Source organism: Pantoea sp. OVA07A, from assembly GCF_019969975.1.
GTDB classification, from domain to species: Bacteria; Pseudomonadota; Gammaproteobacteria; order Enterobacterales; family Enterobacteriaceae; genus Pantoea; species Pantoea agglomerans.
Window position 1 is genome coordinate 1,030,706 of the sequence record NZ_JAHXYM010000001.1, and the last position, 115,343, is coordinate 1,146,048.

106 protein-coding genes and 1 pseudogene (2 of these 107 running past the window's edge) are annotated in these 115,343 nt (G+C 56.0%); 31 read left to right on the top strand and 76 right to left on the bottom strand.

The window, feature by feature from the left end:
• Window positions 1–243, bottom strand: partial view of a glutamyl-tRNA reductase gene (gene hemA, locus LC417_RS04905; protein WP_010669985.1) — the beginning only. 1,014 nt of this gene lie to the left of the window's left edge; 243 of the gene's 1,257 nt are visible here — the first part of the coding sequence; its start codon is at window positions 241–243; its stop codon lies beyond the left edge, outside the window.
• A 216-nt stretch (window positions 244–459) separates the two neighbouring features.
• On the opposite strand from hemA, the gene lolB reads away from it, so the two are divergent.
• The 4 genes from lolB to LC417_RS04925 all read left to right on the top strand — a co-directional run bounded on the left by lolB (window position 460) and on the right by LC417_RS04925 (window position 4,387).
• Entirely contained in the window at window positions 460–1,083 is a 624-nt protein-coding gene (gene lolB / locus LC417_RS04910) for a lipoprotein insertase outer membrane protein LolB (RefSeq protein ID WP_187484114.1), read from the top strand.
• Entirely contained in the window at window positions 1,080–1,937 is an 858-nt protein-coding gene (ispE, locus tag LC417_RS04915; RefSeq protein ID WP_158149375.1) for a 4-(cytidine 5'-diphospho)-2-C-methyl-D-erythritol kinase, read from the top strand. Before lolB ends, ispE begins: the two co-directional genes overlap by 4 nt.
• 136 nt (window positions 1,938–2,073) lie before the next feature.
• Window positions 2,074–3,021 carry a ribose-phosphate diphosphokinase gene (gene prs / locus LC417_RS04920; protein WP_010245874.1) on the top strand — a complete coding sequence of 316 codons (948 nt, stop codon included), beginning with the start codon at window positions 2,074–2,076 and terminating at the stop codon, window positions 3,019–3,021.
• 214 nt (window positions 3,022–3,235) lie between these two features.
• Window positions 3,236–4,387 carry a GGDEF domain-containing protein gene (locus LC417_RS04925; protein WP_010245877.1) on the top strand — a complete coding sequence of 384 codons (1,152 nt, stop codon included), beginning with the start codon at window positions 3,236–3,238 and terminating at the stop codon, window positions 4,385–4,387.
• On the opposite strand, the gene ychH is transcribed toward LC417_RS04925, so the two are convergent.
• Complete coding sequence (gene ychH / locus LC417_RS04930; protein WP_010245880.1) at window positions 4,384–4,659, bottom strand: stress-induced protein YchH; 276 nt, start codon at window positions 4,657–4,659, stop codon at window positions 4,384–4,386. The two genes, LC417_RS04925 and ychH, sit on opposite strands and share 4 nt — an antisense overlap.
• Before the next feature lie 255 nt (window positions 4,660–4,914).
• Between ychH and pth the strand changes: the two genes are divergently transcribed.
• A complete protein-coding gene (gene pth, locus LC417_RS04935) occupies window positions 4,915–5,502 on the top strand; it encodes an aminoacyl-tRNA hydrolase (RefSeq protein ID WP_062757497.1) in 588 nt (195 codons plus the stop codon).
• A gap of 108 nt (window positions 5,503–5,610) precedes the next feature.
• A complete protein-coding gene (gene ychF / locus LC417_RS04940) occupies window positions 5,611–6,702 on the top strand; it encodes a redox-regulated ATPase YchF (RefSeq protein WP_010245885.1) in 1,092 nt (363 codons plus the stop codon).
• 196 nt (window positions 6,703–6,898) lie between these two features.
• Here the strand turns inward: ychF and LC417_RS04945 are convergent, their stop codons facing one another.
• From LC417_RS04945 to LC417_RS04955, 3 genes are all read right to left on the bottom strand, one after another.
• Window positions 6,899–7,540: a response regulator transcription factor gene (locus LC417_RS04945; RefSeq protein ID WP_010245888.1), complete on the bottom strand. Its 642-nt coding sequence runs from the start codon at window positions 7,538–7,540 to the stop codon at window positions 6,899–6,901.
• Window positions 7,537–9,072, bottom strand: coding sequence for a PAS domain S-box protein (locus LC417_RS04950; RefSeq protein WP_308116932.1), 1,536 nt, complete (start codon window positions 9,070–9,072; stop codon window positions 7,537–7,539). The genes LC417_RS04945 and LC417_RS04950 overlap by 4 nt, the downstream gene beginning before the upstream one ends.
• Before the next feature lie 66 nt (window positions 9,073–9,138).
• On the bottom strand, window positions 9,139–9,684 hold the full coding sequence (locus LC417_RS04955; protein WP_223565724.1) for an RNA polymerase sigma factor: 546 nt from the start codon (window positions 9,682–9,684) through the stop codon (window positions 9,139–9,141).
• A gap of 275 nt (window positions 9,685–9,959) precedes the next feature.
• On the opposite strand from LC417_RS04955, the gene sctW reads away from it, so the two are divergent.
• The 11 genes from sctW to sctU are packed head-to-tail and all read left to right on the top strand — an operon-like array spanning window position 9,960 to window position 20,305.
• On the top strand, window positions 9,960–11,102 hold the full coding sequence (gene sctW, locus LC417_RS04960; RefSeq protein ID WP_223565552.1) for a type III secretion system gatekeeper subunit SctW: 1,143 nt from the start codon (window positions 9,960–9,962) through the stop codon (window positions 11,100–11,102).
• Between the two features lie 10 nt (window positions 11,103–11,112).
• Window positions 11,113–13,236, top strand: coding sequence for a type III secretion system export apparatus subunit SctV (gene sctV / locus LC417_RS04965; RefSeq protein ID WP_187494497.1), 2,124 nt, complete (start codon window positions 11,113–11,115; stop codon window positions 13,234–13,236).
• A 2-nt stretch (window positions 13,237–13,238) separates the two neighbouring features.
• Window positions 13,239–14,105, top strand: a complete 867-nt coding sequence (locus LC417_RS04970; protein WP_179256935.1) for an FHA domain-containing protein — start codon at window positions 13,239–13,241, stop codon at window positions 14,103–14,105.
• Window positions 14,105–15,463, top strand: a complete 1,359-nt coding sequence (sctN, locus tag LC417_RS04975) for a type III secretion system ATPase SctN (protein ID WP_304622683.1) — start codon at window positions 14,105–14,107, stop codon at window positions 15,461–15,463. The genes LC417_RS04970 and sctN overlap by 1 nt, the downstream gene beginning before the upstream one ends.
• The gene (locus tag LC417_RS04980; protein WP_111533720.1) at window positions 15,441–15,905 is read left to right on the top strand and encodes a hypothetical protein; all 465 of its coding nucleotides are present in this window, start codon (window positions 15,441–15,443) and stop codon (window positions 15,903–15,905) included. Before sctN ends, LC417_RS04980 begins: the two co-directional genes overlap by 23 nt.
• The gene (locus tag LC417_RS04985; RefSeq protein WP_172608798.1) at window positions 15,902–16,441 is read left to right on the top strand and encodes a type III secretion system HrpP C-terminal domain-containing protein; all 540 of its coding nucleotides are present in this window, start codon (window positions 15,902–15,904) and stop codon (window positions 16,439–16,441) included. The genes LC417_RS04980 and LC417_RS04985 overlap by 4 nt, the downstream gene beginning before the upstream one ends.
• On the top strand, window positions 16,438–17,481 hold the full coding sequence (locus LC417_RS04990; RefSeq protein WP_179256936.1) for a FliM/FliN family flagellar motor switch protein: 1,044 nt from the start codon (window positions 16,438–16,440) through the stop codon (window positions 17,479–17,481). Before LC417_RS04985 ends, LC417_RS04990 begins: the two co-directional genes overlap by 4 nt.
• A gap of 5 nt (window positions 17,482–17,486) precedes the next feature.
• Window positions 17,487–18,140 (top strand): type III secretion system export apparatus subunit SctR, encoded by a 654-nt coding sequence (gene sctR, locus LC417_RS04995; RefSeq protein ID WP_010245912.1) that lies wholly within the window; start codon window positions 17,487–17,489, stop codon window positions 18,138–18,140.
• Window positions 18,141–18,147: 7 nt separating this feature from the next.
• Window positions 18,148–18,408 (top strand): type III secretion system export apparatus subunit SctS, encoded by a 261-nt coding sequence (gene sctS / locus LC417_RS05000; protein ID WP_010245915.1) that lies wholly within the window; start codon window positions 18,148–18,150, stop codon window positions 18,406–18,408.
• Window positions 18,408–19,223 carry a type III secretion system export apparatus subunit SctT gene (gene sctT / locus LC417_RS05005; RefSeq protein WP_010245919.1) on the top strand — a complete coding sequence of 272 codons (816 nt, stop codon included), beginning with the start codon at window positions 18,408–18,410 and terminating at the stop codon, window positions 19,221–19,223. Before sctS ends, sctT begins: the two co-directional genes overlap by 1 nt.
• Complete coding sequence (sctU, locus tag LC417_RS05010; protein ID WP_033771566.1) at window positions 19,220–20,305, top strand: type III secretion system export apparatus subunit SctU; 1,086 nt, start codon at window positions 19,220–19,222, stop codon at window positions 20,303–20,305. Before sctT ends, sctU begins: the two co-directional genes overlap by 4 nt.
• 310 nt (window positions 20,306–20,615) lie before the next feature.
• Here the strand turns inward: sctU and hrpT are convergent, their stop codons facing one another.
• From hrpT to LC417_RS05055, 9 genes are all read right to left on the bottom strand, one after another.
• Complete coding sequence (gene hrpT, locus LC417_RS05015) at window positions 20,616–20,801, bottom strand: HrpT family type III secretion system protein (protein ID WP_010669971.1); 186 nt, start codon at window positions 20,799–20,801, stop codon at window positions 20,616–20,618.
• 17 nt (window positions 20,802–20,818) lie between these two features.
• Complete coding sequence (gene sctC, locus LC417_RS05020; RefSeq protein ID WP_223565553.1) at window positions 20,819–22,867, bottom strand: type III secretion system outer membrane ring subunit SctC; 2,049 nt, start codon at window positions 22,865–22,867, stop codon at window positions 20,819–20,821.
• A gap of 24 nt (window positions 22,868–22,891) precedes the next feature.
• The gene (locus LC417_RS05025; protein ID WP_010245930.1) at window positions 22,892–23,119 is read right to left on the bottom strand and encodes a hypothetical protein; all 228 of its coding nucleotides are present in this window, start codon (window positions 23,117–23,119) and stop codon (window positions 22,892–22,894) included.
• A 74-nt stretch (window positions 23,120–23,193) separates the two neighbouring features.
• Window positions 23,194–23,790 (bottom strand): type III secretion system stator protein SctL, encoded by a 597-nt coding sequence (sctL, locus tag LC417_RS05030; protein WP_223565554.1) that lies wholly within the window; start codon window positions 23,788–23,790, stop codon window positions 23,194–23,196.
• Window positions 23,777–24,358: a serine kinase gene (locus LC417_RS05035; RefSeq protein WP_223565725.1), complete on the bottom strand. Its 582-nt coding sequence runs from the start codon at window positions 24,356–24,358 to the stop codon at window positions 23,777–23,779. Before LC417_RS05035 ends, sctL begins: the two co-directional genes overlap by 14 nt.
• A 6-nt stretch (window positions 24,359–24,364) precedes the next feature.
• A complete protein-coding gene (sctJ, locus tag LC417_RS05040) occupies window positions 24,365–25,129 on the bottom strand; it encodes a type III secretion system inner membrane ring lipoprotein SctJ (RefSeq protein ID WP_223565555.1) in 765 nt (254 codons plus the stop codon).
• 5 nt (window positions 25,130–25,134) lie between these two features.
• A complete protein-coding gene (locus tag LC417_RS05045) occupies window positions 25,135–25,503 on the bottom strand; it encodes an EscI/YscI/HrpB family type III secretion system inner rod protein (protein WP_010669966.1) in 369 nt (122 codons plus the stop codon).
• A 63-nt stretch (window positions 25,504–25,566) separates the two neighbouring features.
• Entirely contained in the window at window positions 25,567–25,806 is a 240-nt protein-coding gene (locus LC417_RS05050; RefSeq protein ID WP_010245940.1) for a hypothetical protein, read from the bottom strand.
• A 141-nt stretch (window positions 25,807–25,947) separates the two neighbouring features.
• On the bottom strand, window positions 25,948–26,940 hold the full coding sequence (locus LC417_RS05055) for a sigma 54-interacting transcriptional regulator (RefSeq protein WP_010245942.1): 993 nt from the start codon (window positions 26,938–26,940) through the stop codon (window positions 25,948–25,950).
• 461 nt (window positions 26,941–27,401) lie between these two features.
• Between LC417_RS05055 and LC417_RS05060 the strand changes: the two genes are divergently transcribed.
• The gene (locus tag LC417_RS05060; protein WP_010669965.1) at window positions 27,402–28,073 is read left to right on the top strand and encodes a hypothetical protein; all 672 of its coding nucleotides are present in this window, start codon (window positions 27,402–27,404) and stop codon (window positions 28,071–28,073) included.
• A gap of 14 nt (window positions 28,074–28,087) precedes the next feature.
• Window positions 28,088–29,146, top strand: coding sequence for a hypothetical protein (locus LC417_RS05065; RefSeq protein ID WP_223565556.1), 1,059 nt, complete (start codon window positions 28,088–28,090; stop codon window positions 29,144–29,146).
• Between the two features lie 55 nt (window positions 29,147–29,201).
• Here LC417_RS05065 and LC417_RS05070 read toward each other — a convergent pair whose 3' ends face one another.
• The 3 genes from LC417_RS05070 to LC417_RS05080 all read right to left on the bottom strand — a co-directional run bounded on the left by LC417_RS05070 (window position 29,202) and on the right by LC417_RS05080 (window position 33,437).
• Complete coding sequence (locus tag LC417_RS05070) at window positions 29,202–30,242, bottom strand: lytic transglycosylase domain-containing protein (protein ID WP_223565557.1); 1,041 nt, start codon at window positions 30,240–30,242, stop codon at window positions 29,202–29,204.
• Window positions 30,243–30,419: 177 nt separating this feature from the next.
• Window positions 30,420–32,153 carry a hypothetical protein gene (locus LC417_RS05075; RefSeq protein ID WP_223565558.1) on the bottom strand — a complete coding sequence of 578 codons (1,734 nt, stop codon included), beginning with the start codon at window positions 32,151–32,153 and terminating at the stop codon, window positions 30,420–30,422.
• A gap of 375 nt (window positions 32,154–32,528) precedes the next feature.
• Window positions 32,529–33,437, bottom strand: a complete 909-nt coding sequence (locus tag LC417_RS05080) for a LysR family transcriptional regulator (protein ID WP_010669961.1) — start codon at window positions 33,435–33,437, stop codon at window positions 32,529–32,531.
• Between the two features lie 15 nt (window positions 33,438–33,452).
• Here LC417_RS05080 and LC417_RS05085 point away from each other — a divergent pair, with 15 nt between their 5' ends.
• Entirely contained in the window at window positions 33,453–33,656 is a 204-nt protein-coding gene (locus tag LC417_RS05085) for a hypothetical protein (RefSeq protein WP_223565559.1), read from the top strand.
• A gap of 180 nt (window positions 33,657–33,836) precedes the next feature.
• Here the strand turns inward: LC417_RS05085 and LC417_RS05090 are convergent, their stop codons facing one another.
• The 36 genes and pseudogenes from LC417_RS05090 to LC417_RS05265 all read right to left on the bottom strand — a co-directional run bounded on the left by LC417_RS05090 (window position 33,837) and on the right by LC417_RS05265 (window position 76,788).
• Window positions 33,837–34,658 carry a M55 family metallopeptidase gene (locus LC417_RS05090; protein WP_223565560.1) on the bottom strand — a complete coding sequence of 274 codons (822 nt, stop codon included), beginning with the start codon at window positions 34,656–34,658 and terminating at the stop codon, window positions 33,837–33,839.
• Window positions 34,655–35,698 (bottom strand): P1 family peptidase, encoded by a 1,044-nt coding sequence (locus LC417_RS05095; RefSeq protein ID WP_223565561.1) that lies wholly within the window; start codon window positions 35,696–35,698, stop codon window positions 34,655–34,657. Before LC417_RS05095 ends, LC417_RS05090 begins: the two co-directional genes overlap by 4 nt.
• Before the next feature lie 2 nt (window positions 35,699–35,700).
• Entirely contained in the window at window positions 35,701–36,585 is an 885-nt protein-coding gene (locus LC417_RS05100) for an ABC transporter permease subunit (RefSeq protein WP_010669958.1), read from the bottom strand.
• The gene (locus LC417_RS05105; RefSeq protein WP_010245963.1) at window positions 36,582–37,514 is read right to left on the bottom strand and encodes an ABC transporter permease; all 933 of its coding nucleotides are present in this window, start codon (window positions 37,512–37,514) and stop codon (window positions 36,582–36,584) included. The genes LC417_RS05100 and LC417_RS05105 overlap by 4 nt, the downstream gene beginning before the upstream one ends.
• Window positions 37,515–37,596: 82 nt before the next feature.
• Complete coding sequence (locus tag LC417_RS05110; protein ID WP_223565562.1) at window positions 37,597–39,138, bottom strand: glutathione ABC transporter substrate-binding protein; 1,542 nt, start codon at window positions 39,136–39,138, stop codon at window positions 37,597–37,599.
• 22 nt (window positions 39,139–39,160) lie between these two features.
• Complete coding sequence (locus LC417_RS05115; RefSeq protein ID WP_223565563.1) at window positions 39,161–41,026, bottom strand: ABC transporter ATP-binding protein; 1,866 nt, start codon at window positions 41,024–41,026, stop codon at window positions 39,161–39,163.
• A gap of 15 nt (window positions 41,027–41,041) precedes the next feature.
• A complete protein-coding gene (dgcA, locus tag LC417_RS05120; RefSeq protein ID WP_223565564.1) occupies window positions 41,042–42,007 on the bottom strand; it encodes an N-acetyl-D-Glu racemase DgcA in 966 nt (321 codons plus the stop codon).
• Between the two features lies 1 nt (window position 42,008).
• A complete protein-coding gene (gene dgcN / locus LC417_RS05125; protein ID WP_157351937.1) occupies window positions 42,009–43,016 on the bottom strand; it encodes an N-acetyltransferase DgcN in 1,008 nt (335 codons plus the stop codon).
• A 269-nt stretch (window positions 43,017–43,285) separates the two neighbouring features.
• On the bottom strand, window positions 43,286–43,867 hold the full coding sequence (locus LC417_RS05130) for a hypothetical protein (RefSeq protein ID WP_223565565.1): 582 nt from the start codon (window positions 43,865–43,867) through the stop codon (window positions 43,286–43,288).
• Complete coding sequence (locus LC417_RS05135; protein WP_143790017.1) at window positions 43,867–44,829, bottom strand: hypothetical protein; 963 nt, start codon at window positions 44,827–44,829, stop codon at window positions 43,867–43,869. The genes LC417_RS05130 and LC417_RS05135 overlap by 1 nt, the downstream gene beginning before the upstream one ends.
• Before the next feature lie 522 nt (window positions 44,830–45,351).
• A complete protein-coding gene (locus LC417_RS05140; protein WP_223565566.1) occupies window positions 45,352–45,837 on the bottom strand; it encodes a hypothetical protein in 486 nt (161 codons plus the stop codon).
• Window positions 45,834–46,856, bottom strand: a pseudogene (locus tag LC417_RS05145) (RHS repeat domain-containing protein); the annotation flags it as partial. The gene LC417_RS05140 and the pseudogene LC417_RS05145, both read right to left, overlap by 4 nt.
• Window positions 46,857–47,217: 361 nt before the next feature.
• Window positions 47,218–47,424, bottom strand: coding sequence for a hypothetical protein (locus tag LC417_RS05150; protein WP_010669926.1), 207 nt, complete (start codon window positions 47,422–47,424; stop codon window positions 47,218–47,220).
• A gap of 15 nt (window positions 47,425–47,439) precedes the next feature.
• Window positions 47,440–51,942: an RHS repeat-associated core domain-containing protein gene (locus LC417_RS05155; protein WP_223565568.1), complete on the bottom strand. Its 4,503-nt coding sequence runs from the start codon at window positions 51,940–51,942 to the stop codon at window positions 47,440–47,442.
• A gap of 3 nt (window positions 51,943–51,945) precedes the next feature.
• Entirely contained in the window at window positions 51,946–52,386 is a 441-nt protein-coding gene (locus LC417_RS05160) for a DcrB-related protein (protein ID WP_010246011.1), read from the bottom strand.
• 17 nt (window positions 52,387–52,403) lie between these two features.
• On the bottom strand, window positions 52,404–53,249 hold the full coding sequence (locus tag LC417_RS05165) for a hypothetical protein (RefSeq protein ID WP_132498476.1): 846 nt from the start codon (window positions 53,247–53,249) through the stop codon (window positions 52,404–52,406).
• Window positions 53,250–53,471: 222 nt separating this feature from the next.
• A complete protein-coding gene (locus LC417_RS05170; protein WP_223565569.1) occupies window positions 53,472–54,218 on the bottom strand; it encodes a hypothetical protein in 747 nt (248 codons plus the stop codon).
• Window positions 54,219–54,781: 563 nt separating this feature from the next.
• The gene (locus tag LC417_RS05175) at window positions 54,782–55,144 is read right to left on the bottom strand and encodes a hypothetical protein (protein ID WP_223565570.1); all 363 of its coding nucleotides are present in this window, start codon (window positions 55,142–55,144) and stop codon (window positions 54,782–54,784) included.
• Window positions 55,141–57,630, bottom strand: a complete 2,490-nt coding sequence (gene tssI, locus LC417_RS05180; protein WP_223565571.1) for a type VI secretion system tip protein TssI/VgrG — start codon at window positions 57,628–57,630, stop codon at window positions 55,141–55,143. Before tssI ends, LC417_RS05175 begins: the two co-directional genes overlap by 4 nt.
• A gap of 192 nt (window positions 57,631–57,822) precedes the next feature.
• Window positions 57,823–58,887, bottom strand: a complete 1,065-nt coding sequence (locus LC417_RS05185) for a hypothetical protein (protein WP_223565572.1) — start codon at window positions 58,885–58,887, stop codon at window positions 57,823–57,825.
• Between the two features lie 20 nt (window positions 58,888–58,907).
• Window positions 58,908–59,345 (bottom strand): hypothetical protein, encoded by a 438-nt coding sequence (locus LC417_RS05190; RefSeq protein WP_033757379.1) that lies wholly within the window; start codon window positions 59,343–59,345, stop codon window positions 58,908–58,910.
• 23 nt (window positions 59,346–59,368) lie between these two features.
• On the bottom strand, window positions 59,369–60,427 hold the full coding sequence (locus LC417_RS05195) for a PAAR domain-containing protein (RefSeq protein ID WP_033757377.1): 1,059 nt from the start codon (window positions 60,425–60,427) through the stop codon (window positions 59,369–59,371).
• Between the two features lie 24 nt (window positions 60,428–60,451).
• Window positions 60,452–62,422, bottom strand: coding sequence for a type VI secretion system Vgr family protein (locus LC417_RS05200; RefSeq protein ID WP_223565573.1), 1,971 nt, complete (start codon window positions 62,420–62,422; stop codon window positions 60,452–60,454).
• Between the two features lie 16 nt (window positions 62,423–62,438).
• Window positions 62,439–63,944, bottom strand: a complete 1,506-nt coding sequence (locus tag LC417_RS05205) for a serine/threonine-protein kinase (protein ID WP_223565574.1) — start codon at window positions 63,942–63,944, stop codon at window positions 62,439–62,441.
• 27 nt (window positions 63,945–63,971) lie between these two features.
• Window positions 63,972–66,581 carry a type VI secretion system ATPase TssH gene (tssH, locus tag LC417_RS05210; protein WP_223565575.1) on the bottom strand — a complete coding sequence of 870 codons (2,610 nt, stop codon included), beginning with the start codon at window positions 66,579–66,581 and terminating at the stop codon, window positions 63,972–63,974.
• 54 nt (window positions 66,582–66,635) lie between these two features.
• A complete protein-coding gene (tssG, locus tag LC417_RS05215; RefSeq protein ID WP_033757372.1) occupies window positions 66,636–67,682 on the bottom strand; it encodes a type VI secretion system baseplate subunit TssG in 1,047 nt (348 codons plus the stop codon).
• Window positions 67,679–69,550, bottom strand: coding sequence for a type VI secretion system baseplate subunit TssF (gene tssF, locus LC417_RS05220; protein ID WP_223565576.1), 1,872 nt, complete (start codon window positions 69,548–69,550; stop codon window positions 67,679–67,681). The genes tssG and tssF overlap by 4 nt, the downstream gene beginning before the upstream one ends.
• Window positions 69,551–69,552: 2 nt before the next feature.
• Window positions 69,553–70,128, bottom strand: coding sequence for a type VI secretion system baseplate subunit TssE (gene tssE / locus LC417_RS05225; RefSeq protein WP_010246069.1), 576 nt, complete (start codon window positions 70,126–70,128; stop codon window positions 69,553–69,555).
• Window positions 70,118–70,945 carry a type VI secretion system accessory protein TagJ gene (locus LC417_RS05230; RefSeq protein ID WP_223565577.1) on the bottom strand — a complete coding sequence of 276 codons (828 nt, stop codon included), beginning with the start codon at window positions 70,943–70,945 and terminating at the stop codon, window positions 70,118–70,120. The genes tssE and LC417_RS05230 overlap by 11 nt, the downstream gene beginning before the upstream one ends.
• A gap of 16 nt (window positions 70,946–70,961) precedes the next feature.
• Window positions 70,962–71,936 carry a hypothetical protein gene (locus LC417_RS05235; RefSeq protein ID WP_223564666.1) on the bottom strand — a complete coding sequence of 325 codons (975 nt, stop codon included), beginning with the start codon at window positions 71,934–71,936 and terminating at the stop codon, window positions 70,962–70,964.
• A gap of 10 nt (window positions 71,937–71,946) precedes the next feature.
• Window positions 71,947–72,738, bottom strand: a complete 792-nt coding sequence (locus tag LC417_RS05240; protein WP_223565578.1) for a PP2C family serine/threonine-protein phosphatase — start codon at window positions 72,736–72,738, stop codon at window positions 71,947–71,949.
• Window positions 72,735–74,606 carry a type VI secretion system-associated FHA domain protein TagH gene (gene tagH / locus LC417_RS05245; RefSeq protein WP_223565579.1) on the bottom strand — a complete coding sequence of 624 codons (1,872 nt, stop codon included), beginning with the start codon at window positions 74,604–74,606 and terminating at the stop codon, window positions 72,735–72,737. The genes LC417_RS05240 and tagH overlap by 4 nt, the downstream gene beginning before the upstream one ends.
• A 396-nt stretch (window positions 74,607–75,002) precedes the next feature.
• Window positions 75,003–75,398 (bottom strand): lysozyme inhibitor LprI family protein, encoded by a 396-nt coding sequence (locus tag LC417_RS05250; protein WP_223565580.1) that lies wholly within the window; start codon window positions 75,396–75,398, stop codon window positions 75,003–75,005.
• Window positions 75,399–75,407: 9 nt separating this feature from the next.
• The gene (locus tag LC417_RS05255) at window positions 75,408–75,767 is read right to left on the bottom strand and encodes a T6SS amidase immunity protein Tai4 family protein (protein WP_010669902.1); all 360 of its coding nucleotides are present in this window, start codon (window positions 75,765–75,767) and stop codon (window positions 75,408–75,410) included.
• Entirely contained in the window at window positions 75,764–76,255 is a 492-nt protein-coding gene (locus tag LC417_RS05260; RefSeq protein ID WP_031592957.1) for a type VI secretion system amidase effector protein Tae4, read from the bottom strand. The genes LC417_RS05255 and LC417_RS05260 overlap by 4 nt, the downstream gene beginning before the upstream one ends.
• 50 nt (window positions 76,256–76,305) lie before the next feature.
• Window positions 76,306–76,788 (bottom strand): type VI secretion system tube protein Hcp, encoded by a 483-nt coding sequence (locus tag LC417_RS05265; RefSeq protein ID WP_031592956.1) that lies wholly within the window; start codon window positions 76,786–76,788, stop codon window positions 76,306–76,308.
• Window positions 76,789–77,110: 322 nt separating this feature from the next.
• Between LC417_RS05265 and LC417_RS05270 the strand changes: the two genes are divergently transcribed.
• A complete protein-coding gene (locus LC417_RS05270; protein WP_033786069.1) occupies window positions 77,111–77,329 on the top strand; it encodes a hypothetical protein in 219 nt (72 codons plus the stop codon).
• A gap of 341 nt (window positions 77,330–77,670) precedes the next feature.
• On the opposite strand, the gene tssC is transcribed toward LC417_RS05270, so the two are convergent.
• From tssC to LC417_RS05320, 10 genes are all read right to left on the bottom strand, one after another.
• The gene (gene tssC / locus LC417_RS05275; RefSeq protein ID WP_010246111.1) at window positions 77,671–79,170 is read right to left on the bottom strand and encodes a type VI secretion system contractile sheath large subunit; all 1,500 of its coding nucleotides are present in this window, start codon (window positions 79,168–79,170) and stop codon (window positions 77,671–77,673) included.
• Entirely contained in the window at window positions 79,167–79,700 is a 534-nt protein-coding gene (tssB, locus tag LC417_RS05280) for a type VI secretion system contractile sheath small subunit (protein ID WP_010246114.1), read from the bottom strand. The genes tssC and tssB overlap by 4 nt, the downstream gene beginning before the upstream one ends.
• 81 nt (window positions 79,701–79,781) lie before the next feature.
• On the bottom strand, window positions 79,782–80,795 hold the full coding sequence (gene tssA, locus LC417_RS05285; protein WP_223565726.1) for a type VI secretion system protein TssA: 1,014 nt from the start codon (window positions 80,793–80,795) through the stop codon (window positions 79,782–79,784).
• A 16-nt stretch (window positions 80,796–80,811) separates the two neighbouring features.
• Window positions 80,812–81,528 (bottom strand): type VI secretion system-associated protein TagF, encoded by a 717-nt coding sequence (tagF, locus tag LC417_RS05290; RefSeq protein WP_179256965.1) that lies wholly within the window; start codon window positions 81,526–81,528, stop codon window positions 80,812–80,814.
• Between the two features lie 14 nt (window positions 81,529–81,542).
• Window positions 81,543–85,172 (bottom strand): type VI secretion system membrane subunit TssM, encoded by a 3,630-nt coding sequence (gene tssM / locus LC417_RS05295; RefSeq protein ID WP_187495654.1) that lies wholly within the window; start codon window positions 85,170–85,172, stop codon window positions 81,543–81,545.
• Window positions 85,173–85,175: 3 nt separating this feature from the next.
• Complete coding sequence (locus LC417_RS05300; protein ID WP_010246128.1) at window positions 85,176–86,414, bottom strand: DotU family type VI secretion system protein; 1,239 nt, start codon at window positions 86,412–86,414, stop codon at window positions 85,176–85,178.
• 14 nt (window positions 86,415–86,428) lie between these two features.
• On the bottom strand, window positions 86,429–87,772 hold the full coding sequence (gene tssK, locus LC417_RS05305; RefSeq protein ID WP_010246132.1) for a type VI secretion system baseplate subunit TssK: 1,344 nt from the start codon (window positions 87,770–87,772) through the stop codon (window positions 86,429–86,431).
• A gap of 5 nt (window positions 87,773–87,777) precedes the next feature.
• Entirely contained in the window at window positions 87,778–88,272 is a 495-nt protein-coding gene (gene tssJ, locus LC417_RS05310; RefSeq protein ID WP_167422798.1) for a type VI secretion system lipoprotein TssJ, read from the bottom strand.
• Window positions 88,273–88,295: 23 nt separating this feature from the next.
• Window positions 88,296–88,892, bottom strand: a complete 597-nt coding sequence (locus LC417_RS05315; RefSeq protein ID WP_223565581.1) for an SH3 domain-containing protein — start codon at window positions 88,890–88,892, stop codon at window positions 88,296–88,298.
• Between the two features lie 1,068 nt (window positions 88,893–89,960).
• Window positions 89,961–91,481: an aldehyde dehydrogenase family protein gene (locus LC417_RS05320; protein ID WP_010669897.1), complete on the bottom strand. Its 1,521-nt coding sequence runs from the start codon at window positions 91,479–91,481 to the stop codon at window positions 89,961–89,963.
• A gap of 232 nt (window positions 91,482–91,713) precedes the next feature.
• Here LC417_RS05320 and LC417_RS05325 point away from each other — a divergent pair, with 232 nt between their 5' ends.
• Complete coding sequence (locus tag LC417_RS05325; protein WP_022625824.1) at window positions 91,714–92,277, top strand: class I SAM-dependent methyltransferase; 564 nt, start codon at window positions 91,714–91,716, stop codon at window positions 92,275–92,277.
• Here the strand turns inward: LC417_RS05325 and LC417_RS05330 are convergent.
• Window positions 92,265–92,990 (bottom strand): glutamine amidotransferase, encoded by a 726-nt coding sequence (locus tag LC417_RS05330; protein ID WP_223565582.1) that lies wholly within the window; start codon window positions 92,988–92,990, stop codon window positions 92,265–92,267. The two genes, LC417_RS05325 and LC417_RS05330, sit on opposite strands and share 13 nt — an antisense overlap.
• Before the next feature lie 172 nt (window positions 92,991–93,162).
• Here LC417_RS05330 and LC417_RS05335 point away from each other — a divergent pair, with 172 nt between their 5' ends.
• From LC417_RS05335 to LC417_RS05350, 4 genes are all read left to right on the top strand, one after another.
• Entirely contained in the window at window positions 93,163–94,047 is an 885-nt protein-coding gene (locus tag LC417_RS05335) for a DMT family transporter (RefSeq protein WP_010669895.1), read from the top strand.
• A gap of 46 nt (window positions 94,048–94,093) precedes the next feature.
• A complete protein-coding gene (locus LC417_RS05340) occupies window positions 94,094–95,470 on the top strand; it encodes a CoA transferase (RefSeq protein ID WP_223565583.1) in 1,377 nt (458 codons plus the stop codon).
• A gap of 104 nt (window positions 95,471–95,574) precedes the next feature.
• Window positions 95,575–95,835, top strand: coding sequence for a type II toxin-antitoxin system RelE/ParE family toxin (locus LC417_RS05345; protein WP_033757353.1), 261 nt, complete (start codon window positions 95,575–95,577; stop codon window positions 95,833–95,835).
• Between the two features lie 72 nt (window positions 95,836–95,907).
• Window positions 95,908–96,273 carry a helix-turn-helix domain-containing protein gene (locus LC417_RS05350; RefSeq protein ID WP_010246157.1) on the top strand — a complete coding sequence of 122 codons (366 nt, stop codon included), beginning with the start codon at window positions 95,908–95,910 and terminating at the stop codon, window positions 96,271–96,273.
• Between the two features lie 121 nt (window positions 96,274–96,394).
• Here the strand turns inward: LC417_RS05350 and LC417_RS05355 are convergent, their stop codons facing one another.
• Genes LC417_RS05355 through ghrA form a run of 3 tightly spaced genes read right to left on the bottom strand, consistent with a single transcriptional unit; the run spans window position 96,395 to window position 98,707 of the window.
• Complete coding sequence (locus LC417_RS05355; RefSeq protein WP_010246159.1) at window positions 96,395–96,961, bottom strand: molecular chaperone; 567 nt, start codon at window positions 96,959–96,961, stop codon at window positions 96,395–96,397.
• 27 nt (window positions 96,962–96,988) lie between these two features.
• Entirely contained in the window at window positions 96,989–97,726 is a 738-nt protein-coding gene (locus LC417_RS05360) for a phosphatase (protein ID WP_154210551.1), read from the bottom strand.
• Window positions 97,727–97,765: 39 nt separating this feature from the next.
• On the bottom strand, window positions 97,766–98,707 hold the full coding sequence (gene ghrA / locus LC417_RS05365) for a glyoxylate/hydroxypyruvate reductase GhrA (RefSeq protein ID WP_223565584.1): 942 nt from the start codon (window positions 98,705–98,707) through the stop codon (window positions 97,766–97,768).
• A 210-nt stretch (window positions 98,708–98,917) separates the two neighbouring features.
• Here ghrA and treA point away from each other — a divergent pair, with 210 nt between their 5' ends.
• Both treA and LC417_RS05375 read left to right on the top strand, forming a co-directional pair.
• The gene (treA, locus tag LC417_RS05370; protein WP_010669886.1) at window positions 98,918–100,603 is read left to right on the top strand and encodes an alpha,alpha-trehalase TreA; all 1,686 of its coding nucleotides are present in this window, start codon (window positions 98,918–98,920) and stop codon (window positions 100,601–100,603) included.
• 191 nt (window positions 100,604–100,794) lie between these two features.
• Complete coding sequence (locus tag LC417_RS05375) at window positions 100,795–102,894, top strand: TonB-dependent siderophore receptor (RefSeq protein ID WP_223565585.1); 2,100 nt, start codon at window positions 100,795–100,797, stop codon at window positions 102,892–102,894.
• Window positions 102,895–102,960: 66 nt separating this feature from the next.
• Here the strand turns inward: LC417_RS05375 and LC417_RS05380 are convergent, their stop codons facing one another.
• Window positions 102,961–103,209 (bottom strand): GlsB/YeaQ/YmgE family stress response membrane protein, encoded by a 249-nt coding sequence (locus LC417_RS05380; protein WP_010246168.1) that lies wholly within the window; start codon window positions 103,207–103,209, stop codon window positions 102,961–102,963.
• A 210-nt stretch (window positions 103,210–103,419) separates the two neighbouring features.
• Between LC417_RS05380 and LC417_RS05385 the strand changes: the two genes are divergently transcribed.
• Both LC417_RS05385 and LC417_RS05390 read left to right on the top strand, forming a co-directional pair.
• The gene (locus LC417_RS05385; RefSeq protein WP_010669884.1) at window positions 103,420–104,154 is read left to right on the top strand and encodes a flagellar brake protein; all 735 of its coding nucleotides are present in this window, start codon (window positions 103,420–103,422) and stop codon (window positions 104,152–104,154) included.
• Between the two features lie 96 nt (window positions 104,155–104,250).
• Complete coding sequence (locus tag LC417_RS05390) at window positions 104,251–105,381, top strand: mechanosensitive ion channel family protein (protein ID WP_010246173.1); 1,131 nt, start codon at window positions 104,251–104,253, stop codon at window positions 105,379–105,381.
• A gap of 111 nt (window positions 105,382–105,492) precedes the next feature.
• On the opposite strand, the gene LC417_RS05395 is transcribed toward LC417_RS05390, so the two are convergent.
• The 8 genes from LC417_RS05395 to LC417_RS05430 form a co-directional block, all read right to left on the bottom strand.
• Complete coding sequence (locus LC417_RS05395; RefSeq protein WP_167422802.1) at window positions 105,493–106,911, bottom strand: L-fucose/L-arabinose isomerase family protein; 1,419 nt, start codon at window positions 106,909–106,911, stop codon at window positions 105,493–105,495.
• Window positions 106,912–106,931: 20 nt separating this feature from the next.
• Window positions 106,932–108,419 carry an FGGY family carbohydrate kinase gene (locus tag LC417_RS05400; protein WP_223565586.1) on the bottom strand — a complete coding sequence of 496 codons (1,488 nt, stop codon included), beginning with the start codon at window positions 108,417–108,419 and terminating at the stop codon, window positions 106,932–106,934.
• Window positions 108,420–108,421: 2 nt separating this feature from the next.
• The gene (locus LC417_RS05405; protein ID WP_010246183.1) at window positions 108,422–109,366 is read right to left on the bottom strand and encodes a transketolase family protein; all 945 of its coding nucleotides are present in this window, start codon (window positions 109,364–109,366) and stop codon (window positions 108,422–108,424) included.
• Window positions 109,359–110,189: a transketolase gene (locus LC417_RS05410; RefSeq protein ID WP_010246187.1), complete on the bottom strand. Its 831-nt coding sequence runs from the start codon at window positions 110,187–110,189 to the stop codon at window positions 109,359–109,361. Before LC417_RS05410 ends, LC417_RS05405 begins: the two co-directional genes overlap by 8 nt.
• 190 nt (window positions 110,190–110,379) lie before the next feature.
• Complete coding sequence (locus tag LC417_RS05415; protein WP_010246189.1) at window positions 110,380–111,486, bottom strand: ABC transporter permease; 1,107 nt, start codon at window positions 111,484–111,486, stop codon at window positions 110,380–110,382.
• A 2-nt stretch (window positions 111,487–111,488) separates the two neighbouring features.
• Window positions 111,489–113,003, bottom strand: a complete 1,515-nt coding sequence (locus LC417_RS05420; RefSeq protein WP_022625834.1) for a sugar ABC transporter ATP-binding protein — start codon at window positions 113,001–113,003, stop codon at window positions 111,489–111,491.
• Window positions 113,003–113,602 (bottom strand): DUF2291 family protein, encoded by a 600-nt coding sequence (locus LC417_RS05425; RefSeq protein ID WP_033771476.1) that lies wholly within the window; start codon window positions 113,600–113,602, stop codon window positions 113,003–113,005. Before LC417_RS05425 ends, LC417_RS05420 begins: the two co-directional genes overlap by 1 nt.
• 2 nt (window positions 113,603–113,604) lie before the next feature.
• Window positions 113,605–114,546 carry a D-ribose ABC transporter substrate-binding protein gene (locus LC417_RS05430; protein WP_010246199.1) on the bottom strand — a complete coding sequence of 314 codons (942 nt, stop codon included), beginning with the start codon at window positions 114,544–114,546 and terminating at the stop codon, window positions 113,605–113,607.
• Window positions 114,547–114,729: 183 nt separating this feature from the next.
• On the opposite strand from LC417_RS05430, the gene LC417_RS05435 reads away from it, so the two are divergent.
• A protein-coding gene (locus LC417_RS05435; protein ID WP_010246202.1) for a sugar-binding transcriptional regulator crosses the window boundary here: on the top strand, window positions 114,730–115,343 show its 5' portion. The gene runs 361 nt beyond the window's last position; only the first 614 of its 975 coding nucleotides appear in the window; it begins with the start codon at window positions 114,730–114,732; the stop codon falls past the right edge of the window.

Below are 115,343 nucleotides of genomic sequence, written 5' to 3' on the forward strand. Positions count from 1 at the left end.
TTCATCCAGCTGATGATAATTGCATAACCAGCTCACCAGACGCGCCTGTAAGTCGGCCTGCTGCTCTACACTCAGGTAGAGTTCAGTCCGGTTACAGGTGGACAACACCACGCCGCTCTGCACCATTGGCTGTGATAACAGGCTGTTTAACGCCTGCTCAAGCGTCTCCGGCCCGAACGAGACGCGTTCGCGCAGAGCAATGGGGGCTGTCTTGTGATTGATTCCGAGAGCGAGCAGCGTCATAGCGGTTTTGGTTGGGATGTCCCAATAATGTCAGGGTTTTGTGAGGCGCATTCTACAAGATGCGGCAGATCAAGAAAAGCCATACAAAGCCTATGACTGTAATAAGATTAACCCGATCGTGCTCAATTTGCTGCATAACAGCATTGACGGTTAAAACCGGGACGGTTAGCGTTATCCGTTACGAATAATAAATGTGTCCGAGGAGATGACCACTTGATGCTTAATTCACCACGCAATCTGTTGCGCCTTTTGCCCCTTGCCAGCGTGCTGCTGGCAGCCTGTAGCGTCAACAAACCGCAAGGCCCGGGCCCCAGCGTTACCGCGCCACAGTGGCAACAGCATCAGCAGGCGGTCTCAAAGGTCACGCACTATCAGACCCGCGGCGCCTTTGCCTATCTTTCTGACAAGCAGAAAGTCTATGCCCGCTTCAACTGGCAGCAGACCGCGCCCGATCGCTATCGCCTGCTGCTGACCAATCCGCTGGGCAGCACCGAACTGCAGCTGGATGCGCAGGGCTCGGTGGTACAGATCGTCGATAACAAAGGCAAGCGTTATGTCAGCAACGATGCGCAGAAAATGATTTCGCAGCTGACCGGCATGAACATTCCGCTGGCGAATCTGCGCCAGTGGATGATGGGTCTGCCAGGCGATGCCACCGACTATCAGCTCAACGAGAGCTATCAGCTGAGCAGCCTGAACTACAGCCGCGACGGTCAGAACTGGCAGGTCACTATTGCGGGCTACGACAGCAAAGTCACCCCGCCGCTGCCTTCGAGCCTGGAGCTGAAAGAGGGTGACCAGCGGATTAAACTGCGTATGGACGGCTGGACCGTTCAATGATCACCCACTGGCCTGCCCCGGCAAAACTGAATCTTTTTCTCTACATCACCGGCCGTCGTCCCGACGGCTATCACAACCTGCAGACGCTGTTTCAGTTTCTTGATTACGGTGACCAGTTGCAGATTACTGTCGATCAAAGCGGCTCGATTACACTGTTAACGCCCGTGGCAGGCGTTGCGGATGCGGATAACCTGATTGTCCGCGCCGCAAACATGCTGAAACAGGCGGCGCAGGATAACCACCGCCTGTCCGCTCACGCGGGCGCGCAGATTGCCGTTGAGAAAAACCTGCCCATGGGTGGCGGTCTCGGTGGCGGCTCCTCTGATGCGGCAACCGTGCTGGTGGCGCTGAATCATCTGTGGCAAACCGGCTTCACGCCGGATGAGCTGGCGGCGATGGGCGTGAAGCTGGGCGCGGATGTGCCGGTGTTTGTCCAGGGCTTCGCGGCCTTCGCCCAGGGTGTGGGTGAACAACTTCATCCCGCAGAGCCGGAAGAAAAGTGGTATCTTGTCGCCCATCCCGGCGTGAATATCAGCACCCCAGTAGTATTCAACGACCCCGAACTGACGCGAGATACTCCATCGCGCAGTTTATCGACGCTTTTAGCATCACCCTTCACCAATGATTGTGAAGCAGTGGTAAGAAAACGTTTTCGTGAGGTTGATGAGCTTGTTTCCTGGCTGCTAGAATACGCGCCGTCACGCCTGACTGGCACGGGCGCTTGTGTGTTTGCTGAGTTCGACACCGAGTCTGCTGCCCGCCAGGTGCTGGAGCTTGCCCCGAATGGGGTACGCGCATTTGTAGCCCGGGGCGTAAATGTTTCGCCGCTACAGCGTACCCTGCGAGGCGATTAGCGAATGCGTGACAGTGTCACCACGTTCCGGACACTGCACGTTTCGCATCAACACACCCGTGTGAACGCACATGACCGTACGCGCCGGTTACAGTCATGCCGTTCATTCTCTGGACGCAAAGCCTGAGGTTCTTCTCGTGCCTGATATGAAGCTATTTGCTGGTAACGCCACCCCGGAACTAGCACAACGTATTGCCAACCGCCTTTACACCAGCCTGGGAGACGCCGCTGTAGGACGTTTCAGTGATGGTGAAGTGAGCGTACAGATCAACGAAAATGTACGCGGTGGTGATATTTTCATCATCCAGTCCACCTGTGCCCCCACCAACGATAATCTGATGGAACTGGTTGTGATGGTCGACGCGCTGCGTCGTGCTTCTGCTGGTCGTATTACCGCAGTCATCCCCTACTTTGGTTATGCCCGTCAGGATCGCCGCGTGCGTTCCGCGCGTGTACCTATCACCGCTAAAGTAGTGGCAGACTTCCTTTCCAGCGTCGGTGTTGACCGTGTTCTGACGGTTGACCTGCACGCCGAGCAGATCCAGGGCTTCTTCGACGTCCCGGTTGATAACGTATTTGGCAGTCCGATCCTGCTGGAAGATATGATGCAGATCGGTCTGGAAAACCCGATTGTTGTTTCTCCCGATATTGGTGGCGTAGTACGTGCCCGTGCTATCGCTAAACTGCTGAACGACACTGATATGGCCATCATCGATAAACGCCGCCCTCGCGCGAACGTTTCTCAGGTGATGCACATCATTGGTGACGTTGCTGGCCGCGACTGCGTGCTGGTCGACGACATGATCGACACCGGCGGCACGCTGTGCAAAGCGGCTGAAGCGCTGAAAGAGCGTGGTGCTAAACGCGTATTTGCTTACGCGACCCACCCGATCTTCTCCGGCAATGCGGTTGAAAACCTGCGTAAATCTGTGCTCGACCAGGTAATCGTCTGCGATACCATCCCACTCTCTCAGGAGATTAAGTCACTGCCGAATGTGCGCACGCTGACCTTATCTGGCATGCTGGCCGAAGCCATTCGCCGCATCAGTAACGAAGAGTCAATCTCGGCAATGTTCGAGCATTAATCTTCGCGGAACCGGGCCCTGTGCCCGGTTTTTTTATGCCTGCCGGGCGCCCGATTAACGCGCTTCTTTTTCTGATATTTTCGCGATAAATTTCCCCAAAATCGCCTGTTTTCAACGCCACCCACTCTTTTGATAAAACGCCGCGTTCCCCGCTTCTGCCCTGTGCCGTTAAGTGGTAATTTGCAGCGCACTTTTCATAAGAACCCTGACCGCCATGAGCCTGGATATCTATACGTTATTTGTTTGCGAGCTTTATGTGCTGGGGTTTCTGAGCATCATCATGTTTTTTGCCTGGATCGGATCGCAATATGATCGCGTTCTCGGCTTCACCTGCCTGTCGCTGGTTTTTACCCTGATTGCCGTATTCTTAAGTAGCCTGCGCAGCAGTGGCCTGCATTTCCTGCCCGTTGCAGTGGGTAACGTTTTAGTGATGCTGGCTTACGGCGGATTGTTAAATGCGTTCCGGCGCTTCTGCGGCAAGCCCATCGGCACTCACTGGCTGTTGGGCGCCCTGCTCTGGGCACTCCTCTGCTGTTTCCCGGCATTCTATTACAGCTTACCCAAACGGGTGCTGGTGCTCTGCATCGCCTGCATCGCCTATACCGCCGCACTGATCCAGCTGGTCTGGCTGGCGCGTGCCACGCTAAAGGTGACCTTCTGGCCTGCGCAGTTGCTGCTGTGGATCCATCTGCTGTTTCACCTGGCTCGCCTGTTTCTGGACAGCGCGATTCCCAGCACGCTGCCTGGCGCCATTGGCGGATCAAACTTCTCGATTTACGTCATCCTGGAATCGATTCTGTTTGTCATCGGTCTGACATTTACTATCCTGGCCATGGTGAATGAACGGATGCAGTCAGTCTTAAAACATGCCTCAATGCACGATCCTCTGACCAGCGTCTGGAATCGTCGGGCTTTATTTAATGAAGCAGAGAAGATTGTGGTGCGATGCCGTCGTCAGAACCGGCCGTTTAGCGCGATTCTGTTCGATCTGGATCATTTTAAGAGCATTAATGATCGGTATGGTCATCAACAGGGCGACCAGATATTGATTCACTTTTGCGACATCGTCAGAGGATTGATACCGGCTGAGGGGCGTTTTGCGCGACTGGGTGGAGAGGAGTTTGCGGCAATAATTCCGGCGGCGGCAACAGAGGCAGAGGCCTGGTGCGAGACGATTCGGCGGGAGGTCTGTGCGTCACAACCCAATTCAATTGCCTATTCGGTCAGCATTGGGTTTGCCACGGTCACACATCAGCAGCAGGGTTTTGACGATTTACTCGCACTGGCGGATAAAGCGCTCTATCACGCCAAGGCCAGCGGCCGGAACCGCATCGCGCAGCATCCGGTCACTGCTGGCATCAGTTAATGGTGAGAATTGTGCGACCGGCGACAACGTTTGTCATAGTGACGATGCCAGTAATAACGATCTTCAACCTTTTCACGACCACTCAGACCCGCCCCGACCAGCCACATCATTGCACCAACAAAGATGCCTAAGATTGCGCCCTGCGCCAGCGCATCTGGCAGATCAAGCGAGGGAAGCTGGTTCATAATTGAGAAACCCACGCCCAGCACCATTGTGACTAATCCCAGTACCATCAAGCTGTTACCCGCTACGCGGCAGTGTTGATGTTTCATGCTGCACCTCCATCCATATGAGTCAATAACCGCACACAATGTTAAGTGCCATAAGCTTAGGCAATGGGTGAAGATAACGTTGCGGACTGGATCACACATCAGCCATAAATAATTAACTGGCCCTGATTGCAGCCTGTTGATTTCGATAGAAAATGATTAATCACCGTCATGAACCATTTCGATGCTTGTACTTTGTCATCTCGCCCGTGGCGAAGTAAACTAACGCCCTTTCGCGATAACAGCAGGATAATCATTGTGAGCAGCATTAAACTGATTGTGGGCCTAGCCAATCCAGGCGCTGAATATGCCGCCACGCGCCACAATGCGGGTGCCTGGTATCTGGATTTACTGGCTGAGCGCCACAATCAGTCACTGAAAGAGGAAGGCAAATTCTATGGCTATACCGCGCGCCTTGCGATAGCCGGAGAGGATGTGCGCCTGCTGGTGCCGACCACCTTTATGAACCTGAGCGGGAAAGCCGTGGCGGCGATGGCGACCTTTTATCGCATCGCGCCAGAAGAGATCCTGGTGGCGCATGATGAACTCGATCTGCCACCCGGCGTGGCGAAGTTCAAGCAGGGCGGCGGGCATGGCGGCCATAACGGGCTGAAAGATATCATCAGCAAAATGGGCAACAACAACAATTTCCATCGGCTGCGCATCGGTATCGGACATCCCGGCGATCGCAACAAGGTGACCGGATTTGTGCTGGGCAAGCCGCCCGCCAGTGAGCAGAAGCTGATTGATGATGCCATTGATGAGGCGGCGCGCTGCACCGAACTGTGGCTGAAAGAGGATCGTATCAAGGCGATGAACCGGCTGCACGCCTTCAAGCCTGCTTAAACGCCCGAATCGTCGTGATTCCGTGTATAATGCGCGAAATTTTTCAATTCGTCTCCGACAGTCCGCCTTCTGGCGCACTGTCCATCCAGTTATAAAGGGTATCAAACCATGGGATTCAAATGCGGTATCGTGGGCCTGCCGAACGTCGGTAAATCCACTCTGTTTAACGCGCTGACTAAAGCGGGCATCGAAGCGGCTAACTTCCCCTTCTGCACCATTGAGCCAAACACGGGCGTGGTGCCGATGCCTGACCTGCGTCTCGACCAGCTTTCTGAGATTGTTAAGCCGCAGCGCGTGGTGCCGACTACCATGGAATTCGTCGATATCGCCGGTCTGGTAAAAGGCGCGTCAAAAGGTGAAGGTCTGGGCAACCAGTTCCTGACCAACATCCGTGAAACCGAAGCGATCGGCCACGTGGTGCGCTGCTTTGAAAACGACAACATCATCCACGTGGCGGGTAAAGTGAACCCGGCTGAAGATATTGATGTGATCAACACCGAGCTGGCGCTGTCCGATCTTGAAACCTGTGAACGCGCGATTCAGCGCGTGCAGAAGAAAGCCAAAGGCGGCGACAAAGATGCTAAGGCTGAGCTGGCTGCGCTGGAGAAGTGTCTGCCGCATCTTTCTGAAGCGGGCATGCTGCGTTCACTGAATCTGGATGAGGACGACAAAGCGGCAATCCGCTATCTGAGCTTCCTGACTCTGAAACCTACCATGTACATAGCTAACGTCAATGAAGATGGTTTCGAGAACAACCCGTACCTGGATCAGGTGCGCGCTATCGCCGAAGCGGAAGGTTCAGTCGTGGTGCCAGTGTGCGCCGCCGTTGAGTCGGACATTGCTGAGCTGGAAGATGAAGACCGTGACGAGTTCATGGCAGAGCTGGGACTGGAAGAGCCAGGCCTGAACCGCGTTATCCGCGCCGGTTACTCCCTGCTGAACCTGCAGACCTACTTCACTGCTGGCGTAAAAGAAGTACGTGCCTGGACCATCCCGGTTGGCGCGACAGCTCCGCAGGCAGCCGGTAAAATCCACACTGACTTCGAGAAAGGCTTTATCCGCGCCCAGACCATCGCGTTTGAAGATTTCATCGCTTATAAAGGCGAGCAAGGTGCTAAAGAAGCCGGCAAGATGCGTTCAGAAGGTAAAGAGTACATCGTGAAAGATGGCGATGTGATGAACTTCCTGTTCAACGTCTGATTAAAGATTGTTGTCTCATGGGGGTTACATCAAAACCATGAAGTCTGACAGACTCCCTAAAATCCACGCCATGGCGTGGATTTTTTATTATGCGGTCGGGGTAAAATTCAGGCGGACACGTCCTTCCCATTAGCCGTGCTGCAAAACACTTTCAGATCGACCCCGCCCGAGGCTTATCAGGCGGAGCCTTAAGACGTTATTGCACCAGGTTATGCTGCAGGGAATATTTCACGATATGGGCATTATTGGTAAATTTCATTCGCTTCATCATGCGTGATTTATAGGTGCTGACGGTTTTATTACTGATGGAGAGCGCATCGGCTATCGCATTAATCGACTCCCCGTGGGCCAGCATGATCATGATTTGCCGTTCGCGCATCGTCAGGCTCTCATGAGGCGCACGATTATTGCTCTGGTAGTCGGAGAAGATAATCTCCTGTGCCAGATCGTGATCGATATAGCGTGATCCCTGCGCCACGGTACGAATCGCTTTGAGTAAAACATCCGGCGACTTGTCTTTGGTGATATAGCCCAGCGCACCATTATTTAACACCCGCCGGGTAATTTGCGGTTCGTTGTACATACTCAATACCAGAATGCGCAGCCGGGGATATAGAGGCATCAGGCGGGTAATCAGATCTTCTCCGCTCATGCCAGGCATCGAAATATCGAGTAGCAGCAGATCGACTTCGTGCTGACGCAGGCGCTCCAGCACCTGGCCGCTATCCGATGCTTCGCATACCACGTCGATATTGTCATCAAGAGCAAAAATTTGCTTCAGGCCCTCGCGCATAATGGCATGATCGTCGGCAATCATCAGACGTATGCATTTACTCATCGGTTAATACTCCCGGTTTTCGGACAGGATGCGACTGATTTAGCGCTTACAGAGAGGGGGAATTTCAGTTTAACCCGGGTCCCTTTACCAGGTGTACTATCGATGGTCGCTTCTCCATTTAGCATGCGTCCTCGCTCCCTGATGCCGTGCAGCCCACACGTCCCTTTCTTCACTCGATTCAGATGAAAACCTTTACCGTTATCGACAACTTCGATGAGCAGCGCATCCGGCGTGAGTTTGACGAAGATATAAACATTGCTGGCTCTGGCATGGCGGACGACATTGGTGAGAGACTCCTGTACCACGCGAAACGCCGCCGTCAGCGTCGCTTCATCCAGCACCACGGTATGTTCATCAGGTGCCAGTAAAATGCAGCGGATTCCATTGTTTTTTATAAACTGATCGCGCAACCATTCCAGCGCCGGAATTAAACCAAGATTGAGAACGTTAGGCCGCAGGCGGGTCGAGACATCCCGTACCACCTGAATCGTGCTGTCCAGATGCACCATCAGCTGCTGAATTTTTGCCTGCTGCGCATCGACAGGCTGATCTTTACGCATCGCCAGCAGCGACAACCCTGTACGCAGAGCGGTTAAATGCTGGCCCAGCTCGTCATGAATATCACGCGCCAGCTGTTTTTTTTCCGCTTCCCGCGCCCGCTCGAGATTATGAGTTAACTGCCGCAACTCCTCTTCGGTCTTGCGGATTGCAGTGATATCGCGCCCAACCGCCAGCACGCTAACCAGCCCGCCCTGTAAATCATATTCCGGCACGCAGCGCACATGCAGGGTGCGTTTATCACCCTGATGCTTTACCACCAGCTCATCTTCGGCCACTTTCTCATCAACCATCGTGCGTGAGACCAGCTTAAACAGGCTCAGTCCAATCCCCCCGCGCTGCACGCTTTCAGTCAGCGGCACCCGACTGATATCGTTTTCGCTAAGAGTAAACCAGCTGCGGACCGCCAGGTTGGCATAGAGGCAGCGGGTCTGCAAATCAAACCGTAAAATGAGGTCGGGAGAATTTTCCACTACCTGATGCAGCTGTTTTTCCCGAAGTTGCTGCTGCTCTTTTTGCCGGCGAATTTCATGCATATCGCGCACAATGCATAAGATATGCAGCTCACCATCCTGGTGATATCCGCTACAACTCACTTCTACGGGAAAAACGTTATGCCGGCCGGTATGATGTGAAGTGAATTGTATCCCTTCAGGGCGGGTACTGAGTTTCCACCACAGGGCAAAAACATCATTGTCGCGCAGTTCTTTATCAATGATGTCAAAGCTGAGCTGCGAAAATGCCTCGCGGGAATATCCCGTCAACTGGCAAGCCTTTTCATTGACATATTTGATATGCAGCTGGCTGTCTATCAAATATATCGCATCATGAATTTTGTTTAAGGCAATATTTGATAAACCGGTGATAGTAGTTTTGTCATTGTCATTCTGGTCAGATACACCCTGTAAAAGCATTATTCCCTCCACGGATTTATCAAGCCGCAGAGAATAACGTTCCGACGGCATGATAGTCATAACCCGCTAAATATTAACGAGCTGATAAGCTTAGCAGTTAAATTGCCATTTTTCGCAGGCCCATATTCAGGCGTAAATTCTCCCCTTTAATGTTTCCCGCACGCGTGAGAGCCGAGAGCGCACGGTGCCTACCGGGATTTCTAACTGCTGAGCGATATCCTGATAGCTGCCCTCCTCCTCCACAAGGATAGACAGCATCACCCTGACGTCTTTCGGTAAAATTTCGAGGGATGCCAGCGTATGACTCAGTAATTGCCTGTTTTCCGTCAGATCGCTGGGATCATTATCCAGCAGCAGATCGGCGATAACTTCATCATTAAGATTATCAAACAGATAGTGGATCTGTTTTGATTTGTAGTAGTTGCGAATCAAATTAACTGCGATGCCAAATACCCACGTTTCCGGACGGGATGCGCCGCGAAACTTATGGCGATTACACAACACTTCCAGACAGGTCATTTGCAGGATGTCATCAGCATCTTCATGGCTGGCAATACGTTTTCGAATGAAATTTAACAGCTTCTTATTATGCGTAACGAAGATCTCATCCCAGTTTACGTTAATTGCTAAGGGTGACTCTGCGACAGCGGATACGAGCGTTGAATTAATCATTTTCTTATCTCTCTCATTAGTAGCAATTGATTTCGTTACATAGCAAGAGATATGCCATCTGCTGCTCAACAAATAAGCTGCTGTTTATGAAAACAATTAATTCTCCATACAGAATTATCTGAGACAGTTTTTACCCTTCCTTATCGATGAATAATGCAAAAAATTGCACTGATTTCCGGATGAAATTATTTCCACTTTTTTTTACCGCTTTTTTCGGAACCGGTAAGCGTTATTTGACACAGAAAGAGAGTAATAACCATTGAGGATGGCTGGCGATGCTCAAAATACAACATGCGATACCGGCGCTGGCGCACTCGCTAAAAGCTCTGCATAAAAACACGCCACAGACAGCAGGTAAAAACGACGTGCCGGATAATGTCCGCGCGCGGGAAACGTCACTGAATGACGCGATGGAAGAAATGGGCGCCGCGTTGAGTGAAAAGATGGAACGCAGGCAAAAGGCTCAGGACCGCCGTAATGCGTCACGGAACCAGCAGCGTGGCAAGCATGCGCTCAGCAAAGTCGGAGAGTTGAATGCACTATTTTCCCTACTCGACGGCGGCGATGAACAACAAACGCTGGAGCAGATGGCGTGGCTACGTGCCGCCCTGCGCCAGAATCCGCCGCCGGATAGCGACACACTTCTGGAAAAGACCGGCGGCGATCCGGCGCGCACCGCCCTGCTACTGCGTGTGATCGGCGAACAGGCACAGGATAAAGGCGACGGGGAACTGGCCGGGCTGGCCGGGGCCCAACTGGATAAGCTACAGCAGACCCACGGCCAGACCATTCGTGCAGGCAACAACACGGCGTCAGCCATCGCCGGGTATACCCGCGATCCGCAGCGTAAACAGTCGTTGCGCAACCTCTATTACGACGGCATCGTCCACCAGCAGTCCGCAACCAGGATGCTGGATATGCTGCTGGAGCTGATCGGCTCGCGTAATCTGATCCCGACGCTGCGTACTCTGCAGCGCGCGCTGGCGGATGATATCGCCGCACTTGCCCCCTCAATCAGCGTTATTACCCTCGGACGTATCCACCGCGGACTGCGCGATGCTGCCGGGATAAGCCAGACGCTGAGCGACAGCACTGCCTTTTTGCAGCGTATGCGCAGCAAACTGCCCAGTGTTGCCATGAACAGCCTGACTCTGGCACGCCGGATGTTGCAAATCAGCCATAACGGCGCTTATCAGAGTGATTTTACCGGGCTGGCAGACGAGATTGTCGGCCAGAACAGGCAACATCTGCCGCTCTTTTTTAGTTCGCTTTTTCCGCTCCTGCACGGCGTGCCAGCCTCGCTGTGGCCCGCTCAGGAAAATCGTGACAACGCGTTAAAACTGCTGCGCGGCATGATTACGGACGTCACTAAAACTGAGCAGCAACAGCAATGCCGCAACCGGAACGCTGCGTCGTGAGGCAACAAAGATGAATACCCTGTTTCAGATATTGAATCGAATCGCGATCAGCGCCATGCAACGCTCCGAAGTGGTCGGTGCGGCTTTTGCCATGGCGCTGGTGTTTATGCTTATTATTCCCTTACCGCTGCCATTAATTGATGCGCTGATAGCGGTGAATATCTGCCTGTCATCTCTGCTGGTCGTGCTGGCCATGTATCTGCCTAAGCCGCTGGCGTTCTCAACCTTTCCCGCCGTGCTGCTGCTCACCACCATGTTCCGCCTGGCACTCTCTATCTCCACCACCCGCCAGATCTTAATTCAGCAGGATGCGGGCCATGTGGTGGCGGCTTTCGGTAACTTTGTGGTGGGCGGCAACCTTGCGGTAGGGATGGTGATGTTCCTGATCCTGACCGTGGTGAACTTCCTGGTCATTACCAAAGGTTCCGAAAGGGTAGCCGAAGTGGCTGCGCGTTTTACCCTTGATGCAATGCCAGGTAAGCAGATGTCCATCGACAGCGATCTGCGCGCCGGACTGATTGATGGGGTACAGGCCAGAAACCGGCGTAATGAACTGGCAAAAGAGAGTCAGTTATTCGGGGCGATGGATGGCGCGATGAAGTTTGTTAAAGGTGACGCTATCGCCGGGCTGGTGATTGTCGTGATTAACCTGATTGGCGGCATCAGTATTGGCGTGCTGCAGCTGGGCATGCCTGCTGGCGAAGCGATGCATATCTACTCGATTCTGACCATCGGTGACGGACTGATTGCACAGATCCCTGCGCTGCTGATCTCGCTGACCGCCGGGATGCTGATTACCCGCGTCTCGTCCGACAATGAGCAGACGGCTGACAATAATATCGGCCGCGAGATTGCCGAGCAGTTAACCAGCCAGCCGAAAGCCTGGCTGCTCTCCTCAATGGGGATGGTGGGCTTTGCCCTGCTGCCAGGTATGCCAACGGCAATTTTTCTGCTGCTGGCCGCGCTGACGATGATTAGCGGCGGTTTTCAGATCTGGCGTGTCAGAAAGACCCTGAGCCTTGCGCAGCCGCAAATGGAAAATGAGGTCATTCCCCCTGAGCTGAACGGCAAGGAGGATTTACGTCAGTTCAACCCAACACGACCTTATCTGATCAATTTCTCGTCCTCATGGCGCGGCCATCCGGAGATGCTGGAGCTGGTGCAGGATATTCGCCGCCTGCGTAACCGTATCGTTTACCACTTCGGCTTTACCCTGCCAGCGTTCGATATCGAGTTTCTCGACCAGCAGACGGAAGATGAGTTTCGCTTCTCGGTTTATGAAATCCCGAAAGTAAAAGGGACATTTAACGTGTCGCATCGGGCGGTGAAACGCCGCTGGCTGGACGAGATCGCGTCAGCCGACAGGGAAAGCGTGGCAGAGGGCGACGAGCAGCGTCAGGAAGGCGATCTTATCTGGCTGGCGGCGGATCATCCGCTGCTGCAAAACGAAGAGGTCGAGCGCTGGACGGCGCGCGAAATCCTGGTAAAGCGCATGGAGAACGCTATTCACGCCAGCAGCCCGCATTTTATTGGTCTGCAGGAAACTCGCGCGCTGGTGAGCTGGCTGGAATCAGAGCAGCCGGAGCTGTCGCAGGAGTTACAGCGCGTGATGCCCCTCTCACGTTTCTCCAGCGTCCTGCAAAAACTGGTTTCAGAACGCATTCCGCTGCGATCGGTTCGGGCAATTGCCGAAGCGCTGATCGAGCATGGGCAGCATGAGCGCGACATCTGGCTGCTGACCGACCAGGTGCGCATCTCGTTAAAAAATCATCTCTGTTACCAGTATGCCCGTCCGGACGGCCTGCATGTCTGGCTGCTGACACCGGAACTGGAAGAACAGTTGCGTGACTCGCTTCGTCAGACTCAAAACGATCTGTTCTTTGCGCTAACCCATGAGCAGATCAGCGCCATTCTCCCGCTCATCGCCAACGCATTCCCGGTTGACACCCCGGAAAGCGCGGTGCTGCTGGTCGCCCAGGATTTGCGCAGCCCGATGCGCGGGCTTATTCAGGAAGAGTTCCACTATGTGCCGGTGCTCTCGTTTGCAGAGCTGCAACCCAATCTCGCAGTAAATGTGCTGGGCCGTATAGAGCTCGATCCGGCCGCTTACTCACTTACCACGTGGGAGAGTTAACCATGTTCGAACTGCGCGTGCTGTCTGGCCTGCATTTAGGCGCCGCGTTACCCCTCTTCGGTGATAAATGGCTGATTGGCCACGCCGATGAGGCCGATCTGATGCTTAGCGATGCTCGCGTTGCTGCCCGCCAGTGCGAGCTGCGCCGGGAAGAGACCCGGTGGCTGGCACAACCGCACGGCGGGGAAGCCTATGCCATTAATAGTGAAGAACCTTTTCAGGTCGCTGACGTCTGGCTCTGCGTCGCGCCTATCGACACGCCGTGGGCCGCCTGTATGCCGCCTGCCACACCTTCTATGCCAGAAGAAACTGCTGAAGCACCGAATGAGGCCATACCCCCGGTCGCTGCACGTAAAGGGATATTCACCCGCAGCATCCGCACGCTGGTCTGGAGCCTGATGTTGCTGCTCACTCTGACAGTAATGAGCTGGGTTTTGCAGCCCACCGTAGCCCAGACTCAGGTCACCTCCTCCCGGCCACTGAGTACTCCCGCAGAATTGCAGGCTCCGTTACAGAAAATGTTGCGCGAACGCGATCTGGCGAGCCTCGTGAAAGTTGACATGCATAATCAGCGACTGCGTCTTACAGGCCGCCTCAGTAAGCCACAGATGCAAATCTATAAACGAATGCTGGAGCGCTTTAACGCAACGTACACCAGCGATATCCCGCTGGATAACCAGGTCAGGCTGCTGAAGGTCAGACTGCCGTTTCGCATTGTGCAAATCACCACCGGTAGCCGCGCCAATATTGTCACTGATGATGGGCAGCGTCTGTTTATCGGCGATGAAGTCGACAACCTGCGGCTGGTGGCGATTACCAGTAACCAGATCGAGTTCAACGGGCGCGATAACATTAAGGTGAGCTGGTAATGACGATGACACTGGAGCAGTGGTATCAGCAGCAGCAGCGGCGGCTGACATGCTTTTCGCCGGTCGAAAGCTTTGGTCGCATTACCGGGATCAGCGGGATATTGCTCGAAAGCAGCCTGCCCGAGGCGCGGATTGGCGATCTCTGCCAGATCGCCCGGGATGACGGGCAAAGCGTGCTGGCAGAGGTGGTCGGCTTTAACCCGCAGCACACACTGCTCTCCGCCCTCGGCCAGCTCGACGGCATAGCGCGTGGGGCACGCGTGGTTCCGCTGCGCCTGCCACACAGTATTGTGGTGTCCGACGCCCTGCTCGGCAGCGTACTTGACGGCTTTGGCCGTCCACTGGATGCAGGCCAGCCTGGCGCGTTCGCCCTGCCCGGTACGGTGGACGATGCGGTAGGCGTACTGGGCGATGCCCCGGCACCCACCGATCGTCCGCGCATCGATACGCCGCTACCGACCGGCATTCGCGCCATTGATGGCCCGCTGACCCTGGGCGTGGGACAGCGGGTGGGGATCTTCGCCGGCGCGGGCTGCGGGAAAACCACCCTGCTGGCGGAGATTGCCCGTAATACGCCCTGCGATGTCATTGTCTTTGGTTTGATTGGCGAGCGTGGGCGCGAATTGCGCGAGTTTCTTGACCACGAACTGGATGAGGCGCTGCGCAGCCGTACGGTGCTCATCTGCGCCACCTCCGATCGCAGCAGTATGGAACGCGCCAGGGCCGCTTTTACTGCCACTGCCATCGCCGAAGCCTGGCGCGATAAGGGTAAGAACGTGCTGTTAATCCTCGACTCCCTGACCCGCTTTGCCCGTGCCCAGCGTGAAATCGGCCTCGCGCTGGGCGAGCCACCGGGTCGCGGCGGGCTGCCGCCTTCGGTTTATACCTTATTGCCCACCCTGCTGGAGCGCGCAGGACAGACCTCACGGGGGGCCATCACCGCCCTCTATTCCGTGCTGATTGAAGCCGATTCAATGAACGATCCGGTCGCGGACGAAGTGAGATCCCTGATTGATGGCCACATTGTGCTGACCCGTCGTCTGGCGGAGCGCGGTCACTACCCGGCTATTGATGTGCTGGCAAGCCTGAGCCGAACCATGAGCAACGTTGCGACTCGCGAGCATAGCCGCGACGCCACGCAGCTGCGCCGCATGATGTCCGCCTGGCAGCAGGTAGAAATGTTAATCCGCCTGGGAGAATACCAGCCGGGACATGATGCCATGACCGATGCGGCAGTATCGGCTCAGGAGGCGATAAATGGCTATCTGCAACAGGCGATGCACGCGCCCTGCGGATATGACGACACACTGCATTACTTAGCGGAGGTAAGCCAGCATGCGCCGTCATCCGCTACCTGATCACGACATCACGACTGATGAGGGCAGCGCTGAATTGCAGCAGGCCTTCTCTCTGCTGCTGCCAATTCGCCGCCAGCGCTTACGCCGCTGCGAACGGTTGCAACGGCAAGCGGAGCAGGCGCTGTGCGAAACGCAACGTCAGTCAGCCGAGGCGGAACACCAGCTTGAAGCCGCACTACAGCATTATCAGCAGCTGCGCGATAGCTTTGCCGGACACCACCAGTCGGGGCTGCAAAAACAGGAGCATCTGGTCGGGGGATTGGCCCGGGAGCGCCAGGCCAGCGACGCGGTGAGTGGACAGCGTAATCAGCTGCAACAGTGCCGCGCACAGCAGGTTATGCAACAACAACAGGTGCAGCACACACAGCAGCAAACACAGGCGCGTCTGCGCGATGTGGAAAAACTGGAATATCTGATGGCGCACAGCGAGGCATTACGATGACAGCCTTACCCCACCCCCCGCAAAATAATCCAGCGCCGCCTGCACGGCCGGAGGTGCAGCGCCGTTCGCCGCAGACCGGACCTTCAGACGTCGCGACATCCGAGCGTAAATCCCGCACCGAGCCGTTTCGCGAAGAGGGTTCGCTGTTCGACGCGCTGTTGCTCATCCCCAGCGAACTGCCGCAACCGCTTATCATACCCTGGGAAGGCTCCCCCTCTTTTGGGTCACAGTTATCCCATGAGCATGTGGCTCCCGCTTCTCCGGCCAGGGCCTGGCAACAACTGGAGCCCCCCCTGTGCGCCATGGCAGAAAAGCAGCCTGCTGGCCCGATATCGATGACGCTACTGCTGCCCCTTTTAGGCGAAGTGGATGCCCGCCTGAGTCCTTTTGCCGCGGGCTGGGATATCAGCCTGCGTTTTGCGCCACCTGCCATGACGATGATGGCCGCCCATCAGGAACGCTGCAGGGAGTCCCTGCGCCGCCGGATGGCCTGCGCTGTGCGCCTGCGTTTTGAGCAGCGCGGAGGCCGGGAATGAAACCCTTATCCCTGCGCACTCTGCCGCGCGAAGAAGCCAGCCTGCGCCAGCGTATCGGCCACGGCCTTGGCTATCCTTTTACCCTTGCAGGCGAAGCGGGTGAGCTTCAGCTGCGGCTCGCCCCCCCCGGCGAGCGGCCACCGACGCAGAGCTTCTCATGCAAGGCAGGAGGGTTATCTCTGGCGGAGAGCGAAGCGCTGCTGAGTCTGTTTTCCACTTGCCCGCTGCTGCCAGAACCCGGGGCGTGCGCTGACTGGTACTGGCCGCTCTTTAACCAGCATCTCAGCCCGGCATTGCGCGCGCTATTTGGCGACCTGACGCCGCAGGACGCGCCCTGCGCACCGATTGAGGGGATGTGGCTTGCGATTAGCGTCACGATCGGTGAGGCGCAGGCGCAAAGTCAGTTATATCTTGCGCCCGCCACATTGGCGGCGTTGTTAAACCAGCCTGGCTGGGCTCCGCTCCCTGCACCGCTTTGCAGCGCCCTGCCGTTATCGCTGCCGATAGAACTGGGTGCGGTGTCGTTTGCTCCCTCGCAGTTACGCACACTTCGCCCCGGTGATGTGATTTTCCCTGCTACCTCGTATTTTTTCCCGACCGGTCGCGGCGAGCTTCGCCTTGCGCAATTGCACCTTAAGGGCGAATTGCTGTTCGGGGAGGGGCATCCTGCCCGTTTTCTTATTACCCGTCTGGAGAATAGTTACATGAATGTGACCCCCGAAGATAATCTGCCTGCCGATACACCTCAAGCGAATGAAGGCCTGACTGAAACAACGGCGCCTGTGGCATCACCTTTTGATGCGCTGCCGCTGGCCCTGACCGTGCGCTGCGGCCATCTCAGACTTACCCTGGGTGAGTTAAATCGTCTGGATGTTGGCTCGACGGTCACGGTCGAAAACGTCGTGCCCGGTGAAGCACTGCTATGTCACGGCGAATTTCCGCTGGCGAAAGGCGAACTGGTCGATGTCGAAGGACGTCTGGGGTTGCAGATTACTCACATGCTACCGGGCGTGGCGAGCGTCGGGGATGTGAACAGGTGATTCCGATGGAGATGGGGCCACTCAACCCGATTATGCTGGCGCTGTTTCTCGGCGCACTGGCACTGCTGCCGATGATGCTCATTATCTGTACCAGCTTTTTGAAAATTACGATGGTGCTGCAATTGACGCGCAACGCGATGGGCGTGCAGCAGGTGCCGCCAACGATGGCGCTCAACGGCATTGCGCTGGCGGCAACGCTATTTATTATGGCGCCGGTATTTAGCGATATGACCGACAGGCTGAAAGCGATCCCTGTCGATTTCAGCAGTATGGAGCGGCTCGAATATACCGCCGCTAATGGTATCGAACCGCTGAAAACGTTTATGCATAAAAATACCGATCCGGACATCGTCATCCATCTGCAGGAAAATGCCCAGCGTATGTGGCCAAAGAAAATGGCAGATTCGGTCACCCCCGACAATATGCTGCTCATTATCCCGGCCTTCGTGCTATCGGAGCTGCAGAACGGTTTCAAAATCGGCTTTCTGATCTTTATTCCTTTTATTGTCGTTGACCTGATCGTCTCGAATATCCTGCTGGCGCTCGGGATGCAGATGGTGTCGCCGATGACCGTTTCGCTGCCACTGAAGATCCTGCTGTTTGTGCTCATCAGCGGCTGGACGCGGCTGCTCGACGGCCTGTTCTACAGCTATTTATGAGGTCATCATGGATATTCTGACGCTGTTTCGCCAGGGGTTATTGCTGGTGGTTATCCTCTCCGCGCCGCCGCTGCTGGTGGCAGTGATCTCCGGGGTAATTATTTCACTGGTGCAGGCCGCGATGCAGTTGCAGGATCAGACCCTGCCGTTCTGCATCAAACTTATCGCGGTCGGCCTGACGCTGGCGCTTACCGGGCGCTGGGTCGGTGTTGAACTGATGGAGCTGGCGCAGGCGGCGTTTGCGATGATGTCAACGGTCAGTTCCTGATGCTGACAGGTTACCCACTCACCGATACGTTTCATGCAATCCTCGCGCTGGGACTTGGCATGGCGCGCATCTTTCCCTGCCTGTTACTGACACCAATATTCTCTTTTAGCGTCATAAAAGGGCTGCTGCGAACCGCCATTGCTGTGGCGCTGGCGCTGTTTATCGCCCCAGGCATCAAAGAACAAATTGATGTGCTTGAGCCAACAATGATGGCGCTGGCAGGGCTGGTACTCAAAGAGTTGATGATAGGCACCCTGCTCGGATTGTTGCTGGCGTTGCCTTTCTGGCTGTATGAGTCTGTCGGTGCGTTATTCGATAACCAGCGGGGTGCCTTAATGGGTGGGCAAATTAACCCCCAGCTGGGGCCGGATGTGACGCCTCTGGGTAAGTTAATGCAGCAGGTGCTGATATTGCTGCTGGTCACAGGGCTGGGATTATCGACCATCACCCAGGTGATCTGGGACAGCTATCATCTTTGGTCCGCCACCCAGTGGATACCTTTCCCCGCAGAGGCAGGTTTTCACGTCTGGCTTACGCTTTTGGGGAAAATCTTCAGCGATATGGTGCTTTATGCCGGGCCGCCGGTGGCGCTGATGCTGCTGCTCGATTTTGCCATCGGTGTGATGAGTCTCTATAGCCCACAGCTACAGGCGACTGCCCTGACAATTCCGTTGAAATGCCTGCTCGGCATGTTGTTTTTTATCCTCTATCTGCCACTGCTGGACCATCTGGGTAATGCGCGGTTGTATGAACTGCGCGATCTTATCCCTGTCCTGTCGCAGATATTTGCCCCTTCAGCCGGGAGCGCGCCATGAGCGAAAAAACCGAAGACGCTACACCGCAAAAACTCAGAGAGTCGCGCAAAAAAGGCCAGGTCAGCCAGAGCCAGGATATCCCTAAGCTGCTTATCTCAATCGGTATCCTTGAAACCCTGTTTGCTATGGTGGATACCGGGATGCAGCGGTTGCAGGCGATGATGCTGCTGCCGTTAACACGTCTGCGTGACCCATTCGATCACGCGATGGAGGAAGTAATAAGTGATAGCGTCACCGTAATGCTGGTACTGGTGGGCATCGCGTGCGCCATTGCCATGCTGCTGCGGGTGGTGGGCGGCTGGGTGCAGTTCGGCCCACTCTTCTCCACCGAAGCGCTGGCACCGAAACCGGATGCGCTTAACCCGTTTAATCATCTGAAGAATATGTTTTCCGCCCGCCAGTTTACCCAGCTTTTGACCAGCATCTTTAAAGCGGTGGTGATAGGCCTGGTGGTATGGCAGGCGATCATGCCGGACCTCGGTGGCCTTGCTCAGCTGGCGCTTGGCGATCTCAACGGTTTCTGGCAGGGGGTGATGGCGCTGTTTATGAAGGTGTCACGTCGGGTGCTGATGGTGATGCTAATAATCAGCCTGTTCGATTTTGGTATTCAGCGCTATTTCTTCCTCAAACAGCAGCGTATGAGTCATGAAGATATCAAAAACGAATTTAAGCAGAGCGAAGGCGATCCGCATATGAAAGGCCACCGCCGTCAGCTGGCTCAGGAGATCCTGAATGAAGAGCCGGTGCCTGCCCGTGAGATTAACGTGGAAGACGCGGATGTGTTGCTGGTTAATCCCACCCATTTTGCCGTCGGTCTCTATTATCGCCCGGATGAAACGCCGCTGCCGCGTCTGCTGTTTAAGGCTTGCGATGAAGAGGCGCGGGCACTAATTGAAGAGGCGCAGCGTAAAAAGAGACCGGTTATCCGCTTTATCTGGCTGACCCGCACTCTGTGGCGCACCACGCGGGAAGGCGCTTATGTTCCACGCGAAACGTTAAATGCCGTCGCGCACGTCTATCGTCTGCTGCGGGAGCTGGAGGATCACTATCTGGATGAGGTGATTGAGATTCGGGAAGAATAGTGCGGAGGGTAACGCCGGACTATCTTATCAGGCAGTCACATCTGCATCTCACGGGCCTGCTGAATAAAAGCCAGTATTAAAGCGCTAAAAGTCGCCGGGGTGAAACCGGCAAGCGGTTGCTGATAACAGAGCCGCCTGCGGTCTGCTGCAGGAAAACTGACCTAATGGAATAGCATTACCAGCACTGGCATGCGGGCAAAGAGTGCGCCGCACACAGGCTTCCCGGAAACGGAAGGTGAATAGCTATGGTCGATTCTCGCTAAAATAGGGCCCCAGCGATCAGCCGGGGCCTGGGACTGCCGAAACGTGATTAGTTATCTACCGTTATCCGCGTGTAGTCGTTCGGGCCATTACGCAGTTGTGGTTGCCACCAGATGGTCAGGTTATGCAGGTCTGAAGAGGGGCGACAGCCCACGTCATTACATCCGCCCTGCGGCCGCGCGCAGGCACTCAGCACCAGCGCGGCGGCGGTAAGCACAATTATTCTCACTAACATGCTTTTTCCTTATCAGCTCAGTAGAGGTTTTTGGCCGGTGCACCGCCTGCTGAAGAGAGCAGCGAAGCGCGAGAAGGACGTGACGGAGCATTGCTATCAAATGCGACGAATACCTCCGCCGATTCACCCGGACGCAGTTCTCCACGCGGCCAGACCGCTACCGCCAGCGTGCGGTCGCTGCGGCACAGACTCTCATCAAAACGCTGCGTCTGCTGGGTGTTGTTGGTGATCACCCCAACGGTTATTTGTACGCTGCTGTTGCCGTACCACTGATGGCGACGGAAATCGCTCCCGAAAGCGCCCGAAATGCGGCACAGGGAGGAAAGCGTCTGGCCCGTGCCACCGCTGGTCATCCCCGCTGGCACGCGGTTCAGCGCCAGGTCGTGCATCGCGCCTTCCACCATCCCTTTGACGTCGGTGTACTTATGACGATTAGTCACCTCATCCATCGCGCTATTAAGCTGTTCGCGCGACTCGGCAGCGATATACCGGGTCGGATCGACCTGGTCACCAATTAAATGCGGCGTAATAATAAACAGCCGCTCACGCTGGGAGGTCTCATAGCGCGTTGAGGTAAAGAGCTTGCCGATCAGCGGAATACTGCCGAGGATCGGGATGCGTCGCTCACGGTCGCCCGTCTCTTTGGAATGGAACCCGCCCAGAACCAGCGAGCGTCGCGCCTCCACCAGCGCCTGGGTGCTGACCGCTGCGTTATGGGTTCCCTGCGCATCGCCCTCATCATCTTTATTGAGCTTGCCATCTTCCACATCAACAATGAGCTGGATAGCCGATTTTTGTGAAGTGGTGATTGCGCGTGGCGTCACCCGCAGGCTGGTGCCTGCGGTGACAGACTGAATATCCGCCACCCTCTCGCCAATGGCGCGTATAAAGGCAGTATCGCTGAAATCAATCACCGCGGGCTGATTCTCCAGCGTGAGGATAGTGGGGTTAGCGATAATGGATGCCGTCCCTTCCCCCTCCATCGCTTCGATACTGGCAAAAAATCGCTGGAAATCGGTCACAAACAGTGTACTGGCACCGGAGAGCATATTGGCGCCGCTGGCGACACTGCCAAACTGACCGGCCAGGTTGCTGGAGAAGCGTTTCAGCGCGCTGCGGTCGATATCGACAATCACTGCATCAATTTCGATCAGCTTTTGCGGAACATCAATGGCGTTAATTAATGCCTGATAAGCGTCCCGGGTTTTCGGATCGTCACGCACCAGCAGCAGGTTGTTACGCACATCCGCTGATACTTTACCCGCCAGACTGCTGACAGGCGCCTTTTTACGTCCGGAGGCCGGCATATTGCGATTAATCAGCTCGTTTAAAACACTTTGCGACTGTTCACGTGATACCTGTTCATCCTCTCTCTGGCCTGATGACATTCTTCCGGAAGAGGCGTTGCTGGACTGACCCAGCAGTTCATTCAGAATGGTGGCCACCCCCGGCACCAGCAGCTCCTGATCGCGATAGCGAATGGTGCGATCCGCCACGGCCGCATAACGCAGCGGGAATGCCATCATATCTTTATTGGCCCCGGCTTCAGGTTTGCTTTCCGATTTACGGGCAAATTCCGTTATCTGGCGCACATACTCCGGCGGACCGGTCACCAATACCACGCCTTCATCCGGCAGTTCGCCCCAGCCGAAGCGGGGTTCCAGCAGGCCGACACCGCGCAGCGCCTCTTTCAGATCCGGCGCGGCTTCCGGGGAAATCTCAATACGCTGGGAAGTTTGCGCTGCCTGCGGGCTGACGTAGAGCGTGTTGTTATAAACAAACCACTGAAAGCGATACTCAAGCGCCAGGCGATTAAGGAACGCTTCCGGGCTGTCTGCGCGCAGTTTACCGGTGACATTGCTGTCGCCCAGCGTGCCAAGATTGACCTCAACACCAAAGCTGCTGGCAAAATCGTCAAGAATAATATTAAGCGGGGTATTATCTGCCGAATAGGCATACGCACCATTCTTCCACTCATCCGGTACACGAGCGTTTGTGATGCCCATACTCAGTAGCAGCAGGGTAATGGCCGCCAGCAGGCGGCCCGGAAAAGAAAACGTAAACACGCCTGACTCCTTGATGACAGGGGCTTAGTTAACAGCGTCGATGATCGCTTTACGGATACCAAACCTGAACTGGGTGTATTGCGAACTTGCCCAGCTGGCGTTGGACATATCCTGCAGGCGATTCTGGAAAGCATACATATCCGCAATGCTGAACGATTCGCCCGAAACATCGCGGGCAAACTGATAGGCTTCATGATGTTTGCGGTTTGAGTTGGAAGATAACTGACGCTGTAACAGATCGCTGGAACTCATGATATTGACTCCTCTTGTTGGACACCCCTGTTAAGTGGCGCGACAAGCGAAGCAGTTCCACTGTTTTTGCTTTTTTATGCATTCTCTTCTGCCAGCGCTGGCGCGAGCTGCTGGTACAGCGTCCGCCAGTTAACCATCAGCTCGCCTGCGTCGGTAATAAGCCGCAAGCGATCTGGCTCAAGCGCCGGGTCGGCGCACAGCGTCCAGCGAAGCTGCGGCTGCGCGACCAGCCAGCCGTTAATCTCCTGCTCCTGCCCACTGGCGCAATACAGCGTCGCCTGCTGCTGACGCGGATAGTGACGCAACAACTGTCTGAGCAACGCGTGAAAACGGCGCTCATCATCCACCTCATCGAGCAGGTGTTGCAGTGCCTCGTTCAGAACCTTTCCAGCGAGCAACACCAGCTGCGTCTCTTCGGCTGCACGCTGTTCCTGCCACTCCGCAAAGAGCGTCTGCGCCTGCTGCCAGAACCGGGCTTCCCATTCGCGCTGGCTGGCCGCCCTTTCGGCTTGTGCCTCGGCGCGTGCCTGCTCGCGGATCGTTTGCGCCTGTTTATGGGCCAGCTCGATAATGGAAGCCGCTTCAAGCCTGAGCGCAATTTCCTCGCGGCGCAGCACATTACCCGGTGGGGCGCTGCCGCCCTGCAGATGCAGGCTTTTAAGTTTCCACATCGCGCGTCTCTCCCGAATGTTGTTGCACCTGCCAGAGCGCCGTTTCCCATAAAGGACGCAAACGATGGCCAGGCAGTGAAAGTGCCGGGTTTACCGGCGCGTCGCTTACAGGGAAGAGTAGCCGCAGGCGCGGCCAGATAGCCGGAAATAACGCCTGCAGCAGACAGAGGCTGTCGGCGCTGCCGCCAGTAGTGAAAAGCCCGGCGGGCAGCCAGCACTCAATGCGCATTCCTTTCGCCAGACGCCGCAACCAGATCTTTAGCTCTGCGGGTAGCGGCATGGCTCCGGCGCAAATTTCCGCGACTAAAATCAACAGTTGCGCGCGCTGTTCGCAGCTTAAGTCGCTGATGGCCAGCACCATCGGCTCCGGCGCGACCAGTTCGCCTGATACACCCAGTGTGTGGTGCCAGCACGAGGCATGCTGGCGGAGATAGTTCCTCTGCAAAGGCGCAGACAACCGGGCCAGTGGCTGGGTGCACCAGCTTTCATCAGCCTGTAACCAAAAGTCAGCGTGCCACCAGCGTAACCAGCGCAGGGTAATTTCCTCATCAGGCGCAGCGTTGAGCATAATCAATCACTTCGCCTGTGCAGCCAGGCGCTTACGACTCAGAGCCTGACGGATGAATGCATTTGCCACCAGTAACAGCAGCAGCACCCCAAAGAATGTTGTAACTATCTTGACCATCCCGTAACGTTCCGGGCTAAGCTGAAACGGCCCCAGTTGCACCATTTCAATTTTATCCTGCCAGGCTTTCGCCGGGACAAAGACAATCGCCAGATCGCGGTCATCGCGCCCGCCCAGCCCCGGAATGCTGGTTGCCACCAGCCGGCGAATGCGCGGTTCGATACTGTCCGGATCGAGGTTTTCATGATATTTGATAAATACCGAGGCGGAAGCGGGTTGTACCGGCTCGCCGGGGGCGATACGCTCGGGCAATACGACATGCACACGCGCCACCACGACGCCATCAATTTGTGACAGTGTCGCTTCTACCTCCTGTGACAGCGCATAGATATAGCGGGCGCGCTCCTCCAGCGGACTGGAGATAACACCACTTTTCTGAAAAACCGCGCCAAGGCTGGTTCGCGCCTGATGAGGCAGTCCGGCGGCATTGAGGATATTCACCGCCCGCTCAATGTCACTGCGCGCGACGTTAACGCTAACCCCCTCTTTAGAAACCTGTTTTTCCGCCTCAATCTTAAAGCGGCTCAGTTCTGCCACCACATCGTTGGCATCGTTTTCTGACAGTCCGCTGTGCAACTGAGTCTGATCACCGCAGCCGGTAAGCAGCAGTGCCAGGCACAGAGCACAGAAGCATTTAATGACAGCGCCATTCATAAGATTCACTGCAGGTTGCTGAGTTTATCGACTGACTGAACGGTTTTGGCAATCACTTTGGCGTTCATCAGACTCTCGATATAGTAATCAGAGAGCTGCGCATTGGCGCGGGAGAAATCTTCCGCACTGGATGACCGCGAAGCGACTCTGAGATCGTTAAAGGCTTCTTTTTGCGCACGCTGGTTGCCGCTCAGTGATTGCAGAATATTGCCGACCACGCCAGGCTCTGAAGAGCTCATCTGGCTGCTGTCAGGCGCAGGGCCATTAAGCTTTGCATTAAACCATTGAATATCTTCCGCCGACGGTGCTTCCTGGTACATTTCGACTGACGGAACCGGTTCTGAAGTGAGCAAGGAAGATTGAGAGACTTTCATCAGTAAAACTCCTGTGGCATTAGAGAGCAGGGAGACAAAAAAACACCTCCCTGCCGGAGTCGATTAGTACTGAATTTTGACCTGGGCTGCGGCTGACGCGGCCTGCGCATTACTTTCGGCGATGCCGTTAATGCGCTGGAACTCTACATCGCGATCCATTTTATCGGCCTGGTTTTCCTGCATCTTGTCCATCGCCTGTTGCGAACGGACCATATATTTCGCACCGTTGTAAGCACCGGCAACCTGAGTGTAAGCAGAAGCTGCGTTGGTGATCCCGTTGGAAAGTAAGCTAGCACCTGACATAGTCATTCCTCGCGTTGATGATAGGTTGTAGTTGGGTGTTGCATTCATTAAGTAATCAATGAAGCTATCCGGTTCCATCGCAAAGAAAATATTTATGCAGATTAAGCCTGCTGGCCCACGGCAAGAGAGGTGGGCGATATATCAGGCGGTAAGTTTTAACAGCTTCAGGCGGTGATAAAGGGTGCGCCTGGGAATTCCTAACTCAAGAATGACATCATCGATACGATTGTCGTGCCGGTTCAGGCAGTCGTGGATCAGGCTGCGCTCAATGCGCCGCATTCTGTCTTTTAATAACACGCGCCCTTCCTGCTTTATCTCACAGCACAGCGGCGGTAAGCCCAGCACAAAGCGTTCTGCCGCCGCTTTCAGCTCGCGGATATTTCCCGGCCAGCTATGCAGCAGCAGGGTCTCATCAAGCGCGAGCGATCCTGCCGGCAGAGGCTGATTCAGACGCAGCGCCGCCTCCTGCGTAAACTGGCGAAACATGGGCAAAATCAGCTCCGGCCGTGATCGCACGGTTGGCGTGGAAATTTTAATTGTGTCGAGGCGAAAGAAGAGATCCCGACGAAAACGGCCCTGAGCCACCAGCTGCGCCAGTGGAATTTGCGAGGCGACGACCACCCGCAGATCCAGTCCGATACTTTTGGTGCTGCCCAGTCTCTCTACCGCGCGATTTTCCAGTACACGCAGCAGCTTAGCCTGCATCGTGAGCGGCATACTGTCTATTTCATCCAGAAACAGCACGCCGTGATTAGCACTCTCAATATACCCGGCACGGGAACTGCTTGCGCCGGTGAACGCCCCGGCCATGACCCCAAACAGCTCGCTTTCGGCAAGTGTCTCCGGGATGGCCGCACAGTTGACCGGCACCATCGGGCCACGACAGCCGGAAAGTTGATACAGCCGCTGGGCCAGTGCATCTTTCCCTGTACCCGTTTCTCCCTCGATTAAGACATCTATGTTTAACGGTGCAATCGTATTTAAAATCTTATACAGATGAGTATGGATATCGGTTACGGGCTCCGGGTAACCCGCCGCCGCATCCGGGCGGGAATCAACCTGGCGTAAGACGTTATCCTCACTCTCCTCATCGACAGTCCCGTGGCCTGACTGTGTCCTGTAAAGACGAACCATACATTCTCCATTAGCTTCGCATAAGCGCGCCTTACATGAGGCGCGCTGCTCGTTCAGCACTTGTGGATGTTCTGGAAGCAGAGCCTGATGCAAAGAATTACAAATTTACCGCGGCCTCACTCTCACCCAATCAGGTCATCCCCGCTATCAGTCCAGGATTATTATCTTGTAGGGATAGACGCTCACCCGGTAAGGATTACCCTACAGGACTCACAGAAAAACCTTCAAAAACAGAATGATAATTTCTTAATGGCGGTGCCGCTGGATTTTTATAAATCTGAACCCGCATCACAAAGGGAACATTTTTAGTGGAACCATCACGGGACAACTACCACTCACAGTGCGAGGTAGCATCAGCCTGAACGGTAAAATTGTGCAATCGGCAGTAATCAGGATTGCAAAATGTTACCGCTGTTGCTGCCCAATCAATCGCTGACTTATTAACTCTGAGGAATAAATTCATGAAGATTCCAGGATTTGGTGGTGGGGCTACAAACGCGAACAAAATCGATATGCCTCCGGCAAATATGCCAGGCAAGACGGGGGGCAGTCCGTCAGGTAAACCTGACTTACCCGATCAGCCCGGAAAATCGTCGTTACCTTTTCTCAATAATGCGAAAACAGGCCCGCTCAATTTTGCCAGTAATGCCTTTGACGGCCTGAGCACACTGGCTTCGCTGACCGGTTCAGGCGGAAGTCAGAAAAACGGCCAGGCAAACGGTGCAAACTCGCCTGACGCCCCGTCGGGCGGCGGCTTACTGCAGCAGATTATGATGCTGACAGGCCTGCAACAGCTGTTGGGCGGCGGTAATAAGGCGCAGCAGCCGGAGCAACCGGGCACGCCTGCACCTTCACAGGGCACGAATCACAGCGGCAATCCGCTTGAGCAGCTGATGCAGATGCTTCAGCAACTGCTCCAGCAGATGATGGGGATAGATAAAGGTAAAGGGGCAGACAGCGGAGAATCTGGCGGTAATGCACCACAGGCACCGGCTCAGGGAGCAACTGACAATGGTGGGCAACAGGGCGGAATGATGCAAAACCTGCTGTCCCTGTTAGGGCTTTCTTCATTGTTGCAGGGGCTTTTGGGCGGCGGTGAGGGGCAATCTTCCCAGAAAAATCCGCAAAGCTAACTCAGGGGGCTTGTATGGTTATGCCAATACCTGGCGGGGGGGGAATAACCCCCGCTTTTTCACCCGGCAGGCCACTGCCGGGTAACCTGCCATTATCCACTCCCCTCCCCGGCTCCGCGTTCCCGGTCCCGGGCAGCGATCTCCCCATCAGCTACTCCGGTGGGAGCGGAACGCCGCTGGCGGGCCTGACCGATCCGATCCGGGAGCTTGATCAGCTGTTAACGCAGGCTGGATTGGGGGCGCTTGTCGATCCGGCAGCCACTGAAGAAGGGACGATGCCCACGGCGTTATTTGCCAGCGAAACAGCAGGCGAAGATACTCCACAGACACCGGGCGATGGCGTGCGAACCAGTGAGAAGGACACCCGCGTCAGGCCGACGGAGGAGAATCTGAAGGGCCGTCCACCGGGCGATAACCGCAGCGCCGAACAGATCATTGATGAAAACCCGGTGCTGAAAAACCTTGGCAACCAAAAAGATATCAAGCAGGCAGAGCTAAAAGAGCGCTTCGGCGACTGGACGGATGCCAATAAAGATCCGAAGAGTCGTGCTGATGCGGCGTATAACATGGCCTGCGTGTTAAACAGCATAAAAGGCCTGAATGCGCGTGATGGCAGCGAGCGGAAGGAGATCTCAGCTAACGACAAAATAGAGGGCATCACCAAAGATGGTGACGCGCGCCACGGTACCGAGGCGGGTGTGCTGAAGGATATCGCCGAGCAGGGTCTGAAGATGCTGCCGGAGAATAAACAGCTGCCGGAGACGAATGATTCGCACGTTCGTATGGATGGTACCAATAAAGACAACTTCCAGTGGGGCATGGGTGAGTTCGGCAAAATATTGTCGAACATTCCCATTCTCAAATCTGTTGCCGCGCCTTTCTTTAACAATATTGGCGAGGCCCGCAATGTGGGCGAAGTCTTTACCGGTGGCCTGAAAGGACTGGCCGAGGGTGGAATGAGCGCGGCGCGTGGGCCGATTGGCTGGGGCATCACGGCAGCGACCGATACCGTACAGATTGCGGTGGAAAATAGCGGGGGGAAAGGCAAGAACGAACCGCCGCCGTTTGCCTGATTTTGAGGCTGCTCATGTTTGTCCCTGTACCCGGTACAGGGACTTTTTTTGCGCGTTATGCAGGTAACGTGCCTTTGCCGCTGGAGATAATGTCGGCAAAGTTGAGCACTTTTCCAACATAGGTCGGATCGCCGGTTCCGGTTTTCGAGATATCCGTCAGATCGTTGACATTCACATTCCCCGGGCCTGAGTTATAAGCTCGCAACCCGGCACCGGGATCGCCCCCAAAAGCCTCCCGCTGCTCTTTCAGATAGAGCGCGCCAGCCATGATGCTGTCTTCAGGGCTGGACGGGCTGGCATCTGGCCCCAGCAGATGCGGGTATCTGCTTTGCAGATCGGCGAAGGTGTTGGAATTAACCTGCATCAGGCCGCTGTCGGAAAGGCCATTACCGCCGTTCACGGTGGTCGCCTCTGTTTTTCCGCGCGACTCCTGCCAGATTTGCGCTGCCAGCACTTCAGGCGCCTGGCTAGTCTCTTTGGCGGCACGCATTATCGCCTGCTCATGATCCAGTAACGGGGCAGGTAAATGTAACCCCGACTCGCCTTTTATCAGCGGGACGCCGCCGGATGCTGGCGTCTGCCGGGCAGGCGTATTTAGTGCAGCATCAGAAGCCGTACCTGGCTGTGGCATTGTACTGGCCGTTAGCGGTTGCTGTGCAGAAGCGGATTCAGTCGGGTTAACAGGCTGCTGCATCGCGGCATTAAACGGTGCGGTGAGCGAAGCCCCTTCTTCTGCTGAGGTGCCCGGCATATCGGCACCGCCGCCACGCCCGGCTCCTGCGCTGTTATTTTGCTGCTGACCAGCGAAGAGCTGTTGCAGCATTAATAGCAGTTGCAGCAATGCCTCTATTTGCGGCCCCAGTTGCTGCATCAGACCCTGCATCTGCACCGGATCCCGGTTGCTCACACTGTCGGGCGTGGCGGTGAGACTACTGAAATCCGTGCCGCTCATGGCATCATTGCCAAAGTTAATCGCCTGGCCACTGGCGCCAGAATCTGGCGGAGTAAACGAGGCTAAATTTTTTTCATCGAGCGCGCTAAAATCAGGCAGTTGCGGCTGTATCGGCCCGAAAGCCGAACCTGACGAGATATTCATTCTTCTCTCCTCTCAACAAGCATCATCGTTAGCGCCAGCCAGACTGGCGCCTTTCTCCCGCTATGACCGGGGTACGATTGAGTGGAAAGCGCGAGGCGGGAGTTCCGGGCGGCGCGTGAGACAGCGCAAATTCGGCGTAAAAAAAAGCCGCATCGCTGCGGCTTTTAAGGTGTGGTATCAGGAGGCTTTTTTCGTTTCTTCAGGTTCTGGCGATCCTGCAGGCCCTGCAGCTTCTGATGACGCAGATGACCCGGATGTCACTGATGATGCTGATGATGTCGGTAAGGAGTCCGGCAGCGGTATCATCTCGGCAATGCGCTCGCTCATCTTCTCTGCTTCAGCTTCAAGGACGGCGATGATGGCCTCATAGTCAGCCTGGGTTAACTTCTCAGGCTGTGGGCTTTTGATATTCGCCAGGTCCGGGAACGAGTGCCACCATGCAGAGGTATCACCCGCAGTGCGCATTTCTGATGAACGCTCAGGCGGGGTATTACGTAATGGCCCGGAGTTATGCGAATGTACGCTATCGCTGTCCGATTCGCCTTGTTCTGACGGCCCTTTCGCCCGGGTACCGGTGCTGGGTGCTGGCGTACCGGCAGGCGTTCTCGCCTCGGTACCGACACTCGGTGCTGGCGTGCCTTCCGGGGTTCTCGCCTCAGTACCTACACTCGGTGCTGGCGTGCCTTCCGGCGTTCTCGCCTCAGTACCCACGCTGGGTGCTGGCGTGCCGGCCGGGGTTCTCGCCTCGGTACCCACGCTGGGTGCTGGCGCGCCTTCAGGTGTTCTCGCCCCTGAACTCACCGGGGCTTCCTCTTCTGTCGCGTCGGCGGGCTTCGGGTGCAGCTTGTTCGCCACTGCTCGCTCAGCCTCCTGATAAAGAAGACCGAACACCCCCTGTTGCAGGTAAGAATAGGCGTTTGGCACCAGGGCCGCCGCATTGCCAATGCTTTCGCGGGAAACGCGGAAGCCGGATTTGTTCGCCAGATCCAAAGCGGTCTCTGCCGCACTTGTCTTGCCGGAGGTGAAAAGCTTCTCTGCACCACCTTTGGTCACACGTGCCGCCCCCGCTCCGATGCCCAAACCGAGCGCTTCCATCGTCTCAGAGGCTACCGCACTTAATGCACTCAGCGTTGTAACACCTTCAACCCAACGTTTTGGTGCTTTGGCGTGTTCCCACACCGCATCGAAGTGGCTCCCCTCGCCACTATTCGTGTGCCCGCTGGACAGCGACATATAACGATCCTTCCAGTCGTTACGGCCAAATAAAAACTCCGCGCCGTGCAGGTTGTCGTAGTAGTTTTCCACAACTCCACTCAATGCACCGGCAGCGGAAGTCAGGCCAAAACCTGCTATCTGGTTGATGGCATAACCCGGCTTGAGCGCACCCTGTATAATCCCCAATGGCTCTGGCCGCGGCTTATTTTCGGGTAATAGCTGGGTTGCACTGGAAATTCCACCCGTCACCGGGTTGCGGACGTTAAAGCCCGTCCCGCCCAGCGCCGTCATTTTTAATTTATGCCCAAATGTCTCGCGTTTTTCTGCCTCATCTTTCATAAGAGGCTCCAGTGCATCCATATCTGCCTGCATCCATCTCGAATCCTGGATGCTGCTACCGATAACCCGAGTGAGCACCGCTTTAAAAGCCACTGCAGTCATCCCCCCCGCTACGCCAGCGACAAAGTTGTGCATGGGCGTGCCCGGCTCCAGCTTCATTGCGCTAGCTATCCCCTTGCCGACCAGATCGCCAGGTACACCGGAAAGGGCATAGGTCATTCCAATCGCCCCCTTTGCCTTGGCCATGATCATCGTGTCGCAGCTGTGAGCCAGTTTGATGACATCTTTTACCTGATCGTCCGTCTGGTGCAATTCATCGTGCAGGGTGACAGCGATTCCTGCCAGGTAATCACGCACGTTTTCTCCGCCTTTACACGCGTTATGCAGAGTAGCTGTAATACGGCTAATCTCTGCAGAACGAGCCCTCGCAGCAGGGGTTGTAGCAGTGACTTCAGTTGTTGATGGCCCACCGCGCGTGGGCATTTCAATCGTTTCGTGATGTACAGGGGAAGGTGTGCGTCTAATTCCATCCATAATTCTCACTCCGCCAGGTTGTGCCGGTTATCACTAACCGGTCAGTTGATAACTTGCGAAATGAGCAACTCACCCCGCAGCGTCAGGGTTGAGTGATGCGCGAGCGAGCCTGGTTTCAAATCAGGAAGAAATTCTAAAAATTTTGTGATGCATCTCACAAAATAGCCGGATGGGTAGCGGTGAGGCACGGCACTTACTTCAGCCCCGAATAAACTGCGCTTCGCACTGCCGGGCGATCTCCCACAGTCTGTTACGGATGACCTGCTTAAGTTGCAGAGTGGACTGCGACTGTGGCTGGTCACGGCGGCTGATCAGCATCACTTCAAACGGCAGGGGTTGCGCTATGGGTAGCAGCTTTAGCTGTTCGGCATAGCGACAGGCGGTGAAGAGATCCACGACGCCCGTGCCGCCGCCTGCCAGCACCATATCCGCAATGACCGAATAGGTTTTAATCGACAACGACACGGCGGGATTCAGTTTTTTATCGCGCAGCGCTCGGTGAAGTACGCGTCCAAGCGGATCCTGAGCCTGCATCATCAGTAGATTATTGTTGCATAACCACGCAAGCGTAACGGGTTCATTACGGGGGTGATTGAGCGGTAACAGCGCGACCATCGAAGACTGAAACAGAGGTTCAGCCAGAAGATCCGCATCGACCTGCTGACCAAAAACCAGCGCGAAATCGAGCTGATTATCCAGAATCATCTGGCATAAGGTACTAAAGTGCTCGGTGACCAGTTCGACACTGACCGAGGCCATCTGTTGCCGCCAGGTGACCAATGCGGGTGCCAAAACCATCTGACCAAAAGCGTGAGCCGCGCCGACGCGAACTAGCTGCCCTTCGCCCCGCCGCAGCTGTTCGGTGAGCTGGGTGATAGATTGCAGGCGCTGGCAGAGATCGTCTATTTCAGGCAGAAGACGTCGCCCTTCTGCCGTCACACTCATTCCCTGTATACGTCGCTCAAACAGCGCAAATCCCAATTGCTGTTCAGCATGATTCAGCACACGGCTGATATTCGGCTGCGAGACATTAAGCAAGCGCGCCGCAGCGCTGATGCTGCCGGTCTGTACAATGGCCTGAAAGACCTCTATATGGCGGAGCCGCATGACTTTTTACCCTGGATGAATACCGAAAACGAAGGCCTCTCCGACAGGCTGTACGATCAGGTCCGGGCGGAGGGTGAGAAAGAAATCATTATCCTGCTGCAAAAACTGTACCGAAAAACCGGTGCAGGCTCAGTTGCCTGTCTCGCCCCCATCCGCACCCGGCAGTCCCGTCTGAAGCCTTTGCAGGGAGCGGGTCTCGCGCTGCCGTGGTGCAGTTAAAGGAGCGCTGGTCAGCAGCGTGGGTTGAGCGGATTTAAGCCAGCAACGATTCTGACTCGTCAGAGGGAAGATGCGCATGCACAGCCCGCACTACAGGCGTGTGCCTGGCAGCGCGGTTTCAGGAGAACCGGAACGGTGGGCTTAACGGGCTGACGTTGCATGCAGCCCGGGATAATTTCGCTATGACTGTGTGCTCGCCAGATAAGAGAATGCACTGAGTAAGCTGATTAACGTCTCCATATTCTCCGCCTGATACGCCACGGTAACGGCATCCAGGCGCGTGACGCCGGGGATCAGGCTGAACAGATCGGCCAGCACCGGTTTAGTGGCCTGAAGGCGCATAGCGTAAGGTGCCGTCAGGCGGCTCGTGCTCACCTGAGGGGGATGTTGCAGTGCGGCGCTTGCTGCGGCAGCGATCGCACGCTGTGCCGCTTGTGGGCTGATTGATTCCGCGCAGGTATGCGAAATGGCGCGTTTTACACAGACGTATTCAACCGCTGAGTAGTGTTCCGTAATCCAGCTCTGTAACTGATCGTCGCCGGTGACCAGCAGCAATGGCGTGCCGTGCTCAGCGGCGGCGGCGGCATAAATATCGGTTTCTCCCATCACCAGACCATTGACATGGATACGCCAGAATGCCCGGCCGTTGATGGTATGCGCCAGTACGCCGGGTTCACCTGCTGCGCTGTGAAATCCCACCAGAAACAGCCCGTCGAACGTCTGCTGCTCTATCCCTTCCACCATCGACAGGACACGGGGTTTTCCCTGCACCAGCCGGGCGCGGGGATCGATATTTTCCGCACGCAAATTGGTCATCTGCGCATGGCTGTCTGCCACCACCACTTCCGTTGCCCCGCCGGCAAAAGCCCCCTCAATCGCAGCATTCACTTCCTGCTCCATCAGACCACGGGCCAGCTGATGTTCCGGGTGGCCGGGTGTACATTGCTCCGGGCGCATGACCCCCGCGATGCCTTCAATGTCGGCCGAGATAAAAATTTTCATGTCGTTAATCTATCCAGAATCTGCGTCAGTGAGGGGCGATGATGACCGCGAAAGCCGGTAACAGCCTCAGCGCTCAGCAAAGCATCCAGTACAGCCTGTTCAGTTGCATCTGCCGCTGCAGCAAGCAGCGGCTCCAGCGTGTCGTCCTGTGGCGGTTGCGGCAGAGGTTGCGTTGAAAACGCCACTGCAATGTCGCCTGAGCCGTGGCCCCAGTAACTGCCCAGCCGCCCCAGGCCGGCACCGGCTCGCTTCGCGATGCGCTTTAACTGACGTGCGTCCAGCGGTGCATCCGTCGCCATGATGATGATGACAGAACCGGCATCCAGCTGCGGCGTCTCCCCGGCCAGCAGCGGCGCAATCATCTCGCCAGCCCGAACGCCATCGAGCGTTAATGCCTCCAGTGCGCCGAAATTGGCCAGCACCAGCACGCCAAGCGTGGCGTTGAGCGAGGGAATAACCCGCGAGGCGGTTCCGATGCCCCCTTTCAGGATGAAACAGCTCATCCCGCGCCCCGCGCCGACGCTGCCGCGCGCGAAGTCCGCTGAGGCCGTCTGCAATGCCTCCTGCGCCATCGCTTCAGTGATGGCCAGCGCCTGGATATCATTCAGCCAGCCATCATTGCACTCCAGCACCAGCGGATTGACCGTGGGCAGTGTTCGTCCCAGTTCCGGGTTACGACTGATGGCATCCCGCACCAGCGTGGTAAACAGCGTGCCGACCGCCAGCGTGTTACCGAGCAGAATCGGCGTCTGAAGCACGCCAAGCTCCTCTATCTGAATCAGTCCGATGGGTTTCGCAAAGCCGTTCAGGACCTCCACCCCACACGGCAGCGGCGTGAGAAACAGATTGCCGCCCGGCGGTACGATAGCGGTTACGCCAGTCTGCTTTTCGCCTTCATTCAGCGTGCAATGTCCGACACGCACGCCCGAAACATCGCTGATTCGATGGGTGGGTCCGCAGGCGCTTCGCGGCTGCCCAAGCTGACGCAGGTCACGCCAGTGTTTCAGCAGCAGTTCACGCTGCAATTGTTGGAAATCCATAGTCAGCCCTTGAGTTTTGGATCGAGCGTGTCGCGCAGCGCATCCCCAAGCAGATTAAAAGCCAGCACGGTAATAAAAATCGCCAGCCCCGGAAATACGCTCATGTGCCACGATCCGGCCATCATCATGCTTCGGCTCATCGCCAGAATATTGCCCCATTCAGGCACGTCAGGCTCCGGACCCAGTCCAATAAAACTCAGGCCCGCGGCTGTCAGAATACTGGTGCCAATGCGCATAGTGAAATAGACAATCACGCTGGAAAGCGTGCCGGGCAGAATATGCCGCAGGATAATGACTCTGTCTGGTGCACCGGCACAGCGCACGGCTTCAACATAGGCAGCCTGTTTCAGAGAGAGCGTCGAAGCCCGCACGATGCGGGCAAATACCGGTACGCTGAATACCGCGACCGCGATAATGACATTGTTCAGACCCGTCCCCAGCAGCGCCACCACCGCAATGGCCAGCAACATGCCGGGAAACGCGAATAATACGTCGGCACCGCGCATGATCAGCATATCAACCCAACCGCCGTAATAGCCCGCCAGTAAGCCCAGCATGACCCCGACCAGCATGCCGATCGTCACCGACAGCACGCCGATATAGAGCGAGATACGCGCGCCATAGATAATACGGCTGAGCAGGTCGCGCCCCAGTTCGTCGGTCCCCATCCAGTGTGCCGCCGTTGGCGGTGACGATAACGCCATCCAGTCCGGAGCCATGGGATCCCAGGGCGCCAGCCAGGGCGCAAAAATCGCCACCACAATCAACAGCAGCACAAACCCGCCTGAGACCAGCGCCAGAGGGTTCCGCACAAGGGCATGCAGGAAATCGCGCCACGGCGAACGAATAATCTGAGGCGGATTTTCAGTCAGCGATTGAATACTCATTTTGGCTCCTGTCGCAGACGAATGGCCGGGTTGACCACCGCGTAAAGCAGATCGACAAGCAGATTAATCACAATAAATTCAAACACGAACAGCATCACCAGCGCCTGAATCACCGGCTGATCCTGCGCTTTGATCGACTCAATCAATAACCAGCCTAACCCTGGCCAGTTGAAAACACTCTCCACCACGATGGATCCGCCCAGCAGAAAACCGAACTGCAAGCCCAGCATGGTAATCACCGGGATGAGCGCATTACGCATCACATGTTTCCACGTCACCAGGCGGTTACGCAGCCCTTTGGCTTTGGCGGTACGCACGTAATCTTCCTGCGCCACCTCAAGAAAGGCCGAGCGGGTAAAGCGCGCCATTACCGCCGCAACCGACGAACCCAGCGTGATGGCGGGCAGGACTATATCGCTGGCCCTGTTAAAGCCGCTGACCGAGAACAGCCCAAAAGGCATCGCGACGAACTGGATGAGCAACAGCCCCAGCCAGAAGGCTGGCATCGAAATGCCGCCGACCGCCACGCTCATCAGCGTCCAGTCCTGCCATCTTCCACGTTTCAGTGCCGCCATCACGCCGAATAACAAACCGAGAATGACGGACCAGGTAAAACCCGCTAAGGCGAGCCACAGCGTCGGCATAAAGCCCTCTTTGATCACCTCCAGCACCGGTTGCTGGGTACGATACGTGGTGCCCAGGTCGCCCTGCAACAGGCTGCCGATCCAGTGAAAATACTGCTGCGGCAGCGGATCGTTAAGCCCGAGGTGCTGACGCGCCGCTTCGATCGCCTCAACTGGCGCATCCGGTCCGGCATAAATACGCGCCGGGTCGCCCGGCATGAGCTTGATAAAACCGAAAACCAGCAACGAGACCACCAGCAAAACCGGGATCATCTCCAGCAATCGGCGAATGATGTATGCAAACATGCCATTCCCTGAAATGAGGTGCGACTGGCCTCCTCACGTCCCTCATCCGTTCCGGACAGGGGACGAGGAAGAAGAGACCGTCTTATTTAAAGGACGCCTGAGTGAACAGTAAATTACCATCAGGCAGCATCGAAACGCCGCTCAGCGTGTTGCGTTTGCCGACCAGATTGTCTGGCGTGCCAAGGAACGCCACCGGTGCTTCTTTCCACAACACCTTTTGCGCTTGTGCATAGGCGATGCCACGCTTTGCCGGATCGGCCGTCGCCAGCCCGGCAGCAATCGCTTTGTCTGCATCAGCGTTACTGAAGTAGGAGACGTTATACGAGGTCGGAACCCAGGACTCGGTGGCAAACAGCGGACGCAGCGCCCAGTCGGCATCCCCTGTAGAGGTCGACCAGCCGCCATAATAGAGGTCAAACTCCGCCTTTTTCGGGTCCTGAACGCCCCACAACTTAGCGTTGCGCGTGCCGGAATCCATCGGTGTTACCGTGACACGTATGCCTGCCGTGGCCAGTTGCGCTTTCAGCACCTGAGCGGCACGGACGCTCGCCGTGGCGTTGGTCACCCAGAGCTTAAGATCCAGTCCCTCCGGATAACCCGCCGCTTTCAGCAAGGCTTTGGCCTTATCCGGCGCATAGCCGTAATCAGGATCGCCCTGTTTTTGATAGAACTGTACGCCTTCCGGGATCGCGGATGTGGCAGGTTTACCCAGACCGGCAAAGGCCACTTTCAGCCACAGATTACGGTCAATCGCATAGTTGATCGCCTGACGCACCCGAACATCGGCCAGCGGCTTGTGCTGCGTGTTGATCGCCATGTAATAAAGATAAATGCTCGGATCGCGCTGAATGGAGAGGTGGCTGTCCTGCTGAACGGCCGCGATGAGGTCTGAAGGCAATGGCCAGATGGCATCCACCTGACCCGACTTTAATGCGGCGACGCGTGTCGCATCTTCGGGACTTGGAGAGAAGATGACATGGTCGACTTTAGGCCATCCCTGCTGCCAGTAGCCTGTATATCTGGCCAGCGTAACGGCTTTACCCGGTTTCCAGTCAACAAAGGTAAACGGACCGGTTCCCACCGGATGCAGTCGCAACTGCGCTTCGTCCGGATATTGCTTAAGAATTGAGGGGCTCCACATCACCGCGGAAGGATGCGCCAGGGTGTTGATAAAAGCCCCGAACGACTGATTCAGATCGATTTTTACCTGGTCGGGTGCCAGCACCGTGACCTTATCAATCATTTTGTAGAGGCTGTTACGCTTCAGCCCTTTTTTCTGATCTGCCAGACGATCAAGGTTCGCTTTGACGGCGTCTGCATCAAAAGGGGTACCGTCCTGGAAGGTAACGCCTTTGCGCAGCTTCAGCGTAAATTCGGTGGCACTGTCATTAGAGGTATAACCGGTCGCCAGCCAGGGTTGCAGCTTCATCCGGGAATCAAACTGGAAAAGGCGCTCAAAGATGCCGCTCTGAACCGAGTAGCTGACATTATCCGAGGTGTCGTGCGGATCCAGCCCCGTGATATCAGCATACATTGAAATGCGCAGATCCTGTGCCTGCGCAGTCATGACCAGCGTCGTCGTCAATGCGAGGGCGAGCGAAGTACGGCGAAACAGCGTTTTCATAAATTCTCCTGGTCGTTAAGGATTATTGCAATGCAATGCCGTCAGCTACCCAGTGCTGGGGGGCAACCTGCCGATATCGGGTTTTAGTGACCGTTTCACCCACCTTACGCAACGGCGAGGGGATTTCGCTGTCATCGAAAATACGGGGCTGACGGTTTTCAGGATCCGCTACCGGCACGGAGGCCAGCAGTCGTTGGGTATAGGGGTGTTGCGGCTGATTAAATACCGACTGACGCGGTCCAAGCTCCACAATCTGGCCGAGGTACATCACCGCGACGCGATTCGCAATACGCTCGACTACCGCCATATCGTGAGAGATGAAAATCCATGCCACGCCCGTTTGCTGCTGCAGGTCCATCATCAGATTGACCACCTGCGCCTGAATCGAGACATCAAGGGCCGATACCGCTTCATCAGCAATAATCACTTTCGGTTTCAGCGCCATGGCGCGGGCAATAGCAATACGCTGACGCTGACCGCCAGAAAATTCGTGCGGATAACGACGCGCGTGCTCTGGCAGGAGACCGACGCTCTTCAGCAGCGCATCTATCTGTGGAGAAGCCTGCTCAAGCGAAGAGACCATGCCATGTAACAGCAACGGCTCGGCAATGGTGAAACCCACTGTCAGGCGGGGATTCAGTGACGCATAGGGATCCTGAAACACCATCTGAATTTCACGGCGGAGCGGCTGGAATTCTGCCTCTTTCAGGTCAGAGATTTCCTTTCCTTCAAAGTGAATACTTTCAGCTTCACTGTTGATGAGGCGCATCAGCGCCCGTCCGGTTGTCGATTTGCCGCAGCCGCTTTCACCCACGATGGCCAGGGTTTCACCTGGCCACAGACTGAAATCAATCTGCTCAACCGCATGCACATGATGCGTCAGGCTCGATAAGATGCCGCTGCGAATCGGGTAATAGACTTTTAATCCGCGCACATCCAGCAGCGGCGCAGCGTCATAGCGCGCGGTATGCTGTTCGCCTTGCACAGGCTCGCGGGCACCGGGCAGAGGAAAGCGTTGCGGCCATGTGTGTTCCCGCATATCACCGAGTTTTGGTACTGCCGCCAGTAACGCTTTGGTATATGCATGCTGCGGGGCGGCAAAAATCTCAGACACGGTTCCCTGCTCTACCACTTCGCCACGCAGCATGACCACCACGCGATCGGCGATTTCCGCTACCACGCCCATATCATGAGTGATAAACAGCACCGCCATTTGTTTCTCGCGTTGCAGCTCACGCAGTATATGGAGAATGCGCGCCTGTACGGTGACATCCAGCGCAGTGGTAGGCTCGTCGGCAATCAGGAGTTGCGGATCGCAGGCAAGAGCCTGGGCGATCATCACACGCTGCCGCATGCCGCCTGACAGCGAGTGAGGATAGCTTTTCATGACGCGATCCACATCGGCGATACGCACCTGCCGCAGCAATTCACGCACCCGCGCATGGGCCTGCTTTCTGTCGCACTGCTGATGATCGCGTAATGCCTCGGTAAGTTGATCATCAATGCGCAGCACCGGATTCAGCGAGGTCATGGGCTCCTGAAAGATCATCGCCATTTCACGGCCACGCAACGTGCGGCGCTGAGCGTCATCCAGCGTTTCTAACGCATGCATTTTTCCGCTGCGGTCGCGGAACTGCATGCTGCCGCCATCGACACGTCCGTTGTTTGCCAGCAAGCCCATCACAGCCAGCGACGTGACAGATTTACCTGAGCCGCTTTCACCCACGACGGCGACGATTTCACCTGGATGAATGGCAAAACTGATGCCTTTGAGTGCCTGATTCTCACCGCTGCGTCCATGAAACGAGACGCTGAGATCCTGAATCGCCAGCACGGGAGAGGCAGAGGCAGAACGGGTTGCAGGGGAAGTACGTTGTGTGTCCGTCATCGTCGCCTCACAGAGTTATAGCCAGATACGGCCTTGGGAGTAGCTCAGGAAAGGAGAACTGTCGGCGGCTAGCCAGATGGGGCCATCCAGATCGACGAACTCAGCGTTAACCGCGACGGGTAATGCGGCCTCCATGGCCAGTGACGAGCCCAGCATGCAACCGACCATAATGCGCATATTGAGCGTCCGGGCTTCATCCACCATCGCCAGCGCTTCAGTCAGGCCACCGCATTTATCCAGCTTGATATTGATCATCTCGTAGCGATCGCGTAGTCCGGCAATATCCGCCCGCGTATGGCAACTCTCATCGGCACAGACCGGTATGGGATGTTTGAAACGTAACAGGTCATGGTCCTGTCCGGCGGGAAGAGGTTGCTCCACCATCGCGATGTTGAAGGCCTTAAGCGCCACCAGCAGGCTTTCCAGTTCCAGACCCGACCAGGCTTCATTGGCATCGATAATGAGCGTGGCATGCGGTGCCGCCGCGCGAATCGCCGCCACTTTTTCCAGAATCGCATTACGGTCGAGCTTAATTTTGAGCAGGAGGGCACCACGTGACACAGCATCCGCCGCCGCCAGAGCCATACATTCCTGCGTATCGAGGCTAAGGGTTTCTGCCGTAACGACCGCCTCTGGCTGAGAGCAGGTGCTCTTTTGCCAAAGCGTTTGATTAGCCCGTGCGGCATCAAGTCGCCATAGCGCACAGTCCAGCACGTTGCGCGCTGAACCGGCGGGTAAGCGGTGTTGCAGATCATGACGGCTGAGGCCCGACTCAATGTCAGTGCGTACCGCTTCGAGCATGGCCTGAACGCTACCCGGCGTCTCATCGTAGCGAGCCGTTGGTGTACATTCGCCCTGCCCGATGAATCCCTCCTGCTCCAGCGTGACACGGATGACCGTCACGGCGGTACGGGTACCGCGTGCGATAGCAAAGGGTCGCGCCAGCGGTAACTCCACCACATCAATCTGCAACTTTCTCATTTCAGCCACGCTCCTGAAGCAGTGCGGCGATCTCATCAATACCAAAACGCACCGGATCTGTGGCCGGTAAGCCAAACTCAGCGCTGATTTCGGCGCAATAAGCGAGCGCCTCTTCTTCGCTGTAATTGGAGGTGTTGATAGCAAAGCCAGCCAGCTGAACGGACTCACTGGTCACCTGCGCGGCACGCAGATTGGCTTCAACGCACGCCTGCAGGCTGACCATGGGCTGGTGTGGCAAATGACGCATGTGGGGTCGTCCCATTTCATGGCACATAACCAGCCAGTGTGGTTGCGCACCGTGCATCAGCCCCATACTCACGCCCGCATAGGAGGGATGGAACAGCGAGCCCTGACCTTCAACGATATCCCAGTGGTCCTCGTCATTCGCCGGTGACAGTGCTTCTGCTGCACCGGCAATAAAATCAGCGATGACCGCATCGACAGCGATGCCCTCCCCTGCGACCAGAATGCCGGTCTGCCCCGTGGCACGAAAATCAGCTTTCAGGCCGCGCGCACGCATCGCCGCTTCCAGCGCCAGTGAGGTGTACATCTTGCCCACTGAGCAGTCTGTACCCACGGTCAGTATCCGCTTACCTGAACGCTTCTTACCGCTGCCCACACTGAGCGCTGGACGCATATGACGCAGGTCAAAAAGCTCAACGCCCGAAGCCTGTGCAAGCGTCACCAGTTCCGGTTCATCCACCAGTCGGTGGTGCAGCCCACTGGCCACATTCATGCCTGCTTTAATGGCACCTTTGATCGTTTCCAGCCAGTGCGCTGGCAGGTAGCCCCCGGCATTGGCAGTGCCAAGCACCAGCGTTTTTGCCCCGCGCGCTTTGGCGCCGGGAATATCCAGTTCATCCAGACCCAGACTGACCGTGCAGCCCGGCAGTTTAATTTCGCCAACGCACTGCTCCGGCCGCCAGATATGAATACCGCGCGCCGTTTTTGCCGCAAGGGGATCGGTGACATCACCAAGAAAGAGTAAATAGGGTTGTGGGATTAGCATGTTGTCTCTCGTTTCAGCCAAAAGATCAGGTTCTGAAACCACTATTTCATGCGTTCTGAAAGGTGACGAATGCTTGTTTAGCAGGAGGGTATAACGGCAGGTTATAGCCAGAGGTAATAGTGATGATGGGTGGGTTTTTCAGGGGGATTGGGACAGGGGATGGAGTAAAAGAAGGAGTGGGTCATAGGAAAAAGATCGTGTTGAGAGAAAAATAGAAGAGAGTCGCGGAATGGGTATTCCGCGATAACAGTACTACAGATCAGTATGGGTTATTTCATACGACGCTGCCGGGCGACGCTGGCGAGGCGTTGTGTCCGGCAGTAAATGGTAAACAGGATGAAAGCCTGCCCGTTAAGTATCCAGCGAGCACCCACCAAAGCCGCGAGTGCCAGAATCAGCCACAGGCCCGAGTGGCTACCCATAACAACGCTGTAGCTCAAGAGTAAAACGGTCGATATAAGCAACATCGCACAGACGTAAGCCAGCCCCGCCACACCGGCTGTATGGCCTCGCGCAAGCAGGTAACTGGCCGTGAGTATCGCGCCAATAACGACGATTGAGGGAACAAAAAAACTCAACGCATGTATCTGTGGACTGAGCGGAGGTAAAGCGTGCAGAAACGTCAGCAAATTAAATGCAAATGAAACCAGCAACAGCATCAGCACTATCGCAACCGGGAAGCCGTTTTGCCGGGGAAGCGCCTCAGCAGGTTTTTTAAAATAACGTTCAAGCTCTGTAGTGGAACGGGCAAGTATCGAATTATCCTGCCGTGCGATTACCTGATCTATTTCGCGACCATGTTGCAGTAGTTCAGTGATATTTCGCCCGACAAGCCATGATAGAAATTGCATTAAAATACCGCCAGTGATTGAATTGTTCCCACAATATAGCGCCCGGAGCGCGGCACATTACCTGGAGCAGCAATGATACCACTGACAGCACTGCCTGCCACAGCCGCTGCGCTCGTGACGACCTGCGCGAGTTGCTTAACAAGTTCTTTTTGCACCGACTCTACAGGGAAACGCTTTGGATAAAGTCCTGCACGGATGGCGGCTTTAAGCTCTTTATTACTTATACCAGGGTTTTGTGCCTTAATGATTAATTCAGTAAGGCGAGCCCGGTCCTGCCTTGGATAGTTCCGGAGCCACTCCGTTGCTTTTAAAGAAGAGACTGATTTCATCGCTCGCCATGTTGCAAGGGCTTCTTTTAACGCACCGCCCACACTGGCTAGTGAAATAAGGTCAAGGGACGTTGAAGTGGCAACGTACCAATCCTGAGAGTCCAGCCACGCTACGTTTTCACCACCGTTTTCGACGAGATCATAAACCCGGTAAATACCATTGACACATTGCACGCCTGTTGCGGCAGCGCCAGCATAACCAATAGCAACAAGCACGCCGCTACTGCCAGCGGTTATAGGCGTTGCTGAAGCGCCGATAACCGCTACGCCAGCTGTGATAATCATTGCACCACAGGAAAGCACGGTCGAGGCAATCTCCGTTCCCATTGAGGTTACGCTTACTGCTTCACTAAGTGACTTGCCCGTATTAGACGCTGTGGCTTGTCTGGGCGTTTTGGTCACAATCAGATGTGTAACGATACCACTTTGACCATTAGGATGACGCTGACCAGGCCGAACAAGATAACGCTGTGCGCCATCTGCATAGATGATGCCAGCCTGATAAAACTCCCGAGTACAATCCATTGCTGCACCCAGCGCTTTGAAATCAAAATCAGGTGCCCCATAACCGGTCATCCTGGCGATGTCATAACCCGGTAAGTTATTCTCGGGATTCATTCCTGGCAGGTTCATGTTATCTCCTTATAGGCTCAATGATAAAAGAGAATTTTCAAGACATTCAAATTCGAAATGGAAAAAACATCATTATCGCACCAAAACTATATATCAATATGCAGGCAATATAATAACAAGCTTACCGTTTTTTGATTGCAAAAAAAATAGTTATTCCACCCCCGCACTTCTTGACTCAAAAGCCCTAATAGAGGGTTTGCATGTCACCTGAAAAAAATTTTAAAAACAATCACTCTCTAAATACGGCATTAAAATAGTCACTGTGAAGCAAGTCATAACTCAAAACTTATTTGAATTAATTCAAGTATCACTGCCAAACATTAAATAACTGCTTCCAGATGTCCATCTCCTCATCTGTAGGAAGACTATAGTCACCCGTAACCTTACGATAATTCATGAAACAAACATTTATGGCCCGTATTGAAACTTTTTTATTCTTACGACTTCCATCAATTATTTCATTTTTAATATGTATCTTGCTTTAATTTAACCAGCCTAACTGTTTGTAATTATAAATTTATTTTATAACCCTGCATCCCAAATTATATATATACCATGGTTAAATGATCTTGTCTCGTATGAAACTGACACGTTCCCCCAAGGAAACCCCCACCTAACTACTTCAGTTTCAATAAAATCAGGACGCCCTAGTTCCAGAGATGAGCTAAGCCATTTAGACAAGTCTCTTACTGATTCATTTAACATTTCAATGTCAGCTCGCCTATTCCAATTATTTAAAGAATGATAATATTCACTTCCTTTATCCACAAGTTGAACCATGAAAGGGAAATTAAAACATATTGGCCTAATATGAAGTTCAAATTCTTTATTATGGAAAATTATCGATTCGATAAGATAATGATGAGGCATAAGGCTTTTGATAGAACCTAACCTTTGTAAAGTTTTGTAAAGTTCGCTTTTACAAAAAAGCTCTTCACTTGTAATTTCCAAATATTTTTCATCTATGACTAATGTACCTGTAGTTGGTTTAAATTTTAAATTTTTCATATATCAATAATTTTTCCTGGGATTAGCAAATGCCTAAATTCTTCTGGCACAAAGAACTGAAGTCCCCCACCATCGCCATAAATTTTATTTGCTGCTGCTCTACCATAGGCAACATCAATATCTTCACTTACATAAAATGCTCTTAATTTTGTACGAACAGGCCAGCGTGGATCTAATTTAACTTGCAAAGCTTGGTGATAACCTAACGGATTATTTCTGTATTGTCTAACAGTAGGGAATGTCACTACATATGCAGGTTTTTGGTCGCCGTTAGGATAAAGAGCATAGAGAATTGTACCTTTTTTAAGCTTCCTGTTCTTGTAAACATCAATTCCTGGATAATCGGGATTTTTTGGTCCCTGCCACTTCGTCGCTTCTTTCGCAGGGTCTTTACACTTCATCAACCCCCAAGGATCCACCCACCCCAGCGCGTTCGGCGCATACTGGTAGAGGTTGATCCCGCCCGACAGCCCTATCGGGTCCTGCTGGGTAAACCGTCCGCTGTCCGGGTCATAATAACGAAACAGATTGTAGTGCAGTCCGGTTTCCCGGTCCAGGTACTGGCCCTGCATACGCAGGTTCTGCTCCACCACAGGAATACGCTGGCTCGACTCGCGCAGCAGCTTGCCCCACGGGCTGTTGATACCTTCCCAGGCTTTTTGCCCTTCACCGTCAGTCAGCAGCTCCGGCATTCCGTTGGCCGCATTATGGAACCAGTAAATCTCCGGGCTTTCCACACCATCAATACGCGCCAGCGGCTCATAGCTCTGGCTGTCGCTGTAAACGTAGGTCAGCGGGATCCCGTCGTGGATTTCCTGCAGCAGGCGGTAGCCTTCCCATACAAAGCGCGTCGTGACGGCGTTGCCAGACGGCCTGCCCTGTTACAACTGCTGGCTGGTTTTACTGATGCGGCGCCCAAGCGGATCGTAGCGTAAACTCACTTTAGGGCGCTGCTTGTTACAGTCACGCGGTTCGCTGATGACATCCGTCAGGGGATGCTCAACATAGTAGTGATAACGCCCGCAGGCAAGCCCGTCACTCTTCTGCATGGAATACTTAGGCTCAGGCTTATCGGAAATCTTATAATTCGAAGTTTTATGTAACCCTAAACTTAGAAATCCTGAAGCATTTACTTTAACCGACACTAATTTGGAAACTTGCGAATACGGAACTATAATCCCAAAAGCCATTTAATTAAACCTTATATTTAATTTAATTAAATTGAATTGCAAAAGTTGTAAAATAAATTTAATTATAACAAGTTGACATATGAAAGCAGAGCGATGAATGTCGCATTAAAAAGGCCAAAGTATATTTAACAAGAATATACTTTGGCAGCCTTTAAAAATAACTATGTTGGTAAGGTTAACTAGCTCACTACTAACAGTTTATTTTATCTCTTACCTGAGTGCGTATGATCACTTCATAAGCATCTTGTTCACTAAGCTTGGCTTTATTAAATTCCTCTTCGCTTATTTCAGATTTAACATCTTTATTAGCAATCCCACCAGCGTCATAGTTGATATAATATTTTCCATCTTCTTTAGTAATAAACATGCCATACCCACTAAATATAGCTTCACCCATCATATACTCCTTACTTTAAATTTTCTTAATAACTGCTTGATCCAAAGGTGTTGGATCTATAGTTGCTTCCGGAATTCTTCCAGATGTATATCCCCCAGGCAGCCAAAAATTATTTGCGCCCGCCTCATTACCAGATGGCATACGCAACCCAGTTGGATTGGATATGTCAATTCTTACAGGTACGTCACCTAGATCTCCTTTTGATAATCCTAACATTTTCTCAATTGTGCGCACATCACCGCCAGATCGGCTAATTACATCATCAGCCACTGATTTAGGCATAACAAAATGACCACCTGGCGGTCCAATTTCAGAATATGCAGGATTAACACCCCACGCAATTTTGGAAACGCCACCTTCAAATTGGCTTAGATGAGATTTAATTTTGTCGGAATCCAAATAAGTAACAGGATCAGGAAATTTTTCTGGTTTCGCAATTCCTTTTGTAGCTTTATATGCACGAGCAGCCTGTTTAACTGAAGAGAATGCACCTTTAGTCTTCCGTTGAAAATCATTCCATGCATTCTTACAACTCAAACCCCACGGATCCACCCATCCCAGCGCATTCGGGGCATACTGGTAAAGGTTGATCCCGCCCGCCAGCCCTATCGGGTCCTGCTGGGTAAACCGTCCGCTGTCCGGATCATAATAACGAAACAGATTGTAGTGCAGTCCGGTTTCCCGGTCCAGGTACTGGCCCTGCATACGCAGGTTCTGCTGAACGACCGGCATCCGCTGGCTGGATTCACGCAGCAGTTTGCCCCAAGGACTGTTGATCCCTTCCCAGGCTTTTTGCCCTTCACCGTCAGTCAGCAGCTCCGGCATCCCGTTGGCCGCATTATGGAACCAGTAAATCTCCGGGCTTTCAATACCATCAATACGCGCCAGCGGCTCATAGCTCTGGCTGTCGCTGTAAACGTAGGTCAGCGGGATCCCGTCGTGGATTTCCTGCAGCAGGCGGTAGCCTTCCCATACAAAGCGCGTCGTGACGGCATTGCCCGACGGTCTTCCCTGTAAAAGCTGCTGGCTGGTTTTACTGATGCGGCGCCCAAGCGGATCGTAGCGGAAACTCACCTTAGTGCGCGGCTTATTGCGGTCCCGCGGCTTGCTGATCACATCCGTCAGGCGATGCTCCCCATCATAGCGATAACGCCAGCGGGTATGCCCGTCATCTTTCTCAGTGGTACGGCCATGAATATCGTACTGCCAGCGGATACCGTTCAGTTCTGTGACACGGTTATGCATCACCTGTGCGGCACTATGGCGATCCAGCGGGTTGCCTGCGCCATCCCAGCGCCACTGTTCATTACCCGGCTGCGCACCGTCCTGAGACAACAGCCGGCCGGCGTTATCGTAGTTCCATAATGTCTGGCTGAACGGATTATCGTCGCGCTCTTCACGGATCAGGTTGTTGCCGTAATCGAAGTCGCGCCGGCGGGACCAGACGCGCGGTGCAGGACGCTGTGAGCCACCCTTAAACACGTCACGGCGGCGCAGTCTGCCTAAGCGATCATATTCACTGCGCATGGTCAGGCCGCCCTGCGTCCGGCTGAGTTCCCGATGCAGCGTGTCACGGGTAAATTCCGTGACCGGCAGGTTGTCTAATGCGATGCTCAGTAAATGGCCGCTACCGTAATAAAGTTGCTTCAGGTTGCGGCCATCCGGCAGGGTTAAGGCAGTGCAGTTGCCCAGCGCGTCATACTCCCACGCCAGTTCGCCCTGCTCCCCCTGCTCAGCAACGATGCGGCCCAGCGCATCATATTTAAAGGTAATCTCCTGCTCGGCCTGCTGGCTCCACTCGGTGTCAGAAAGCGGCAGATGCTGCGACACTTTGCCCAGGTGCCCCCCACCGCTGTAGTGATAGCGCGTCTGGCCTTCCGGCGTGGTTCGCGCCAGCAGTTGCCCCGCACGGCTCCAGTGATAGCGATGAGTAATGGACTGAGGATGTCCGGCGGCAAAGGTGCGTGATACCGTGCGGCCCGCCGCATCATAGTCATATCGCGTGGCAACGCCATCCAGCCCGACCTGCGCCAGCAACAGAGAATCTGCGCCCCACTCGAACTGATACTGCTCGCCGTTCTCGTTTTGCAGCGCCGTCAACCGGCCACGGCTGTCCCAGCTTCGCTGAACCGTCTCACCCTGCGCATTACGGTTGGCGATCAATCGCCCGACATTGTCGTAACGGAATTCACTGCGCTTACCATCAGCCGACTCATAGGCCAGCGGCAGTCCGTTTTCACTCCAGTGCAACCGCTCTTCCCATCCTTCTGCGCGTTCCAGCTGAAGAGGACGGCCTGCTGCATCATAGTGATAACGGGTTTCTTCACCATCCGGCGCGATGACACAGCTGAGCCAGCCCAGGGGATGATAACCGTAGCGCGTGGTCAGCCCTGAACAGTCGGTTTCACGGATAACCTGGCCGGCATCGTTAAACTCACGGCGGTAGCTGTTACCTGCTGCGTCAGTCTCCTCGACAACCAGTCCGCACTCATCCCGCTTATACAGCGTGCTTTGCCCGAGCGCATCAACAACGCGTTCAAGGCCGTGATGGGGATCGTAATAGTATTTCGTTGTGGAACCGTCTGCTCCGGCAACAACCGTGGGCAGCGAACGGTGTGACAGCCATTGCACCGCCTGCACACCACCGTCAGCATCCTTCTCTTCAACACGGTTGCCCAGATCGTCATAGGTGAAGCTCACCGCGTTGCCCAGCGGATCGATGCGACGCGTCAGGAGTTCGTTTTCATCCCACTCATAACGCCACTTCTCGCCGCGCTCGTCGATAAAACAGGTGATGAGTCCCGCGGCATTCCAGTGGTGTTCGCGCTGCTGACCGTCATAGGTCGACACGCGGGTGATGCCCGCCTCAAGATCGTAATGCATGTGGCAGCCATCACCGCTGTTGGTGCGGTTTTCTACAACGCGCCAGTGATCCAGCTTCTGCCAGCGATATTCACTCTCCAGCCCGCCCGGCAGTTGGTGCCAGACCATCAATCCATCGTCGTTGTAACGGAAGCGTCGTGAGACAACGCCTGCGGCATCAGTAACGCTGGCAAGCTGGCCCCGATCATTGTAGGTCCAGCGCATGAGAGGCCAGTGCTGATCGCCATCAAAATGGCTGGCTGATGTCGGACGCCGCGCGTGCTGTTTGTCGTCGTAGTGCAGCGTGACGTCAATCGCCAGCGGCGCGTCATGGATACGTACCAGGCGGGCCTGTTCATCCCAGCCCATCTCCAGCGCATTACCGTACTCGTCGCTCAGTGAAGCCAGCCGCAGCACCTGCGGATCAGCGGCCGTGCGCCTGTAAAGACGCCATACCGCACCGTCATCATCGGCAATGGCGATATCGCCAGACTCGTTGCGGCGCACCATCAGCCCTTCGCTGATGCTGTAGAGCACCTCTTTTTCACCGGGAACGTCAAAGCTCAGCTCGCGCCCGTTGTCATCAAACCAGGTCGCCCGATTCCCTTCCAGCGTCAGGTAGCTGTCAAACACCGTGGCCCAGCCCTGACCAAACAGCCCAGCGCGCTGGGTAAGGCTGTTATAGCTGCGCTGAAAACTGAGCGGGAAACGTCCGGGAAGGGAAAAATCGCGCTCGGCATCATCATTAAGGACTTTGACGCCGGTCGCCGCATGAACCGGAAACAGCGACGAGAAGGCCGCATTGATAGCCATGTCCGCCGCCATACCGCCCACGGCACCGGCCAGCGCGCAGGGCATGTTTTTGATGATCTGACTGGGGCGACCACGGATGAGGGAAAGGCCGATCATCATCACGGCCAGACCTGGCACCTTGCCACTTTTGATCTCTCTGACCGTGACAGTTTCACCACCAATGATGACATTGGGGGAAACATCGTCGCTCACGGTGGCGTCACAGGTGGTTTTATCCTTTGCGCGCACTGCAGGCTGGCCATTGATAAAGACGCTTTTCGATCCCTGAGCCAGATATTGCGGTGCACTGTGTTTTTCACAGGCCACTTTGTCCTGCTCCAGCGGAGAGGTGCCCGCATCGGCGGAGGCTACCGTGGGCTGCCACATTGCACTGCCAAACTGGCCGACCGCAGAGAGCAACATGCCGCCATAGTCGGCGAAGCTCTGCGGCGATTGTGGTTCCGGTGGCGGTGTCTCGCCAGGCGTGAGCATCCCGGCCGCGCGTGCGGCTAAAAGACCATTAACGTAGACATTCACTGATCCAGTGGCGATTACTCCGGCAGGTGACGGCGGGAATATCATGTTTCCCAGCCCATCGGCCGCTTTGCTGATCTCTTGTGACAGACCAACGGCATTGGCCAGTACACCACCCAGAATACCGCTGAGCAGGCAACTGTTACCCACGGCTGCCACACTCGCCGCTGCCGCCCCTGTGCCCAGCAGGGGCGCTGCCGAGACGATAGCAGCACCCACTGCGGCACCAATGACGGCATAGGCCGCACCTTCCGCAACAATGCTCGTGATATCAGCGAAAATGCTGGAGTGAATGATCTCGTCGCCCACGCGGGCAGCAGGGTTATCCATAGGTTATGCTTTCCGTGGATTGTTCAGACTCAGGCTTTGTTTAAATGCACTCCAGCGCTGTCCATCCTCTTCATTGAATGGACGCATGGCTGATAGCGTAAAAATCATTAAGATGTTCGAATCAGGCACCTGTGTAGCCAGCTGTTTCTGCCACACTGCCTGCCCGTTACGGTCAAATACGGTTTCAACTTCTACCGCGTGTAATGTGTTATCTACACCTGCCATCAAACGTACAAATTCAGTCTGCTGGATATGGCCCATCTGACTCCGCAATGTGTCCCACTGACGCTGGAACTCTTTTTCCGCATCACTGCCCTCAGAAATAACGCCACGGCTCACAACCCATGCCAGCCCACTGGCTTCATCGCGGAGAATATTCATGGTGGTGTCCTGCCAGGCAGCAGGAAAAAGCGCAAAGGCGCCCTCATTGAATTGGTAATGCATATTGGGTATCCGTTTTATTAATTGTTTGTGGCGGGTGGAATAAGGCTATGATATTCGCCATCAACGTTATCGGCATTAGTGAGTATCTGTGTATTATCACGCGCAACTTTAATGTCGAAAAGTCGATGCGTAATATCAGGATCGCCACCGCAACTGGCGTCGTGATTATCTTCACGAACCGTAATAACAAAGAAACTTTCATCACTGCTGTCGTCAAGATCGTATCGCAGGCATTTCTCATCGAGGGTGGTCAGTTGCCAGGTATGAATTGCTTCGGTTGCAGCGCTGATAGCCTGGTCAGCGCTGATTTCGCTTTGCTCTGCCCCCATGTCTGTTTTCAACATGATGCAACTGACCTTTCCCTGGTCAATCTGAAACATCAACTGTTTCCCGCCAGACGGGTAGACAAGCCAGTGCTGATTATCACTGTTATCTTCTTTTCCGGGTCCATAGGCTTGCTGAACCTGTTCCAGGCTATCGCCTACCTTTATATTTCGGGACGTCGGCACATTGGCATTTTCCAGTAGGATCTCAGCCAGAACCGTGTGGCTGGCATCTCCCACCGCCGCCGCGCTGAACAACTCAAAGCCGTCATAGCTATGCTGGAAGTAGTTGTACTGCTGGTTATTGATAGCCACTTCTCCGGCCAGAACTGAACTCAGAGCCTTACCAGCCCGTACGAAGCTTTCATTGCTCCATGTGTCTCCGGGAGTGAAAGCATAGTCGTTTAGCAGAACGGAAAAATCGCCCTCGTTAAGGGCAGGAACAGACGATTCCGTGCTGGATTCGGCCCTGGCAATGCAGGATAAAACCATGAGAACAGACACAAATATAAGGCTGGTGAAAAAACGATTTACAATCATTGTGTTTTTATCGGGGGTTGACAATAGAAAAATAGAAGGGTATTTAATCACTAAGAGCAACGTAATTAAAATCTTTTAAATTAAAGAAATTACTCACACTTCAAAATTATGTGGGGTGGAGAGTACATATCACCACCCTAATAAAACCCATAACACTATTATAATGTCATTCTTATTACTTGAAATACAGTAAAAATCTCACTTGAGTGATAATGAAAATTATCATTCCCACTTGCCACCTTGCTTAACAAGCGTTTTATTACCCTGTGCCACCTTCAATTCAAGCGGATTAAAGCTCACAACATAATCTACACCGCTATTATTGAAAAGCATCCCTTCAGCTTTATTTGAGTTTACAGGTTGCGTAGTTTTACCTTCAAGAGTAATTTGTTTTCCATCTTTATTTCTGAGGCCTATGTATTTAACCTTATCACACACAGTATAAAAACCCCCACAGCTATTCAATAAAGTAATCGTAAAATCAGATGTAGACAAAACCTTCATATCTGATTTTAAATCCCCTTCACTAACATCTTTGTCAAGATTATAAGTTTTTGGCGCATAAAACTCCCCATTCTCAGGGTCTTTGATTAATTCCCATAAAACTTTATTATCTTTAAGTTCTAAATTTGCTTTACCCTTCACTCCGCCAAATGAAGAATCAAATTCAATCAAAGCATTTTTACCGTTTGCAGTACCTTTGAGATTGCTGTCATTATCATCAGGGCAATCTATTTTGTTTCCGCCCCTTGTCACATAACAATAACTACCCGTTATGTTATTATTATTCTGTTTTAACTTTAATGTTAGAGTGGAATATAATGATCCATTATCATTTTTCTCTTGCCCACTCCACTGACCAGTAAAATTATCAGAAGCAAACAAGGACAATGAAGAAATTGACAACAAAACCGCTAAGCTAAATCCAACTTTATTCATTTGATTAACCTTTAAAATCCAGACAATCATTAACCCTATTAATCCAGCCGTTAAGATTGGGTTGGTTTAGAACTACAGCACCTGGCTGATTGGGTTTTCATCAAAATTTATAGAGATAGCATGGGTGTCGATGAATATTATTCCAATAAATAGCTATCAATATCACGCTGCTCATTTTTGCCAGAATAGGTTCGCAGTTTAGATTTAAAAATCATCATTTTTGTTCTGGCATCACTTATAATTGATATCACTGAAATGCATATCGCCAATAAATTGTTCATTTATGTGCGCGCCCGTTTTTTTTGAGCTTCATCGCTCCATATATCACTTAGTGAAAAGGATTTTTATATTTAAAATACAATAAGATGCCTTTATTTTAACACCAGAAAGTCCGCCACTACACCATGAGAATAAATGGATGAAATAACAAGACTAAATTATAACTATTAAAATATGACATATTTATGTCAATGCTCATTAAATTAATTATTAGAAAAACCAAGGGTGACATTACAAAATAATAATGCAATATCACCACAAAACTTCATGTAATCGGCAATGACGCTAACCATCACTTCTTAAAAAGAAAGTAACTATTTTTTCGCATCATAATCTGGTGCTATACCAGTGTGTGTTTCTACTAACCTGTCTTTTTTAACCCACCCATCAACCTGGTTTCCATCATTAGTTACATACATCACACTATAATATTTTCCGTATTCAACGTAAGCATATAATTGATTGCCGGGGACAACAAAAACTTCTTTTTCTAAGCATTTTTCATTTGGGGCAGAATAGAAATACAACCTACCCTCACCGCCGACTTTGTATACATTATCTGTATTGTCGAAACTCACGCCTTTAATGTTAGCCTCATTACTTAAATTCTTGCAGAAATCATTGGCGGAGGCCATTAGTGGTAATGAAAGCACTAATGCACATAAAATTTTAATCATAGTAATCCTCTCCCTTTCATCACGGAAATCAAACTGTTGGCATAGTTAGGATCGGTTGCATACCCTTTAGCCTGTAAACCTTTAGCCCATTCTACCGGGTCAGATGAGTTGAACAAACTACTATACCTTTGATTTTTAATCAAAAACTGGGAGTGCTGCTCAATGCTCTCGTCAATTGAATCATAACTGGCAAATTTATCCAGTACTGCAACACGTTTTCCGTTGATATTCTCATGTGTCCAGTCTTCCACATAATTCGGTGAGCCATGTGCCTTGACCCCAAAAATGTTGTTACTCACCTTGTCAGTTTTGATATCAGTGGGCATTTTTTTACCCCAGTTAGATTCTAGAATTGCCTGAGCCGTGGTGATTTTAGCCGGAACGCCGGTTTTCTTTTCATCTTCCTGAGCAGCAGCATACACTTTATCGAAGAATGCTTGTTTTTCGGGAGGTAAAGGACGTACTTTTCGAACCTGGTTATTGGCTAACGGTGCAGCCGCCCCTTTCGCCGGTGCCGCCGCAGCTTTTGGCGCAGCCGGAGCCGCCTGTCCTTTCTGTTTTGGCGGGAACAGATTCTCTACGGCCTGGCTGATGTTTTGTTTATGACTGGATCCCGGTGCGCTTGTGCCCGGCTTCGCGCCATCCGTGTTCAGGTTCAGTTTGCCGCCAGAGGTGGTGATATGACCATCACCCTGCACAAAAATATTGAAGCCCTTGCCCACAATATTGATCTGGCCATTCGCATTAAGTTCGATAGCACTCTCTCCACATTCAAGGCGAAGTTTAGTCCCCGAACCCACTACATAGGTATCGACCACCGCATCGAGTTTGCCCTTACCGGTCAGCCGCTCTTCGCCCCCTTTTACACCGTGGACACGGTTGGTTTCGACACGGTAGAGCTCATTGCCGCCCGCGTAGTGGCTGTGATTGTTGGCGACTGAATGGCTGGCGTCATTTTTAACATGCGTATCCATGTTCTTCTGCGCCTGAATCCACAGATGTTCCTCACCCGACTTATCCTCAAACCTTAACGCATTCGCGGTGTCTGCCGTGCCATCCTTCGACCGGCTCAGAAAGCCCATCTGAGTCGCCGCTGCCGGCAGTGCCCACGGCGGCATGCTTGCCTCGTTGTAAACCCGGCCGATGATCAGCGGACGATCCGGATCGCCGTTGATGAAGTCCACCACCACTTCGTCGTTCACTCGCGGGATCTGCACCCCGCCAAATCCCTGGCCCGCCCAGGCGCTGGAGACGCGCACCCAGCATGAGCTGGTGTCGTCGCCCTTCGCCAGCCGGTCCCAGTGAAACTTCACCTTTACCCGGCCGTAGCGGTCGGTCCAGATCGACTCGCCTTTGGGTCCCACCACCTTCGCCGTCTGCGGGCCGTGCGTTTTCGGCCACGCCGTTTCCGGCGGCGTGCGATAAGTCACCGACGACGGCAGCACCATGAAGTGGATGTTGTGACGGCTGTCGCCGGTGTCGCCGCTGGCGTAACTGTTTTCGGCAAAGTCATAGGTCGCCGAGGTCACCAGATACTCGCCGTTGTCGCTGAAGTGCGGCGCGTTGATGATCGAGAAGGTAAAGCCCGGCGCGATGCCGGTGGCCGTGCCCGACCCGCTGACGCTGTGGTGCTCGGCCTGCCACACCTCCTGACGGATGCGCGCGTAGGACTCGCCGTGGCTGTGGTCGACAAAATGGCCCGGCCAGTCGTAAACGTCCACCGAGCCCGGCACCGGCGACGCCGGGTTCTGGCGGGCCTGCAGCATCCAGGCGTTCGGCTTGCGGAAGTCGTAGTCGTCGGTGCTGTAAATGCCCGGCGTCACGCTCTCCGCCAGCGACCACTGGCTGATGCCCTCTTCAGTCACCACGCCGCCCGACGGGGTGACGTGATAGGCAATGGTCTCATAGCCCGGAAACGCCTGATGCTGGTCCGGCGCGTCGCACAGCACCAGCGTGTGTCTGTCCGCCTCGTGGCGGAAGAAGTAGTAAATCCCCTCCAGCTCCATCAGGCGGCTGATAAAGTCCAGGCTGCTCTCCTGATACTGCACGCAGTACTCCCACACCCGGTAGCTGCCCGCCAGGCGCGTCTCCACATTGACCCCGTACTCCTTCAGCAGCGTCTGCACAATCTGCGGCACCGTCTGGCTCTGGAAGATGCGCAGGTTGCGGTCGCGCTTCATCGGCCACAGGTCCGGCTCGACCGTCAGCGCATAGACCGCGTAGCGGGTGCCGCTCAGCTCCTGGCTGCGCACCGCCACCCGGGTGATTTTGCCGTTAAGGTAGCGCGGGCTCAGCGCGTTCATCAGCCCGTCGGTCGGCAGCGTGAACGTCACCGGCTTCCCCAGCAGGGCGTGGCGATCGATGCGCGCGTCGGTGGCCAGCAGTTCGGCGGTGAGCACAAACGGACGGGACAGCGTCTCGGTGCCCTTAAGCGTATGGAACAGCAGGCCCTCGACCGGCAGAAGGACGGTGATACGATCAAACATAGTGATTTCCCGGACTGATGGTAATCGGTGAATTAACCCGGGTATTACCCGCGACCGGGCAATACCAGTGGGTCAGACAAGCGTCTTTTATTGTTGCTGCGGATTACATGAAGAGTTAAAAACAGGTGCCATGATACTCATTGCTACGAGGCGGAATGCCAGCTAAAAGATGATTAATTGGCAGGAGCAGTATTATTTCACGTTGATATTCAGTGTCGCCAGAATAATTTCTACGCAGCGTTTATTCGCTTCAAAGTGATAACTTTTATCATTCCTGTGCTGCCCTACCAGTTCAACGTAGCACCACAAGCCTGAACAGTTGAATATGTAACTCTGGTAAAAGGCGCGCATTTTCTCTTCGTCGCTGTAGAGTTCACCTGTACAGGTCGATATCGAACCCAGCGCAGCATTAATATCATTAGGAATGGGTTCCAACTCGTTTGCCGCCAGCGTGACGGAATGCTCATGCTCCCGGAAACGTAGCGTCGACTTTTCAAAAGCATCCTCTGCGGAATGGCATACGGTACCGGAATAAAAGTAAAAATTAATGACCCCGTAATTCACACCACCTATCGTGTGATCGACGATAAGTCTGTTCTCAGCAATAACGCTGGCATGCCATGAAGACGGTATTTTAAAAGTGTTTTCCCCATACAGGTTTACCGAGGTCAGCAACTCCGCCATGGCTAAGTTACTGCGGTGCAGCAGATTCCAGTTAACCACTGTAAAATAGATGTCATTGGCAAGCGAAGGATAGTCGCGTGCTGCGCAGGACGCTTTTAATAAGAGGTAGTTCCCACCGCCGCTGTCCCGATTGTAATCTTTTTGAACAGTGTATCGTGAGATCACATCGTCACCGGAAGCGTGCGTTTTTAGGGTCAATACATCTGCAAAAATACCGTTTTCCGAGGCCTTACCGACAAGACGGCGGTGCAGGATTTTTTCGCCCATCATGGCGAGTTTTTTAAACAGCCAATCAGACGCATTCATCTCCCACTGGCAGCGTTCATACGCGGCCCAAACTTCCAGATAGAGTGAGTCATCCGTAGTTAAGTAGCGTCCGATATTGGTTAAACCGACATCAGGGAAGGCAACCGGCTCCAGTTCCACAGGTTTGAGGCTTTTAGGCAGCACAACCCAGTAATGCAGCATTTCTTCTCTGGCCGATGTATAAAGGCATTTCCAGAAGCGTTGTTCGATTTCTTCTTTAGAGAAACCCGGCGTAAGGGGAAAAGTATAGTCCGTTTCAAAATTCATAGCCTGTTTCCCTTCTTAATTTAATTCGCTAGCCAGATGCCGTAATAAATGACTATAGAGCCAAGAGAAACCACGCATTTTGCAAAGATGAGCATGCCAGGCACTAACTTACTGGCAGCAGGTGAAATTCGGGCATAATTATCAGCATTATATTTTTTTTGAAAACCCACAATCCCACTAAATAAAGTGCAAATCATGATAATCATAAACTTTATGCCAAGAATAAATATAAAAGAAATGCCTATTTCTTCCATTAAATCTCCAGCAAGATCATTACTAAATCCGGGAATAGCTAACACTAATCCTTTGAGCGCAAAGGCAAGTACTACAATACCAACCAGCACACCTACAAACTTCTTACCAAATCCTGCCCATTCTTTTTTATTATAAAAATCCTTTCCGTTCCAGACATAATAAACCGTTACAATCCAGAAAAATAAAAATGCTATAAATTTCATGTTAGAATCAACCCTATCTTTATTTAACCGCCAACTAAAACCGTTGCGCAACCGTTGATGATAGCACCATCTGCACCACCATTGCTTCCAGATTTTTCTGTACTATCCCTTTCACCAAAAAACAGGTCGCGGAGGGGTTTTAATGCAATTTTTACATTGATTTCGCCTGTTATCCCCAGTATAAAAGCTAACCTACCTGAGAGCTTTACTGTAGCTGAGTAATCGGTTTCATCCGCATAGGCAGTTAAACCTCCTGCTGCACCTACTGCGCCTAAATGTACTCCGCCTTTAGCATCAGCTACTACAATACCGTACAGGCTAACTTTCCCCGTAACGCTCTCTTTCACTGCCGCTGCACCTGCGCCACCCTCAACGCTGAACCCATATCTTCCTTTATTGCCGGTATATACTTCTGCAACCGCTTTTGCATCAGCAGTGCCAAGCGTCACATCGCCGGTAGCGATGGCATACAATGTGTTCTCTGTTCCTATTGAGCCCGTCGCGCCATATTGCATACCCGCCGCTGCGGCTTTGCCATTAATGCCATAGATTCCGCTATCACCGGTGTAAAGTGAGCCAGTTGCATTGGCATCCGCTATTTTATTCCGCAACTCACCTTTCAAAAGGGCGTCACTTTTCATATTCGCTAATGTGAGATTTTCAAGCGAAAACCCAGTCGACACAGTGTCATAACTACCATCATTGGTGCTGTCTTTCAGGCTGGCATACGCCCCTAAGATTCGCGCATCGTAGTGCTCGCCATGCAACATCCCATCCTCACCAGCCTTCTTCGCCAGCGAGCCTCCCCAGTATTGCGGGGGCGCAGGTTTACATTTCGCGGGAGCCGTCGCCCCGCCTGCATGACACTGCGTCTTATCACCCTGACGGGCCAGCGCCATACCGTTAACGAATACGCTGCCGGAGCCGCTGACGATAATACCGCCACCGTGTTGCTTACACGAAAATTCATCACCTTTTCGGGCGGCGGGAAATCCACCAATGATAACGTCAGGACTGCCGCACTGAATGGGGCCATCGTGAGCCGCTTTATCCACAGAAGCTCTGGCCGCAGGCATACCCATACTGATGTTCCTTTCAATAAGCGATTAACTGTTAATATTGACGACCGCGCCTTTGATGTCGGTGATGTTCGTGCCGGTAATGCTTACCGTATCATTTGCCTTTAATTCAGCATCTTTACCGGTACCTAAGGTGGTCAGCTTATTGCCTTTAAACAGTGCCTGCAACTCGCTCTCAGCATGGATATTTCCCGTATTCACCTGGATTTGAATGGCGTCGGGGGTGATCAAGATGTAATTCTCTTTCACCTTTAATTTAATGCTGGTGTTGGCTTCAAGCAGCGCATTGCCGTCTTTATCCATGGTCAGCACCGTTTCGCCTTCGCCAACATTAATAACGTGCTGGATGCCCGTATTGCTCACCGCATGTTCACCCACGTCGGCCTGACGATTGCGCTTTATCGTGACCTTTTCGTCACGGCCTATGCTTTTCTGCCGATCCACACCGACATGGTGCGTCTCACAGCTTTCCACTTCCGTATCCATATTTTTTTCGGCGTGGATCCAAATCTGCTCATGCCCTGCTTTGTCTTCAAAACGCAACGCATTAGCAGTATCGCTGTTACCATCCTTCGACCGGCTCAAAAACCCCATCTGCGTCGCCGCCGCCGGCAGCGCCCACGGCGGCATACTCGCCTCGTTATAAACACGTCCTGTGATGATTGGACGGTCCGGATCGCCGTTGATAAAGTCCACCACCACTTCGTCGTTCACTCGCGGGATCTGCACCCCGCCAAAGCCCTGGCCCGCCCAGGCGCTGGAGACGCGCACCCAGCAGGAGCTGGTGTCATCGCCCTTCGCCAGCCGGTCCCAGTGAAACTTCACCTTTACCCGGCCGTAGCGGTCGGTCCAGATCGACTCGCCTTTGGGTCCCACCACCTTCGCCGTCTGCGGGCCGTGCGTTTTCGGCCACGCCGTTTCGGGCGGCGTGCGGTAGGTCACTGACGACGGCAGCACCGTGAAGTGGATGTTGTGACGGCTGTCGCCGGTGTCGCCGCTGGCGTAGGCGTTCTCGGCGAAGTCATAGGTCGCCGAGGTCACCAGATACTCGCCGTTGTCGCTGAAGTGCGGCGCGTTGATGATCGAGAAGGTAAAGCCCGGCGCGATGCCGGTAGCCGTGCCCGAACCGCTGACGCTGTGGTGCTCGGCCTGCCACACCTCCTGACGGATGCGCGCGTAGGACTCGCCGTGGCTGTGGTCGACAAAATGGCCCGGCCAGTCGTAAACGTCCACCGAGCCCGGCACCGGCGACGCCGGATTCTGCCGCGCCTGCAGCATCCAGGCGTTCGGCTTGCGGAAGTCGTAGTCGTCGGTGCTGTAGATGCCCGGCGTCACGCTTTCCGCCAGCGACCACTGGCTGATGCCCTCTTCAGTGACCACGCCGCCCGACGGGGTGACGTGATAGGCAATGGTCTCATAGCCCGGAAACGCCTGATGCTGGTCCGGCGCGTCGCACAGCACCAGCGTGTGTCTGTCCGCCTCGTGGCGGAAGAAGTAGTAAATCCCCTCCAGCTCCATCAGGCGGCTGATAAAGTCCAGGCTGCTCTCCTGATACTGCACGCAGTACTCCCACACCCGGTAGCTGCCCGCCAGACGCGTCTCCACATTGACCCCGTACTCCTTCAGCAGCGTCTGCACAATCTGCGGCACCGTCTGGCTCTGGAAGATGCGCAGGTTGCGGTCGCGCTTCATCGGCCACAGGTCCGGCTCGACCGTCAGCTCATAGACCGCGTAGCGGGTGCCGCTCAGCTCCTGGCTGCGCACCGCCACCCGGGTGATTTTGCCGTTGAGGTAGCGCGGGCTCAGCGCGTTCATCAGCCCGTCGGTCGGCAGCGTAAACGTCACCGGCTTCCCCAGCAGGGCGTGGCGGTCGATGCGCGCGTCGGTGGCCAGCAGTTCAGCGGTGAGCACAAACGGACGGGACAGCGTCTCGGTGCCCTTAAGCGTATGGAACAGCAGGCCGTCCGCCGGCAGCTGTGCAGTAATGCGTGAGAACATAAGTAATCCCTGACTATTAACTGTGTGGATCGAGCAACCAGACACCTTCTTCACTGATGTTCAGCGTTTGTTCGCGGGTGCCACTCTGGCCGCTGATGGCAAAGGTGTAGTTGCCCGGTGCCAGTTGCAGCGTGGCGAAGCCATTCACCGCCGGCACCAGCGCCTGCGGCTGACCGTTCACCTGAACGCGTTCACCCTGCTGCAGACGGATATAGACCTGGGCGACCGGAGCGGGTGGTGGTGCCGGTTGTGGATCGGGTTCACGTGCGGCGTTCTGCACCGGCTCAGCAGTCTGAGCCGGTGCGCTGGCAACGGTATCCGGCGGGGCCTCAGCCTGGGTCGGTGGCGCGGCAACCGGCTGGTTAACCGGCGCGACGGTGACGGCAGGCGCGTCGTTCTGCGCGATCTCAGCCGGCGGTGTCTGTTCGTTACCGCGTGACATCAGCAGACCGGCGCCCAGGCCGACCAGCACGCCAGCGGCAACCAGGCCGGGCAGTGCAAAGCGGTGTCCCAGCAGCGTTTTCAGTTTAGAGGCGGGTTTGATCACCTCCTCTTCTTCTTCAATCGGCACCAGCATGGTGCCTGGTCCGCTCATTTTTGCGCTAAGCAGCGGTTCCGGTTCGCGTTCCGGCAGCGCCATCAGTACAGCAAAATCATCAATGCTCTGCGGACGATCTTCCGGTTTCAGCGCCAGCGCGCGATCGACGGCGCTCAGCAGCGCAGACGAGTAGCCTGCCAGACGACGCTGCACCAGCGGCTGATAGTTATCTTCGATGCTGCGCACCACGCTGACCGGCGGTGGCGCACCGGTGATCAGGGTATGCAGCACCGCGCCCAGCGCGTAAATATCGGTCCACGCGCCCTGCTCACTCTCATCGTTGTCGCTGTACTGCTCAATCGGCGCATAGCCGGGACGCAGCATGGTCTCGCTCTCATCCGACAGATTGCCGATGGTTTTACGCGCCGACCCGAAGTCCAGCAGGATCGCCTCCCCGCTGCTCTGGATCTGGATGTTATCCAGCGAGATATCGCGATGCAGATAACCCGCTTCATGGATGGTTTTGATCGCGCCCAGCAGCGGTGGCAACATGCGACGAATCCAGGCCTCATTTACCGACTGCGGATTACGTTCGCTGAAGTTCGAGAGTGTGGTGCCGCTGTAGAACACCGTGCCCATGTAGGCGGTGTCGTTCTGCACCCAGAAACGCAGCACGTGCAGCAGGTTGGGATGATTAAAGCGCGCCAGCAGACGCGCCTCCTGAATAAAGCTATTCAGTCCGGCGTGAAAGGTTTTGCTGAACCGTTCGCTGCGCAGCACCAGATTCAGATCATCGCTACGGACCGCCAGTGAGGCGGGCATAAACTCTTTGATGGCGATATCACGCTCAAGCTGGTGATCCCAGGCGCGATAGACGATGCCAAAGCCGCCACCGCCGATGACCTCTTTGATTTCAAACTCATTGAAGCGGTAACCCAGCGGCAGGGCGTTGGGGACATTCAGGGGTTGATCATGTTCCGACATATTCGATTACTCTCTGATAGCCAGGCTTTAAACCGCGAACTGGCAGACAAATTCACCCTGCTCACAACGCACATCGACGCGACGATAGCGTTCATCACGGGCGTGGGCGCTCAGCAGGATCTGGCTCATCTGTGGCAACAGCGTGTTGGTGAGGATGGCATCCACCATGCGACCGCCCGACTCGACTTCGGTGCAGCGCTGCACAATCTGGCTCACCACCGACTCGTCGATCTGCGCTTCAATGCCGTGGTTATCATCCAGACGACGCACAATGCGCGCCAGCTGCAGCCGCACAATCTCCGCCAGCATCGCGTCGCTGAGCGGGTAGTAAGGCACCACCAGCAGGCGGCCCAACAGCGCAGGCGGGAACACCTCCAGCAGCGGCTTACGCAGCGCGGTGCTCAGAGCATCGGGATCGGGCATCAGTTCAGGATCGGCACACATCGCGCTGATTAACTGCGTGCCGACATTGGAGGTCAGAATGATGATGGTGTTGCGGAAATCGATGTGCCGGCCTTCGCCATCCTCCATCCAGCCTTTATCAAACACCTGGAAGAAGAGCTCATGCACATCCGGATGGGCTTTCTCAATCTCATCCAGCAGCACCACGCTGTAGGGGCGACGGCGAACGGCTTCGGTCAGCACGCCGCCCTCGCCGTAGCCGACGTAGCCCGGCGGTGCCCCTTTCAGCGTCGAGACGGTGTGCGCCTCCTGAAACTCACTCATGTTGATGGTGATGATGTTCTGCTCGCCGCCGTACAGCGACTCGGCCAGCGCCAGCGCGGTTTCGGTTTTGCCGACACCGGAAGGCCCGCACAGCATAAACACACCGACCGGCTTGTTGGGATTATCAAGGCGCGCGCGCGAGGTGCGTACCCGTCTGGCGATCAGATCCAGACCGTGACGCTGGCCGATGACCCGCTGGTTCAGGGTATCGGCCAGATTCAGTACCGCGTCGATCTCATTCTTCACCATTCTGCCCAGCGGAATACCGGTCCAGTCAGAGACCACGGCAGCCACCACGCCTGCATCGACGGCGGCAAACAGCAGCGGCGTGTCGCCCTGCAGCGCAGTAAGCTGCTGCTGCGTCGCATCACGCTGTTCACGCAGCGCCGCATCCTCTTCTGTCACACAGCGGGCGCGCAACGCAATCAGCGTCTCGACCAGTTCGCGCTCCTGCAGCCAGCGCTGTTGCAGCGCATCCCGCTCGGCTTCCAGCGCAGTGCGCTGCGCTGCAATCGCCTGCTGGCGGGTGGCGTCGCCCAGGCCCACCCGGATTTCACGTTCAATGATCTCCGCTTCAATCTCCAGCGCCGCCAGACGGTGAAGACAATCTTCCAGCGCCGCGGGCTGCGCGCCCTGGCTAACTGCTACGCGGGCGCAGGCGGTATCCAGCAGCGCCACCGCTTTGTCAGGCAGCTGGCGCGCCGGAATGTAGCGATGCGACAGTTTCACCGCCGCACTGACCGCATCATCCAGCAACAGCACCCGATGATGTTTCTCCAGTGCGCTGACGGTGCTGCGCAGCATCAGAATCGCTTTGGCTTCATCCGGCTCCTGCACCTGCACGGTCTGGAAGCGACGGGTCAGCGCCGGATCTTTCTCAATGTACTTTTTGTATTCCGCCCAGGTGGTCGCGCCGATGGTGCGCAGCTGTCCACGTGCCAGCGCCGGTTTCAGCAGGTTGGCGGCATCACCGGTGCCCTGCTGACCGCCTGCCCCGACCAGGGTGTGGATCTCATCAACAAACAGCACAATCGGCGTCGGGCTGGACTGCACCTCATTGATCAGCGCCTGCAGTCGCGCTTCAAACTCCCCTTTCATGCCGGCACCCGCCTGCAGCATGCCGATGTCCAGCAGCCAGAGCTGCACATCGCGCAGCGGCGCAGGCACATCGCCCGCCGCGATACGCAGCGCAAGACCTTCGACCACCGCGGTTTTGCCGACGCCCGCTTCGCCGGTCAGCAACGGGTTGTTCTGGCGGCGACGCATCAGGATATCGACCATCTGGCGGATTTCGTCGTCACGTCCGGTTACCGGATCAATGCGGCCTTCACGGGCGCGCGCCGTCAGGTCCTGCGCATATTGTGCCAGCGTGCTGCCACTGGCGGCGGGCGGTGCGCCGCCAGCATCCGCCGGTGCGCTCAGCGCCTGCTGCGCTTCTTTGCTATTGCCGAGCAGCGTGTCGAATTCCGCCAGCAGCGCATCGGCGTTGACACGGCTGAACTGACCGGAGATGCCTTTCAGCACGCTGGCCAGGTTGAAGGTTTTCAGCATGCCGATCAGCAGATGGCCGCCGCGAATGCGGGTCGCGCCATATTTCAGCGAGGCGTAAACCCACGCCCGTTCAACGGCACTGTCGATATGCTCGGAGAGGTCGGAGACCGCACTGGCACCGCGTGGCAGGCGATCCAGCGCGGCAACGATGTCCTGAGTCAGGGCCTTTTCATCCAGTGAAAAATGTGTGATGACCTGCTGTAAGTCGCCATCCTGCTGCTGCATCAGCTGATGCAGCCAGTGCACCAGTTCGACATAGGGATTGCCGCGCAGTTTGCAAAAGGCAGTGGCGCTTTCCAGCGAGGTAAATAACAGCGTATCCAGTTTGCCGAATAGCACGGCACGGCTGATTTCTGACATAGGGGGCTCTCTTCAATGAAAGACGCAGGCTGTGTAACAGGAAAAGCGGCTGGGCTAGCGCGAAGCAGCCTCAACCTCAAACATAAAATCTTCACGATCTTGCGGCTGCGGCGCATGCCCCAGCCAGCTGGTATAGCCGAGTCGGGCAGTTCCACCCAGCGTCACACCCTGTACCTCGTCAGCGGCCAGGATCAGGCTGAGATCCCACTGCATTTCGATGCCGAGGTAGTGACGCACCCAGTCGCGTACTTCACGCGCGCCGGGGGCATCGGGCAGAAAACGGGCATACTGCGCGGCGCTGAGCGGTCCCAGGTGCAGGCGAAAACGGTGCTGCACGTCGCGCACCGCCACGCCGAGAAACGCAGAAGCGCCCAGCCGGGGCATATGGCGTCCCGCGCCCAGTCGGGCCTGATCGCGGCTGTCCAGCGTCAGCCAGTGCGGCAGGTTCTGCGTCAGCCTGACCGGCACACCAAAGTAGTGGCGCAGAATGCGCACCAGCCCTTCGGCATCGTGGCCGTGGCGGCTGAGATGGCCCACCAGCATCAGCCGGGCATGGAGGCTGAGCGAGCTGGCCTGCTGCTGGGCCGGTAAACCGATTCCCGCCAGGCAGGCGAGATAGTTCAGGAAGCGACTGTCGTCGGGGCGATCCAGCGACACGGTCGGCTGCGCATCGGCCCAGGCACGATAAAAAAGCAGCGTGGCGCGATGGTGAAACAGGTCAGCAAACGCCGAGAGGCTGTGATCCTGATGATGCACGATACGTTCATGCACATATTCGGTCAGATGGGTCGGCAGCGGGCCGTTGGGGCCAAACAGGCCGAAGCTGTAGATGGAGAGCTCATGACGTCCCGCCTCGTCACGTGGCGTGGCGCTGGCGACGGTGGCGGGCGCAAACGCCAGTGACGGTGTCTGACCGATGCGCACCGATTCGAACTTCGGCAGCGGCGCACGGCCCAGCGGATAGCGCTGACCGCCCTGCGCATCCAGCCGCCGCAGCAGCTGGAACAGATCGTAACGCCACGGCGCGGCCATCACCCGCTGCCAGAAATCATCCGGCAGACGGGTGAGCCGGGGCAGCGAAATCACCTTTTCGCCACTCATATCAGCGCTTTCCGGCCCATGCGCGGCGGCCAGTAGCCCACTTCTCCACGCTGCTGGCTGTTCAGGGTGAACTCCGTGAAGCTGTTCAGCGCCACAAGGCGGCCACAGACCCGCTCCAGCACGCTGCCGAACAGCCACGGGCTGGCCCCCGAAAACGCCTGCTCATCCACTTCCAGCGTGATGCTGACGCCGCGCGCAAATACCACCGGGCCCGGCTCCGGCACGCGGCGGTTGACCGCGCTGAGCGTGCAATGGCGGATGCCGTCAATCTGACGTGCGACCGGCGCTTCCGCCAGGTTGGCGTAGAGGCTCAGCAGCTGGCGCAGCGCCGCCGCGCCTTCTCCGTCGCTGCTGTCCATCAGGCTGAGGTAGTTCATCTGCAGATGGCTGATCAGCCGCCACGCGGAAAGTCCCTCGGCCAGCGCCGGACGCGGAGGCGTCGGCCCTTTGCACAGCTTCAGCTCCGATACCGGAATGGAGTCCGGCATCACGAAGTTACCCTGATCCTGCTGCAGCATCAGCGGCAGATCGCGGCTGGTACACATTACGTCAGCGGAGAGATAGCGCACCTCGTCGTGCCACGGCGCGTGATGCTCATCCACCAGCGACAGAAAGACTTCTGAACCGATATAGCCCGTGCGCGTGCCGTAGCGCTGCGCCTGCTCGGACAGCGTGCGCTGTTCGCGGCGCAGTGAAAAATAGGCGCCGTAATCGCCCTGGTCACCGCTGAAGGTGCTCCAGAACGGACGGAAAACCTGCTCTTCGCGCTTGCCCTCTACCGTAGCGAACAGCCGCTGCACCGAGTGCACCTCATAATCCAGCGGACGGATGTTATCTACCACCAGATGATATTCATGCTGGCTGTCGCTGACCTTCAGGCGCTCGGCGGTTTTCGGAAACAGATTGATGACGGGCGTGCAGTGCAGCGCCAGATGGCTGTGATCAACCACGCTTTCCAGCGCGCTGTCCGCTTTGTCGAGCAGAATGATGATGTCGAACGCCATGGCGTTGTCGCAGCGGCGCAGAAACGGGGCAAGCTGGCTCAGACTGATAAACTGGAAGCGCGCCGGAAAGGCGAAATACTCCTGCAACAGACGATAGCCGTCAAAGTTGCGCAGATCGTCCGGCAGCAGCGCCTGCTCCGGCGCAAAGCCCTCCTGCTGTAACGCGTCGTCCGTCAGCACCTGACGCTGCGGACGCTTCTCAACCGACTGCAGCACGATGCCCACCCGGTGCTGCATCAGCAGCTCCAGCAGTTTCAGTGCCTGGATATCCGGGCCGCTGAGAAACAGCATCAGATCGTCCACGCTAAGCTGACTCAGCGAGGAGATCCCTTCGCAGCTGATGCGCATACGCAGCGCACTGACCGCGCCCAGACCGCCGAGTTTCAGCTCGCCAGAGGGCAGATCGCCGGGCACGCCGCCGAGACTGGCTTCACTGATGCGCAGCGGATGCAGTACCACATCGTGCGCGGTGGTGTAGCTGCAGGTCACGCCGGTTTTTTTCAGGTTCTGGCTCTCCATCATGGTGCCGCGCGGCACGCGAAAGCCCTGGGTGATGTCGCCTTTGCGGCTGTCCGGCGTCAGCTGAGCGATCGCCATTGACGGCGTTGGCGAGAGATAGGATGGCGCAATCATCTCCAGCAGACGCTGCGAGAAACGCGGAAACTCCGCATCCATCTTCAGCTGCACGCGCGACGTCAGGAAGGCAAAACCTTCCATCAGTCGCTCGACATAGGGGTCCGCCACGTCAATGCCGCGCATGCCAAGACGTCCTGCCACTTTAGGGTAGCGCGCAGCGAACTCGGCCCCCATCTCACGCAGGTAGGCCAGTTCACGGTTGTAATAGTCGAGCAGATTGCTGTCCATGATTACCCTGCATCCTGTAGTTCGAAATGGCCGCTCTCCAGATCAACCTGAGTGCGGAACAGAAACGCCAGCGGATAAGGCACGCACCAGAGCCGCCCTTTGATCTCAATCGACAGCACGTTGTGCAGGCTGAGCGAGCCGAGATCGCTGACGCAGCGCACCTGTAAACCCTGCGGCAGGATGCGCGGCTCGAAGTGCAGAATGGCGTTGGTCATTTTGCGCTGCATATCCTGCCATTCGATATCGGAGACGTTCTGCCCGGCCAGCGGTGCCACACCGAAGTTCCAGACAGAGCGCTGCACCTGGTCAAAGCCGCTGAGATCCTGCTGCGCTTCATTGTTGATGGTGTTGAACAGCCACTGCAGATCGCGCAGTACGTGGCGGCGCAGCGTGCTGTGAGTGATCAGCATGCTGTTGTCCGCTTCCTGCTGTTTATCCGGCGCGTTGTCGGTCAGGCGATCCAGCAGCGAGGATTGCAGCTTGTCGCGGGCGGTTAACGCATCACGTTTTTTACGCGCGCGAAAGCCGCCATGCAGCTGGGCATAGCCGTCGTTTTGCGCGCCTGAATCATGACTCATCGGTGGACTCAACGCTGTCAAACGCGACCTGCTGCAGGCTCAGCAGCGAAAATTCCGCGCTGTCGCTGAGCCACATTTTTTGTCCCTGGCCGATAAACTGGTCCGGATCCTCACCCAGCGGCTGCCATTCGGTGACGCTGGCGCGCAGAAAACGTTCGTCAGATGCCGCCAGCAGTGGATAGCGCGCCGGGATCTGGCACACCTGCTCACTGCCATCAACCAGCTGCACACGCGTGTGACGCCACACCAGATCGGTGACGCTGGCGGGTGCCTGAAACTGCATCTCACGAATGGCGGCAAACGGGATCCAGTAATAACGGCCCTGACTGATGACTTCACACACTGGCCCGAAACGGCTGTCGCCATCCATCAGCCAGCTGAATGCGGTGGGCTGATCCTGCTGCGTCGCGGTGCCGGGGTTGGCCGCCGCGAGCTCAAGCGCTTCAGCCCGCAGCGTGCTGCCGCGCGCGACATCACCCGCCGTTTCGGCCTGCAAGGCGGCCAGCAGCGTGTCGCACCAGTGCCAGGCGCTGCCCGGCAGCACCGGGTCGGCCTGGCCACGCAGCACCGCGTCACGCTGCAGCTCACCGGCGATCGCCTGTTGCAGCAGATTAACTGTCGGTTGCGCCTGCGGGCTTAACGCCAGCCAGGATTGCAGCTGCGTCTGCGCGCGCGACCAGTTGCCTGAAAGACAGAGCAGCTGCACAAAGGCGGCCCGCAGGTCAGCATTCGCCGGATTCGCCTGAATCTGGCGGGTCACGTCAGCGAGCGTCTCGCCGAGGGTGGCGCTGGCCAGACGGTGTTGTAAGGATTCCATGCAAACTCCTTTTGCGTCAGTTAAGGGTGCGGTAAACCGCAGCGGCGGGATCTTTCAGTTCAGGATGCAGTTTTTCCACCAGCTGCACGCTCAGTGCGGCATCGCCACTGATCCACGGCGACCAGACTTTACGGACTTCCTGCAGACGCGCCTGCAGCGCACTCTGATCGGCGGCTTCGCTGACGGGCATCTGCACCACCACCTGACGCGTTGCCTGCCAGCCGTTAAAGCGGTTGCTGAACGGCAGAATCAGCCAGCTATCCGGGGATTTTTCATTGCTCAGCACCATGCGTTCACTGTTGACCGTGGTGATGTGCAGTTCAGCGGTGGGCGACTGATTGCTCAACCCCATCACCGGGAAACCCTGCAGGAAGGTCACGCCGACTGCCGCAGGTGCGCCGTTACCCTGTTGCGTCAGTCGGCTGTGTCCGCTGAGCCAGCCATCCGAACCACAGATCAGCCCCTGATTTGCCGGAACAAACAGCGCGCTGCCCTGTGCAGGGTGCTGCCACCAGGTACGGAAATGGCAGCCGTCCAGCAGACTGAATTGCAGCCACGGCGACGTGTCGGCCTGAGCGGCGTTGCGTAGTGCGTCTGCGGGGACCGCCGTAGCCGTCGGCTGGAGCGGCTGCGTCGCGGGCGGCGTCACCACGGTTTTCCACTGCTGCGCACGGGCGGCGCTGCCAGTAGCAATTTCACTCCCCTGCGCATCGGTCAGTTGCCAGTGCAACTGTTGCAGCGGTTTACACTGCGACGCCATCAGTCCGGCAACGCGGGGCAGAAAATCTTTCAGCACCGCGGCGTTTTTTTCGCCCAGCGTGACGATGCGCAGGTTAATGGTGCTGTTACACCAGCTCGACAGCTGATTGTTTTTTACGTCATCAATCCAGACATCCAGTTTCTGTGCCGGGGACTGTACGATGCGATAGTTTTCAGCATAAGCGTGCGTGCTGAGCAGCAGCGCAGCCAGACCCAGTAATCCATATTTCATGTTGGCGTTCTCAATCTCGCAGAGGGAAGAACTGCGCCGCTTCAGAGAGCGAGTGCAGCAAGGTGGTGTCCTGAGGTGATCCAATCCAGACGGCCAGCGCGCTGAAATTATCCTGATGCCCCTGATCCGGCTGATCGTTCCTGATGATTTGCTGCATCAGCGTCAGCCACTCTTCCGGCGTATTCACCATGTGCAGCGACTGCTGCATCTGTTCCAGCGTCACGCCGTGCCAGAAACCATCGGTACAGAGTAAAAAGGCGTCGCCATCTTCAATCCCGACCACCTCGCTGTAGCTGGCGTCGCGCTGCTCATCGCCCATCCCCAGCGCAAAATAGAGCAGATTGCTGTTGATGCCTTCGGTGCGATGTCCGGCATCTTTCATCTGCTGCACCAGGCTGTGGTCGGTGGTCACGAGATAGAGATAGCCGCGACGGAACAGATAGAGGCGGCTGTCGCCTGCATGGGCCCAGCAGGCCAGATGGTAGTCGCGGTCAATAAACAGGCTGACCAGCGTAGTGCCCATCCGGCTGTGTTCGCTGCTGGCTTTCTGCTGCTGACGGATGGCGTGATTCGCCTGATTGACGTAGTTACGAATCGACTGCGCATTGAGATGCGCATCGCCATCAAACGCCTGCAGCAGGCTGCTGCGGGCTATCGATGCCGCGATGTCCCCGCCGGGAAACCCGGCTACACCGTCGCAGACCACAAAGCAGGCCGAGCGCTTACCGATGACATCACCGATCTGATCCTGATTACTGGCGCGATCGCCCTGATTCGACGTCGAGGCAATAGTGATATTCATGCGTCATCCGTGTGGGTTTGTGAGTCTTTGTACTGATTAACTTCCAGGTCATAGGCGTGCAGGAACGCTTCGCCGAACAGGGTGTGGAAATCGTCTTCGATCTCGCCCGCCGTCTCGCCGTAGCGCTCAACAAAATGCTCCCAGAGCGCCGCTTTACGGCTGCCCGGAAGGCCGATACGTGACACCGATCCCGCCTGACGCGCCTCCTCCTCCAGCTGCTCCGGGTTAAAGGATTGCAGCATTGAGGCGATGATGGCGCGGATACCGGCGATCATGCCCAGCTGGTGCGCCTGCAGATCGATCAGCGCATCACGCACAGCCTGACGCGGCGGCATAAAGCCCGGCATCCGGCTGCCAAACATCTGCATTAAGACGGTTTTGCCTGAAGGCAGCAGCTTGAACGGGTTGTTGGCGTCGTCGAGGATCACCGTCATGTCAGCCTTCACCCCGCGCTTGAGGATCGAACGCGAAGAGAGTAGCGCCACCGTACCCTGCGAAAACATGCTCAGCATCTGCCCGAATTGCAGCATCTGCTCACGGTCAAATTGCGGCGTCGGCTGCAGGTCGCGCAGACCCATTCCCTCCAGCAACGCATCCAGTAGTTCGCCCTTGAGAGCATCACCGCTGCTTTCGCTGGGTGTCGTCGGGTGCGCAGCGGCGGCATGATGGCGACCGGAAGCTACGGGATCGATGCGCAACCGCCCTTTCGGCGTCGGGGATGGCGTACGCTGTACCGCCTGCGGCGTGGGCAGCGTAATTCCGCCGTAATCGATCTGTGGATTTACCGCGTCAGACTGGCCGGGCAGCGCCTCGTCAATCAGCGGTGTCTGTTGCTGTGCCTCAGGGTGAGGCTGGCTGTGAGTCTCATGCTGTGATTCGTCGAAGCTGAACAGCGGTGAATGATCCATGTCGGTCAGGCTCGCGGGAGCCTGCTCCGATGGATGTGCGGCCATCGGCTCATTTTTTGCCACCGGTTGAGGTGGCACATGCAACGTGGCCGGTTTCGGCGTCGTCAGCTCCGGCTGCGCCAGCGGCACCGCGTTGCCCATCATCAGACCCAGCGGATCATCATGGTTGCGCGCATCCGTGCTGCTCTCGCCGTTAAACAGGCTCAGCGGATCAAGTTCAGCGGCAGGCGTTTCAGCCTGCGGTGGCGCCGTGTTTTGCTGAGCAGACAGCGTGCTTGGCGTCCGGTCGTCAAAAATACTCTGCTGCCCGAACAGCGCATCCCCTTCATCAAACAGGCTGCTGTTTTTTGGCTGCTGACCATAATCCAGCGGCGCATCGTTAATCAGCTGAGCCAGCGGATCTTCCGGATTACGATCAGGACGAGCGGGCGCAGTCAGCGGATGGGCCTCAGGCATCTCTGGTGCAGCTTTGCGTTTAGAGAGATCGTCCGAAATCGAAAACTCCTTCGCCAGGCTGTCCCAGATTTCGCTGGGAATGGCGGCGGTGGTGCTGGCTTTTTCCGCTGCCGGTTCGCGAGCGGGTGCTACGGGCTGCACCGGCTCAGGACGCGGAACGGCTCTTTCACTCTGCGGTTGCTGTGCACTGTTGAGATCGCTGACCAGCAATTGGTAATCATCGATGCCCAGTATGTCTCCATCCTGCAGCTCAACCTGACGTCCGCGTTCCAGCGGAATATCGTTGAGTAACACGCGCGTCACATTGCCACGGTTGGTCAGGCGACATTCGCCATTTGCCGTGATGTGCACAATCGCCTGCAGGCGGGAGAGTGTGCGATCGTCATCCGGCAGCACCAGATTATTATCCACACCACGACCAATGGTGCCGCCAGGCGGAAAGAAATCACAATGAGTTTGCGGCGGCTGTTGGCCGGGTTTAGTCGTTATTATCGTAAAGCGCATAACGGATTCCTGCGGTTAGCGGTTCGGCATCTATACCGCGCACCTCTCGGGGAAAGGCGCGGGGTATAGAAAGCGGGGGGGTTTAATTTTGGGAGTTGTTTTTATCTTAAATAATAGTGGCGATAAATTTATTAATTAAATTAACAGAGCAACTGCTTAATAAATTAAATGCATTACATCACAGCTTATAAATTTTCGAATTAAAATGGCATAACGTTAATACGGAAACGAATAGATATTTATTTTATATAAATCAGAAATGATTGGCCTGTTTGAATTTCATTTAAACAAGATCATCTGGTGGCAATAAGGCTTTGGCCTGACACTGCAACACAACATTCACCATCCACTATAAAGAGTGTGTCAGGCCGGGAAAGAAATGAGCCAGAGGCATAATCAATAAGGTAACTGCTTCAGAATCGCGGTGCGTTCCTGATCGAGACGGTCAATACAGAAATTTATGGCACTCTCATAAGCATCGCTGCCTTGTTCAGCGGCATAGGCTTCAAGACCGCACTGACTATCACGGTATTTAAGCCAGTTACGCTGAGTATCAACAAAGGCGCTTCTGTACTGGCTTGACTCCTCACCATGGCCCTTATAAATTTTCTCAATTCGAGCCTTCGCAGCCTTGTACTCTTTATTTAAATTCAGCTCTGACTCTGTTTTATTTTTTTCTGCACATTCATTAACTTCCTGAACGTTATTTCCCTTTGAGCAATCACTCATCGCGTGGACGAGGGGAACGTAAATAACTGAGACACACAGCATTAAAAATAAATAATTTTTCATATGAGATATCTATTTTTTATACTTATTATAGAGAGTTTTTGCATCCTGACTTTGCGAAAGCAACGTGCATTTCATCATATTGAAGTTTCCTGTGACCGAGCCAGTCAGGTTCATCTTCAGATACTCATTGATTAACTTATCACCATCACTGAATGCTTCAACAGGGAGATGACTTACCTCTAACCAGGCTGACGCGCTTTTAAATGCATCATCGGTGAAAGCCTTGTCAGTCGCAGCTTTTCCAGCACAACGGTTCAGAAGCCAGTTGCTGAAAATCTCCGGTTGCTTAAAGGAGTCTGGCGCCGGTGGCGTTATCGCCAGCGCCGCAGGAGATAAAGTCAGAGCAAATAACATCAGGAATTTTTTCATTTCAGTATCCACAAGGAGGCAACATCAGGAACAAAACTACCATTTTCTGCGCCACCCAGGAAGTGACAGGTATCAGAGCAGATATTGCCGTTCCAGAGTGTCACGTGCCCACGGGCATTGCTCCAGCCACTCCCCTGAAACACAATAATCCCCTGCTTACCGTTAAATGAGCCGGGTTTTGGTGAGGTCACAGTCAGGTCTGGCTGACCAAACGCACCGACTAAAAAGTCCATCATATCGTTGACGCGAAACATATAACGCTTTTTGTCTTTACCCGTTACGGTCGCATAACGGCTGTTTGCGGGAACAGGAACACCAGTGTAATTAAGAACATAGCTCATTCTTATTGGGCAGGCATTCTCGAAAATTCCGGCGGTGATATTCGCCTCTACTTTTCCACCCAGTATTTCCCCCACCTTCTCTACTCCAACATTGACTTCAGAGAAGCGATTCCAGGCGGCCGAAAACTGAGGTCTCAAATGTGCCATAGCAGAACTCCTTTTAAAGCCTCCCCCGAAGGGGAGGCGGCTATAAAATATTACGCTTCTTTGTTGCCTTTGATGTCCCAGCCGGCGCTGCTCTCTGCGCCTTTGCCGCCGGAAGAACTCTGCTCCCAGTACTGCTGCTTCACTTTAGAAGCCTGGAAGGAGTAGGTCATTCCCAGGGTGTCGCCGTTGTCGGAGCCATTGTAATTCACAGCGGTCACCAGAACGTCTTCCAGGGTAATGCGTGCATACTCAACCTGAGAGCCACCTGCTTTACAGATTGAGAGTTCAACTTTAGCGAGGTGTTTACCGCTTGCGCAGTTCTTCAGCAACGCCGTGGTGGATTTGTCGATCAGTGCATTGACGTGCAGGTCGTTGAAGTTAACCTTACCGGCGCCGCCGCCGCCGCCAACAGACATATTACCTGGCTGAGAAGCACCCCATGAGAAAGAGGTGATATCAGTCCAGCCAGAGTGGTTAGAGTCTTTAGACTCGCCGGTGACTCCGTCAACCTTCATAAACATATCAATAGCCATTATCTTTCACTCTTTATTGGTTGAGATTATTGCTTTCAAAAAAGCAAGGATATGGCAAAAAGAAAAGCATGGGGCTGAATAAAACAGTCCATATTTTACCTTTGCCTTGCTTCTGAAATATCGTCATAAACCATATTTCAGACGTCGTATTGCCAGTTATTTAACCAGGCAAAAATCAGTATGCGTTTTTCATGGCGAGGCCAACATCGATAACCTGATACCCTGCTGCATCCCGCGCTTTCAGGTGGTCATTTCATAGACATAATCCTGGCCGATAGTTTATAGTAGGCAGGCGCTTAAAAAGTTCACAGAAGGAATGAACATGAAAAAGATCATCTCACTTTTCCTGATAGTCGTGTTGTCGCTGCTTTCTCTTTACGTCATCGCTGATATTATTGGTTCGATATATCTGGTTGCTCGCTATGAAGAATTTACTCTCTCTTCTTCCGGTCTCATTGCCGGTAAAATTCTCTTTACCGCTGTCTGCCTGGCCTTTGTTTTTATTTTAATTAAAATAGCGCGCAGAAAGCCGGTTAATTAATTTGCTTCAACTTTTCTGCTACGGCATAAAGCGATATTGACGCCATCCATAGAAACATTAACCAGAACTGCGTTAACAATCTTTCCTCGCACTAAAATACTCCAGTGAGAAAAGCTAAGAACCTGCACAGGTTATTAAAATAAGAGAAGAAATAAATACCAGAAGATAATGCAGCAGGTGCAGAGCTGACTTTTTAAGCATCCTGTCATCTTCCCTGACTTTTACCTCAGCAACCATTCTATCAGGCATCAGGCGCAAAACCCTTACACGCCTGATAAACCTGTAATTCAGAGGATGAATGATGCCAGGTCATTCCCGGCATCACGCCTCCCTTTCAGCCCTTACGCATTATCATTTTTCAGCGACGGCAGCTTAGAGACCAGACGCAGAGAAACCGTCAGCCCTTCCAGCTGGTAGTGCGGACGCAGGAAGAATTTCGCGGAGTAATAGCCAGGATTATCCTCCTGCTCTTCCACATTCACCTCGGCAGCCGCCAGCGGCTTGCGTGACTTGGTCTCCTGCGAGGAGTTAGCCGGATCGCCATCGACATAGTTCATTACCCAGTCGTTCAGCCAGCGTTCCATTTCATCACGCTCACGGAAGGAACCGATCTTGTCGCGTACGATGCACTTCAGGTAGTGCGCGAAACGGCAGCAGGCGAACAGGTAAGGAAGACGCGCGGCCAGACGGGCATTGGCGGTAGCATCAGCGTCGTGATACTCCATCGGCTTCTGCAGTGACTGCGCACCAATAAAGGCAGCGAAGTCAGAGTTTTTGCGATGTACCAGCGGCATAAAGCCATTTTTCGCCAGTTCGGCTTCACGACGATCGCTGATGGCGATTTCGGTCGGGCACTTCATATCCACGCCGCCGTCATCGCTCGGGAAGGTGTGGCACGGCAGATTTTCCACTGCCCCACCCGACTCTACGCCGCGGATTGCGGTGCACCAGCCATACTCTTTGAAGGAGCGGTTGATGTTGGCGGCCATCGCGTAAGCCGCATTGCTCCACGTATAGTTGCCATGATCGGAACCATCGGTCTGCTCTTCAAAGTCAAAGCTGTCGACCGGGTTGGTACGGATGCCGTAAGGCAGACGCGCCAGGAAGCGCGGCATCACCAGGCCCAGATAGCGTGCATCTTCCGATTCACGCAGGCTGCGCCAGGCAGCATACTCAGTGTTCTGGAAGATTTTGGTCAGATCGCGCGGATTCGCCAGCTCCTGCCAGGACTCCATCTGCATCACTTCGGGCGCGGTGCCGGTGATAAACGGACAGTGCGCGGCTGAGCCGATACGTGCCATCTCACCCAGCAGCTCAACATCCTGCGGGCTGTGGTCGAAGTAGTAGTCGCCCACCAGGCAGCCAAACGGCTCGCCGCCGAACTGACCATACTCCTGCTCATAAATCTTCTTGAACAGCGGGCTTTGATCCCAGCCAGCGCCCTTGTAGCGCTTCAGGGTGCGGCCCAGCTCCTGCTTGGAGATGCTCATAAAGCGGATTTTCAGCATCTCGTCAGTTTCAGTGTTGTTCACCAGATAGCTCAGGCCGCGCCAGGCGCTTTCCAGCGACTGAAACTCCGGATGGTGAATAATCTGGTTCACCTGCTGCGACAGCTTTTCGTCGATCTCCGCGATCAGCGCCTGAATGGTGCGATAGGCATCGCTGGAGACGGTAACGGTGTTCTCCAGCGCCTGCTGTGCCAGGGTTTTCACCGCGCTTTCGACCGCAGCACGTGCCTGATCGCTTTTTGGCCGGAACTCTTTATTCAGCAGCGCGCTGAACTCATCCTGACTGAAACTGGCTGCGCCCTGCGACTGCGGTTGTTGTGAAGTCTGCGTCATGCCTGCGGCTCCTTACCTTCAGTGGCCTCATCCTGCTTTGGCAGATGGGTCAGGGCCTGCAGCAGCGTAGGATCCTGCAGCACCTTACCAATCAGCTCTTCCGCGCCGTTTTTGCCATCCATATAGGTCAGCAGGTTCGCCAGCTGGGTACGCGCTTCCAGCAGCTTGCTCAGCGGCTCCACGTTGCGGGCCACCGCGTCCGGCGAAAAGTCATCCATGCTGTCAAAGGTCAGATCGATGTTCAGCTTGCCTTCGCCATTCAGGGTATTGTCTACCTGGAACGCGGCGCGCGGCTTCAGTGCTTTCATGCGCTCATCGAAGTTGTCGATGTCGATTTCCATGAATTTACGGTCATCAATGCCTGGCTGTGGCTCCAGCGGTTTACCCACCAGATCCGCCAGCACGCCCATTACAAACGGGAGCTGGATTTTGCGTTCCGCGCCATAAATTTCCACGTCATATTCAATCTGAACGCGAGGCGCGCGATTGCGGGCAATGAACTTCTGCCCACTGGATTTGCTTGTTGCCATGGTTTTCTCCATACATGATGCGCGGATAAAGTGTCACAGCAGGCGCGCAGGTCCCGCTGAGTGTGTGTGCGTCACGCCTGCTTAATCGCGACGTCCGAAAATGGTTTCCAGCTGATGTACGCCGTCGGGTGCCAGTTCGCGGATGATCTCCAGAAAGTCGCGCTCGATTAAGCGCTGTACACGGTCGATCATCAGCGGGGCCGGATGACTCGGCTCATGCTGGGTGAAGTAGAGCTTCACTTTCTCCAGCATCAGCTGCGCGTCGGCGCGGGAACTGATCTGCACCGTGCGCCAGTCAGCGGCAGCGCGCGGGCTGGCTGGTGCAGGCGATGCCGCTGTTTCTGCGGGCTGTTCCACGGCGGCTGTGGGGATCAGCGTATTGAGATCGGTGGCCTGGCAACGTTCAGCGATCAGCGCAATCTGTCTGCGCAGCTGTGTGAGTTCCGGCACCGCGGCTTCGCCCAGCCGTTCGGTCACGGTTTCGCAGATGGTCTGCAGCCGCTCATGAATCTGCAGCACCGCCTCAATACCGGGCTGGTCGCCGCGCGCCAGTTCGTCGATCAGACGCGGCAGACCGCCAGGATAGTCCGCGACTTCGGTTTTACTGCCGTCGCACAGGGCGGCCGCATCGCGCAGCGTGATGCCGTCAGAGGGATAGCGCAGCAGCCAGCACTGACGCACCGCGCCGCTCAGATCAGTTTTGTCACCCAGCAACGCCAGCGCATTAATGCGGTAGAAGGGATCCTGCTCGCCGAACTCCTCCAGCCGGGGCCACAGCGGCTCCCAGTAGAGCAACAACGCCTGTTCAATCAGCTTCAGGCCCTGGGCATAGCCCGGCAGCCCTTTCAGTTCGGTCCAGGCGTGGGTCAGCGCCAGCATTACCCGCAAATCTTTGCTGCGCGCCAGCAGCGCTATCGCCAGCTTCTCGACTCTGTTCCAGTCGGCCGGTTCTGCCGGAATGATGGTATTACCGAACTGCTGCTCCGCTTTACCGGCGCTGGCCTGCTCCATCGCCTGAAAATCAGCGTGGTACTCCAGGTTATCGCCGCCGGGATTGTCCTCGCTGACCGGAGCCAGCAGAGCCTCTGTATTCATCGTCATGCGTGTCGCCTCAGGATTCAAACATCGGGGGATAAAGTCCGTTTCGTCCCGGCTTTGCCCCACCGGCCGGATCAAACAGCAATGAAAAGAGCTGGGCGGTAAAATTACCGCTGTGGACCTGGGTATAAAGCGGGAAACCGTCGCTTTGATTGGTCCACCAGAAACTGGTGTAGAACTGCGGGTCGAAGTTCTCGCCCGGCAGTGTCCAGTTCAGTGTCGAAGGGGTATTGCCATGCCCGATGACGTTGAGAATGTCTGACGTCTCGTCCGACTCCTGCGGCGGCTGCGGCTGAGGAATGCTGATCAGCGCCTGATCCAGCTGCTCCGGTGACCCGCCGCCCTGCACCACCCGCAACAGCGTATTGCCGACCTGCTGATACCACTCGCCGGAGCGCGCCAGCAGGGCTGGCGACCACTCGGCGGGCGTGAAGTGGCGCAATGCGCAGAGTGGGTAGTTACGGCCCACGCTGTCACGCGCGGCAATCAGGCAGCCCATCTGAATCAGCTGACTGCCCAGCATCGGCGGCACCACAAAATTCCAGACCGGCGCGTTGAGGAACGGGCGCGACGGGGCGTTATCACTCTCCTGACTGCTCTGCCAGTGATGCAGGCCCACCTGAAACCAGCTGGACCATTGGCGATAGAGCACGTCCGGGAAGCGGCGCTTCACAAAGTCACCCGCGCTGGGCACTTTGCCGTACCAGCAGGGTGCAGCGTAATGAGTCATTGTCGGGTCCTGTTTCAGGGGCAGCTAAAGCCGGGAAGCTGGAACGGGTTACGAATGCTGCCAGGGGTGAACGACAGCGTGACCATATGACCGTCCACGCTGAAACTCGCTTCGCGGGTCAGGCCGCCTGCCGCTGTCAGCCGGGCGCGGTCAAAGAAGCGATTGAGCGCCCAGGGACCGCTGGTGACCAGCGTGGAGGTGGTGCCGTTGGTCAGACCCAGCTGCATCCGCACCTGGCTGGTGCCGCCGGGCCCGGGCCAGCTGACCATCTGCACCGCCTGCGGTCCGTGGCTGTAGCGTAAAATCTGCCCATCCACATCCAGCGTCAGGTTAAGGATGTCGTTATCCATTTTTACCGTGCGCAGCGTGACGCGGAAGCCGGGCGTGGTCGCACCATTGGCAAAGAAGGCATCGCGGATTGACTGCGCCTGCTGGAAGGGCCGCAGCAGGGCTTCGCCTCCCGGCAGGGTTTTACCGTCAATGCCCGGCGTAAAGCGCCACGCCGCGTTGGTGGTGTCGACTTTGCTGGCCAGGTTGTCGCGGAAGAAGCTGTCCATCATGCCGCTGCCGGGTGCAAACATCCGCGCCAGATCGTCTGGTGTGACCTCACTGCGCGCAGAGCGAACCAGCGGATAGCGACCGGCGATCGCCTGGCGGCAGAAACTGCCCACTTCCATGGTGATGCGTTTGCGGACGTTATCCATATCGCGGCGCTGTGCGTCGCTGCTGGCACCCACCGCCATGCTGGAAACCATGTTCTGCAATGAACCCGGCAGACGGCCGGCACTGGCCTGCAGACGACTGATGGCATCGCTGGCCGGGGGCGGCATCCCGCTGTTCGCCGCATCCTGCACGGCGGTGAGGTAGCGATAGAGATCGTCAATCTGATGCAGGAAGTCATCCACCGCCAGCACCTTACTGCCCTGCTGCAGCGGCTGGGCCAGCTCCAGAACCGGCGCAAAGTGAAGCGCGACGGCCTGCTCCGGTGATGCCTGGGTGGCGGCCTGTCCGCGCGCGGCACTGGCCTCGGGCGAGGTAAACAGCGCTTCAAGGGTGCGGGTGGCGCTGTTATCCGACGGCTTTGCTGCCTGCGCGGTTTTCTCATCCGGCTGCGCCCGGTTCAGCGTCAGCAGACCACCGAGGTTGATCACCAGCTGGCGCAGCGGCGAATGGTTGCCCGACAGCAAACGGGCGGTGTTGATGCGTTGAGAGAGATCGGCGCTGCTGTTGAGCTGAATGTCGCTGAGGAACTGCTCCCACTGCCGGATATAGTCCTGCACGTAGAGCTGGCGCACCGCAAGATCCGTCTGCTCACTTTTCTGCTGCGGCGCCGCGCCGCCCAGCACCCAGAGATCGTCCTGATACAACGCCTGGGTCACCGGGGCAATCTGCTTATCCACGTGCTGCCAGTAGCCATCAGGCGTATAGAGACCCGCCACACCGTCATTGACCGATTTACCGCTTTTGCGGGAAAACACCAGCTCGCTCTGGGGGCCACCCAGCGCCGCCAGCGTCACCGGCTGCAGGCTGTCATCGCGTTGCAGCAGGCGCTTCAGCCGTCCATAGACGCGCTGTGACAGCGGCATCTGATTAATCAGCGCCTGCTCGCGCTTTACCAGCGCTTCATCCTTCGCATACGGCGACGAGTGAATCTGCGTCTCCAGCAACTGTTGCAGGTGCCACGCCAGTTGCTTTACCTGCTGCTGGGTAACATTCTGCGGCAGTTCGCGTGACAGGTTGAGCATCAGCCACGCCTGCAGGAATTTGCCATCATAGTGCTTTGGCTGATAGAGCATCTGATACGCCTTCAGCGCTTCATAGCTGTAGTCAGCATCACTGCCGTTGTCATTACGCAGCCAGCGGGTGATGTTCTGCGCCACCTGCGGCAACAGCAGCTGTTTCAGTGCCTTGTCGTAGAGTGCGCGGGTGGCATCGCTGACCTCGGTGCCGCGATAAAGCCCCATGCGGCGCGTCAGCGGCGGTGCTTCCAGCGAGAAGTCGGCGCTCTCCGGCAGGTGCAACAGGGTGTTGAGATAAGGCACCAGCGCAAAGAGATCGCCATTGACCTGCTGCTGAAGCTGATCGCCCAGTTGTTCAACCTGCGGCGCTTTAGCGGCCATCTCCTGCAGATAGGCTTTGTTTTTACTGTAGCTGGTGAGCCACAGCGCCCCGGCCACCAGCAATATCAGCAGCAGCGCCAGATAACCCGACCAGAGCCCGGCGCGGTTGCGCAGCTCCCACCAGCGGTTGCTGCCCGCCAGACCGGACTCCTGGAAAATCACATTTTCCAGCACCCCTTTCAGGAAGAAGCTCTGCCCTTTGTTCTGCGGGATGGGCGACTCTTTATCGACCTTATCCCAGCTTCCTGACTCGCCTGCCTGCTGCCCCGGCAGATTCAGTGCGCGGTTCAGCTCGCCCATCACCCGGTCAAACGGCAGTCCCTCCTGGGTGCCGCTGGCAAAGTAGATACCGCGCGGCGCGAACTGGGTTTCAAAATCGGAGCGGGCAAACAGCGTATCCAGCGCGTCTGCCAGCAACGGCCGCAGCGCCGCAAACTCCTGCGGGAAGAGATAGCTCTCTGCCCGCGCCTGCGCGTCGCTTTCCGTCAGCAGCCGATCGGCCAGTCCGGCATCCAGACGCTGTTGCAGCAGGGAATACTCCTGCTGGAACTGGTTGTTAAGTTCGAAATCGGCGGCGGACGCCTTCGCCCAGGGAAAGGTGAATCCCCAGATTTGTTCACGCTGCGCTTTATCCAGCGAGGCAAAGTAGCTGCGGAACCCTTTGAGCAAGTCCGCTTTAGTGACCAGCACATAGACCGGGAAACGGATGCCAAGGCGATCGTGCAACTCCATCAGCCGCTGACGCAGTGCCAGCGCCTGATTACGCAGCGCCTCGGGCGACTGCGACAGCAGATCGGAAACGCTCAGCGTGACGATGACGCCGTTGATCGGCTGACGTCCGCGATATTTACGCAGCAGGTCGAGAAAATGATGCCATTCGCTGGCATCACGCTCCTGCTGACTCTCCTGGGTACTGTAGCGCCCGGCGGTATCGAGCAGCACCGCGTCATTGGTGAACCACCAGTCGCAGTTGCGGGTGCCGCCAATGCCGCGCAGCGCCGACTTGCCGAATTTATCTGCCAGCGGAAACTGCAGCCCCGAGTTGACCAGCGCGGTGGTTTTACCGGCACCGGGCGCGCCAATGATCATGTACCACGGCAGCTGATAGAGATACTGACGGCCAAAGCGCTGTGCCCAGAACGGCGTGCCCTTGCTGCTGTGGCGCTGGAAGTGCGCCTTTTTCAGCATGTCAGTGGCTTCGGAGAAACGCCCTGCCAGCACCTGCTCTTCACTGGTCAGGCGCTGACGATCGGCTTCCGGCGCATCGCTTTTGCCGGTTTCAAGGCTCGACATCAGCTTGCGATTGAGCCAGATGTTATAGAGCCGCGGAATCGCCTGGCCTAAGCCCCATACCAGATAGAGCAGCGCGATACTGATAATGCGGTTCTGCTCCGGCTCAAGCGGGCGCGAATCGACGATTGAGAACACCGGGCCAATTACCCAGATGATAAAAGAGAGCGCGGTAATGCCGACAAAGCCCCACGCGAGGCGGCTGGTCAGCACCGCAAACAGGATATTCAGCATGGATCAGTTCCCTCTCGCCAGGCCGTTGAGTTCGGCATGCGTCGCATCCGGTGCCACCAGCAGGGTAATTTCAACACGACGATTACGTGCGCGATTTTCTGCGCTGTTATTAGGCACCAGCGGATTGCTTTCACCGCGCCCTTCCGCTTTCACCCGTGACGGCTGCGCCAGCTGCTGTTGCAACAGGGTCTGTACTGACCGGGCACGCGCCAGCGAAAGCTCAAAGTTGGAGGCGAAGCGGGCACTGCGGATCGGCACGTTATCGCTGTAGCCAATCACCTGAATCTGGCCGCTGACATTGTTCATGGCGGCAGCGATGCGCTGGATTACGTCGGTGTAACGTCCGCGCACCTCGGTGGCCGCCGAGGCAAATAGTCCGTCCCCTTTCAGCGTCACCACGCTGCGGTCCGCTTCGTCACGCACCGCTACCAGCCCGGCATCAATTTCCGGTTTCAGGAAAGCGCGCAGGTTCAGCGTGGCGGGCGGTGGTGGCGCAGGGTTGCCGATCTTCACTTCCGGCAGCGCCGTCTGATAGATACGGGCCAGTACCGGCGAGGTGTAATCGCCGAGACGCCAGTTGAGCACGATGTAGAACAGGCAGGCCGCCAGCCCCGCCACCGCCGCACAGGCCCACAGCGGGATCATTGGCCGCCACAATTTGCGCAGGACCGGCTGATCGGTGGGATGCGGAGACAGCGCCGCTGCATAATTGCCACGCACGCTTTTGATCATCTGCAGCAGGCGCTGTTTGATGGTCTCCAGCTGCGAGCGACCGTTGTCCAGCACCCGGTAGCGTCCTTCGAACCCCAGCAGCAGGCAGAAGTAGATTAACTCCAGCATCAGAATGTGGCGCCTGGGGTTCTGCGACAGCTTAGCCAGCAGCTGGAAAAACTTTTCGCCGCCCCAGGTTTCATTGTGAAAGGTGACCAGCAGACCATTGCTGGTCCAGACGCCGCGGCTGCCCCACGGCGTCAGCGCCGCCGCCTCATCCAGCGCGGTACAGAGACAGTATCGCGCGCCGATGATCACTTCATAGCCCAGGCCTGACTGCTGGCAACTCAGCTCGAAGCGCCGAATCTGATCGATCAGCTGCTGACGCAGCTGCGCCGGGTCTTCATGTGATACCGAGTGACGGATCTGAGGAATGGCGTTAATCAGGGGGTTGGCCGCCGCGACCAGCACATTCTGATGGCTGGCCTCCGGCGCAAGATCGCTGTGTGATTTTTGTTGTTCCTGCATCATGCTGCGTGCTCAGTTTATGATTCTGACTGACTACGAATGGCCCAGAACTCCATGTTCAGACCTGGAAACTCACCGGCAAGATGCAGCGCAAAAGCGCCCGAGCGCTCCATCTCTTTCCATAGCTCGCTGTTCTTATCCAGTTCGAAATAGCTGTATCCGGCATGCCACGGGATCTGCGGCGGCGCGCCGGGCATCGCCCGAAGTGCCAGACCGGGCAATTGCAACTGCACCAGATCGCGGATTTTGCTGACCGGGGCGACTTTCATCTGCGCCGGGAAGTGGGTTTTGAGGGTGTCGGCTGGCACGCTGGCTTTCACCGCCAGCACAAAGCCAAACTCATGCACCATACTGCTCTCCGGCACGGTCGCGACGTTAAGACCGTGCGAGCGCTGAATCAGCGGCAGCTGAATCGCGCTCTCTTCCATCACCTGGGACAGCCCCTGACGCAGCAGCAGTGACAGGCGGCTAAAACAGCTGTGCAGATCGTCATGATCGTAGAGCGGCAGGCCATCGGGCGCGCGGGCTGGCGTCCAGGTACTGAGCTCCGCCGCCAGTTGCAGCCAGTGGCTGTAGAGCGTTTCAGGATGCAGCAGCGGCAGATGTTGCAGGTGAGTGTGCAGGCCAAGCTGACGATTGAGCAGCGCCAGCAGCATAAAATCGACCATATCCGCGCTGTTAAAACGACCGGTGCCCGGCGCGCGCTGACTCAGCTGCTGGCTGCGTTGCTGGATCAGCCCGTGCAGATCGTTGAACATGTTTTGCAGCGGACGGCTGCTGTTAAGCGTCAGCATCGGCGGGATGTAGTCGCTGTCGAGCCGGATGTGGTTGTCGCTGCGTTTTTCAATCACCTGAGCCACGCCCATGGCGGTCCACTCGGCGGTCAGATCCTGTTCCAGCATCAGCCGCAGACGCAGCTTGCCGAACTGCACCGTGGCGCTGCCCACGGCCTGGGCATTGTCATCTTCCACTTCTGCTTCCCAGGCGAGGTAGCGCGCCAGAGAATCCTGCGACTCCTGAAAGGCCACCGCTTCGCGGCCATTGCGGCGTGCCGGAATGGCCAGCACCACTTTGCTGCGGTCAACGGAGGCAGGCAGATCAAGCGGGGCCGGACCGTGCTGTGGCTGGCTGAAGGCAAAAAACGTGCCGTCAGGCAGACAACCGCTGGCGGCGCTCAGCGCCAGTTTCCCCTGGCGCAGCAGCGCTTCATCGAACTCCAGATCGTAAAAACCCCAGGTATAGGCGCGCTGCGACTGGCCCCACTCACGCAGGGTGCTGAGAAGATAATTTTCTGACTGCTGGAAATGGTGAGGACGCAGAAACATCCCCTCGGTCCAGACCACCTTTTCGGCTCTGTTCATAGACATCACTGTTTTTCCACGTGAAGGCCGTTAATCCCCGCCACGATGCGCGCATTCAGCTCACCATCGTCACGCTTCCAGAATGCCCAGAATGAGGGTGATTCGCCTTCAGGAACCGGCAGCGACAGTCGCCAGACCTTGCCATCCAGCGCCTGATATTCCGCCATGATGCCGATGAAGCGCGCCTCGGGCAGACTCTTAATCCGCAGCGTTTTATGGGGCTGAGTGGAAGTCAGGAAGAACTGTTGCGTATTGAGTTGCGCATTACCCAGCGCATTAGCGGACTGGTTTTGCAGGGAGTAGAAGTCAGCCGACATAAACTCCGCATCGGAGGTCAGTAATACCACCCGGACTTTCAGCGGCGCACCGCCGTTAACCTGGTTTTGCGCCTGAACGTCCAGGTTGTACCAGGCAACAGGCTGTGGAGTACTGCTGCACGCGGTCATCAGCCACGTCAGCAGCACTATCAGCGCCCCACGCCATAGCGTTGTTGTCATCATCCCGCCCTCCCTGCTTAGTGCGATTAGTTAATAATCCAGGTTCCGTTAGTGCTGTTCTGGCAGGCGGTGCTGTCACCGTTTACCGCAACACAGGTTTTCTTCTTGCTGCTGCGCACCCGGCGCTTCGGCTGGTCAGCCTTGATCGTCTGATCGTAAAGCTCGCTTTTCACCACGGCGCGAAACGGCACATAGCCGGTCAGCTGAACGGTTGCCTGCGGTGCTGCGGAGGACGCTGACTCTTTAACGGCACTGCTGGCTTTACCCGGTTCAGGTTCTGCTGACGCCTGAGCGGGTTCACCCAGCGCCAGCCAGTTGTTCTCTACCTGACCAATCACGGTGTAGCTTTCGCCGGTTTTCAGCGTCTCCACCACCTTGCCGCCAAAACTCGGATGGCTCATCACTAAAGCGGGATAGAGCGCACGGTAGGTTTCATTGACCGGGCTGAACTGCGCAGGCGGTTTAACCGCATAACGGTGACTGATCACCACGCCATCCACGGTGCTGGTGACCAGCGTGTCATCCGTCATTTTTGGCGGCGTTTTACAACCCGCGACAGAAAAAACAAACATCAGGCCTAACGCAATACGGAGCTTCACCATTTTTTTCATGTTGTGTTCCATTCATATCCTGGAGAGTGGCCAGAGGCCGGTTGTCAGTAATGAAAATCGGGGATGTGGTGCTGATAGAGCGCCACTTAGTGCCAGCCTAAAAGAAAAACCTTAAGCAAATAGCGTTAAAGTGCCATGGCGAGGCACGTTAAAAGATCAACTAACGTTAACTATTAAAAAGCAACTATGGCGACCGGGACGGGTGCAGCGAGAAATCTGAGCTGGCAAGAAATGATCAGAAACATGATCTATTTTTTTCCGTCAGATTGGATGAGGCAGGCAAAACCCAAGCTTTACTTATGCCATCCCTGGCCGAAAACTGACATATTGACTCAGATTTACACTTGAGACGCTATTCGCTGACAAAAGAAAAAAGCGCAGCGCATAGACTGATTTTCCTGTTTTTACGATCACATTCAGTAAGTTACAATATGTGTATAAGCTCATAGCTACCGCACGAGCCAGGTATATCCTGCCCGTAGGTATAAAATCACAATTCCTTTGTAAACATAAGCTGCGAGTTTACAGAAGATTGACAAAATTTCAACGGGCCACTTTCATAAGATTTTACTTAAGTAAAGTTTAAGTAATTTACTTAGTGCAAATATGTGTTACTTTTAATCACTCGCTTAGGATTATTCTTAACAAGATGAGCAACTATGAAGTATTCTTACACAGAAACCAGGCACCCCTGTAGTCAGCATTAAAAAAACTCATGTATAAAATGGCGCTGTTTCACCAGGCCGTAATGAAGGTTAACGGCGAGGTGACCGTAATATGTGGCAGTTTTTAGCGTAAAAAACAGTGAGATAATGGTTACAAATCAGCAAGTTGATTCAATATGGGACGGTTCAGAAAGGGCTGAGGATAAGGTGGTCGTGAAGCGAGATAAGCGAAGCGCAAAACGGCCCGGCGTCGCTTTAAGAAAGGACTGATTAATTGTTCTTTATCGGCATTGCAGCCATCGCCATGCTTCTGATGCTTCTCAGCGCGCCCGGCTACGTGGAGCAAAAAAAACCACGCCGTAGCGTGGTTCTGGGAGAAGAGCGCAGAGTTAACCTGGCAGGTTGCGGGCCAGAACTAGAAGAAGCCCAGCGGCTCGATACTGTAGCTGACCAGCAGGTTTTTAGTCTGCTGATAGTGATCCAGCATCATTTTGTGAGTCTCACGCCCGATACCCGACTTCTTATAACCGCCAAAGGCGGCGTGCGCCGGATAGAGGTGATAACAGTTGGTCCAGACGCGCCCGGCTTTAATCGCCCTGCCCACACGGTAAGCACGGTTGATATCGCGGGTCCAGACGCCAGCACCTAACCCATAGATGGAGTCGTTGGCGATACTGATTGCTTCTGCCTCATCTTTAAAGGTGGTGATGCCAATGACCGGGCCAAAGATCTCCTCCTGGAAAACGCGCATGCTGTTGTTGCCTTTCAGCAGTGTCGGCTGAATGTAGTAGCCGCTGTTAAGTGAGTCATCCAGCTTCTCTACGCCACCGCCCACCAGCACTTCCGCGCCCTCCTGTCGGGCAACCTCAAGATAAGAGAGAATTTTATCAAACTGCTGCTGCGACGCCTGCGCGCCCACCATGGTTTCGGTATCCAGCGGATCGCCACGTTTGATGGTTTTTACCCGCTTCATCACGGCCGCCATAAAGGGTTCGTAGATCGACTCCTGTACCAGCGCACGCGACGGACAGGTACAGACTTCGCCCTGATTCAGGAAACCCAGCACCACGCCTTCGGCGGCTTTCTCTATAAAGCTCTCCTCCGCCTGCATGATGTCTTCAAAGAAGATGTTAGGTGATTTACCGCCCAGCTCAACGGTCGAGGGGATCAGGCTTTTTGCTGCCAGCTCCAGAATATGACCGCCGGTTGCGGTAGAGCCGGTGAAGGCTACCTTGGCGATGCCGGAATGGGAGGCGAGCGCTTCACCCGCCTCTTTGCCGAACCCATGCACCACGTTCAGCACACCCGGCGGCAGCAGATCTTTAATCAGATCGACAAAAACGGTGATCGACAGCGGGGTCTGCTCAGCCGGTTTCAGCACCACACAGTTACCCGCGCCCAGTGCCGGAGCCAGTTTCCACGCCGCCATTAATAGCGGAAAGTTCCATGGAATGATCTGCGCTACCACGCCCAGCGGCTCATGGAAATGATAGGCGGCGGTGAACTCATCAATCTCGGCGGCACTGCCCTCCTGCGCCCGGACACAACCGGCAAAGTAACGGAAGTGATCGACGGCCAGCGGCATATCGGCCGCCAGGGTTTCGCGTACCGGTTTACCGTTATCCCAGGTTTCATAGACCGCCATCGTCTCCAGATGCTGTTCCAGCCGATCGGCGATTTTCAGTAACAGCAGCGAGCGTTGTTGCGGCGAGGTCTTGCCCCAGGCTTCCGCCGCCGCTGCCGCAGCAGCCACAGCGTTATCAACATCGGCAACGTCTGAGCGCGGAAACTCACCGGCCGCAGAGCCGTTCACCGGGGAGGTATTGGTGAAGTAGTTGCCGTTCACCGGCGCGACGAATTCACCATTAATGAAGTTGCCATAATTCTTTTGTAGGGTAATCAGAGAACCCTGTTCTCCGGGGGCGGCATAACGCATGATCATTCTCCTGACAGGTGACTGATGTAACAATGATGAAACTTATTATTAACATGAAGCATCATCAAGAGCCTGTCAGTTCTGTTAACCGGAAACTGTGACCGCCCCGAAGGAATGGGTGTTTACGCTTCGTCTTTAGATAATTCCGACTTTTACCCAAAAGGCTGGTCAGAGAGAAACTTGTGCGGCACAAAGGGGTCAACGTGAGGATGAATTCATTCTGGAGATGAGCATGCTGGCTTCAGCTTTTACCCTGATGCGCGCTAAAGCCAATTTCGTGCATCAGTTTATCCGCAACCCGCGCAAGATGGGCAGCATTACGCCCTCGTCAGAGGCGCTGTGCCGCACCATGATTGCGTCGGTGGAATGGCCTGAAAAGTTACGTATTGCCGAACTCGGCGCGGGCGACGGTGTACTGACGCGGCAGATACTGGCGCAGATGTCACCCGATGCCACTCTGGATGCCTTTGAGATCAGCAGCACGCTGGCCGATAAGCTTAATGCGCTGAACGATCCGCGCATGACGGTGCGCACCTGTTCAGCGGAATACCTGAGCGGAGAATATGACGTGATCTTCTCCGGCCTGCCGCTGCTCTCATTACCCACTGAATTGCGTGAGGCGATTCTGCGTGCGGTGTATAACGCGCTCGGGCCCAACGGCGTCTTTGTACAGTTCCAGTATACCTCGCTGACTCAGCCAGACCTGTCGCGCTACTTCACCTGGGAGCGACAGCGGGTGATGAAAAACGTGCCACCCGCCTGGGTCTATCGCTGCACGCGTCACTACGCACCCTGAGCTTGCGCCATTGCAGGGCGCGTTTGTTGCCAGAACGCCACCAGCAACTCACGCGCCCAGTCTTTCCCCTCCATCGCGTTTGCCCCATCTTCTGTACAGCCCCTGGGCATACAAACGTTCATGATGTGCCGTGAAAATTCAGGATGAAACTGTACCGATAGCGCCTGCGGCGAATAACGGACAATCTGACAGCCATCGCGCGCAGAGGCGGCCAGCACCTGAGCCTGTTGTGGCGCACTGATTACCGACTGGCGATGTGACAGCCAGACGCTGAAGTCCTGTGGCAATTTCTTTAGTAGCGGATCGCGCTGCGCCTCCGGCATGCAGTTGATCGGTAACAGGCCACGCTCCCAGCCGTTGGGATTGTCCGCCACCTCGCCGCCCAGCGCATAGGCCATCAGCTGGTGACCGTAGCAGACCCCCAGCAACGGCAAGCCGTTATCCATCGCTGCGCGAATCCATACGGCGCTGCGTTCGCTCCAGTCAGCGTGATCGGTGACCATCGCCCAGGAACCGCTGAGGATCGCCCCGGAAATCTGGTCGAAAGCGGGTAGCGCCTCGCCCAGATGGGGCCGTACAATCAGGTATTCATCGGGTTGCAGGTTTAACGCGTCGATGAACCAGCGCGGCTGTTCACCAATCTCTGAGACAACGTTTGCAGGTGGGACTTCAAGCTGAATTAACGCAAGGGGTAAGGCGGACGTGTAGGTCATACCGAATCAGTTCCTTTAAGAAGTCGTTTCAAATCAGTCTGCCAGCAACGCGCCCGAAAGTCTCATCAGGCTGCGCCGCAATCGCAGAAAATTTCTACCTGCGATTGGCTGCAATGCCGCAGTTCGTGCCATCATTAGCGGGCTAAGCAAAAAACATCGAAAGGATATTATCGTGGCTGTGCGGCATTTTTTTCTGATTCTGATGGTGGTTTCAATCTGGGCCTTCAACAACGTTGCGGTGAAATGGGGCCTGCTGGAGCTTCCGCCACTTTTCCTGACGTTTATGCGCTTTGTGGTTGTCGCCATCGTACTGGTACCGTTTTGCCGGATTAACCGTCAGCAGCTACCCTGGCTGTTGCTGCTGGCTTTCACGTTCGGTTTTATGCACTTTTCGCTGCTGTTTGTCGGCCTGCGCTATACCGATGCCGGCACCGGCGCAATTGTGGTTCAGTTGGGTACACCCATTGCCATGCTGCTGGCGATGGTGGTGCTGAAAGAGAAGCTGAAGCTGGTGCAGCTGATGGGCATTATGATCTCGCTGAGCGGCGTTGTCGTGCTCTCCGGCAGCCCGACGATTCCGTCGTGGTGGGTGCTTTGTCTGTTGTTGTGCAGCGCCACCGGCTGGGCTGTCAGCAACCTGATTGTGAAAAAGTCACCGCCGATTAAACCGCTGACCATGACCGGCTGGATTGCGTTTCTGGCCATTCCTGTCGTCGGCGCATCCAGTCTGTTGATGGAATCACATCAGCTCTACGCCCTGCAAAATGCGGGCTGGCACGGCTGGTTTGCCATTCTTTACAGCGCTATCGCCTCGTCGATTGTCGCCTATACACTGTGGTATATGCTGCTGAAGAAATATAACGTTAACCTGATCATGCCCTACTCACTGCTGACGCCGGTATTATCCGTGCTGATGGGAATTGTGGTGCTGGGCGACAGCCTCAACAGCTTCAAGATTATCGGTGCGTCGCTGGTAATCCTTGGTACCGCTATTGCCGTAATCAACCTGCGTAGCCTGCGGATGCATGCCCGCTTCCCGCGCCTGCGGCGGCGTTAATCCCGCGTGCTATGCTTGAGAAATCACCTCTCTCAGGAAGCACAACATGGACTCACCGCTTGCCGCCTCTCTCTGGCAGCAGATGCAGCAGGGATTGCGAGGTCGCGACGCCGCCTGGCCTCTCCCCGCCTTCGTTGATCGCGCCACCTTCTCTTCTGCCTTTGCCGTCAGTGAACTGGCGGCCACCAGTATCGGTCTGGCAACGCAGGCTGCTGCTGCGCTTATCGCCACATCCCGCCCTGAACTCTCTCCGCCCGTCACCGTTAACGTCCGGCTGGCGTCACGCTGGTTTCAGCAGAGCTTCCATCCGCTGAATCGCGCGGCACCCGCGATGTGGGATGCGTTTGCCGGTGACTATCGCAGTCAGGATGGCTGGATCCGTCTGCACACCAACGCCGTGCATCACCGGCTGGCGATGGAGCGGGTGCTGGGCGCGCACGCCGATCGCGCAGCACTGGCGCAGCAGGTGCAACAGTGGCAGGCCAGCGAACTGGAGCAGGCCGTTATTGATGCGGGTGGCTGTGCCGCAGAGATGCGCAGCGCCGCCGCCTGGCAGCAGCATCCGCAGGGTCAGGCCGTGCAGCGCGAACCGCTGTTTAGCTGGCAGACCACACAACAGGCAGCGGCGCCGGCGTGGCCGCTGGCCGAAGCCCGTCCTTTACTGGGCATTAAAGTACTGGATCTGACGCGGATTATTGCCGGGCCGGTCGCTACCCGTTTTCTTGCCAGCCTGGGAGCCAGCGTGCTGCGCATCGATCCGCCCGGCTGGCAGGAGCCGACGCTGGATGAAGAGATGAGCTGCGGCAAGCGACGAGCGGTGCTGGATCTGACTCAGCCCGCCGATCGCGAGCAGTTTATCCACCTGCTGCGTGAAGCAGACGTGCTGGTGCATGGCTATCGGGCAGACGCGCTGGAACGGCTCGGGTTTGACGCGGAGACCCTTCAGTCACTCTCACCCGGTCTGGTTGATGCCGGCCTGAATGCCTGGGGCTGGCAGGGTCCGTGGCGCAATCGCCGGGGTTTTGACAGTCTGGTGCAGATGGGGTGCGGCATTGCTGAAAGAGGCATGCAGTGGCAGCAGAGCGACAAACCGGTCCCGCTGCCGGTGCAGGCGCTGGATCATGCCAGCGGCTATCTGCTGGCGGCGGCGGTGCTGGAGGGATTACGGCGACGCATTACTGAGGGCCACGGCAGCCAGGTCCGGCTGTCGCTGGCGCGCACCGCGTGGCTGTTGCAGCAGCATCCCACCGATCAGCGCACAGGCTCCGGCATTGCGCCGCAGGTTAAGGATAACCTGCCCTGTTACGAATTAACGCCGTGGGGGTTTGGAGTGAGGCTGCGAGCGGCCGCCTGGCTGCCCGGCACCCCACAGCTCTGTGCGACGCCGGGCTGTGCGCCGGGTACGCACCCGGCGACGTGGTGAAGCAAGTCATTAGATAATTAGAAAAATAATGTTGATGGCATTAGATTTACATCTTATTATTTACACATGACTCAGGGACGAAGTTCATTGAAACGGGGTGCAGAATGGTCAGGGTAGACTGGTCCAGGCGGGCATTGAAGCACCTTATGAAGATCGACAAACGTTACCAGAAAATCATTTACCAGAAGGTGGGTGAGTTAGTCAGTTTCCCGGTCGTCACACTGGACATTAAAAAAATGCAGGGCAGCGATAACCACTATCGGCTGCGGGTTGGCAACTACCGGGTCCTTTTTACGTTAACCGGTGGCGAACCGGTGATTCTGGAAATTACAGAGGTAGCAAGAAGAACATCCGTCACTTACTAAAGCTTTTTGGATACCGGCATAGCCTTACGCACTCACGACCTCTGCTGCGACACACAATTACCCGGATAAACTATGTCAAAACAGTACATCTATGATGAAGCAGGCAAACCCCAGTTTGTGGTCTTGCCGGTGGCGGAATATGAAAGGCTGCTCTCGGCCAGCGATGGCGAATGGGAGACTATTCCTGTGGAGGCTGACGAGCACGACGATGAGACGATCCCGCACGACGTTGCAGGGATCATGATTGAGCAGGAAGTGAGTCTTCAGGCGGCCTGGCGCATCTGGCGGGGGCTTAGCCAGCATGATGTGGCTCAGCAGTTGGGAACCACCCAAAGTGCGATCTCTCAACTGGAGCGTATTGAAAGTAAGCCGCAGAAAAAGACGCGTGAACGTCTCGCAAAACTGTATGGCTGCCGACCCGGGCAGTTAATCCTGTAAGCCGATTGAGAGGGTCCAGGTGCCCGAAAAAAAGCACGCCGTATCCAGATAATCCCCCAGAACCCATTGAGAAAGATGATTCAGCACTGTGCGCCGGGTACGCACCCGGCGACGTGGTGAATCAGGCGTCAGGCGTCTCTTCGCTGCTATCCAGCAGTTCGTTGTACATCGCCTGGATCGCTTCGCGGCTCAGCATGGCAAGAGTACGATAAAAAGCGGTGGTCGCGTGCGCTTCCACTTTCCCCAGGAAAGCACCGCACCACGGCAGCAGATACTCTTCAAACAGCGCCATCTGCGCCGCGCTCTCATCTTCCGCTGACTGATCTTCCAGCCATGACGCAGCCAGCATCAGCACACCAAAATGATCAGCAGGCGCATCGCTCAGCGGCATTCCGCGTGACGTTAAAAACGCACGCACTTCTGGCTCCGTTTTGCCTTCCGGCCACTGTGAGGCGTACGGCGGCACGTTGCAATCGCTGCCAACAAACAGCGCGTTGTAATCGGCGGCCAGCGCCTGGGGATCGCTGTTCTGTTGCAGACGGGTCAGCAGCTCATCCTGCTCCAGCGGCCACTGCGACTGCAGTTTGCCTTCACGCAGCAGCGTAAACAGCGGCACCAGCAGCGGGTCCTGCGGCTGACGATTAAACAGTGAGCCGATCACGCGGCACAGAATGGAAAACTCATTCATGAGTCAGATTTCCTTGAGGCAAGTAAATTAAAAGTCAGCCAGTTCAGCAATATGTTTGCCGCTGCGCAGCTCCAGAAAGTCGAGCAGGCGACGCGGCGTGACATTTAACACCCGATCCTCAGGAAAATCCACCTCGCGGGCGATGCGCAGGCAGTGATCGAAGTGACCCAGCGTAAACGCGGTGTGGGAATCGGAGCCAAATGCCAGCCGTCCACCGGCATCGCGCACCGCGGCAGCGATAGCCCGGCAGTTCGGTTCACTGCCCGGACGCGAATGGGTAAAGGAGGAGTTGTTCAGCTCCAGCGCCACATCGTAGTGCGCGGCTGCCTCGGCGATAGCCGTGATATCGACCGGGAATTTCGGGTTGCCTGGATGACTGATGATATGGACCAGCCCGCCCGCCATCGCAGCGATCATCGCATCCGTGTGATGTTTCCGGTCGCGCGGCGCATAAACCGGCTCGTGAAAACCGGCGACGATCAAATCCAGCGCATCGAGCATCGGGCCGGAACAGTCGATTTCGCCCTGCTGATTTTTAATATTGGCTTCGATACCGCGCAGAATACCCACGCCATCGATCACGCGCGGCCAGACGCGCATATTAATGAAGTGCCAGTAGTGCGGCGCGTCGGCCATGTCGGGGCCGTGATCGGTAATAGCAAACAGTTTCATGCCGGTTTGCTTCGCCTGAGTCACGTAGTCGTGCAGCGTGCTGTAAGCATGCGTGCTGGCGATGGTGTGCATATGCAGATCTACCGGATACATCCTCTTCTCCTGCTGATTGCCCCTGACGGGGCCGGTTCATTAATAGCCGCGCTGACGATCCACCCTGCCCTGCGGCGGCTCGCCTGCCTGGTCCTGGGTGATGGCGCGAGCGATGTAGTCGATAGCTTCGTCGATCAAGGTTACCGCCGCATTATGGGGCGTGATCGTGACGCGCGGATGTGACCAGAGCGGATGCGCTTCGGGCAGCGGTTCAACCTGAAAGACATCCAGCGCCGCCGCTTTCAGTTGCCCGCTATTGAGCGCGGTCAGCAGATCCTCTTCCACCACCTGCGCGCCACGCGCGATGTTGAGGAAGAAAGCGCCGTGCGGCAGCTGCTGTAAAAAGTGGTGGTCGATAAGATTAATGGTCTCGTGCGTGCTCGGCAGCAGGTTGATCACCACCCGCGTCTCCTGTAGAAAGGCAGGCAATGCATCGCGACCGGCAAAGCTGGTCACGCCATCAATTTCTTTGGGTGAGCGGCTCCAGACGCGTAACGGGAATCCCCAGGGTTTAAGGCTTTCCGCCACACTCTGGCCCAGCACGCCCGCCCCCAGGATGCCGATAGTAAAGTTTTCACGCGTGTAAGCGGGCAGTGGCTGCCAGCACTGTTGCTGCTGCTGGAGACGGTAGTCGTCAAAACGGCGGAACCAGCTCAGTACGCTATGAACCGCATACTCCTGCATCTGCCGCGCCATGCCGGTATCTTCCAGCCGGTACAGTGGCACGCTGTCGGGCAGCATCTCAGGGTTCTGCTGCAACTGTTTCAGAATCTCGTCCACGCCTGCCCCCAGCGCAAAGACACCGCGCAGGGTGGCGCGTCCCTGTAGCATTTCTGTGGGGGGCGAACGGACCAGCGCGTAATCAGCCGGACCATTATCGCCTGGCTGCCAGGCACGCACCCGCGCCTGAGGCAGACGCTGTTGTAAACCGTTAATCCAGGCCGCTGAAGACTGCGACGGGTGATACCAGATGATCTCCATCCTGCTCTCCTTTTTTTCTTTCAGCGTCAGGGAAAAGTAGGGTGAGAGCAAGAAAAAACCAGCGTAATAAAGCGGTTTTTTCCATAAAAATAATTCCCGTGGCTTCACATTTCCGGCTCGCTTCAGGGTGAAGTGGTCAGATAAGGTCTAAAGTTGGTCCTGTGGTCAATGCGTTACGCGCGGCCGCGTTTCGGACAAGGAGAAAAACCGATGACAAAAATTGAGGTAAACGCCGCTCCACGGCGTCAGCGTTATGCGCCCTTTCTGCTCACGTTGCTGCTGAGCGTACCCGCCTTCACTGCCCAGGCCGACGACAACAGTCGCATGCTGAATAATCAGCCGCAGCCGCCTGACGTTCGTTTAGGACCGCTGTTTAATGCCGTGCAACAGGCGAAGTTCTATCCCGATCAAAAGACCTTTGCGGATGCGGTGCCGAAATTCGATCCCGCCTCAATTCTTGCCGACTGGCAGATGCAGAAGAAACAGCGCAATTTCGATCTTAAGCGTTTTGTGGATGCCAACTTTACCCTGCCCGCGGCCGGTGACAAATATGTGCCGCCAGCCGGACAAAACCTGCGTGACCACATTGATGGCCTGTGGCCGGTGCTGACGCGCACCACCAGCAGCGCCGGTCAGTATGACTCGCTGCTGCCGTTGCCCAAACCCTATGTGGTGCCAGGCGGGCGCTTCCGCGAAGTCTATTACTGGGACAGCTACTTCACCATGCTGGGGCTGGCCGAGAGCGGGCACTGGGATAAAGTGCAGGATATGGTGGATAACTTCGCCTCGCTGCTCGACCGCTATGGCCACATTCCCAACGGCAACCGCAGCTACTATCTGAGCCGGTCACAGCCGCCGTTCTTCAGCCTGATGGTCGATCTGCTGGCGACGCACGATAACGGCAAAGCCTATACCCGTTATCTGCCGCAGCTGCAGAAAGAGTATGACTACTGGATGGCAGACAGCGATAAAGTCGCGGCGGGCGCAGCCAGCAAGCGTGTGATTAAGCTGGCGGACGGCAGCCTGCTCAACCGCTACTGGGATGCGCGCGACGTGCCACGTACAGAATCCTGGATGGATGACATTGCCACCGCCCAGAAAGCGCCGCAGAGGAATAAAGCCGAACTCTACCGGGAGCTGCGTTCCGGTGCGGCGTCGGGCTGGGATTTCAGTTCGCGCTGGTTTACCGATGCGCATAACCTGTCGACAATTCGTACCACGCAGCTGGCCCCGGTTGACCTCAACAGCCTGCTGTTCCATCTGGAGCAGACCCTGTCGAAAGGCTATCAGATGAACAAGCAGAGCGATCTGGCGAAGCAGTTTGCCGATCGCGCGGAGAAGCGCCAGGCGGCGATCAACCGCTATCTGTGGGACAGCAAACAGAACTGGTACGCCGATTATGACTGGCAGAAAAAGCAGGTCCATCCTCAGCTGACTGCTGCCGCGCTGTTCCCGCTCTATCTGCAGGTCGCCAGCGATAAGCAGGCTGAAAGCACCGCCAGCGCAGTGGAAAAACAGCTGCTGAAACCTGGTGGTCTGGTGACCACCACCGTGAACAACGGTCAGCAGTGGGATGCACCCAATGGCTGGGCACCGCTGCAGTGGGTTGCTGTGGAAGGTCTGGAGCACTACAACCAGCCAAAACTGGCGAAAGAGGTGGGATTACGCTTCCTGCAAAACGTTCAGAACACCTATGACCGTGAGCATAAGCTGGTGGAGAAATATGTCGTTGATGGCAAAAATCTCGGCGGCGGCGGTGGCGGTGAATATCCGCTGCAGGATGGCTTCGGCTGGACCAACGGCGTCACGCTGAAACTGCTGGATAAGTACTGCCCGAAAGATAAAACCTGTAACAGCGCCCACGATATTCCGCAGGCGTCTGCCTCACAACCTTAATCCTCTCTGGATACCTCTGGCCTTGCCGGGGGTATCCCCACTTCATTTCCGCGAATTTTACTTGACCTTCTTTCATCAACAGGCAAAATTGCAGCCAATTTACAAAAGGTAATAATTCTCATTATGATAATGAGATTGCCTATCAAAACTTTTATTCACCTGCCTGAACCTTTGCCAAGAAAGGAATTTTGATGAAACTGTCATTGTCGCTGAAAGGTTATGTTCCCCTATGCACCCTGGCGCTGACCGCGCCTGCTCTGAGTTATGCTGCCGATATGGTGGTAACCGCGCAACCGCAGGAAGATTCGACCTCGCCGACCCAGGGCTATCTGGCGACGACCAGCCAGGGCGCAACCAAAAGCGACCGTCCGCTCATCACCACGCCGCAATCGATTTCCGTGGTCACCCGTCAGCAGATGCAGGATCAGGGCGCGCTGACCCTGAACCAGGCGCTGGGCTATAGTTCCGGCGTCTTCACCAACTTCGGCGGTGCCGCGACCCGTTACGACACTATTGCACTGCGTGGCTTCCATGGTGGCGATGTCGATAACACCTTCCTCGACGGCATGCGGCTGATGAGCGACGGCGGCAGTTTCAACGGCCTGCAGGTGGATAACGCCTTCCTTGAACGCATCGACGTGATCAAAGGCCCCTCTTCTGCGCTCTATGGTCAGACGGTGCCGGGCGGACTGGTGAACATGGTCACCAAGCGTCCTCAGTTCAGCGAAGAGGGTCACATCCAGTTGCAGGCGGGCAGCAACGCCACCACCGGCACGATGTTTGACTACACCAATGCCATCAACGATCAGTGGGCGTTTCGCCTGACCGGCGTGACCCGCAACAGCGATACCCAGTACTATCACACCCGCGAAGAGAAATATGCGCTGATGCCACAGCTGATGTGGCAGCCGGATGAAGATACGCATCTGATTCTGAAAGCCTATCTGCAGAAGGATCCGTCGGGCGGCTATCACGGTTCGGTACCGGGTGACGGCAGCCTCTCCGAGCACAATGGCTACAAGCTGAGCAACGGCTTTTATGAGGGCAACAGCGATCTCGATCAGTTCAAGCGTCGCGAGCAGATCTACAGCTTCGATTTCGCCCATCGCTTCAACGACGTCTGGTCATTCTCCTCGACCGGCAGCTACAGCCACTCGAATGTCGATCTCGATCAGGTCTATCAGATTGGCTGGGACAGCGTGAATCCCGATCTGCTGAACCGCTATTACTCTGGCGAGCGCTCGTCGCTCTCGGCCTGGTCCACCGATAACCGCTTACAGGCGGAGTTCGACACCGGCGAGCTGGAGCACCGCGTCACCCTGGGTGCTGAGTATCATCGCTACAAAAATGAGATCACTGCCGCTGGCGGCTCGGCCAACCAGCTTAATGCACGGACTGGTGAACAGGTTGGCGACATGCCTGATTACACCTGGGCCGATAAAACCCGTCGCTACTACCAGACTGGTCTTTACCTGCAGGATGAGATGAAGCTGGATCGCTGGCATCTGGATCTATCCGGCCGTTATGACCGCATCGTCGCCAATAACAGCGGCAGCGACCGCCGTCAGGATGATCACATCAGCGGCCGCGCAGCACTGCTCTATGCCTTCGACAACGGTATCTCGCCTTACGTCAGCTGGAGCCAGGCGATTACCCCGACCGCGCTCACCGATCCCAACAACAACCTGCTGAAGCCGACTACCGCCGAGCAGTATGAAGCCGGGGTGAAATATCAGCCGGTCGGCACCCGCGATCTCTATAGCGTGGCGGTCTATGACCTGACGCAGAAAGATGTGGCGAACCGCGACGTGCTGACGGCGACTTATACGCCATCGGGCAAAGTGCATTCACAGGGCATCGAGCTGGAAGCGCATAATCAGTTAACCCCGCGTCTGAGCACCGTGGCGAGCTATACGCTGAATCATCTGCGCTTTAAAGAATCGGTAGATGGCAACGATGGACATACGCCATATGTCACCCCCAACAGCATGGCTGCACTCTGGGGTCACTATCAGTTTGATTACGGTCTGAGTGCGGGTGCGGGCGTGCGTTACATCGGCAAACAGTGGGCGGACAATGAAAACACCACGCGCGTGCCGTCTGTTACGCTGTTTGATGCGTCAGTGCGGGCCGATCTCGGCGTCTGGAACAGCAGCCTGAAAGGTGCCTGGGTGCAGGTCAATGCCAATAACCTGACCGATCGTACCTATGTAGCGGGCTGTTACGGCACGGGCTATTGCTACTGGGGCGCAGAGCGCAGTGTAATGGCGACAGTCGGTTACGACTTCTGATTGCAAAATAAGAGATAAAAAAGGGGACGAATCGCTTCGTCCCCTTTTTCGTTTAAACCTTTACGGTCAACTGCGTACTTTGCGGTAGATAAACAGCACCACGATGGCACCGATAACAGCGACCACAAAACTTCCGAAGTTAAACCCATCGACGCGGCCGAAGCCAAACAGCGTACTGATCCAGCCACCCACTACTGCACCGATAATACCCAGAACGATAGTCAGAATGAAACCGCCACCATCTTTACCCGGCATAATCCACTTCGCCAGAATACCTGCGATTAAGCCAAAGACGACCCAGGAAATAATACCCATCTGTTGCTCCTTCCTTTTTTGATTAAATCGTGAACGCCTGATTAATCAAGCGGTTTACCGCGATAAGTATAACCAGCTTTTCAAAAAATGCCTGCCTGCTCACAGTTATTATTGATGAATAGCATGCTAAAGCTTTTTTTAGCCGCGCCGATAACCGAGACGAGGCAAAAAAACCGCATCAATAAAGTAACCCCCCTTGTGGAGCAGGACGTGAAAGAAGCCGACCAGGAACAATATCTAAAACGTGGCACGCTGGCGGTTCTTGGCGTTATGAAAGATCTGCTGCGATTGCAGACGCCATTACTGGTGCGCTTTCCGCGTGGGCAGTTTATCAGCCGGATGCTGGCTGCCGATGAAGATCGCCTGCTGTTTGACCTCGGCAGTAATAATCTGGATAACGATTATGCCCTGACCAGCGACGATCTCAGTATCACTGCGGAAACCTACGGCGCTAAGGTGGAATTCAGCCTCGCCTCGCTGGAAATCGTGGAGTTTGAAGGGTTACCCGCTTTCAGCGCGCCGCTGCCAGACCTGCTGTGGCAGATCCAGCGACGTGAGTTTTTCCGGGTCTGCGCTCCGCTGGAGCCGCAGTTCTGGTGTCATACCGTGTGGCCCGATGGCAGGAAAACGCGCCTGCGTCTGCAGGATCTGTCGCTGGGCGGTATCGGCGTGCTGGTCGATGAAGCGCTGCCGGACGGGTTGCAGGACGGTGACAGTTTCAACCCGTTCCGGGTCGAGCTGGGCGAGTATGGCCATTTTGACGTGCCGGTAAAGCTGCTGAGCATTGGCGAGCGCAGCGTGGTGACCGGCAAAAATGAAACCCGCATCACACCGCGACTGAGCTTTCGTTTTGCCACGCTGAACCCGGCGCAGGAGCGGCAGCTTCAGCAGATTATTTTTGCCCTTGAGCGCCTGGCTCGCGATAAATCGACCCGATTCCAGTAACCACTTTACGGATGCGCCGCACAGGTGGGCCGCATCCAGGCTATGCTTCTTGCTTGTTTTCTTTTAAACCGGAACCCAGCAAGGAGACCCTCCCCAATGGAAAACTGGCTCTCTTCACGTCGTTTTCACTCCCTCTTTTTTAATCAGGAACTCTGGCTAAACAGCGCCATCGTAGTGGTGTCCACGCTGGTGATTTACTGGATATTACGTACCCTGATTCGCTTTATCTCCAACCGGATTGCCTTTTACAGCGAACATCGGCATGTTCGCGCCACTGCGATTCTGGTGGAGATATTGCGCAGTACCAGCCAGACCCTGCTGCTGATCTTTTCGCTGCTGATTGCCCTGAAGTTTGTCGATCTGCCCGCGTCGTGGAGTGTCACCATCGCGCACGGCTGGTTCCTGGCGCTGATTGTACAGCTCGCTCTGTGGCTCGACTGTGGCATCCGGCTATGGCTGAAAAGCCTGCTGCGTGACCCGCTGCACGTGCGCAACCCGGTCACTACGGTGATCCTCGGTATTCTGCTGCGGGTAGTGGTCTGGATTATGATGTTCCTGGCCATTCTGTCGAACATGGGCATCAACATTACCGCACTGGTCGCCAGTCTCGGGGTCGGGGGCATCGCGATTGCGCTGGCGATTCAGACGGTACTGAGCGATGTGTTTGCTTCACTGGCGATAGGCTTTGATAAGCCGTTTGAGCATGGCGATTTTATTGTCTTTGGTGACATTGCCGGTTCCATCGAGCATATCGGCCTGAAAACCACCCGACTGCGCAGCCTGAGTGGCGAGCAGATTGTCTGCTCAAATACCATTCTGTTGCAGCAGACGATCCACAACTACAAGCGCATGCAGCAGCGCCGCATCGTCTTTAAGTTTGGTATCAGCTACGCCACGCCGTCAGAGCAGGTCCGGGAGATCAGCCCGCTGGTGAAAGAGATTATCCAGGGCGTTGAGACCACCCGTTTTGACCGTGCCCACTTCCTGGCCTTTGAGGATTCAAAACTGACCTTCGAAGTGGTCTATTTTGTGCTGGATGCGGATTACAACAAGTACATGGATATTCAGCAGGAGATTAACCTGCAGCTGATGGCAGCACTGGAAGAGCGAAATATCCGCTTCGCCTTCCCGATTCGTCAGGTGGAGTTCAGCGGCGGCAATCTGCCACCGGTGGATCTGGTTGCGGTGCAGAATGACGATGACGAGGTGCGCAGAATGGCGCGCTAAGTCAGAGCCCGCCTTCCTTTTCAGGCGTGGCGGGCATACAGGCCGGTGCGGGCGGAATCGTGACCGCATCGGCTGCTTCACCCCTTGCATTCAGCCGTTCCACCTTACCGCTTACTGATGCCGGTAGCAGCTCACGCCGAGATACTCACTGAACGCTTCCTGCAGCACACCGGCCGTGGCAGAGTGATTCATCGCCACATGATGCTCAAAGCCGTTACGGCAGATCCACGCCAGCAGTGTCTCCAGCTGCGGCACCTGGATCACCGCACGGCAACCTACCGTGTCCAGCGGATCGGTGACCGACATTCCCTCTCCCACATAGGCTTTGATTTCGCCGCTGAAGTCGTCGGTAGAGAGGCGGAAATAGGTCAGATCGCCCTGCTTCATCCGGCCATGTACTGCGCCACAGGTGTTCTCTTTGCCCACGGTGGTGCCGATGATATCCGCCGTGCCCATGGTCGGTGACTCCAGGCTGGCGCTGGCGAAATTACCGCAGTGAAATAGCACACATTTGTCCCGCTCGTCGCCAAAGTTGTTGTTCCAGTCTGCCAGCGAGGCGGGGTTCAGCGAGCAACTGGCGAGCGCATACATCGACAGCGCCCCCATCACATCCACTTCGCAGGCGCTGGGCATCAGCTGGCCCGACATCACGCTCATGATTGAGCAGACGTTAATGCCCAGGTTCTCCTGCAACGACGTCCAGCACTGGATGGCGGTAGTATCGATATCGTTGTCGCTGATCCACTCGCTGATCACCACAAACAGTTTGGCCATGGTCACCAGTTTTTCACCCGGAATCCCCCGCGCATCGGCGTTGGCCTCCAGGATTTCACGCTTCTCTGCCACGCGGATATCGTCATCGCGCAGCCGGTTGGTGCGGGTAAAGATCTCCGATAAATCCAGGGTCTCCACCGCGATGCCCATCTTCTCCAGCAGCTTTTCGCTGTAGCGCACGGTGTTGAATCCGGCGGGCCGGGCACCAATTGCCCCGACGCGTACCCGGCGCATGGCATTCACCACCCGACAGAGTTGGCTGAACCGCTGCAGATCCTGCATAAACACGTCGCCGCTCAGTGCGCAGACGTGCTGACGGGTCAGCGTAAACGGGATGCCATATTGCCGCAGGTTGTTGCAGAGTGAAATTTTGCCGCAGAAGCTGTCGCGGCGGGTCGCCAGCCCCATTTTATCCAGATTGTCCTCTTCGGCCTGCACCAGTACCGGCACGTTCAGCCCGGCGAGACGCAGCGCTTCTGCGATGGCTTTTTCATCACCAAAGTTTGGCAGCAGCACCACAATGCCGTGAATCGCTTCGCGGTGCTGACGAAACAGCGCGGCGCAGGTTTTCGCCTCCTGACGCGTCTCGACGCCGCCCAGATTGGTCTGGGTCTCATCCAGCATCACCGTATTAATGTTCATCTTTTCAAACAGCGCGACCGCCTGCTGGCGCGCCTCGCCCACCAGATAGCTGGGAAAAAAACCCCGGTTGCCAATAATGACGCCGAAGGTTAACTGCTGAGGAAGTGTTGACATGGCTCTGCTCCGGATAAGGATTAATGTGGCTGATAACGACAGCGTGCAACGGCGTCAATCCAGCCTTTATAGTTTTCCTGCATACGCTGCGCGTGCTCTTCACGCGGCATGATGACGCTGCCGCCCTGCAGCGCCTGCATATCACTGCCCTGCTGCCACCATCCCAGCACTTTGCCTGCCAGCAGTGCCGCGCCCAGCGCGGAGACCTCGGCGGTAGGCACCCGCTGCAACGGCCGCTGTAACACATCCGCCTGTAACTGCATCAGCCAGCTATTTTCGGTGGCGCTGCCATCCACACAGAGCGCCGGAAGCTGCTGGCCGCTGGCCTGCTCCATGGCAAAAAAGACGTCGGCGATTTGCCAGACGATCGACTCCAGCGCCACCCGCGCCAGCACGGCGGGTGTGGCGGCATCCGTCAATCCGCACACCATGCCGCGCGCCTGCAGATCCCACCAGGGCGCGCCCAGGCCAGAGAGCGCCGGGACAAAATAGATGCCCTGATTATCGTCGCAGCGCTGCGCCATCGCGGTGAGCTCGCGCGGCTCCTGCACGCCGAGCATTCTGCCCAGCCAGGCGGCACCGGAACCGGTGTGGGTAATGTTGCCTTCAAAGGCATAACGCAGCGTGCCGTCGTGCCAGGCTACGGTGGTGCTGAGGCCATTTTCCGTCAGCAGCGGCGTCGCCATGGACATCATCAGTGAAGATCCGGTGCCGTAGGTGGCTTTCACCACTTCAGACTCGCCGCGCCGCTGCGCCTGTAAGGCGGCATGAGAGTCGCCGATGCGCGCCAGAATCGGCGTGCCTGGCGCTAAGCCGGGAATATCACTCACCGCGACCACGCCCTGTTCACTGGCTGAGGCGGTGATGCGCGGCAGCGCGGCGCGCGGCAGCTGAAACAGCGTCAGCAGCTCGTCGTCCCAGTCATTAAGATGCAGGCTGTAGAGTTGAGTACGGGAGGCGTTAGCATGATCGGTAATAAATACCTCGCCGGCGCTGAGCTGCCAGCTGAGCCAGCTGTCGACCGTGCCGATACAGAGCTCACCCGCCGCCGCCCGCGCCGCGCCGTCAGGAATGGCGGCCAGCATCCCGGTCAGCTTGGCGGCCGGAAACATCGGGTCAACGGCCAGGCCGGTCAAACCGGTGATGCGAGGTGCTTTGCCCGCCTGACGCAGGTCGCGACAGAGTGACTCGGATCGTCGATCCTGCCAGCTCACCAGCGGCGTCAGCGGCTTGCCGTCACGCCGCTGCCAGATCAGCACCGACTCGCGCTGATTACTGATCGCCACAGCCGCGACAGGTGCGCCACCACAGTCTGCCAGGCAGTGGGTAATGGCCTCTTTTACCGCCTGCCAGATCGCCACAGGGTCCTGCTCAGCCAGTCCCGGTAGCGGATGTTGCAGGGTTAAGCTCTGGCTGCCGCGTGCCACCACGCGGCCATCGCGATCAACCGCAATCGCTTTAGCATTGGTAGTGCCTTCATCGATTGCCAGAATCAGGGGTCCCACCATATTTATGCTCCTGCGCAGATGCGCGCTGCACTGTTCACCACGCTACTGGCATCAATGCCATGATGGGCGCGGGTAGAGGCGCGATCGCCGGCAATCGCATATTCCCCATCTGCAATGCCGAGCCGCAACAGCGGGATGCCGCAGCCGCCTTCCGCCAGCACTTCGGCCACCAGGCTGCCGACACCGCCATTAACGTTATGCTCTTCTACGGTAATCACCGCTGGGTAGTGATTTAACAGGTTGCGCAGCTGTTGGGTATCACAAGGTCGAATCGATGGAACCGCGATCACACCGGCTGAAATGCCCTGCTCAGCCAGTTGCTCAGCAGCGTGAACCACCTCGTGAACCGTTGAGCCCATCGCCACCAGTGCGATGTCGCTGCCTTCACGCAACAGGTCGATCGCGCCCGGCCTGAACTGATAGCTTTCCGCGTGCAGCTGCGGCAGATCTTTGCCATCCAGACGGATATAGACCGGCCCGACATGCTCAAGGGCGTAATCGATGATCTGACGGCACTCCAGCGGACAGGAAGGCGCATAGATCTCGATGTTGCCGAAACCGCGCATCACCGCGATGTCATCAATGCTGTGATGCGTGCTGGCTAACGGGCCATAGCTGGTCCCGGCATTCAGCCCGAACAGTTTGACGTTGGTGTTGTTGTAGCAGACGTCGACTTTTACCTGCTCATTGGCGCGTGACACCAAAAATGGCGCGGCGTTACAGGTCACTGCGACTTTGCCGCCCAGCGCCAGACCGGCCGCCGTGCCCACCAGCGTCTGCTCAGCGATGCCGACGTTAATCAGCCGGTCGGGAAAGGCCTTGATAAAGGGGGCGATTTTGGCCGTCGACGTGGAGTCCGCTACCACCGGCACCAGATCCACACCGCGATTCACCGCGTCGATAAAGGCCGTGACCATGACGCTTGCTAAATGTTGTGCATTACTCATCTTTCAGTTCCTCCAGTGCCAGTGCGATCTCTTCGCCTTTCGGCACCCGGTGATGCCATTCCGCCTTGCTCTGGATAAATGAGACGCCAAATCCCTTCTCGGTATGCGCCACAATCACCTGCGGTTTGCCGTTCTTCGGCAGGTTTTCAATGGTGTCGACCACCGCCGCCATATCATTGCCGTTGCATTCGGTGACCTCCAGCCCGAAGGCGCGCCATTTTTCCGGCAGCGGATCGGTGTTCATGATGTCGCGGGTCGCGCCCGCCAGTTGCAGCTTGTTTTTGTCATTGATGATGATCAGGTTGTCGAGGCCGTAATGCGCCGCCACCAGCGCCGCCTCCCAGTTGCTGCCTTCAGCCAGTTCACCATCGCCGGTCACCACAAAGATGCGGCGCGGGCTGTTATCTTTTTTCGCCGCGATAGCGATGCCCACCGCCACCGGCAGGCCGTGACCCAGCGCGCCGGTGTTCAGCTCAACGCCCGGCGTTTTCTGCCGTACCGGATGGCCGGGCAGATGCGAGTCGGCATGCTGATAGGTTGCCAGCCAGTCGGTCGGGAAGTAGCCCGCTTCCGCCAGCACGCAGTAATAGCCCCCCACCGCATGCCCTTTGGACTGGATATAGATGTCACGCTGATCGTCGTCTGTACGATCCGGTGCGCAGTTCAGAATGCGGAAGTAGAGCGCGGTGAGGATCTCTACCTGTGACAGGTCAGCGCCGGTATGACCGCCTGCCGGGCTGCCCGCGTTAAGCTGGATGATGCGGCGGCGGATTGCCCGCGCCCGGCGCTCAAGGTCATCGACCGGAAGATTGAAAGGATTCATACACTACCTCTGAATTTTAAATCGGTTATGAATATATATTCACGTCGGTTAAAAAATTTTGTGCCTGAAAAAAAGGAGCTAATAAACTGAACCGCCCTTTGTTCGCTATTCTGCCCGTTAAACCGGGCAGGCCGTCCGCTGTCAGGAATCACTCAGCGGCACCCGATGTCCGGTTCAACGCACTTCCCCGTCAGGGTTTTGCCGGTGTCCCCTCCTCGATTAACGCTTTCTGAGCCACCACGGCCGCCTTCTGCTGCATCCGGCTCTGGGTCTGGTCGATGATCACCGCAATGATAATCACGATGCCTTTGATCACCATCTGCCAGAATTCACTGACACCCATCATGATCAGGCCATCCGCCAGAAAGCCAATAACGAACGCACCAATCAGCGTGCCGAGGATGGTGCCGCGTCCGCCCGCCAGCGACGTGCCACCCAGCACCACGGCGGCAATGGCATTCATCTCAAACGCGGTGCCGTTAGCCGGATGGCTGGCGACCAGTTGCGATGAGACCACGATGCCAGCAATCGCCGCGCAGAATCCTGACAGGGTGTAGACCAGAATTTTTACCTGCCGGGTTTTCACACCCGACAGTTCAGCGGCACGTTCATTGTCTCCGATGGCATAGACCTGACGGCCAAACGGCAGGCGACGGGCGATGTAGGCGATCACCAGCGCCAGCACCACCATCATCCAGATGGCGTAAGGCAGCCCGAGAAAGGTTCCGGCACCAATCCGATCGAAACCGGTGTTGCCCAGCAGCGGATTCCCCTGCAGACCAGGAAAGGTCTCGCCGCCGGAGGTAAGCATCGCCGCGCCGCGCAGGATGTACATGGTGCCGAGGGTGCAGATAAAGGGGGCCACGTTGTAGCGGGTAATGATCCAGCCGTTGCCCGCGCCAATCAGCGCGCCGATCAGCAGCACCACCGGCACTATCACCCAGACGCTGGGGAAGATGGCGATGCCAAACATCGGCAGCACAATGCCTTTGGTAATCAGCCAGCCGGCGATCATGCCGCACAGTCCCAGCGTCGCCCCAATCGACAGGTCAATTCCCGCGGTGATAATGACAAAGGTGATGCCCAGCGCCAGAAAGGCGTTGATGGCGATATGTTTAACCATGATCACCAGGCTGCCGGTGGCGAGAAAGTCCGGCACGGTGATGGCGAAGAAGCCGACGATCAGAATCAGCGCAATAAAAGTGCGCAGCTTCAGAAGCAGCAGCAGAATGCTTTCACGTGAACTGAACGCCTTAGCCGGAAGTGTGGTCAGCGCGACGCTGTCATTGCTTTTCATGCTCAGAACCCCTGCGCACTTGCTTTCACCAGCGCTGCTTCTTCCGCCTGGTCGCGGGGAAGATCAGCCGTAAGTTTGCCGCCCGACATCACCAGGATGCGATCGGCTACCGCCATAATTTCTTTCAGGTCCGAAGTGGAGAACAGCACCGCAATGCCCTGCTGCGACAGCGCCACCATCATGCGAAACACCTCTGCTTTTGCACCGACATCAATGCCGCGACTCGGCTCATCCAGCAGCAGCAGGCGCGGATTGGTCAGCAGCGCGCGGCCAATCACCACTTTCTGCTGATTGCCACCACTCAGTGCGCTAATGGCCACGTCCGGCGAGGAGATTTTGATCGCCAGGTTGCCCACCGTCTGGCTTACCGCCTGCTGCTCCGCCTGGTGGGCAATGGCAAAGCGATGTGACAGACGCCGCCACAGGCTGGCGATGGTGAGATTACTGGCGACCGATGACACCGGGAAAATCCCGGCGCGTTTGCGATCTTCCGGCACCAGACTCATGCCCATGCGAATACGGTCGGCGGTGGGCAGACGGGTCGGCAGCGGTTTGCTGTCGAGCCACAGCTTGCCCAGATAGTGACGCTGACTGCCAAGCAGACACTCAAACAGCTCGGTGCGGCCTGCGCCCATCAGCCCGTAAATCCCGACAATTTCCCCGGCCCGCACCTGAAAACTGACGTCATCCACCAGGGTATTGCCATTGGGGCTGACGCAGGTAATGTGCTGCGCCTCCAGCACCGGCGCGCCAAACTCACGCGCTTCCGGCAGGAAAGTGGTGACCGGTTCACTGCCCAGCATCTCACGCACGATCCACGGCACATCGATGCTGCTGACCGGCGCTTCGGCCTGAAAGCGCCCGTCGCGCAGAATGGTGATCACGTCGCCAATTGCCATCAGCTCTTCCAGCCGGTGGGAGATGTAAATCACGGTAACGCCCTGCTGCGTCAGGTCGCGGATCACCCGGAACAGGATCTCCACTTCGGTTTTGCTCAGCGCCGAGGTCGGCTCGTCGAGGATCAGGATGTCCGCATCTTCCGCCAGCGCTTTGGCAATCTCGACCAGCTGCTGCTGACCCACTTTGAGATTACCGACCCGCTCATGGGGTGAAATCGGCTGATCGAGGCGCGCCATCAGCGCGGCGGTGCGGCGTGCCTGCTCCGCCTCGTTGATCGGGGCCAGGCCGCGCTGGATCTCCCGGCCCAGAAACAGGTTTTCAGCCACCGTCAGGTTCTCAAACAGATTCAGCTCCTGGTGCACCATGCCGATGCCGTGCCGGGCGGCGTCGCGGGTGCTGCTCAGCGTCAGCGGCTCGCCATTCAGGAACAGCGAACCGGCCGTGGGTTGCTGTACCCCGGCCAGAATTTTCATCAGGGTCGATTTTCCCGCCCCATTCTCACCGATGATGACGTTAACTTTGCCGCGCCAGACCCGATAATCGACGCGATCCAGCGCCAGCGTACCGGGAAACAGCATCGATATCTGTTCGGCCCGCAGAATGATCTCATCGTCCATCAGGGCGTCCCCCGCTTCAGCTCAACCGCTACCACATCTTCAACGCTGTTCTGCCCGATAGTTACAGCCAGCAGCGCCTGCACCGGCTGGTTGACCCAGCTGGCATCCAGCGGTGGCAGTTGCTTCACCGCGTGACGGTTCAGCGCCCGCGTCAGCTGGGCGTACTGCACCTGATTGGTAAACTCTTCGAAACGGAAACCGGCGGCATCCCGGATAGCGTTACTGCGCAGCACCGGCCCGACACTGACCGCCACCGGCTTGCCGTTAATCATCAGCGTCAGCGTGCGTTCACGCGGGTTACTCTCATCAAAGGCGCTGGCTGTCCCCCCGGCTCGCACGAAGACGCTTTCGCGCCCGCCGGGTTTGACCGTCTGACTTTTCGCCTCCATGTCGGCCCAGCTCAGCGCATGGCTGTTCGCGGTGGTCATCACGCGCGGCTGCCAGGTCTCTTCCGCAATCTGCTGCGGTGTCTGGGTGGTATAGCTGGGTTTCGCGTGCGGATCCTTCGGCAGGATCGGCTTACCGTCCGCATCCAGATCCACCACGGTGCAGGCGCTGAGTAGCGCCATACCGGTCAATACCGCCAGCATCCGTTTCATGGTTATTTCGCCAGGTTGAAGTTTTTCAGCTTAGCGGCGTTGCTGTCGTCAATCAGCACGCAGTCCATCAGCTGCTTCTCCTGTTTCTGCGCTTTGCCGTTCTTCAGGTAGTAATCCGCCTGCGTGACCGCCATCTGCGCCTGATCCCAGCCCGGCTGCAGCACCGTCGCTTTAATATTGCCTTTGTTGAGGATCGAATCCCGGGTGTAGTCGCTGCCATCAAAGCCCACCACGATCACCGATGTTTTCCCGGCGGCTTTCAGCGCGGCTTCGGCACCCAGCGCCATGGTGTCGTTACCGGAGATGACGCCCACGATGTTGGGGTGTTTCTGCAGCAGGGTTTCCATGCGGCTGAAGGCTTCGGTCTGGCTCCAGTTGGCGCTCTGCTGAGCCACCATTTTCATGTCGCTGTAGTCATCCAGCACATCGTGATAGCCCTGCGACCGCACGCCCGCGTTGGTGTCAGACTCTTTGCCCAGCAGTTCAACATAGTCCCCTTTGCCGCCCAGCAATTTCGCAAATTTCTCCGCGCCCAGCTGCGCCCCCTGATAGTTGTTAGAGACGATCTGCGCTACCGCGATGCCGGTTTTGTTGATCTCCCGGTCAATCAGGAAGGTCGGGATCCCGGCATCTTTGGCTTTCTGGACCGGCCCGACGGTGGCGTCGGCACCAGCGTTATCAAGAATGATCGCTTTGGCTTTGCGCGCAATCGCGGTCTCAATCAGCTGGTTTTGCTTGTTTACGTCATCATCGTGCGACGCCACCAGCGTGGCGTAACCCAGCTCTTTGGCTTTCGCTAAGGCCCCTTCCGCCTCGGCTTTAAAGAACGGGTTGTCATGGGATGGGGTGATAATCGCCAGCAGGCCTTGCTCTGCCGCCAGCGCGGTCGCTGAAAAGGCGAGCATCGATGCGAGCAGGGTCAGTTTGATCAGAGGACGAGTCATTATTTTTCTCCGCTTGAATATATATTCACACGCGATTTTATATGCATAATGACTATGCGCCCGCGCTGACGTGCCGTCCAATGCGCGATCGTCAAAAAGCGAAAACGATCACAAATTAGCCTGCGTTGTGATTTTGATCATCCTGGTTAACAATACCGGGCAGAATCAGAGAGGGAAAAACCGATGGCAAAACAGGATGAACAGCGACTGATGGTAAAGATTGCCACCCTTTACTATGTCGAAGGGTTGAAGCAGTCAGAGATTGCACAGTCGCTGACCTTATCGCAGTCGTTTGTCTCACGCATTCTTAATCGCAGCGTGAAAGAAGGTGTGGTCAAGATCAGCGTGGTGCCACCAGCCAACGTCTACCCTGAGCTGGAAAAGGCCATTGAGCAGACCTATAACCTGCCGCAGGCGATTGTGGTGGATGTGCCGGACCAGGCGTCGTCGCTGCAGATTAAGCAGGCGATTGGATCAGCGGCCGCTCACTATCTGGAGACCCGACTGCGAAACGATGAGCTGATTGGTATTTCGTCATGGAGCGGCACGATCCGGGCGATGGTTGATGCGCTGCATCCGCTCAACAGCGCCTGCAAAGGGGTGATCCAGCTGCTGGGTGGCGTCGGGGCTAACGGCAATGTGCAAGCCACGATTCTGACGCAAAATCTGGCGGCGCTGCTGAACTGCCCCGCCTGGCTGCTGCCGTCGCAGTCGATTGAGCATTCGGTCAGCGATCGCCAGCGGCTCTCTGCCAACGCAGAGGTCGCCGAGGTGCTGAGTAAATTTGAGCAGGTCGA

Coding starts and splice junctions, on each gene's coding strand:
- lolB (WP_187484114.1), top strand. CDS start 460: ATGCTTAATTCACCACGCAATCTGTTGCGCCTTTTGCCCCTTGCCAGC.
- ispE (WP_158149375.1), top strand. CDS start 1,080: ATGATCACCCACTGGCCTGCCCCGGCAAAACTGAATCTTTTTCTCTAC.
- LC417_RS04925 (WP_010245877.1), top strand. CDS start 3,236: ATGAGCCTGGATATCTATACGTTATTTGTTTGCGAGCTTTATGTGCTG.
- ychH (WP_010245880.1), bottom strand. CDS start 4,659: ATGAAACATCAACACTGCCGCGTAGCGGGTAACAGCTTGATGGTACTG.
- ychF (WP_010245885.1), top strand. CDS start 5,611: ATGGGATTCAAATGCGGTATCGTGGGCCTGCCGAACGTCGGTAAATCC.
- LC417_RS04945 (WP_010245888.1), bottom strand. CDS start 7,540: ATGAGTAAATGCATACGTCTGATGATTGCCGACGATCATGCCATTATG.
- LC417_RS04950 (WP_308116932.1), bottom strand. CDS start 9,072: ATGACTATCATGCCGTCGGAACGTTATTCTCTGCGGCTTGATAAATCC.
- LC417_RS04955 (WP_223565724.1), bottom strand. CDS start 9,684: ATGATTAATTCAACGCTCGTATCCGCTGTCGCAGAGTCACCCTTAGCA.
- sctW (WP_223565552.1), top strand. CDS start 9,960: ATGCTCAAAATACAACATGCGATACCGGCGCTGGCGCACTCGCTAAAA.
- sctV (WP_187494497.1), top strand. CDS start 11,113: ATGAATACCCTGTTTCAGATATTGAATCGAATCGCGATCAGCGCCATG.
- LC417_RS04970 (WP_179256935.1), top strand. CDS start 13,239: ATGTTCGAACTGCGCGTGCTGTCTGGCCTGCATTTAGGCGCCGCGTTA.
- sctN (WP_304622683.1), top strand. CDS start 14,105: ATGACGATGACACTGGAGCAGTGGTATCAGCAGCAGCAGCGGCGGCTG.
- LC417_RS04980 (WP_111533720.1), top strand. CDS start 15,441: ATGCGCCGTCATCCGCTACCTGATCACGACATCACGACTGATGAGGGC.
- LC417_RS04985 (WP_172608798.1), top strand. CDS start 15,902: ATGACAGCCTTACCCCACCCCCCGCAAAATAATCCAGCGCCGCCTGCA.
- LC417_RS04990 (WP_179256936.1), top strand. CDS start 16,438: ATGAAACCCTTATCCCTGCGCACTCTGCCGCGCGAAGAAGCCAGCCTG.
- sctR (WP_010245912.1), top strand. CDS start 17,487: ATGGAGATGGGGCCACTCAACCCGATTATGCTGGCGCTGTTTCTCGGC.
- sctS (WP_010245915.1), top strand. CDS start 18,148: ATGGATATTCTGACGCTGTTTCGCCAGGGGTTATTGCTGGTGGTTATC.
- sctT (WP_010245919.1), top strand. CDS start 18,408: ATGCTGACAGGTTACCCACTCACCGATACGTTTCATGCAATCCTCGCG.
- sctU (WP_033771566.1), top strand. CDS start 19,220: ATGAGCGAAAAAACCGAAGACGCTACACCGCAAAAACTCAGAGAGTCG.
- hrpT (WP_010669971.1), bottom strand. CDS start 20,801: ATGTTAGTGAGAATAATTGTGCTTACCGCCGCCGCGCTGGTGCTGAGT.
- LC417_RS05025 (WP_010245930.1), bottom strand. CDS start 23,119: ATGAGTTCCAGCGATCTGTTACAGCGTCAGTTATCTTCCAACTCAAAC.
- sctL (WP_223565554.1), bottom strand. CDS start 23,790: ATGTGGAAACTTAAAAGCCTGCATCTGCAGGGCGGCAGCGCCCCACCG.
- LC417_RS05035 (WP_223565725.1), bottom strand. CDS start 24,358: ATGCTCAACGCTGCGCCTGATGAGGAAATTACCCTGCGCTGGTTACGC.
- sctJ (WP_223565555.1), bottom strand. CDS start 25,129: ATGAATGGCGCTGTCATTAAATGCTTCTGTGCTCTGTGCCTGGCACTG.
- LC417_RS05045 (WP_010669966.1), bottom strand. CDS start 25,503: ATGAAAGTCTCTCAATCTTCCTTGCTCACTTCAGAACCGGTTCCGTCA.
- LC417_RS05050 (WP_010245940.1), bottom strand. CDS start 25,806: ATGTCAGGTGCTAGCTTACTTTCCAACGGGATCACCAACGCAGCTTCT.
- LC417_RS05055 (WP_010245942.1), bottom strand. CDS start 26,940: ATGGTTCGTCTTTACAGGACACAGTCAGGCCACGGGACTGTCGATGAG.
- LC417_RS05060 (WP_010669965.1), top strand. CDS start 27,402: ATGAAGATTCCAGGATTTGGTGGTGGGGCTACAAACGCGAACAAAATC.
- LC417_RS05065 (WP_223565556.1), top strand. CDS start 28,088: ATGGTTATGCCAATACCTGGCGGGGGGGGAATAACCCCCGCTTTTTCA.
- LC417_RS05070 (WP_223565557.1), bottom strand. CDS start 30,242: ATGAATATCTCGTCAGGTTCGGCTTTCGGGCCGATACAGCCGCAACTG.
- LC417_RS05080 (WP_010669961.1), bottom strand. CDS start 33,437: ATGCGGCTCCGCCATATAGAGGTCTTTCAGGCCATTGTACAGACCGGC.
- LC417_RS05085 (WP_223565559.1), top strand. CDS start 33,453: ATGAATACCGAAAACGAAGGCCTCTCCGACAGGCTGTACGATCAGGTC.
- LC417_RS05090 (WP_223565560.1), bottom strand. CDS start 34,658: ATGAAAATTTTTATCTCGGCCGACATTGAAGGCATCGCGGGGGTCATG.
- LC417_RS05095 (WP_223565561.1), bottom strand. CDS start 35,698: ATGGATTTCCAACAATTGCAGCGTGAACTGCTGCTGAAACACTGGCGT.
- LC417_RS05100 (WP_010669958.1), bottom strand. CDS start 36,585: ATGAGTATTCAATCGCTGACTGAAAATCCGCCTCAGATTATTCGTTCG.
- LC417_RS05105 (WP_010245963.1), bottom strand. CDS start 37,514: ATGTTTGCATACATCATTCGCCGATTGCTGGAGATGATCCCGGTTTTG.
- LC417_RS05110 (WP_223565562.1), bottom strand. CDS start 39,138: ATGAAAACGCTGTTTCGCCGTACTTCGCTCGCCCTCGCATTGACGACG.
- LC417_RS05115 (WP_223565563.1), bottom strand. CDS start 41,026: ATGACGGACACACAACGTACTTCCCCTGCAACCCGTTCTGCCTCTGCC.
- dgcA (WP_223565564.1), bottom strand. CDS start 42,007: ATGAGAAAGTTGCAGATTGATGTGGTGGAGTTACCGCTGGCGCGACCC.
- dgcN (WP_157351937.1), bottom strand. CDS start 43,016: ATGCTAATCCCACAACCCTATTTACTCTTTCTTGGTGATGTCACCGAT.
- LC417_RS05130 (WP_223565565.1), bottom strand. CDS start 43,867: ATGCAATTTCTATCATGGCTTGTCGGGCGAAATATCACTGAACTACTG.
- LC417_RS05135 (WP_143790017.1), bottom strand. CDS start 44,829: ATGAACCTGCCAGGAATGAATCCCGAGAATAACTTACCGGGTTATGAC.
- LC417_RS05140 (WP_223565566.1), bottom strand. CDS start 45,837: ATGAAAAATTTAAAATTTAAACCAACTACAGGTACATTAGTCATAGAT.
- LC417_RS05150 (WP_010669926.1), bottom strand. CDS start 47,424: ATGGGTGAAGCTATATTTAGTGGGTATGGCATGTTTATTACTAAAGAA.
- LC417_RS05155 (WP_223565568.1), bottom strand. CDS start 51,942: ATGGATAACCCTGCTGCCCGCGTGGGCGACGAGATCATTCACTCCAGC.
- LC417_RS05160 (WP_010246011.1), bottom strand. CDS start 52,386: ATGCATTACCAATTCAATGAGGGCGCCTTTGCGCTTTTTCCTGCTGCC.
- LC417_RS05165 (WP_132498476.1), bottom strand. CDS start 53,249: ATGATTGTAAATCGTTTTTTCACCAGCCTTATATTTGTGTCTGTTCTC.
- LC417_RS05170 (WP_223565569.1), bottom strand. CDS start 54,218: ATGATTGTCTGGATTTTAAAGGTTAATCAAATGAATAAAGTTGGATTT.
- LC417_RS05175 (WP_223565570.1), bottom strand. CDS start 55,144: ATGATTAAAATTTTATGTGCATTAGTGCTTTCATTACCACTAATGGCC.
- tssI (WP_223565571.1), bottom strand. CDS start 57,630: ATGTTTGATCGTATCACCGTCCTTCTGCCGGTCGAGGGCCTGCTGTTC.
- LC417_RS05185 (WP_223565572.1), bottom strand. CDS start 58,887: ATGAATTTTGAAACGGACTATACTTTTCCCCTTACGCCGGGTTTCTCT.
- LC417_RS05190 (WP_033757379.1), bottom strand. CDS start 59,345: ATGAAATTTATAGCATTTTTATTTTTCTGGATTGTAACGGTTTATTAT.
- LC417_RS05195 (WP_033757377.1), bottom strand. CDS start 60,427: ATGGGTATGCCTGCGGCCAGAGCTTCTGTGGATAAAGCGGCTCACGAT.
- LC417_RS05200 (WP_223565573.1), bottom strand. CDS start 62,422: ATGTTCTCACGCATTACTGCACAGCTGCCGGCGGACGGCCTGCTGTTC.
- LC417_RS05205 (WP_223565574.1), bottom strand. CDS start 63,944: ATGTCGGAACATGATCAACCCCTGAATGTCCCCAACGCCCTGCCGCTG.
- tssH (WP_223565575.1), bottom strand. CDS start 66,581: ATGTCAGAAATCAGCCGTGCCGTGCTATTCGGCAAACTGGATACGCTG.
- tssG (WP_033757372.1), bottom strand. CDS start 67,682: ATGAGTGGCGAAAAGGTGATTTCGCTGCCCCGGCTCACCCGTCTGCCG.
- tssF (WP_223565576.1), bottom strand. CDS start 69,550: ATGGACAGCAATCTGCTCGACTATTACAACCGTGAACTGGCCTACCTG.
- tssE (WP_010246069.1), bottom strand. CDS start 70,128: ATGAGTCATGATTCAGGCGCGCAAAACGACGGCTATGCCCAGCTGCAT.
- LC417_RS05230 (WP_223565577.1), bottom strand. CDS start 70,945: ATGGAATCCTTACAACACCGTCTGGCCAGCGCCACCCTCGGCGAGACG.
- LC417_RS05235 (WP_223564666.1), bottom strand. CDS start 71,936: ATGAAATATGGATTACTGGGTCTGGCTGCGCTGCTGCTCAGCACGCAC.
- LC417_RS05240 (WP_223565578.1), bottom strand. CDS start 72,738: ATGAATATCACTATTGCCTCGACGTCGAATCAGGGCGATCGCGCCAGT.
- tagH (WP_223565579.1), bottom strand. CDS start 74,606: ATGCGCTTTACGATAATAACGACTAAACCCGGCCAACAGCCGCCGCAA.
- LC417_RS05250 (WP_223565580.1), bottom strand. CDS start 75,398: ATGAAAAATTATTTATTTTTAATGCTGTGTGTCTCAGTTATTTACGTT.
- LC417_RS05255 (WP_010669902.1), bottom strand. CDS start 75,767: ATGAAAAAATTCCTGATGTTATTTGCTCTGACTTTATCTCCTGCGGCG.
- LC417_RS05260 (WP_031592957.1), bottom strand. CDS start 76,255: ATGGCACATTTGAGACCTCAGTTTTCGGCCGCCTGGAATCGCTTCTCT.
- LC417_RS05265 (WP_031592956.1), bottom strand. CDS start 76,788: ATGGCTATTGATATGTTTATGAAGGTTGACGGAGTCACCGGCGAGTCT.
- LC417_RS05270 (WP_033786069.1), top strand. CDS start 77,111: ATGAAAAAGATCATCTCACTTTTCCTGATAGTCGTGTTGTCGCTGCTT.
- tssC (WP_010246111.1), bottom strand. CDS start 79,170: ATGACGCAGACTTCACAACAACCGCAGTCGCAGGGCGCAGCCAGTTTC.
- tssB (WP_010246114.1), bottom strand. CDS start 79,700: ATGGCAACAAGCAAATCCAGTGGGCAGAAGTTCATTGCCCGCAATCGC.
- tssA (WP_223565726.1), bottom strand. CDS start 80,795: ATGAATACAGAGGCTCTGCTGGCTCCGGTCAGCGAGGACAATCCCGGC.
- tagF (WP_179256965.1), bottom strand. CDS start 81,528: ATGACTCATTACGCTGCACCCTGCTGGTACGGCAAAGTGCCCAGCGCG.
- tssM (WP_187495654.1), bottom strand. CDS start 85,172: ATGCTGAATATCCTGTTTGCGGTGCTGACCAGCCGCCTCGCGTGGGGC.
- LC417_RS05300 (WP_010246128.1), bottom strand. CDS start 86,414: ATGATGCAGGAACAACAAAAATCACACAGCGATCTTGCGCCGGAGGCC.
- tssK (WP_010246132.1), bottom strand. CDS start 87,772: ATGAACAGAGCCGAAAAGGTGGTCTGGACCGAGGGGATGTTTCTGCGT.
- tssJ (WP_167422798.1), bottom strand. CDS start 88,272: ATGATGACAACAACGCTATGGCGTGGGGCGCTGATAGTGCTGCTGACG.
- LC417_RS05315 (WP_223565581.1), bottom strand. CDS start 88,892: ATGGAACACAACATGAAAAAAATGGTGAAGCTCCGTATTGCGTTAGGC.
- LC417_RS05320 (WP_010669897.1), bottom strand. CDS start 91,481: ATGCGTTATGCCGCCCCCGGAGAACAGGGTTCTCTGATTACCCTACAA.
- LC417_RS05325 (WP_022625824.1), top strand. CDS start 91,714: ATGCTGGCTTCAGCTTTTACCCTGATGCGCGCTAAAGCCAATTTCGTG.
- LC417_RS05330 (WP_223565582.1), bottom strand. CDS start 92,990: ATGACCTACACGTCCGCCTTACCCCTTGCGTTAATTCAGCTTGAAGTC.
- LC417_RS05340 (WP_223565583.1), top strand. CDS start 94,094: ATGGACTCACCGCTTGCCGCCTCTCTCTGGCAGCAGATGCAGCAGGGA.
- LC417_RS05345 (WP_033757353.1), top strand. CDS start 95,575: ATGGTCAGGGTAGACTGGTCCAGGCGGGCATTGAAGCACCTTATGAAG.
- LC417_RS05350 (WP_010246157.1), top strand. CDS start 95,908: ATGTCAAAACAGTACATCTATGATGAAGCAGGCAAACCCCAGTTTGTG.
- LC417_RS05355 (WP_010246159.1), bottom strand. CDS start 96,961: ATGAATGAGTTTTCCATTCTGTGCCGCGTGATCGGCTCACTGTTTAAT.
- LC417_RS05360 (WP_154210551.1), bottom strand. CDS start 97,726: ATGTATCCGGTAGATCTGCATATGCACACCATCGCCAGCACGCATGCT.
- ghrA (WP_223565584.1), bottom strand. CDS start 98,707: ATGGAGATCATCTGGTATCACCCGTCGCAGTCTTCAGCGGCCTGGATT.
- treA (WP_010669886.1), top strand. CDS start 98,918: ATGACAAAAATTGAGGTAAACGCCGCTCCACGGCGTCAGCGTTATGCG.
- LC417_RS05375 (WP_223565585.1), top strand. CDS start 100,795: ATGAAACTGTCATTGTCGCTGAAAGGTTATGTTCCCCTATGCACCCTG.
- LC417_RS05380 (WP_010246168.1), bottom strand. CDS start 103,209: ATGGGTATTATTTCCTGGGTCGTCTTTGGCTTAATCGCAGGTATTCTG.
- LC417_RS05390 (WP_010246173.1), top strand. CDS start 104,251: ATGGAAAACTGGCTCTCTTCACGTCGTTTTCACTCCCTCTTTTTTAAT.
- LC417_RS05395 (WP_167422802.1), bottom strand. CDS start 106,911: ATGTCAACACTTCCTCAGCAGTTAACCTTCGGCGTCATTATTGGCAAC.
- LC417_RS05400 (WP_223565586.1), bottom strand. CDS start 108,419: ATGGTGGGACCCCTGATTCTGGCAATCGATGAAGGCACTACCAATGCT.
- LC417_RS05405 (WP_010246183.1), bottom strand. CDS start 109,366: ATGAGTAATGCACAACATTTAGCAAGCGTCATGGTCACGGCCTTTATC.
- LC417_RS05410 (WP_010246187.1), bottom strand. CDS start 110,189: ATGAATCCTTTCAATCTTCCGGTCGATGACCTTGAGCGCCGGGCGCGG.
- LC417_RS05415 (WP_010246189.1), bottom strand. CDS start 111,486: ATGAAAAGCAATGACAGCGTCGCGCTGACCACACTTCCGGCTAAGGCG.
- LC417_RS05420 (WP_022625834.1), bottom strand. CDS start 113,003: ATGGACGATGAGATCATTCTGCGGGCCGAACAGATATCGATGCTGTTT.
- LC417_RS05425 (WP_033771476.1), bottom strand. CDS start 113,602: ATGAAACGGATGCTGGCGGTATTGACCGGTATGGCGCTACTCAGCGCC.
- LC417_RS05430 (WP_010246199.1), bottom strand. CDS start 114,546: ATGACTCGTCCTCTGATCAAACTGACCCTGCTCGCATCGATGCTCGCC.